Origin of the sequence: Streptomyces sp. enrichment culture (assembly GCF_964273255.1) — a bacterium.
Lineage (GTDB): Bacteria > Actinomycetota > Actinomycetes > Streptomycetales > Streptomycetaceae > Streptomyces.
This window is the reverse complement of the sequence record NZ_OZ186835.1, coordinates 4843334-4956211: the sequence shown is the minus strand read 5'-3', so window position 1 is coordinate 4956211 and position 112878 is coordinate 4843334. Positions and strand designations below refer to the sequence as shown.

General features: G+C 73.3%; 100 protein-coding genes, 2 tRNA genes and 1 pseudogene (2 of these 103 only partly in view). 34 read left to right on the top strand and 69 right to left on the bottom strand.

Going from position 1 to position 112878, the window contains the following annotated elements; genetic code table 11:
• From nirB to ACSU53_RS21460, 5 genes are all read left to right on the top strand, one after another.
• Nucleotides 1–641, top strand: partial view of a nitrite reductase large subunit NirB gene (gene nirB / locus ACSU53_RS21480; protein WP_437030074.1) — the final stretch only. The gene continues 1957 nt to the left of window position 1, outside the view; only the last 641 of its 2598 coding nucleotides appear in the window; its start codon lies off the left edge, out of view; it ends in the stop codon at nucleotides 639–641.
• The gene (gene nirD / locus ACSU53_RS21475; protein WP_437030072.1) at nucleotides 638–988 is read left to right on the top strand and encodes a nitrite reductase small subunit NirD; all 351 of its coding nucleotides are present in this window, start codon (nucleotides 638–640) and stop codon (nucleotides 986–988) included. Before nirB ends, nirD begins: the two co-directional genes overlap by 4 nt.
• Nucleotides 989–1024: 36 nt before the next feature.
• The gene (locus ACSU53_RS21470; protein WP_164332533.1) at nucleotides 1025–1309 is read left to right on the top strand and encodes a hypothetical protein; all 285 of its coding nucleotides are present in this window, start codon (nucleotides 1025–1027) and stop codon (nucleotides 1307–1309) included.
• On the top strand, nucleotides 1306–1698 hold the full coding sequence (locus tag ACSU53_RS21465; RefSeq protein ID WP_437030070.1) for a type II toxin-antitoxin system VapC family toxin: 393 nt from the start codon (nucleotides 1306–1308) through the stop codon (nucleotides 1696–1698). Before ACSU53_RS21470 ends, ACSU53_RS21465 begins: the two co-directional genes overlap by 4 nt.
• 200 nt (nucleotides 1699–1898) lie before the next feature.
• Entirely contained in the window at nucleotides 1899–2330 is a 432-nt protein-coding gene (locus ACSU53_RS21460; RefSeq protein WP_437030067.1) for an LAETG motif-containing sortase-dependent surface protein, read from the top strand.
• A gap of 140 nt (nucleotides 2331–2470) precedes the next feature.
• Here the strand turns inward: ACSU53_RS21460 and ppdK are convergent, their stop codons facing one another.
• Nucleotides 2471–5218: a pyruvate, phosphate dikinase gene (ppdK, locus tag ACSU53_RS21455; protein ID WP_437030065.1), complete on the bottom strand. Its 2748-nt coding sequence runs from the start codon at nucleotides 5216–5218 to the stop codon at nucleotides 2471–2473.
• 1339 nt (nucleotides 5219–6557) lie between these two features.
• Here ppdK and ACSU53_RS21450 point away from each other — a divergent pair.
• From ACSU53_RS21450 to ACSU53_RS21440, 3 genes are all read left to right on the top strand, one after another.
• Nucleotides 6558–8165 carry a CDP-alcohol phosphatidyltransferase gene (locus ACSU53_RS21450; RefSeq protein WP_437033322.1) on the top strand — a complete coding sequence of 536 codons (1608 nt, stop codon included), beginning with the start codon at nucleotides 6558–6560 and terminating at the stop codon, nucleotides 8163–8165.
• A gap of 308 nt (nucleotides 8166–8473) precedes the next feature.
• Nucleotides 8474–10027 (top strand): sodium-dependent transporter, encoded by a 1554-nt coding sequence (locus ACSU53_RS21445; protein WP_437030063.1) that lies wholly within the window; start codon nucleotides 8474–8476, stop codon nucleotides 10025–10027.
• The gene (locus tag ACSU53_RS21440; RefSeq protein WP_437030061.1) at nucleotides 10027–10164 is read left to right on the top strand and encodes a methionine/alanine import family NSS transporter small subunit; all 138 of its coding nucleotides are present in this window, start codon (nucleotides 10027–10029) and stop codon (nucleotides 10162–10164) included. The genes ACSU53_RS21445 and ACSU53_RS21440 overlap by 1 nt, the downstream gene beginning before the upstream one ends.
• A gap of 127 nt (nucleotides 10165–10291) precedes the next feature.
• Here the strand turns inward: ACSU53_RS21440 and dusB are convergent, their stop codons facing one another.
• Nucleotides 10292–11446 (bottom strand): tRNA dihydrouridine synthase DusB, encoded by a 1155-nt coding sequence (gene dusB, locus ACSU53_RS21435; RefSeq protein ID WP_437030059.1) that lies wholly within the window; start codon nucleotides 11444–11446, stop codon nucleotides 10292–10294.
• Nucleotides 11447–11542: 96 nt separating this feature from the next.
• Between dusB and ACSU53_RS21430 the strand changes: the two genes are divergently transcribed.
• Nucleotides 11543–12988: an MFS transporter gene (locus tag ACSU53_RS21430; protein ID WP_437030058.1), complete on the top strand. Its 1446-nt coding sequence runs from the start codon at nucleotides 11543–11545 to the stop codon at nucleotides 12986–12988.
• Between the two features lie 134 nt (nucleotides 12989–13122).
• Complete coding sequence (locus tag ACSU53_RS21425) at nucleotides 13123–13329, top strand: hypothetical protein (protein ID WP_437030056.1); 207 nt, start codon at nucleotides 13123–13125, stop codon at nucleotides 13327–13329.
• A 201-nt stretch (nucleotides 13330–13530) separates the two neighbouring features.
• On the opposite strand, the gene ACSU53_RS21420 is transcribed toward ACSU53_RS21425, so the two are convergent.
• Complete coding sequence (locus ACSU53_RS21420; protein ID WP_437030054.1) at nucleotides 13531–14913, bottom strand: glycine--tRNA ligase; 1383 nt, start codon at nucleotides 14911–14913, stop codon at nucleotides 13531–13533.
• Between the two features lie 218 nt (nucleotides 14914–15131).
• Between ACSU53_RS21420 and ACSU53_RS21415 the strand changes: the two genes are divergently transcribed.
• From ACSU53_RS21415 to ACSU53_RS21400, 4 genes are all read left to right on the top strand, one after another.
• Nucleotides 15132–16118, top strand: coding sequence for a metal ABC transporter substrate-binding protein (locus ACSU53_RS21415; protein ID WP_437030052.1), 987 nt, complete (start codon nucleotides 15132–15134; stop codon nucleotides 16116–16118).
• A gap of 23 nt (nucleotides 16119–16141) precedes the next feature.
• On the top strand, nucleotides 16142–16909 hold the full coding sequence (locus tag ACSU53_RS21410) for a metal ABC transporter ATP-binding protein (protein ID WP_437030050.1): 768 nt from the start codon (nucleotides 16142–16144) through the stop codon (nucleotides 16907–16909).
• A gap of 5 nt (nucleotides 16910–16914) precedes the next feature.
• Entirely contained in the window at nucleotides 16915–17817 is a 903-nt protein-coding gene (locus ACSU53_RS21405) for a metal ABC transporter permease (RefSeq protein ID WP_437030047.1), read from the top strand.
• A 62-nt stretch (nucleotides 17818–17879) separates the two neighbouring features.
• Nucleotides 17880–18299 carry a Fur family transcriptional regulator gene (locus ACSU53_RS21400; protein ID WP_437030045.1) on the top strand — a complete coding sequence of 140 codons (420 nt, stop codon included), beginning with the start codon at nucleotides 17880–17882 and terminating at the stop codon, nucleotides 18297–18299.
• Between the two features lie 76 nt (nucleotides 18300–18375).
• Here the strand turns inward: ACSU53_RS21400 and ACSU53_RS21395 are convergent, their stop codons facing one another.
• From ACSU53_RS21395 to ACSU53_RS21380, 4 genes are read right to left on the bottom strand one after another with little or no spacing between them, the layout of a single operon-like run.
• Complete coding sequence (locus ACSU53_RS21395; protein ID WP_437030043.1) at nucleotides 18376–19206, bottom strand: isoprenyl transferase; 831 nt, start codon at nucleotides 19204–19206, stop codon at nucleotides 18376–18378.
• Between the two features lie 48 nt (nucleotides 19207–19254).
• Entirely contained in the window at nucleotides 19255–20001 is a 747-nt protein-coding gene (recO, locus tag ACSU53_RS21390; RefSeq protein WP_432054425.1) for a DNA repair protein RecO, read from the bottom strand.
• Between the two features lie 21 nt (nucleotides 20002–20022).
• Nucleotides 20023–20238, bottom strand: coding sequence for a hypothetical protein (locus ACSU53_RS21385; protein ID WP_437030042.1), 216 nt, complete (start codon nucleotides 20236–20238; stop codon nucleotides 20023–20025).
• The gene (locus ACSU53_RS21380) at nucleotides 20235–20441 is read right to left on the bottom strand and encodes a hypothetical protein (RefSeq protein ID WP_437030040.1); all 207 of its coding nucleotides are present in this window, start codon (nucleotides 20439–20441) and stop codon (nucleotides 20235–20237) included. The genes ACSU53_RS21385 and ACSU53_RS21380 overlap by 4 nt, the downstream gene beginning before the upstream one ends.
• Before the next feature lie 116 nt (nucleotides 20442–20557).
• Between ACSU53_RS21380 and ACSU53_RS21375 the strand changes: the two genes are divergently transcribed.
• Together ACSU53_RS21375 and ACSU53_RS21370 are read left to right on the top strand one after the other, a co-directional pair.
• Nucleotides 20558–21391: a helix-turn-helix domain-containing protein gene (locus tag ACSU53_RS21375; RefSeq protein WP_437030038.1), complete on the top strand. Its 834-nt coding sequence runs from the start codon at nucleotides 20558–20560 to the stop codon at nucleotides 21389–21391.
• Complete coding sequence (locus tag ACSU53_RS21370) at nucleotides 21373–21687, top strand: DUF397 domain-containing protein (protein WP_437030036.1); 315 nt, start codon at nucleotides 21373–21375, stop codon at nucleotides 21685–21687. The genes ACSU53_RS21375 and ACSU53_RS21370 overlap by 19 nt, the downstream gene beginning before the upstream one ends.
• Before the next feature lie 58 nt (nucleotides 21688–21745).
• Here ACSU53_RS21370 and ACSU53_RS21365 read toward each other — a convergent pair whose 3' ends face one another.
• Together ACSU53_RS21365 and ACSU53_RS21360 are read right to left on the bottom strand one after the other, a co-directional pair.
• Complete coding sequence (locus tag ACSU53_RS21365; RefSeq protein WP_437030034.1) at nucleotides 21746–21940, bottom strand: hypothetical protein; 195 nt, start codon at nucleotides 21938–21940, stop codon at nucleotides 21746–21748.
• 12 nt (nucleotides 21941–21952) lie between these two features.
• Nucleotides 21953–22546, bottom strand: a complete 594-nt coding sequence (locus ACSU53_RS21360; RefSeq protein WP_437030032.1) for an ArsR/SmtB family transcription factor — start codon at nucleotides 22544–22546, stop codon at nucleotides 21953–21955.
• 268 nt (nucleotides 22547–22814) lie between these two features.
• Here ACSU53_RS21360 and ACSU53_RS21355 point away from each other — a divergent pair, with 268 nt between their 5' ends.
• Nucleotides 22815–23087: a hypothetical protein gene (locus ACSU53_RS21355; RefSeq protein ID WP_437030030.1), complete on the top strand. Its 273-nt coding sequence runs from the start codon at nucleotides 22815–22817 to the stop codon at nucleotides 23085–23087.
• A gap of 13 nt (nucleotides 23088–23100) precedes the next feature.
• On the opposite strand, the gene ACSU53_RS21350 is transcribed toward ACSU53_RS21355, so the two are convergent.
• The 6 genes from ACSU53_RS21350 to leuA form a co-directional block, all read right to left on the bottom strand.
• Nucleotides 23101–23763: a response regulator gene (locus tag ACSU53_RS21350; protein ID WP_437030028.1), complete on the bottom strand. Its 663-nt coding sequence runs from the start codon at nucleotides 23761–23763 to the stop codon at nucleotides 23101–23103.
• Nucleotides 23760–24947 carry a sensor histidine kinase gene (locus tag ACSU53_RS21345; RefSeq protein ID WP_437033320.1) on the bottom strand — a complete coding sequence of 396 codons (1188 nt, stop codon included), beginning with the start codon at nucleotides 24945–24947 and terminating at the stop codon, nucleotides 23760–23762. Before ACSU53_RS21345 ends, ACSU53_RS21350 begins: the two co-directional genes overlap by 4 nt.
• Nucleotides 24948–25081: 134 nt before the next feature.
• Entirely contained in the window at nucleotides 25082–27157 is a 2076-nt protein-coding gene (locus ACSU53_RS21340; RefSeq protein WP_437030026.1) for an MMPL family transporter, read from the bottom strand.
• Nucleotides 27158–27320: 163 nt separating this feature from the next.
• Nucleotides 27321–28205 carry a hypothetical protein gene (locus tag ACSU53_RS21335; RefSeq protein ID WP_437030025.1) on the bottom strand — a complete coding sequence of 295 codons (885 nt, stop codon included), beginning with the start codon at nucleotides 28203–28205 and terminating at the stop codon, nucleotides 27321–27323.
• A 2-nt stretch (nucleotides 28206–28207) separates the two neighbouring features.
• Nucleotides 28208–28906 (bottom strand): TerB family tellurite resistance protein, encoded by a 699-nt coding sequence (locus ACSU53_RS21330; RefSeq protein WP_437030023.1) that lies wholly within the window; start codon nucleotides 28904–28906, stop codon nucleotides 28208–28210.
• A gap of 215 nt (nucleotides 28907–29121) precedes the next feature.
• Nucleotides 29122–30843 carry a 2-isopropylmalate synthase gene (leuA, locus tag ACSU53_RS21325; RefSeq protein WP_437030022.1) on the bottom strand — a complete coding sequence of 574 codons (1722 nt, stop codon included), beginning with the start codon at nucleotides 30841–30843 and terminating at the stop codon, nucleotides 29122–29124.
• 339 nt (nucleotides 30844–31182) lie between these two features.
• On the opposite strand from leuA, the gene ACSU53_RS21320 reads away from it, so the two are divergent.
• From ACSU53_RS21320 to ACSU53_RS21310, 3 genes are read left to right on the top strand one after another with little or no spacing between them, the layout of a single operon-like run.
• Nucleotides 31183–32250, top strand: coding sequence for a M4 family metallopeptidase (locus ACSU53_RS21320; protein WP_437030020.1), 1068 nt, complete (start codon nucleotides 31183–31185; stop codon nucleotides 32248–32250).
• A 54-nt stretch (nucleotides 32251–32304) separates the two neighbouring features.
• Nucleotides 32305–32571, top strand: a complete 267-nt coding sequence (locus ACSU53_RS21315; RefSeq protein WP_437030018.1) for a protealysin inhibitor emfourin — start codon at nucleotides 32305–32307, stop codon at nucleotides 32569–32571.
• A gap of 58 nt (nucleotides 32572–32629) precedes the next feature.
• Nucleotides 32630–33940, top strand: a complete 1311-nt coding sequence (locus ACSU53_RS21310) for a GH1 family beta-glucosidase (protein ID WP_437030016.1) — start codon at nucleotides 32630–32632, stop codon at nucleotides 33938–33940.
• 231 nt (nucleotides 33941–34171) lie between these two features.
• Here the strand turns inward: ACSU53_RS21310 and era are convergent, their stop codons facing one another.
• The 8 genes from era to ACSU53_RS21270 form a co-directional block, all read right to left on the bottom strand.
• Nucleotides 34172–35125: a GTPase Era gene (gene era, locus ACSU53_RS21305; protein WP_437030014.1), complete on the bottom strand. Its 954-nt coding sequence runs from the start codon at nucleotides 35123–35125 to the stop codon at nucleotides 34172–34174.
• A 126-nt stretch (nucleotides 35126–35251) separates the two neighbouring features.
• The gene (locus ACSU53_RS21300; protein ID WP_437030012.1) at nucleotides 35252–35731 is read right to left on the bottom strand and encodes a hypothetical protein; all 480 of its coding nucleotides are present in this window, start codon (nucleotides 35729–35731) and stop codon (nucleotides 35252–35254) included.
• 214 nt (nucleotides 35732–35945) lie between these two features.
• On the bottom strand, nucleotides 35946–36299 hold the full coding sequence (locus tag ACSU53_RS21295; protein WP_432054441.1) for a cytidine deaminase: 354 nt from the start codon (nucleotides 36297–36299) through the stop codon (nucleotides 35946–35948).
• Nucleotides 36300–36420: 121 nt separating this feature from the next.
• Entirely contained in the window at nucleotides 36421–36780 is a 360-nt protein-coding gene (locus tag ACSU53_RS21290; RefSeq protein WP_437030010.1) for an MmcQ/YjbR family DNA-binding protein, read from the bottom strand.
• Nucleotides 36777–38087, bottom strand: a complete 1311-nt coding sequence (locus tag ACSU53_RS21285; RefSeq protein ID WP_437030008.1) for a hemolysin family protein — start codon at nucleotides 38085–38087, stop codon at nucleotides 36777–36779. The genes ACSU53_RS21290 and ACSU53_RS21285 overlap by 4 nt, the downstream gene beginning before the upstream one ends.
• Nucleotides 38084–38581: an rRNA maturation RNase YbeY gene (gene ybeY / locus ACSU53_RS21280; protein WP_432054443.1), complete on the bottom strand. Its 498-nt coding sequence runs from the start codon at nucleotides 38579–38581 to the stop codon at nucleotides 38084–38086. Before ybeY ends, ACSU53_RS21285 begins: the two co-directional genes overlap by 4 nt.
• A 12-nt stretch (nucleotides 38582–38593) precedes the next feature.
• A complete protein-coding gene (locus tag ACSU53_RS21275; RefSeq protein WP_437030006.1) occupies nucleotides 38594–39664 on the bottom strand; it encodes a PhoH family protein in 1071 nt (356 codons plus the stop codon).
• A 233-nt stretch (nucleotides 39665–39897) separates the two neighbouring features.
• Nucleotides 39898–41049 (bottom strand): carbohydrate kinase family protein, encoded by a 1152-nt coding sequence (locus ACSU53_RS21270; protein WP_437030004.1) that lies wholly within the window; start codon nucleotides 41047–41049, stop codon nucleotides 39898–39900.
• A gap of 299 nt (nucleotides 41050–41348) precedes the next feature.
• Between ACSU53_RS21270 and ACSU53_RS21265 the strand changes: the two genes are divergently transcribed.
• On the top strand, nucleotides 41349–42677 hold the full coding sequence (locus ACSU53_RS21265) for an MFS transporter (protein ID WP_437030002.1): 1329 nt from the start codon (nucleotides 41349–41351) through the stop codon (nucleotides 42675–42677).
• Nucleotides 42678–42842: 165 nt separating this feature from the next.
• Nucleotides 42843–43895 (top strand): hypothetical protein, encoded by a 1053-nt coding sequence (locus ACSU53_RS21260; protein WP_437030000.1) that lies wholly within the window; start codon nucleotides 42843–42845, stop codon nucleotides 43893–43895.
• 51 nt (nucleotides 43896–43946) lie between these two features.
• Here ACSU53_RS21260 and ACSU53_RS21255 read toward each other — a convergent pair whose 3' ends face one another.
• The 9 genes from ACSU53_RS21255 to hrcA all read right to left on the bottom strand — a co-directional run bounded on the left by ACSU53_RS21255 (nucleotide 43947) and on the right by hrcA (nucleotide 54427).
• Nucleotides 43947–44939 (bottom strand): adenosine deaminase, encoded by a 993-nt coding sequence (locus ACSU53_RS21255; protein WP_437029998.1) that lies wholly within the window; start codon nucleotides 44937–44939, stop codon nucleotides 43947–43949.
• A 35-nt stretch (nucleotides 44940–44974) separates the two neighbouring features.
• Nucleotides 44975–45880 carry a ribonuclease Z gene (locus ACSU53_RS21250; protein ID WP_437029996.1) on the bottom strand — a complete coding sequence of 302 codons (906 nt, stop codon included), beginning with the start codon at nucleotides 45878–45880 and terminating at the stop codon, nucleotides 44975–44977.
• A 13-nt stretch (nucleotides 45881–45893) separates the two neighbouring features.
• Nucleotides 45894–46247, bottom strand: a complete 354-nt coding sequence (locus ACSU53_RS21245) for a histidine triad nucleotide-binding protein (protein WP_362089439.1) — start codon at nucleotides 46245–46247, stop codon at nucleotides 45894–45896.
• A 74-nt stretch (nucleotides 46248–46321) separates the two neighbouring features.
• A complete protein-coding gene (locus ACSU53_RS21240) occupies nucleotides 46322–49531 on the bottom strand; it encodes a S41 family peptidase (RefSeq protein ID WP_437029994.1) in 3210 nt (1069 codons plus the stop codon).
• 46 nt (nucleotides 49532–49577) lie between these two features.
• Nucleotides 49578–50105 (bottom strand): hypothetical protein, encoded by a 528-nt coding sequence (locus ACSU53_RS21235; RefSeq protein WP_437029992.1) that lies wholly within the window; start codon nucleotides 50103–50105, stop codon nucleotides 49578–49580.
• 178 nt (nucleotides 50106–50283) lie between these two features.
• Nucleotides 50284–51024 carry a 16S rRNA (uracil(1498)-N(3))-methyltransferase gene (locus ACSU53_RS21230; RefSeq protein ID WP_437029991.1) on the bottom strand — a complete coding sequence of 247 codons (741 nt, stop codon included), beginning with the start codon at nucleotides 51022–51024 and terminating at the stop codon, nucleotides 50284–50286.
• Nucleotides 51021–52094 carry a nitronate monooxygenase gene (locus tag ACSU53_RS21225; protein WP_437029989.1) on the bottom strand — a complete coding sequence of 358 codons (1074 nt, stop codon included), beginning with the start codon at nucleotides 52092–52094 and terminating at the stop codon, nucleotides 51021–51023. Before ACSU53_RS21225 ends, ACSU53_RS21230 begins: the two co-directional genes overlap by 4 nt.
• Nucleotides 52095–52274: 180 nt before the next feature.
• Nucleotides 52275–53411 (bottom strand): molecular chaperone DnaJ, encoded by a 1137-nt coding sequence (gene dnaJ, locus ACSU53_RS21220; RefSeq protein WP_437029987.1) that lies wholly within the window; start codon nucleotides 53409–53411, stop codon nucleotides 52275–52277.
• The gene (gene hrcA, locus ACSU53_RS21215; protein WP_437029985.1) at nucleotides 53411–54427 is read right to left on the bottom strand and encodes a heat-inducible transcriptional repressor HrcA; all 1017 of its coding nucleotides are present in this window, start codon (nucleotides 54425–54427) and stop codon (nucleotides 53411–53413) included. The genes dnaJ and hrcA overlap by 1 nt, the downstream gene beginning before the upstream one ends.
• A gap of 169 nt (nucleotides 54428–54596) precedes the next feature.
• On the opposite strand from hrcA, the gene ACSU53_RS21210 reads away from it, so the two are divergent.
• Nucleotides 54597–55322 carry an MBL fold metallo-hydrolase gene (locus ACSU53_RS21210; protein ID WP_437029983.1) on the top strand — a complete coding sequence of 242 codons (726 nt, stop codon included), beginning with the start codon at nucleotides 54597–54599 and terminating at the stop codon, nucleotides 55320–55322.
• Nucleotides 55323–55350: 28 nt separating this feature from the next.
• Entirely contained in the window at nucleotides 55351–56157 is an 807-nt protein-coding gene (locus tag ACSU53_RS21205) for a DUF3097 domain-containing protein (protein ID WP_437029981.1), read from the top strand.
• 15 nt (nucleotides 56158–56172) lie between these two features.
• Here ACSU53_RS21205 and hemW read toward each other — a convergent pair whose 3' ends face one another.
• From hemW to lepA, 4 genes are all read right to left on the bottom strand, one after another.
• Nucleotides 56173–57405 carry a radical SAM family heme chaperone HemW gene (hemW, locus tag ACSU53_RS21200; protein WP_437029979.1) on the bottom strand — a complete coding sequence of 411 codons (1233 nt, stop codon included), beginning with the start codon at nucleotides 57403–57405 and terminating at the stop codon, nucleotides 56173–56175.
• A 27-nt stretch (nucleotides 57406–57432) separates the two neighbouring features.
• Nucleotides 57433–59772: a SpoIIE family protein phosphatase gene (locus ACSU53_RS21195; protein WP_437029977.1), complete on the bottom strand. Its 2340-nt coding sequence runs from the start codon at nucleotides 59770–59772 to the stop codon at nucleotides 57433–57435.
• A gap of 317 nt (nucleotides 59773–60089) precedes the next feature.
• Nucleotides 60090–61964 (bottom strand): AMP-dependent synthetase/ligase, encoded by a 1875-nt coding sequence (locus ACSU53_RS21190; RefSeq protein ID WP_437029975.1) that lies wholly within the window; start codon nucleotides 61962–61964, stop codon nucleotides 60090–60092.
• Nucleotides 61965–62223: 259 nt separating this feature from the next.
• Nucleotides 62224–64092 (bottom strand): translation elongation factor 4, encoded by a 1869-nt coding sequence (gene lepA, locus ACSU53_RS21185; protein WP_437029974.1) that lies wholly within the window; start codon nucleotides 64090–64092, stop codon nucleotides 62224–62226.
• A 268-nt stretch (nucleotides 64093–64360) separates the two neighbouring features.
• On the opposite strand from lepA, the gene rpsT reads away from it, so the two are divergent.
• Nucleotides 64361–64627, top strand: coding sequence for a 30S ribosomal protein S20 (rpsT, locus tag ACSU53_RS21180; protein ID WP_164334931.1), 267 nt, complete (start codon nucleotides 64361–64363; stop codon nucleotides 64625–64627).
• A gap of 268 nt (nucleotides 64628–64895) precedes the next feature.
• On the opposite strand, the pseudogene ACSU53_RS21175 reads toward rpsT, so the two are convergent.
• The 4 genes and pseudogenes from ACSU53_RS21175 to ACSU53_RS21160 all read right to left on the bottom strand — a co-directional run.
• Nucleotides 64896–65078 (bottom strand): annotated as a pseudogene (locus ACSU53_RS21175) (nuclear transport factor 2 family protein); the annotation flags it as partial.
• 6 nt (nucleotides 65079–65084) lie between these two features.
• Nucleotides 65085–66074, bottom strand: coding sequence for a DNA polymerase III subunit delta (gene holA, locus ACSU53_RS21170; RefSeq protein ID WP_437029972.1), 990 nt, complete (start codon nucleotides 66072–66074; stop codon nucleotides 65085–65087).
• Nucleotides 66075–66137: 63 nt separating this feature from the next.
• Nucleotides 66138–66383 (bottom strand): hypothetical protein, encoded by a 246-nt coding sequence (locus ACSU53_RS21165; protein WP_437029970.1) that lies wholly within the window; start codon nucleotides 66381–66383, stop codon nucleotides 66138–66140.
• A 35-nt stretch (nucleotides 66384–66418) separates the two neighbouring features.
• A complete protein-coding gene (locus tag ACSU53_RS21160) occupies nucleotides 66419–67249 on the bottom strand; it encodes an arylamine N-acetyltransferase family protein (RefSeq protein ID WP_437029968.1) in 831 nt (276 codons plus the stop codon).
• A gap of 334 nt (nucleotides 67250–67583) precedes the next feature.
• On the opposite strand from ACSU53_RS21160, the gene ACSU53_RS21155 reads away from it, so the two are divergent.
• From ACSU53_RS21155 to ACSU53_RS21135, 5 genes are all read left to right on the top strand, one after another.
• The gene (locus ACSU53_RS21155; protein ID WP_437033318.1) at nucleotides 67584–69491 is read left to right on the top strand and encodes an outer membrane protein assembly factor BamB family protein; all 1908 of its coding nucleotides are present in this window, start codon (nucleotides 67584–67586) and stop codon (nucleotides 69489–69491) included.
• A gap of 82 nt (nucleotides 69492–69573) precedes the next feature.
• Nucleotides 69574–71820, top strand: a complete 2247-nt coding sequence (locus tag ACSU53_RS21150; protein WP_437029966.1) for an outer membrane protein assembly factor BamB family protein — start codon at nucleotides 69574–69576, stop codon at nucleotides 71818–71820.
• Nucleotides 71821–71871: 51 nt separating this feature from the next.
• On the top strand, nucleotides 71872–72690 hold the full coding sequence (locus tag ACSU53_RS21145; protein ID WP_437029964.1) for a VWA domain-containing protein: 819 nt from the start codon (nucleotides 71872–71874) through the stop codon (nucleotides 72688–72690).
• Nucleotides 72687–73466 carry a hypothetical protein gene (locus ACSU53_RS21140; protein ID WP_437029962.1) on the top strand — a complete coding sequence of 260 codons (780 nt, stop codon included), beginning with the start codon at nucleotides 72687–72689 and terminating at the stop codon, nucleotides 73464–73466. The genes ACSU53_RS21145 and ACSU53_RS21140 overlap by 4 nt, the downstream gene beginning before the upstream one ends.
• Nucleotides 73463–74977 carry a hypothetical protein gene (locus ACSU53_RS21135; RefSeq protein ID WP_437029960.1) on the top strand — a complete coding sequence of 505 codons (1515 nt, stop codon included), beginning with the start codon at nucleotides 73463–73465 and terminating at the stop codon, nucleotides 74975–74977. Before ACSU53_RS21140 ends, ACSU53_RS21135 begins: the two co-directional genes overlap by 4 nt.
• A gap of 39 nt (nucleotides 74978–75016) precedes the next feature.
• On the opposite strand, the gene ACSU53_RS21130 is transcribed toward ACSU53_RS21135, so the two are convergent.
• The 12 genes from ACSU53_RS21130 to ACSU53_RS21075 form a co-directional block, all read right to left on the bottom strand.
• Complete coding sequence (locus ACSU53_RS21130; RefSeq protein ID WP_437029958.1) at nucleotides 75017–79417, bottom strand: lipase/acyltransferase domain-containing protein; 4401 nt, start codon at nucleotides 79415–79417, stop codon at nucleotides 75017–75019.
• A 5-nt stretch (nucleotides 79418–79422) separates the two neighbouring features.
• Entirely contained in the window at nucleotides 79423–80520 is a 1098-nt protein-coding gene (locus ACSU53_RS21125; RefSeq protein WP_437029957.1) for an effector-associated domain EAD1-containing protein, read from the bottom strand.
• A 4-nt stretch (nucleotides 80521–80524) separates the two neighbouring features.
• Complete coding sequence (locus ACSU53_RS21120; RefSeq protein ID WP_437029955.1) at nucleotides 80525–81559, bottom strand: trypsin-like peptidase domain-containing protein; 1035 nt, start codon at nucleotides 81557–81559, stop codon at nucleotides 80525–80527.
• A 47-nt stretch (nucleotides 81560–81606) separates the two neighbouring features.
• On the bottom strand, nucleotides 81607–82917 hold the full coding sequence (locus tag ACSU53_RS21115; protein WP_437029953.1) for an alpha/beta hydrolase: 1311 nt from the start codon (nucleotides 82915–82917) through the stop codon (nucleotides 81607–81609).
• A gap of 198 nt (nucleotides 82918–83115) precedes the next feature.
• Nucleotides 83116–84237, bottom strand: a complete 1122-nt coding sequence (gene tgmC / locus ACSU53_RS21110) for an ATP-grasp peptide maturase system methyltransferase (RefSeq protein ID WP_437029952.1) — start codon at nucleotides 84235–84237, stop codon at nucleotides 83116–83118.
• Nucleotides 84237–85187, bottom strand: coding sequence for an ATP-grasp ribosomal peptide maturase (gene tgmB / locus ACSU53_RS21105; RefSeq protein WP_437029950.1), 951 nt, complete (start codon nucleotides 85185–85187; stop codon nucleotides 84237–84239). Before tgmB ends, tgmC begins: the two co-directional genes overlap by 1 nt.
• On the bottom strand, nucleotides 85184–85426 hold the full coding sequence (gene tgmA / locus ACSU53_RS21100; RefSeq protein ID WP_437033316.1) for a putative ATP-grasp-modified RiPP: 243 nt from the start codon (nucleotides 85424–85426) through the stop codon (nucleotides 85184–85186). Before tgmA ends, tgmB begins: the two co-directional genes overlap by 4 nt.
• A gap of 295 nt (nucleotides 85427–85721) precedes the next feature.
• Complete coding sequence (locus ACSU53_RS21095; RefSeq protein WP_437029948.1) at nucleotides 85722–86219, bottom strand: DUF6415 family natural product biosynthesis protein; 498 nt, start codon at nucleotides 86217–86219, stop codon at nucleotides 85722–85724.
• Nucleotides 86220–86529: 310 nt separating this feature from the next.
• Complete coding sequence (locus ACSU53_RS21090) at nucleotides 86530–87780, bottom strand: helix-turn-helix domain-containing protein (RefSeq protein ID WP_437033314.1); 1251 nt, start codon at nucleotides 87778–87780, stop codon at nucleotides 86530–86532.
• A 287-nt stretch (nucleotides 87781–88067) separates the two neighbouring features.
• Entirely contained in the window at nucleotides 88068–90677 is a 2610-nt protein-coding gene (locus ACSU53_RS21085; RefSeq protein WP_437029946.1) for a ComEC/Rec2 family competence protein, read from the bottom strand.
• Nucleotides 90674–91639: a helix-hairpin-helix domain-containing protein gene (locus ACSU53_RS21080; protein ID WP_437033312.1), complete on the bottom strand. Its 966-nt coding sequence runs from the start codon at nucleotides 91637–91639 to the stop codon at nucleotides 90674–90676. Before ACSU53_RS21080 ends, ACSU53_RS21085 begins: the two co-directional genes overlap by 4 nt.
• Nucleotides 91640–92267: 628 nt before the next feature.
• A complete protein-coding gene (locus ACSU53_RS21075) occupies nucleotides 92268–92741 on the bottom strand; it encodes a MarR family winged helix-turn-helix transcriptional regulator (protein ID WP_437029944.1) in 474 nt (157 codons plus the stop codon).
• Between the two features lie 53 nt (nucleotides 92742–92794).
• On the opposite strand from ACSU53_RS21075, the gene ACSU53_RS21070 reads away from it, so the two are divergent.
• Nucleotides 92795–93259 (top strand): MarR family winged helix-turn-helix transcriptional regulator, encoded by a 465-nt coding sequence (locus ACSU53_RS21070; protein ID WP_437029942.1) that lies wholly within the window; start codon nucleotides 92795–92797, stop codon nucleotides 93257–93259.
• Between the two features lie 117 nt (nucleotides 93260–93376).
• On the opposite strand, the gene ACSU53_RS21065 is transcribed toward ACSU53_RS21070, so the two are convergent.
• The 3 genes from ACSU53_RS21065 to leuS form a co-directional block, all read right to left on the bottom strand.
• Nucleotides 93377–94222 carry a DegV family protein gene (locus ACSU53_RS21065; RefSeq protein WP_437029940.1) on the bottom strand — a complete coding sequence of 282 codons (846 nt, stop codon included), beginning with the start codon at nucleotides 94220–94222 and terminating at the stop codon, nucleotides 93377–93379.
• Nucleotides 94223–94416: 194 nt separating this feature from the next.
• Entirely contained in the window at nucleotides 94417–95169 is a 753-nt protein-coding gene (locus tag ACSU53_RS21060; protein ID WP_437029938.1) for a hypothetical protein, read from the bottom strand.
• A gap of 185 nt (nucleotides 95170–95354) precedes the next feature.
• The gene (leuS, locus tag ACSU53_RS21055; protein WP_437029937.1) at nucleotides 95355–98228 is read right to left on the bottom strand and encodes a leucine--tRNA ligase; all 2874 of its coding nucleotides are present in this window, start codon (nucleotides 98226–98228) and stop codon (nucleotides 95355–95357) included.
• A 536-nt stretch (nucleotides 98229–98764) separates the two neighbouring features.
• Here leuS and ACSU53_RS21050 point away from each other — a divergent pair.
• Both ACSU53_RS21050 and ACSU53_RS21045 read left to right on the top strand, forming a co-directional pair.
• Complete coding sequence (locus tag ACSU53_RS21050; RefSeq protein ID WP_437029935.1) at nucleotides 98765–100039, top strand: cytochrome b/b6 domain-containing protein; 1275 nt, start codon at nucleotides 98765–98767, stop codon at nucleotides 100037–100039.
• Entirely contained in the window at nucleotides 100036–101646 is a 1611-nt protein-coding gene (locus tag ACSU53_RS21045; RefSeq protein WP_437029933.1) for an NADH-ubiquinone oxidoreductase-F iron-sulfur binding region domain-containing protein, read from the top strand. The genes ACSU53_RS21050 and ACSU53_RS21045 overlap by 4 nt, the downstream gene beginning before the upstream one ends.
• Nucleotides 101647–101766: 120 nt before the next feature.
• Here ACSU53_RS21045 and ACSU53_RS21040 read toward each other — a convergent pair.
• From ACSU53_RS21040 to ACSU53_RS21000, 9 genes are all read right to left on the bottom strand, one after another.
• Nucleotides 101767–101839: transfer RNA gene (locus ACSU53_RS21040), tRNA-Ala, on the bottom strand.
• A 124-nt stretch (nucleotides 101840–101963) separates the two neighbouring features.
• Nucleotides 101964–102197: a hypothetical protein gene (locus ACSU53_RS21035; protein ID WP_004988233.1), complete on the bottom strand. Its 234-nt coding sequence runs from the start codon at nucleotides 102195–102197 to the stop codon at nucleotides 101964–101966.
• 3 nt (nucleotides 102198–102200) lie between these two features.
• Nucleotides 102201–102374 (bottom strand): hypothetical protein, encoded by a 174-nt coding sequence (locus tag ACSU53_RS21030; protein ID WP_362089666.1) that lies wholly within the window; start codon nucleotides 102372–102374, stop codon nucleotides 102201–102203.
• 201 nt (nucleotides 102375–102575) lie between these two features.
• Nucleotides 102576–102648: transfer RNA gene (locus ACSU53_RS21025), tRNA-Ala, on the bottom strand.
• Between the two features lie 130 nt (nucleotides 102649–102778).
• Nucleotides 102779–103447 (bottom strand): histidine phosphatase family protein, encoded by a 669-nt coding sequence (locus ACSU53_RS21020; protein WP_437029930.1) that lies wholly within the window; start codon nucleotides 103445–103447, stop codon nucleotides 102779–102781.
• The gene (gene rsfS, locus ACSU53_RS21015) at nucleotides 103444–103896 is read right to left on the bottom strand and encodes a ribosome silencing factor (protein WP_437029928.1); all 453 of its coding nucleotides are present in this window, start codon (nucleotides 103894–103896) and stop codon (nucleotides 103444–103446) included. The genes ACSU53_RS21020 and rsfS overlap by 4 nt, the downstream gene beginning before the upstream one ends.
• Before the next feature lie 156 nt (nucleotides 103897–104052).
• A complete protein-coding gene (locus ACSU53_RS21010) occupies nucleotides 104053–105888 on the bottom strand; it encodes a LytR C-terminal domain-containing protein (protein WP_437029926.1) in 1836 nt (611 codons plus the stop codon).
• Between the two features lie 16 nt (nucleotides 105889–105904).
• Nucleotides 105905–106606, bottom strand: a complete 702-nt coding sequence (gene nadD, locus ACSU53_RS21005; RefSeq protein ID WP_437029924.1) for a nicotinate-nucleotide adenylyltransferase — start codon at nucleotides 106604–106606, stop codon at nucleotides 105905–105907.
• A gap of 82 nt (nucleotides 106607–106688) precedes the next feature.
• Nucleotides 106689–106853: a hypothetical protein gene (locus ACSU53_RS21000; protein WP_437029922.1), complete on the bottom strand. Its 165-nt coding sequence runs from the start codon at nucleotides 106851–106853 to the stop codon at nucleotides 106689–106691.
• 311 nt (nucleotides 106854–107164) lie between these two features.
• Here ACSU53_RS21000 and ACSU53_RS20995 point away from each other — a divergent pair, with 311 nt between their 5' ends.
• Entirely contained in the window at nucleotides 107165–108316 is a 1152-nt protein-coding gene (locus tag ACSU53_RS20995; protein ID WP_437029920.1) for a M48 family metallopeptidase, read from the top strand.
• A 367-nt stretch (nucleotides 108317–108683) separates the two neighbouring features.
• Here the strand turns inward: ACSU53_RS20995 and ACSU53_RS20990 are convergent, their stop codons facing one another.
• The 5 genes from ACSU53_RS20990 to proB form a co-directional block, all read right to left on the bottom strand.
• A complete protein-coding gene (locus ACSU53_RS20990) occupies nucleotides 108684–109760 on the bottom strand; it encodes a hypothetical protein (RefSeq protein ID WP_437029918.1) in 1077 nt (358 codons plus the stop codon).
• An 87-nt stretch (nucleotides 109761–109847) separates the two neighbouring features.
• Nucleotides 109848–110420: a hypothetical protein gene (locus tag ACSU53_RS20985; protein WP_437029917.1), complete on the bottom strand. Its 573-nt coding sequence runs from the start codon at nucleotides 110418–110420 to the stop codon at nucleotides 109848–109850.
• A 95-nt stretch (nucleotides 110421–110515) separates the two neighbouring features.
• Nucleotides 110516–111802, bottom strand: coding sequence for a glutamate-5-semialdehyde dehydrogenase (locus tag ACSU53_RS20980; protein WP_437029915.1), 1287 nt, complete (start codon nucleotides 111800–111802; stop codon nucleotides 110516–110518).
• Between the two features lie 409 nt (nucleotides 111803–112211).
• Nucleotides 112212–112679, bottom strand: coding sequence for a hypothetical protein (locus tag ACSU53_RS20975; RefSeq protein WP_432057732.1), 468 nt, complete (start codon nucleotides 112677–112679; stop codon nucleotides 112212–112214).
• A gap of 133 nt (nucleotides 112680–112812) precedes the next feature.
• Nucleotides 112813–112878, bottom strand: the end of a protein-coding gene (proB, locus tag ACSU53_RS20970; protein WP_437029912.1) for a glutamate 5-kinase. 1110 nt of this gene lie beyond the right edge of the window; 66 of the gene's 1176 nt are visible here — the last part of the coding sequence; its start codon lies beyond the right edge, outside the window; its stop codon occupies nucleotides 112813–112815.

The following is a 112878-nucleotide window of genomic DNA, read 5'->3' as shown; positions in this document are numbered from 1 at the left end:
TCGGACAGACCTGGTGCCGGTACGGCGTGCAGGACTCGGTGCGCATGGCGATCGACCTGGAGCTGCGCTACCGGGGGCTGCGTTCCCCGCACAAGCTCAAGTCGGCCGTCTCCGGCTGCCAGCGCGAGTGCGCCGAGGCGCAGTCCAAGGACTTCGGCGTCATCGCCACCGCCCACGGCTGGAACCTCTACGTCGGCGGCAACGGCGGCGCCACCCCGCGCCACGCCGACCTGCTCGCCCAGGACCTCTCCGACGCCGAACTGGTGCGCCTGATCGACCGGTTCCTGATGTTCTACATTCGCACCGCCGACCGGCTGGAGCGCACCAGCGTCTGGCTGGAGCGGATCCCCGGCGGCCTGGACCACGTGCGGGACGTGGTCGTCCACGACTCGCTCGGCATCTGCGACGAGCTGGAGGCGCTGATGGCCGCCCATGTCGCGCACTACCGCGACGAGTGGGCGGAGACCATCGGCGACCCGGAGAGGCTGGCCCGGTTCGTGTCCTTCGTGAACGCCCCCGACGCCCCCGACCCGGTGGTCGCCTTCGTGCCGGAGCGCGACCAGATCAAGCCCGACCTGCCCCTGCTGACCATCGGCCGGCGGCCCGCCGACGACCTCCTGGAAGGAAGCGCCACGCGATGACCCTGGCACTGGAGACCACCGATCTGAAGGTCCGGCTCCGCCTGGCGGACGCCTGGTTCCCCGTCTGCGACCTGAGCGCGCTGCTCCCGGGCCGCGGGGTGGCGGCCCTCCTCCCGGACGGCCGCCAGGTGGCCGTCTTCGCCGACCGCACCGGACGCCTGTACGCCATCGACAACCGCGACCCCTTCACCGGCGCCGCGGTCCTCTCCCGCGGCCTGACCGGCACCCACCGGGGCCACCCCTTCGTCGCCTCGCCGCTGCTGAAGCAGCGCTTCGACCTGGAGTCGGGCCGCTGCCTGGACGACGAGGCGGTCCGGGTGCGGACGTACGAGGTAAGGGCGGGGTGACCCCCTTATAACAAAAGTCTTGTTAAAATGCCCGGCATGACCACTCCTCCTTCCCCCGACCCCGCTCCCGGCGAAGGCCCCGTCCGCCCGGTCTCCGTGTCACTCCACGAAGGAACCATCGCCGCCCTCAAGGCACGGACCGGCAAACGGGGCATGTCCGCCTACGTCGAAGCGCTCATCCAACGCCAACTGGAGCGGGACCGGCTGCACGAGCTCATCACGGAGGCAGAGGCCGAACACGGACCGGCCGACCCTGCGGCCGTGGAGGCCAAGCGAGCGATCCTGCGCGGTGACGCGGCCGACTCGGCGGACGCCGCGTGAGCGGCACACTCGTGCTGGACTGCGAGGGCCTGTCCCAACTCGTACGACGCACACCCGAGCTCACCGAATGGCTCGCCGCGGCCGAGGCCGAGGACACGCGCGTCATCACCAGCTCGGTCACCCTCGTCGAAGCCCGCGACCCCGGGACGGACCAGGCACGCTTCGACTACGCCGTCTCCCGGGTGAACATCGTCCCGCCCACCGAGGCCATCGCACGCCATGCCAGCAGGCTCCTCGCCGCGGCCGGACTTCACGGCCACACGTACGCCCTCGACGCGATCGTGGCCGCCACCGCCCTGGCATCACCCGCGCCCGTCACCCTCCTGACCTCGGACCCCGAGGATCTCACCCTGCTGTGTGCTCCCGGCGTCCGCATCGCCAAGGTCTGAGGACCACGGAGTTGTCGCGGACCGGCAGCCCTCGTCCTGACGGACGGCTACCGCACGGTCACGTCACGTTCGCATCACGGGTCCGCCATATCGGCACAGTGCTCCGCAGGCCCTCCCCTAACGTCGGCATCTCACATCCTGCGGGGCCGTCTCGGAAGCGGTCCCGCCCCTGGATACCGCACAAAGCTGGGGGGCTCCCTGTGAACGTGTTCCGCAAGCCTGCCGCCGTGGCCGTCGCCGCCGTCGCGCTCGCCGTCGTTCCGGCCACCGCCGTGGCCCACGACGGCACCCACCCGTTCAAGAACTGCTCCGAGGCGTACGCCGCCGGGTACGAGAGCATCGCCAAGGGCGACGACCACTACGGCAAGCACCTGGACCGCGACAACGACGGCGTCGGCTGCGACCAGCCGCCCGCGGACTTCGTCCCGCACAACGACGACGACAAGCCCGCCGGCGGCACCGGCAAGGACACCGGCACCGGTTCCGACGCCGGGGAGCAGGGCGGCGCGGACCTCGCGGAGACGGGCGGCAGCAGCGCCACCCCGTACCTCGCGGCGGGCGGCGCGGCCGTCCTGCTCGCGGGCGGCGGCGTGCTGTTCGCGGCCCGCCGGCGCCGCGGCGACACCCACTGAGGCGAGCCCGCACAAGGGCGGAGGGCGGCTCCCCCGCACGGGTGCCGCCCTCCGCCCTCTCGTGATCCGGAGCCGCTGCCGATCGGTGAGGGTGGTCGGGTGACAGACAGCGGCTCCGGGGTCCGGTTCCCCGTCAGGGGTCAGCGGTGGTCGCTGCCCTCCGAGGTGACCGCGGCGCGGCCGGCCTCCAGGCGGGCGACCGGGATGCGGAACGGGGAGCAGGAGACGTAGTCGAGTCCGACCTCGTGGAAGAAGTGGACCGACTCGGGGTCGCCGCCGTGCTCGCCGCACACGCCCAGCTTCAGGTCGGGCCGGGTCTCGCGGCCGGCCTTCGCGGCCAGCTTCACCAGGGAGCCGACGCCGTCCTTGTCGATGGTCTCGAACGGCGACACCCCGAAGATGCCCTTCTCCAGGTAGGCCGTGAAGAAGCTGGCCTCCACGTCGTCCCGGGAGAAGCCCCACACCGTCTGGGTGAGGTCGTTGGTGCCGAAGGAGAAGAACTCGGCCGCCTCGGCGATCTGACCGGCGGTCAGCGCGGCGCGCGGCAGCTCGATCATCGTGCCGACGGACAGCTTGAGCGAGGTGCCGGTGGCCGCCTCGACCTCGGCGATGACCTTGTCGGCCTCCTCGCGGACGATCTCCAGCTCCTGGACGGTGCCCACCAGCGGGATCATGATCTCCGCGCGCGGGTCGCCCTTGGCGCCGCGCCGCTCCGCCGCCGCCTCGGCGATGGCCCGGACCTGCATGGTGAACAGGCCGGGGATGACCAGGCCGAGGCGTACCCCGCGCAGGCCCAGCATCGGGTTCTGCTCGTGCAGCCGGTGCACGGCCTGGAGCAGCCGCAGCTCGTTCTCGTGCGGCTCCTGCCGGGACTCGGCGAGGGCGACGCGGACCGACAGCTCGGTGATGTCGGGCAGGAACTCGTGCAGCGGCGGGTCGAGCAGGCGGATGGTGACCGGCAGGCCGTCCATCGACTCGAAGAGCTGCACGAAGTCCTGCCGCTGTAGCGGCAGCAGCGCCTTCAGCGACTCCTCGCGCTCGTTCTCCGTGTCGGCCAGGATCAGCCGCTCGACCAGTTCGCGGCGGTCACCGAGGAACATGTGCTCGGTGCGGCACAGGCCGATGCCCTGGGCGCCGAACCGGCGGGCGCGCAGCGCGTCCTCGGCGTTGTCGGCGTTGGCGCGCACCCGCAGCCGGCGCTTGCGGTCGGCGAAGGCCATCATCCGGTGCACGGCCTCGACGAGTTCGTCGGCGTCGTCGGCGCCCGGGTGCATCCGGCCCTCGAAGTACTCGACGACCGGGGACGGCACGACCGGGACCTCGCCCAGGTAGACCTTGCCGGAGGAGCCGTCGATGGAGATCAGGTCGCCCTCCTCGACGACGTGCCCGCCGGGCACGGTCATCCGCCGGCGCTTGGTGTCGACCTCCAGCTCCTCGGCGCCGCAGACACAGGTCTTGCCCATGCCGCGGGCGACGACGGCCGCGTGGGAGGTCTTGCCGCCGCGCGAGGTGAGGATGCCCTCGGCGGCGATCATGCCGTCCAGGTCGTCGGGGTTGGTCTCGCGGCGGATCAGGATGACCTTCTCACCGGAACGGGACCACTTGACGGCGGTGTAGGAGTCGAAGACGGCCTTGCCGACGGCCGCGCCCGGGGAGGCGGCGATGCCGCGGCCCACCTGGGCGACCTTGGCCTCCTCGTCGAAGCGGGGGAACATCAGCTGGGCGAGCTGGGCGCCGTTGACCCGGCACAGGGCCTCGGCCTCGTCGATCAGGCCCTGGTCGACGAGCTGCGTGGCGATCCGGAAGGCGGCGCCCGCGGTGCGCTTGCCGACGCGGGTCTGCAGCATCCACAGCTGGCCGCGCTCGATGGTGAACTCGATGTCGCAGAGATCCTTGTAGTGGTTCTCCAGGGTCTCCATGATCTGCATGAGCTGGTCGTACGACTTCTTGTCGATCGACTCCAGCTCGGCGAGCGGCACGGTGTTGCGGATGCCGGCGACGACGTCCTCGCCCTGCGCGTTCTGGAGGTAGTCGCCGTACACGCCCTGGTGGCCGGAGGCGGGGTCGCGGGTGAAGGCGACACCGGTGCCGGAGTCGGGGCCGAGGTTGCCGAAGACCATGGAGCAGACGTTGACGGCGGTGCCCAGGTCGTGCGGGATGCGCTCCTGGCGCCGGTACAGCTTGGCGCGGTCGCCGTTCCAGGACTCGAAGACCGCCTTGATGGCGAGGTCCATCTGCTCGCGCGGGTCCTGCGGGAAGTCCCGGCCGCACTCGGTCTTGACGATCTTCTTGAACCTGGTGACCAGCTTCTTGAGGTCGGCGGCCTCCAGTTCGGTGTCGACCGTGACCTTCTTGGCCGCCTTCGCCGCCTCCAGCGCGTCCTCGAACAGCTCGCCGTCGACACCGAGGACGGTCTTGCCGAACATCTGGATGAGGCGCCGGTAGGAGTCCCACGCGAAGCGGTCGTCCCCGGCCTGCTTGGCCAGGCCCTGCACGGACTTGTCGGACAGGCCGATGTTCAGGACGGTGTCCATCATGCCGGGCATGGAGAACTTGGCGCCCGAGCGGACCGACACGAGGAGGGGGTCGTCGGCCTGGCCCAGCTTCTTGCCCATGGTCTTCTCCAGGGCGTCGAGGTGCGCACTCACCTCGTCCCGGAGGGCGGGCGGCTCCTCGCCGCTGTCCAGGTAGACCTTGCAGGCTTCCGTGGTGATCGTGAAGCCGGGTGGCACCGGGAGACCCAGATTGGTCATCTCGGCGAGGTTGGCACCCTTGCCGCCCAGCAGGTCCTTGAGGTCCTTGTTGCCCTCGGTGAAGTCGTAGACGAACTTCACGCTGTCAACACTGTTACCGGGTCCCGGTACCTGGGGACCTTTGTTTTCCGACACGGGTCTCGACTCCTCGAGGACGCGGTGGCTGCCCTGACGGCGAGGAATGTACCCAGATCAAAGGCCCGTGGGTACGTCCACTTACGCGTCATGCGCCTGTAACCACCTGCTCGCCAGTGGATCGAAAGTCAAGGCTTGGCAAGCCCTGGCCGCCGCATGTTTTCACTTCTTGAACGCAACCCCGCACATAAGGCCACCTTGTCCGCTCACTTGAGCGGCGATTCCCACGTCTGTTTTCGCTCGATGAACGATCATCGAATGGCACTGAGTGCCATTCTTTCCAGAAGTGCAGCCGCTCAAGATCCGCTCATCTGAGCGCAACCCTGATCAAGGGTGGCGAGAATCACGCTGCCACACCGGCCCGGATTTCACCATGCGGACCGGCCCGGGACGTCCGGCTGAACACACCGGCCGACGCGCCCGTACGGAACGGTGGCGGACCCGGACCCCCACGCCGGGTCCGCCCCTCCAACCGAGTTCCGCACGGGTACGGAAGGACCTCCGGGTGCCTGGCTACACACGCTCGCTCCGGCCGCGACGCACGACCGACGGGGACGGGGGGAAGGACGACCGGTCCGAGGAGACCGACGGGACCCGGCAGCCGGGCGAGACCCGGGAACCGGGCGGGACCCGGAAGCCGGGGACGGCGCAAGAGCCGGGCGGGACCCGGGAACCGGGGACGGCGCAGGAGCCGGGCGGGACCCCGGAACCGGACGACAGCCGGAGGACCGACGGCACCGACGGCACCGGCGGACGGGAAGCCAGCCGGGAGCCCGACGACACCGACCGGCGGGAGGACCGGGACGCCGACGGCACCGACGGGCGGGCGGACGAGGCCGACAGCCCTCACGAGCAGCAGGACTCGGAGGCGGACGGCACCGACGGGCGGGCGGAAGGCCGGGAGGCCGCCGACGGCACCGACGGGCCCGTCGGTGCCGAGCCCGGTTCGGGGAAGCGCGGTCCCGCCCCCACCGGTTCGGGGGGACCCAGGTCGGCCGACCCCGGTCCAGCCGACTCCGAACCGGCCGACCCCGGTTCAGCCGACTCCGAACCGGCCGACCCCGGTCCAGCCCGCTCCCGTCCGGCCGACCCCTGTCCACCCGACCGCGAACCGGCCGATCCCGGTCCGACCGGCTCCGGACCGACCGACCCCGGCCCCGCCGGCCAGTCCCCCACCCCGGAGCGCCAAGCCCCCGCCCCGGGGGACCCCGCACCCGTCCCGGAGGACCCCGCACCCGTCCCGGAGGATGCCGCACCCGTCCCGGAGAACGCGCCGCCCGGACGCTTCGCCCGGTGGCGCCGGGACCGGCCGCGTGCCGCCCGGAACCTGCGTCGCACGGTGCACGTCCTCGCCGCCGTCCTCGTCGTGGGCGCCCTGCTGCTGCCCGACGTGGGCGGCGCGCTGCGCCCCAACCGGTTCACCCGGATCCCGGCCGAGGCGGTGGTCGGCGCGGCGCTGCTGCTGGCCCTCCCCCGCCGGACCCGGACCGTCGTGGCCGCGGTGTGCGGTACCGGCATCGGGCTGCTGACCGTGCTGAACCTGCTCGACATGGGCTTCACGGAGTACCTGGGCCGGGGCTTCAACCTCGTCCTCGACTGGGAACTGCTCGACGACGCGCACGCCTACGTCGCGGACACCCTGGGCGGTGCCGCCGCCGCTGCCGCCGCCGTCGGGGCGGTCGCCCTGGTGCTGCTGGTGGTGGTGGGCACCGCGCTGGCCACCGTGCGGCTCGGCACCCTGCTGGACCGGCACCGCTCACGGGCCACCCGGGGCACGCTCGTCGCGGGCACGGCGTGGATCGCCTGCACCGCGCTCGGCCTGCAGATCGCCGGGGTGCCGGTCGCCTCCGAGCGGGCCGTGGACACGGCGAGACGGCAGGCCGACCGGGTCGTGGACACGCTGCGCGACGAGGCCGCGTTCGCCCGGGAGGCGCGGTCGGACACCTTCGGGGCGACGCCCCCGGACCAGTTGCTGCCGGACCTGCGGGGCAAGGACGTCGTCCTGGCGTTCATCGAGAGCTACGGCCGCAGCGCCGTCGAGGACCCGGCCATCGCCCCCGGCGTGACCCGCACCCTGGAGGCGCGCACCGAGGCGCTGGCGAAGGCGGGGTACCGGGCCCGCAGCGGCTGGCTGACCTCCTCCACGTACGGCGGCAGCAGCTGGCTCGGCCACTCGACCGCGCTGTCCGGCCTGTGGATCGACAACCAGCAGCGCTACCGCACCGTCACCACGGCCGGCGACCACCTCACCCTCACCGAGGCGTTCCGCCGGACCGGCGCCTGGGACACGGTCGGGGTGATGCCGGGCGTGCAGAAGGCGTGGCCGGAGGCCGAGTGGTACGGCCTCGACGCGGTCTACAACGCCTTCCAGCTCGGCTACCGGGGACCGAAGTTCAGCTGGTCGACGATGCCCGACCAGTACGCGCTGGAGGCGTATCAGCGGCTGGAGCACGGCCGGAAGCGGGACCGGCCCCTGATGGCGGAGATCATCCTGACCTCCAGCCACCAGCCGTGGGCGCCGCTGCCCGAGATGGTCGACTGGGAGGACCTGGGCGACGGCTCCGTCTTCCAGGCGATCCAGGAGGCGGGCGAGGACCCCGGCGACCTCGTCACCGACTCCGCGGGATCCCGGCGGGCGTACGGGAAGGCCGTCTCGTACTCGGTCGAGAGCCTCACCCAGTGGCTGGAGCGCTACGGCACCGACGACACGGTGCTGGTGTTCCTCGGCGACCACCAGCCGATCGCCCGGGTCAGCGGCAGCGGCGCGAGCCGGGACGTGCCCGTGTCGGTGGTCGCCAAGGACCCGGAGGTGCTGGAGAAGATCTCCGGCTGGAACTGGACGGAGGGACTCACCCCGGCGAAGGACGCCCCGGTGTGGCGGATGGACGCCTTCCGCGACCGCTTCCTGACCGCCTACGGCTCCACCCCGCACCCCACCGCCGGATGAACCGACCAGGTATCACCACCGGGTGAACCGACCGGGCACCACCCGCACCCCACCGCCGGGTGGGCCGACCGGGTGACACGGCCGGGGCCGGCCGGAGTCGCGGCAGGTTCGCGACCGGCAGCGACCCGGCCGCGACCAGGCCGCGACCCGGCCGCGATCTCGTCGCGACCCGCCCGTGACCTCGGACGACACCCCGTGCCAGACCTTCGCCGACGCGCCCGTCCGGTGGACGGAACCCCCTGTTCCACACGCGTTCCTGTTGCTAGCGTGCCGCGCTACGCAAAGAAAATGACCAAGGAACCGTGATCATGTCCAGTCCTTCCCGTGAGCAGTGGGGGAGCCGCGCAGGTTTCCTGTTCGCCGCGATCGGATCGGCGATCGGGCTCGGCAACATCTGGCGCTTCCCCGCCGTTGCCTACGAGAACGGCGGCGGAGCCTTCCTGCTGCCGTATCTCGTCGCGCTGCTGACCGCAGGCATCCCGCTGCTGATCCTCGAGTACTCGATCGGCCACAAGTACCGGAAGTCGCCCCCGGCGGCCTTCCGCCAGATCGCCCGGCCCGCGGAGGCGATCGGCTGGTGGCAGGTCGCGATCTGCTTCGTGATCGCCGCCTACTACGCCGTCATCATCGCCTGGGCGGTCCGGTACATCGGCTACTCCTTCGGCGAGCAGTGGGGCGACGACGCCAACGCCTTCTTCTTCGGCGACTTCCTCCAGGCCGCCGACGCGCCCGGCTTCGTCTCCTCCTACGTCGGCGGGGTGTTCTGGCCGCTGCTCGCGGTGTGGGCGGTGGTGCTGGTCATCCTGGCGCTCGGCATCCGCAACGGCATCGAGAAGGCCAACAAGTTCTTCATCCCGCTGCTGGTGCTCTTCTTCGTCGTCCTGGTGGGCCGCGCGCTCACGCTCGACGGTGCGGGCAAGGGGCTCGACGGGCTGTTCCGGCCGGACTGGTCGGCGCTCGGCGACGGCAGCGTGTGGGTCGCCGCCTACGGGCAGATCTTCTTCTCGCTCTCCATCGGCTTCGGCATCATGATCACCTACGCCTCCTACCTGCGGAGGCGGGCCGACCTCACCGGCACCGCGATGGTCGCCGGATTCGCCAACAGCGCCTTCGAGATCCTCGCGGGCATCGGCGTGTTCGCCACCCTCGGCTTCATGGCCGCGGCCCAGGGCGTCGGGGTGGACGAGGTCGCGAGCTCCGGCATCGGCCTGGCGTTCATCGCCTTCCCGACGGTCATCTCGCAGATGCCGATGGGCGCGCTGTTCGGCGCGCTGTTCTTCGGCTCGCTGGTGATCGCCGGTCTGACCTCGCTGATCAGCATCGTGCAGGTGGTCATCGCCGCCGTGCAGGACCGCACCGGCATGCGCCGGATCCCGGCGGTGCTGGGCGTCGGCGGGGCCATCGCCCTGGTGTCGGTCCTCCTCTTCCCGACCGACAGCGGCATCTACCTGCTGGACGCGGCCGACCACTTCATCAACCAGTACGGCGTCGCGCTCGCCGCGCTGGTCGTGCTGGTCGTCGTGGGCTGGCTCCTGCGCCGCCTGCCCGCCTTCCAGCAGCACGCCAACGAGGCGTCCGCGATGCGGCTCGGCCGCTGGTGGCTGATCTGCCTGGGCATCGTCACTCCGCTGGTGCTCGGCTGGATGATGGTCGACAGCCTGCGTGCGGAGTTCTCGGAGAACTACGAGGGCTACCCGACCTCGTTCCTGCTCTGGGCCGGCTGGGGTGTGGCCGCCGGCGCGGTGATCGTGGCCGTGATCCTCAGTCTGCTGCCCTGGCGCTCCGCCGGCCTCGAGCCCGCCGAGGAGGCGGGCGTGGTTTCCGGTTCCGGCTCCGCGGCACCTGAAGGGGGGAAGAACTGATGTCGACGAGTGCCATCATCATGCTGGTCGTGGCCATCGTGATCGTCTGGGGCGGTCTGGTGGGCGCCATCGTCCACCTGCGCCGGCACCCCGAGCGTCCCGAGGACGACGGGCCCGCGGCGAAGCCGACGGCCTGAACGGTCCGGTGACCCCCGTACGGCTCCGCTCCCGCCCGGAGCGGAGCCGTACGGCATCCCGCACACCCCTGCCCGGCCCGGCACACCCCCGCCCGGCCGGCCCGGCACATCGCCCGGCCGGCGGGGCTCAGCCGCCCGAGGTGTCCAGTTCCGCTTCCTCGCCGACCCCGGCGCAGTCGTACGGGTCGTTCAGCCAGCCGTCGGGCAGCGCCACCCGGTTGTTGCCGGAGGTGCGCCCGCGGGGGCCGTCGGCGCCCGCCGGCCAGGGCTGGTCCAGGTCGAGTTCGTCGAGCCCGGCCCGCAGTCCGGCCAGGGAGGACGTGAGCGCGAGCCGCCGGCGCATCTCGGAGCCGACGGCGAAGCCCTTGAGGTACCAGGCGACGTGCTTGCGGAAGTCGGTCACCCCGCGGGCCTCGTCGCCCATCCACTCGCCGAGCAGGGTGGCGTGCCGCACCATGGCGTCGGCGACCACGCGCAGCCCGGGGCGCACGGCCTCGTGGGCGCGGCCCTCGAAGGCGGCCACGAGGTCCGCGAACAGCCACGGCCGGCCCAGGCAGCCGCGGCCCACGACGACCCCGTCGCAGCCGGTCTCGCGCACCATGCGCAGCGCGTCCTCGGCCGACCAGATGTCGCCGTTGCCGAGGACGGGGATCTCCGGGACGTGCTCCTTCAGGCGGGCGATGGCGTCCCAGTCGGCCGTGCCGCCGTAGTGCTGGGCGGTGGTGCGCCCGTGCAGGGCGATGGCGCTCACGCCCTCCTCGACGGCGATGCGCCCGGCGTCCAGGTAGGTCAGATGGTCGTCGTCGATGCCCTTGCGCATCTTCATGGTGACCGGCAGGTCCCCGGCCCCGGCGACCGCCTCGCGCAGGATGGCGCGCAGCAGGTTCCGCTTGTAGGGCAGGGCGGAGCCGCCGCCCTTGCGGGTGACCTTGGGGACCGGGCAGCCGAAGTTGAGGTCGATGTGGTCGGCGAGGTCCTCGTCGACGATCATGCGGACGGCCTTGCCGACGGTCGCCGGGTCGACGCCGTACAGCTGGATCGAGCGCGGCGTCTCGCTCGCGTCGAAGTGGATCAGCTGCATGGTCTTGTCGTTGCGCTCGACCAGCGCCCGGGTGGTGATCATCTCGCTGACGAACAGCCCCTTGCCCCCGCTGAACTCGCGGCACAGGGTACGGAAGGGGGCGTTGGTGATCCCGGCCATGGGGGCCAGCACGACGGGCGGCGACACCGTGTGCGGGCCGATCGCCAGGGTGGATCCGGGGGCGGCGGTGGGCGTGGGCATTCCCCCATTGTCCCGTATCCGCGCGGTGCCCGGCGCGCTCCCCGTGCATCGGCCATTAGTTAGTCGCACTATTGATGCGTGCGTACGATGGGATCCATGCCCGAGCTCAGCCCGCGCCGACGGCTCCTGGTGCTCGCGATCTGCTGCATGAGCCTGCTGATCGTGAGCCTGGACAACACCGTGCTGAACGTCGCCCTGCCGGCGCTCCAGCGGGAGTTCGGCGCGAGCACCGCGGGCCTGCAGTGGACCATCGACGCCTACACCCTGGTCCTGGCGTCGCTGCTGATGCTGGCGGGCTCCACGGCCGACCGCATCGGCCGCAAGCGGGTCTTCCGCGCGGGCCTGGTGGTCTTCACCCTGGGCTCGGTGCTGTGCTCCCTCGCCCCGAGCCTGGAGGCCCTGGTCGCCTTCCGCATGGTGCAGGCGGTGGGCGGTTCGATGCTCAATCCGGTCGCCATGTCGATCATCACCAACACCTTCACCGACCCGCGCGAACGGGCCCGCGCGATCGGTGTGTGGGGCGCGGTGGTCGGCGTCTCGATGGCCGCGGGCCCGCTCGTCGGCGGCCTGCTGGTGGAATCGGTCGGCTGGCGCTCGATCTTCTGGGTCAACGTGCCCGTCGGCCTCGCCGCCCTGCTGCTGACCTGGCGCTTCGTCCCCGAGTCCCGGGCGCCGCGGGCCCGCCGCGCCGATCCGGTCGGGCAGCTGCTCGTCATCGTCCTGTTCGGGTCCCTGACCTACGCGATCATCGAGGCCCCGCACGCGCCGCTGTCCACGGTCGCCCCCGTCGCCGTCGTCTCCCTGGCCGCCCTGGCCGGGCTCCTGTACTACGAGCCGCGCCGCCACGAACCTCTGATCGACCTGCGGTTCTTCCGCTCCGCCCCGTTCAGCGGGGCCACGGTGATCGCGGTGAGCGCGTTCGCCGCGCTGGCCGGGTTCCTGTTCCTGTCCACCCTGTACCTGCAGAACGTGCGCGGGCTGAGCGCCCTGGAGGCGGGGCTGTGGATGCTTCCGCTGGCCGCCCCGACGTTCCTGTGCGCCCCGCTGTCCGGGCGGCTGGTCGGCAGTCACGGGCCGCGCGTCCCGCTGCTGATCGCGGGCGTGGCGATGACGGCGAGCGGGCTGCTCTTCGCCCTCTTCGAGGCGGAGACCTCCGACGGCACCCTGTTCGCGGGCTACGTGCTGTTCGGCATCGGCTTCGGCTTCGTCAACGCCCCCATCACCAACACCGCCGTGTCCGGGATGCCCCGCGCGCAGGCCGGCGTGGCCTCGGCGGTGGCGTCCACCAGCCGGCAGCTGGGCGGCACCCTCGGCGTGGCGGTGGTCGGCGCGGTGCTGGCGGCGGGCGTGGGGTCGTCGTCGTACGCGGACGCCTTCGTCCCCGCGGCGCGGCCCGCCTGGTGGATCCTCGCCGGGTGCGGGCTGGCGGTGCTGGTGGTGGGCGCGCTGACCTCGGGCCGCTGGGCGCGGGGAACGGCGCTGCGCACGGCCGAGCGGCTGGAGTCGGCGGAGATCCGCCAGGCCGCCGGAGCGGGGCGCTGACCGCGCCGGAGCCCGACTCCCGCCCCGCGTACCCCTGTTGATGTTGGTCTTGCTGCACACTCCTTGTCGTCCCGGTTCCCCGGACCGGGACGCACGGCCAGGGTCGAGACCCGCACGCGGATGCCGGAGGCGTCATGCCGCAGATCGACACGAGCAAGGTCAGCCGCTGGGACCAGCACGGGCGTGAGCACGTCGTGCGCGTCCGGCGCACCGGAGTGCAGCGCACCATCCGCTGCGACACCTGCGGCTGGCGCCGAGGGGCGCAGTTCCTGCCCTGGCTGAAGGCCGAGGAGCACCTCGCCGAGGCCCACCAGGCCACGGTGGACCCGACGGCGGCCTGAGCCGCGCCCCGCGCCCTGCCCCACGCTGCCCGGCGCAGGCGCGGCGGGAGGCGCAGCCGCGCGGCCCCCGCGTCCGCCGGCCCGCCCCGGGTGCCGAGCGGGCCGCAAACGCCGGAACGCCGGGCCCCGGAGTGATCCGGGACCCGGCGTTCCCCTCGGCCCGAGCGGCTCGGCCGGTCCTGCGACGAGGTGCGGGGGCGATCAGGCGCCGACGAGGCGGGCGGCCAGGTAGCCCTCGATCTGGTCCAGCGACACGCGCTCCTGCTTCATGGTGTCGCGCTCGCGGACGGTCACCGCGTTGTCGTCCAGGGTGTCGAAGTCGACGGTGACGCAGTACGGCGTGCCGATCTCGTCCTGGCGGCGGTAGCGGCGGCCGATGGCGCCCGCGTCGTCGAACTCGATGTTCCAGTTCTGCCGCAGGGTCTGGGCCAGGCCCTTCGCCTTGGGCGACAGGTCCGCGTTGCGGGACAGCGGCAGCACGGCGACCTTCACCGGGGCGAGGCGGTGGTCGAGGCGCAGCACGGTGCGCTTCTCCATCTTGCCCTTGGCGTTGGGCGCCTCGTCCTCGACGTAGGCGTCGAGCAGGAAGGCGAGCATCGCCCGGCCGACACCGGCCGCGGGCTCGATGACGTACGGCGTCCAGCGCTCGCCGGCCTCCTGGTCGAAGTAGGAGAGGTCCTGGCCGGAGGCCTTGGAGTGCGCGCCGAGGTCGAAGTCGGTGCGGTTGGCGACGCCCTCCAGCTCGCCCCACTCGCTGCCGCCGAACTGGAAGCGGTACTCGATGTCAGCGGTGCGCTTGGAGTAGTGGGAGAGCTTCTCCTGCGGGTGCTCGTACCACCGCATGTTCTCCTCGCGCAGGCCGAGACCGGTGTACCAGTTCCAGCGCTGCTCCATCCAGTACTCCTGCCACTTCTCGTCCTCGCCCGGCTTGACGAAGAACTCCATCTCCATCTGCTCGAACTCGCGGGTGCGGAAGATGAAGTTGCCGGGCGTGATCTCGTTGCGGAAGGACTTGCCCATCTGGGCGATGCCGAACGGCGGCTTCTTGCGCGAAGCGGTCTGCACCTGGGCGAAGTTGGTGAAGATGCCCTGGGCGGTCTCGGGACGCAGGTAGGCGATGGAGCCGGAGTCCTGGGTCGGGCCGAGGTGGGTGGACAGCAGGCCGGAGAACTGCTTGGGCTCGGTGAACTGGCCCTTGTTGCCGCAGTTGGGGCAGTTGACGTCGGCCAGGCCGTTCTCCGGGGCGCGGCCCTTCTTCTCCTCGTAGGCCTCCTCCAAGTGGTCCGCGCGGAACCGCTTGTGGCAGGCCGTGCACTCGGTGAGCGGGTCGGTGAAGGTGGCGACGTGGCCGGAGGCGACCCACACCTCCGGAGCCAGGATCACGGACGAGTCGATACCGACCACGTCCTCGCGCGACGTCACCATGTAACGCCACCACTGGCGCTTGAGGTTCTCCTTGAGCTCGACACCGAGAGGCCCGTAGTCCCAGGCGGCACGCTGGCCGCCGTAGATCTCACTGCAGGGGAATACGAAGCCACGGCGCTTGCTCAGGCTGACGATGGTGTCGATCTTGTCGGCGGCCACGGTGCTCTCTTCATTACGACGGACGGTGACTGACTGATGCGGCGCGGAGCGCCTCGATGGGGGGTGATCGTCGGGACACGGGCGGGCGAAGCGAGATTGCTCCCAGCGAAGCTCTCAGGCTACCGGCGTGGCCTGCTCCGGGACCAATTCGGCCCCCCGTTCACGGGCCTCACGTGCGTTGTTGACAACGGTTTCCATCATCATTGAAAATGACTGTCATGAACGTACGACGACTCATACCGACGGCCGCGGTGACCGCCGTCACCTTCCTCGGCCTCGGCACCCTCTCCGCCTGCGCCGGTGACAGCGCGGCGGCGGGCAACACCGACAAGTTCGACGTCGTCGCGTCGTTCTACCCGATGGCGTTCCTCGCCGAGCGGATCGGCGGCGAGCACGTGAACGTCACCAGCCTCACGCAGCCCGGCCAGGAGCCGCACGACCTGGAGATCAGCGCCCAGCAGACCGCGCAGCTCCAGGAGTCCGACGCGGCCCTCTTCCTCAAGGGGCTGCAGCCTGCCGTCGACGAGGCCATCGGCCAGGCCGAGCTGAAGACGAAGATCGACGCGGCGGCCCTGACGTCCCTGCGCACCCTCGGCGACGACCACGGCCACGACGACGAACACGGCGACGACCACGGCCACGGGGACGAGCACGCCGACGACCACGGCCACGAGCACGAGGGCGGCAAGGACCCCCACGTCTGGCTCGACCCGGTCAAGTATGCCGAGGTCGCCGAGGGCGTCGGCGCGGCCTTCGCCGAGGCCGACCCGGACCACGCGGCCGACTACCGCAAGAACACCGAGGCCCTCGTCGCCGAACTGGGAGACCTGGACGGCCGCTTCGAGGCCGGGCTGAAGAACCGCAGCACCGACGTCTTCATCACCACCCACTCCGCTTTCGGCTACCTCGCCGACCGCTACGGCCTCACCGAGGAGGCCATCAACGGCCTCGGCCCGGAGTCCGAGCCGAGCGGCGCCCGTGTGAAGGAACTGGAGCGCACGGCGAAGGCCGACGGCGTCACCACCGTCTTCTACGAGACGCTGGTCAGCGACCGGACCGCCAAGACCCTCGCCACCGACGCCGGACTGAAGACGGACGTCCTCGACCCGCTCGAGGGCATCACCGACGCCTCCCGCGGCGACGACTACTTCCAGGTCATGGACGCCAACCTGGCGGCCCTCCAGAAGGCCCTGGGAGCGAAGTGACCGTCCGACCGCCGGAGGACGCCATGCCCGAGCCCGTGATCTCCCTGCGCGGTGTCCACGCCGAACTGGGCTCCCGCCCGGTGCTGCGGGGCATCGACCTCACCGTGCGCCGCGGTGAGGTCGTCGCCCTGCTCGGCGCCAACGGCTCCGGCAAGTCCACGGCCGTGCGCAGCATCATCGGCCAGGTGCAGCCCGGCGCCGGCGAGATCGAGCTGTTCGGCACCCCGCGCCGCCGCTTCACCGACTGGGCCCGCGTGGGATACGTCCCGCAGCGCACCACGGCCGCCGGGGGCGTGCCCGCCACGGTCACCGAGGTCGTCTCCTCGGGCCGCCTGGCCCGCACCCGCTTCGGCCTCTTCCGCAGGGCCGACCGGGAGGCCGTGCGCCGCGCCCTCGACCTGGTCGGGCTGGCGGACCGCGCGAAGGACTCCGTCGACGCCCTCTCCGGCGGCCAGCACCAGCGCGTGCTGATCGCCCGCGCGCTCGCCGCCGGGCCCGAACTGCTGATCATGGACGAGCCGATGGCCGGCGTGGACCTCGCCAGCCAGGAGGTCCTCGCCGACACCCTGCGCCACCAGGTCGCCGAGGGCGCCACCGTCCTCCTCGTCCTGCACGAACTGGGCCCGCTGGAGCCGCTGATCGACCGCGCGGTGGTGCTGCGCGACGGCTGTGTGCTGCACGACGGCCCGCCGCCGAAGGCCGTCGGCCAGCATGCCCTGCCGGGCCACGACCACGTCCACCCGCACGCCCCCGAGGGTGCCGAACCGATCCGCACGGGACTGCTGAGCTGAATCCGATGGACATCCTCGACTACGCCTTCATGCAACGGGCCCTGATCGCCGCCGTCCTGGTCGGCATCACCGCCCCCGCCGTCGGCATCTACCTCGTGCAGCGCCGCCAGGCCCTGATGGGCGACGGCATCGGCCATGTCGCCATGACCGGCGTCGGCCTGGGCTTCCTGCTGTCCTGGTCCCCGGTGTGGATGGCGACGCTGGTCTCCGTCCTCGGTGCCGTCCTGATGGAACTGATCCGCTGGTACGGCAGGGCCCGCGGCGACATCGCCCTCGCGATGCTGTTCTACGGCGGCATGGCCGGCGGCGTCATGTTCATCAACCTCGCCCCGACCGGCTCCAACGCCAACCTCACCTCGTACCTGTTCGGCTCCCTGTCGACGGTGTCCTCCTCCGACGTCACCGCGATCGGCGTCCTCGCCGCGTTCGTGATCCTGGTCACCGTCGGCCTGCGCCGCCAGCTGTTCGCGGTCAGCCAGGACGAGGAGTTCGCCCGGGTCACCGGCCTGCCGGTGCGGTTGTTGAACCTGCTCACCGCGATCACCGCCGCGGTGACCGTGACGGTGGCGATGCGGGTGGTGGGGCTGCTGCTGGTCAGCGCGCTCATGGTGGTCCCGGTCGCGGCGGCCCAGCAGCTCAGCCGCAGCTTCGCCGCCACCTTCGTCGTCTCCGTCGCGATCGGCGTGAGCGTGACCGTCGGCGGCACGGTCACCTCCTACTACCAGGACGTGCCGCCCGGCGCGACGATCGTGCTGCTCACCATCGGCGCGTTCATCGCGCTCACCGCCCTCGCCACGCCCCTCGCCCGGCGCCGGGCCCGCGCCGCCGCGGCCGCGCGGCCGGCCGGTGAACCGGCCGAGTGCGCCATTCCGGCCAGCCGGACGAGCACCGACGGCGCAGGCGTCTGACCGCCCGGAAGCCCGACTGGCACAATGGCCGGGCAGGCAGTGCAGACGTGAGGAGGCAACCGGTGACCACCGCTGGACCGCCCGTGAGGGGCCGCGCCACTCGGCAGCGCGCCGCCGTGGCGGCTGCGCTTCTGGAGGTCGACGAGTTCCGCAGCGCGCAGGAACTCCACGACATGCTCAAGCACAGGGGCGACTCGGTGGGACTCACCACGGTCTACCGCACCCTGCAGTCCCTCGCCGACGCCGGCGAGGTGGACGTCCTGCGCAACGCCGAGGGTGAGTCCGTCTACCGGCGCTGCTCCACCGACGACCACCATCACCACCTGGTCTGCCGCACCTGCGGCAAGGCGGTCGAGGTGGAGGGTCCGGCCGTGGAGAAGTGGGCCGAGGGCGTCGCCGCCGAGCACGGGTTCGTCGACGTGGACCACACGGTGGAGATCTTCGGCACCTGCGCGGAGTGCGCGGCGGCCCGCGCGGACTGAGCGCGCGCACGTGCGCGGGGGCCCGGAAGCCGACGGCTTCCGGGCCCCCGCGCACGTCGTCCGTTCCGTCCTCCGGCTACTGCCGGCCCTCCATGGCCAGCAGCTCCTCGTTCGGGACGGCCCCGCCGAAGCGGCGGTCGCGGGAAGCGAACTCCAGGCAGGCCCGCCACAGGTCGCGCCGGTCGAAGTCGGGCCACAGCACGTCCTGGAACACCATCTCCGCGTACGCGCTCTGCCACAGCAGGTAGTTGGACGTGCGCTGCTCCCCGCTGGGCCGCAGGAACAGGTCGACGTCCGGCATGTCCGGGTAGTAGAGGTACTTCGCGAACGTCTTCTCGCCGATCTTCGACGGGTCGAGCCGTCCGGCCCGCACGTCCTCCGCCATGGCCTGCGCCGCGTCCGCGATCTCCGCCCGGCCGCCGTAGTTCATGCAGAAGTACAGCGTGAGCCGGTCGTTGTCCTTCGTCTGCTCCTGGGCGACCTGGAGTTCCTTCGCCACCGACTTCCACAGCTTGGGCATGCGCCCCACCCAGCGCACCCGCACGCCCAGTTCGTCGAGCGTGTCGCGGCTCTTGCGGATGAAGTCGCGGTTGAAGTTCATCAGGAAGCGCACCTCGTCCGGCGACCGCTTCCAGTTCTCGGTGGAGAAGGCGTAAAGGGAGATCGACCCCACGCCCATCTCGATGGCACCCTGGAGCACGTCGACCACCCGCTCGGCGCCGACCTTGTGCCCCTCGGTGCGCGGCAGCCCGCGCTCCTTGGCCCACCGGCCGTTGCCGTCCATGACGATCGCCACGTGCTGGGGCACGAGCTCCCCGGGGATCCTGGGCGGCCGGGCGCCGGAGGGGTGCGGTTCCGGCGTCCTGTACTCCCGGCGCTGACGCCCCAGGAACCCGCGTACGGCCATGTGTCTCTCGTCTCCCTCTGGCTGTTCGTTCTGTTCGCGTTCTGTTCGCTACTTCTCGACGTACCGCAGGGAGCGCAGCCCGCGCTCCAGGTGCCAGTGCAGGTACGCGGAGACCAGCCCGCTGCCCTCCCGGACGTGCCGCGCCTCGGCCGCGTCCGCGGTCTCCCAGTCCCCCGTGAGCAGCGCGCCCAGCAGTTCCAGCGCCTCCGGCGAGGGTACGACGCTGCCGGGCACCCGGCAGTCGCCGCACACCGACCCGCCCGACGCGACCGAGAAGAACCGGTTCGGGCCGGGCATCCCGCACTTCGCGCAGTCGCCGAAGCTGGGGGCGTAGCCGTTGACGGCCAGCGAGCGCAGCAGGAACGCGTCGAGCACCAGGTGCGGCGCGTGCTCGCCGCGGGCGAGCGTCCGCAGGGCGCCGACCAGCAGCAGGTACTGCTGCACCGCCGGCTCCCCCTCGTGGTCGGTGAACCGCTCGGCCGTCTCCAGCATGGCCGTCCCGGCGGTGTAGCGCGCGTAGTCGGTCACGATCCCGCCGCCGTACGGGGCGATCGTCTCGCTCTGCGTGCACAGCGGCAGGCCGCGGCCGACCAGCTCGCTCCCCCGGGAGAAGAACTGCACGTCCACGTGCGAGAACGGTTCGAGGCGCGCGCCGAACTTGGACTTCGTCCGGCGCACCCCCCTCGCCACGGCGCGTACGCGTCCGTGACCGCGCGTGAGCAGTGTGATGATCCGGTCCGCCTCACCCAGCTTCTGGGTGCGCAGCACGATGCCGTCGTCGCGGAACAGACTCATGCCGCCCATTGTCGCCTACGTTCACGGCACCTCACCGCGGCTGCGGGCATTGGCGTACGCCGTCGCCTCGCGCAGCCGCTCCGCCGCGGTCGCCTGCCGTACGGCACCGGGGTCCGCGTCCCACTCCTTGCCCCCGCCGTACGGCCGCAGCTGCACGTAGGGCCCCTCGTGTCCCATCACGACCCCCATCCGTCCGGTCCCCGTGTCCACGACGTACGCGCCGACGGCCGGCTTCACCGCACCACCGCCGCGAGGCGCTGCGCGGTGCGGACCGGGATCCGCCCCAGGTCGACGAGCGGACAGGGCGCCTCCCGCGCAAGACTCACCGGGTCCAGCCCCAGTGACGGCAACGTAATTCCCGCCTTTGCGAACGCCGCCCGCAATTCTTTCACCACTTCCTCCGCTTCTTCGACGCAGAGCGCCGAGTGCTGTGCCTCCACCGTGCTCCCCTTTCTTTTCGGCTTTCACTCTTCTCACCCCAAGAGTGGGGCGCCCTCCCTACACTCGGAAGAGTTTCGGGCGCTACAAGTGCGGGGCTGCACAAAGGGGTTGATCGATGGCCAACGGTTCACGCCAGGCGGCGTGGGAGTTCTTCGGCGCGGAACTGAAGCGCCGGCGTGAGGACGCCGGGTTCACGCAGGTGGAGCTGGGGGCGCGGGTGTTCGTTTCCGGCGGCTACATCGGGCAGTTCGAACAGGCCATTCGGAAGCCGCAATTGGACGTGGCGCAGCGGATCGACGAAGCACTGCAAACCGACGGTTTTTTCGAACGGCTTTGGCGCAAACTCATCAAGGAGCAGCGCTATGCCGAATACTTCGCCCATGCGGCGGAGCTTGAGCGGTTGGCGACAAGCATTCGCGACTGGGCACCCGCCGTGGTTCCGGGCCTTCTCCAGACACCCGCCTATGCGCGGGCGATCTACGTGGCGAGCAACCCGCTCGCCCCGGAGCGGTACATCCAGGAGATGGTCGGCCTCCGCATGGAACGCGGACAACTCCTCAGGGAGGCCACACGCCCGGTGTACTGGCTCCTCGTGCACGAATCCGCTCTGCGTGTGCCTGTCGGCTCGCCGGCGACCATGACGGAGCAACTGGATCAGAGCACCGGGCTGGTGCGTGATCGCCAGATCCTGATGCAGGTGCTGCCCTTCACGGCGGGAGCGCACCCGCAGATGGGCAAGATGATGACGCTCATGGAGTTCGAGGACGCCCCGCCCACCATCTATACAGAGGGCGTGCTGTCGGGCAGCCTGCTGGACGATCCGGCGGTAGTGAAGAAGGTGTGGGCTGATTACGATCTGCTCAGGGCCGTAGCGCTGTCACCGGACGCGTCCCTGGCTCTGGTCGAAGCAGTGGCGGAGGATTACAGACGATGCGCAGGTACGACCTGACCGACGCCCGCTGGCGCAAGAGCTCCTACAGCGACGGCAATGGAGGCGACTGCCTCGAAGTGGCCCACGACTTCCCGGGAGCCGCCCGCTGGCGCAAGAGTTCCTACAGCGGGGGCAGCGGAGGCGAGTCCTGCCTCGAAGTCGCCGACGGAGTCCCCGGGGTCGTCCCCGTGCGGGACAGCAAGGTGGCCGGAGGGCCGGTGGTCGTGGTGGGGGCGGTGGCCTGGGCGGCGTTCGTCGGCGCCGTGGGGGCCACCCATTCACTTACCGGTGTCGTGCCGCCGCGTCCCGTGTAGAGGCGACACCGGCAGGGCAGCGGGTGGCCCCACGGTCACGTCCCGGCCCGCGCCGGCCTCAGGACACGGCGGCCGGCGCAGCCGTACCGCGCACCGTGGCCAGCCGCAGGCCGACCTCGACCAGGGTCCAGCCGACCCGCGTCCGCAGCGGTCCCGGGCGCCGGGGGACGTCCGGCGGGCGGCGGCCACCCGCCTCGGCGCGGAGTTCCGCCGCGCGCATGCCGTGCAGCACGAGATGGATGTCGGGATGCATCGGGCATGCCTCTCACTTCTTGTGAACGGGGATGAGGTGCGTGTGGATGCGCACCTGCTCGGTCTCCGGTGTGCCTTCGGCGGAGTCCGGCGTGCGGTAGCTCGCGACGAGGTCGTGCATCTTCCGGCGCAGCTCGCGGGCCGTCTCCGGCGTGAGGTGGAGGGTCCAGTCGCTCATGTCGGAGCTGTCGCGCCACTCCTGTGACCAGTCCTCGCGGGTGCCGAGCCAGGTCGCCAGCTCCTTGGTGTGCTGGTTGGCGACCTCGTGCAGGAACAGGTCGGCGGCGCCGCGCACGTCCGGGTCGCTGTCCTGGAGCAGGGCCGCGTCGAAGCGGACGCCCTCGTGGACGGCCCGCCACCACCGTTCGCGGCCCTTGCCGCGGTCCGGCGCGTCCTCCACGAAGCCGTAGGAGGCCAGTTGGCGCAGGTGATAGCTGGTGGCGCCGCTGGACTCACCCAGCCTGGCCGCCAGTTGGGAGGCGGTGGCGGGTCCGCCGCGACGCAGCTCGTTGAGCAGCTGCATCCGCATCGGGTGGGCGAGACCGCGCAACGACCGGGCGTCGAGGCTGTGGAGCTCTGGTTCCTGCGGTTCCTGGGAGTCGGTCATGGCACCACCGTAGCGATGCAAAGAAACCCTTGCAAGGGTTTCTTTGCATAGATCTCTTTGCGGCATCTCCTTTGCGGCGGGTTCTCTGCACGGCGCCGACGCAGGCGGCCCGCCACCGGCCCGCCACCGGCCCGCCGTCCGTTCGTCGGACCGGAGGATGAACTGGCGATGACGCCGTAGGCGTGACGTTTCCCCGCGAGCGCAACCGGGGCGGCGGCCCGGACGCTCCTCACCGGCAGAACCGACACCCCTTGGTGAGGAGAGCGACATGACCGCCACCGCCTTCGAGTACGGCCCGGAGCATGTCTTCGTCGACCCCTACGCCTGCGGAGACGACTTCCTGCTGTCCCCGCCGAACCCGGCCGACCGCCTCGACATCACCCTCGACCCGCGCGACCGGCGACGGCTGGACCTGCACGCGGCCCTGACCGCCGCCGGCATCCCGCCGCGCCCGGAGGACCGGGAGGCGATCGAGAGCCTCAGCGCGCTGCCGGGCAGCATCAACACCACCATCCAGCGCTGGCTGCACCACACGCTCTGAGGCGGGACGGCCGTCAGTGGGCGCCCGGGGCCACCAGGCCCGACTCGTAGGCGACGATGACGAGTTGGGCCCGGTCCCGGGCGCCCAGCTTGCCCATGATGCGGCTGACGTGGGTCTTCGCGGTGAGCGGGCTCAGCCCCAACGCCTCGGCGATCCCGGTGTTGTTCAGGCCACGGGCGACCAGCGCGAGGACCTCGCGCTCGCGGGCGGACAGGCACTCCGGGCCGTGGGCCGGTGTGGGTGCCGGCTGGCGGAGGAAACGCTGGATGAGGCGGGCCGTGGGCCCCGGGGAGAGCAGCGCGTCGCCGGCGGCGACCGTGCGGACGGCGTCGAGGAGGTCGGCCGGCCGGGTGTCCTTGACCAGGAACCCGGAGGCGCCGGCCCGGAGCGCGTCGACGATGTTCTCGTCGGTGTCGTAGGTGGTGAGGACGAGCACCTTCACCCCGGCCAGGTCCTCCTCGGCCGCGATGAGACGGGTCGCCTCGATTCCGTCCAGGTCGGGCATGCGGATGTCCATGACGACGAGGTCGGCGCGCCGGGCGCGGGCCAGTTCCACGGCCTCACGGCCCGTTCCGGCCTGGCCGACGACCTCCATGTCGGGGGCCGAGTCGACGAGCAGGGCGAACGCCTCCCGCACCAGTCGCTGGTCGTCGGCGAGCAGCACGCGGATGGTCATCGGGCTCCCTCGGCAGTCGTGGTCGCGGGTTGCGTGACGGGCAGGGCAGCCGTCACCCGGAAGCCGCCCTTCTCACCCGGCCCGGCATCGAGTGTGCCGCCCACGCTGCGCGCCCTCTCGCGCATGCCGGTCAGACCGAACCCGGGCGGACGGCCGGGCGGGGGGCCGGTGCCGTCGTCGGTGACGGACAGGTGCAACGTACCGTCCTCCTGGCGCAGTTCGACCAGCACGGCCGGGTCGGGCCCGGCGTGCCGCACCACGTTGGTCAGGGCCTCCTGGACGATGCGGTAGGCGGCGGCCCCGACGGCGGAGGGGACCTCACCGGCGCGGCCCGTCCGCTCGACACGGGCCCCGGCGAGGCGGGCGGTCGCCACCAGGTCGGGCAGGCCGTCCAGGCCGGGCAGCGGACCCCGGGCGTCGGCGTCGTGCTCGCGCAACACCTCCAGGGTGGAGCGGAGTTCACCGCGCGCGGTGCGGCAGACCTCGGCGATGTCGTCCAGGGACCGGGCGACGGCCTCCCGGTCGAGCCGTTCCGGGTCGGCGGCCAGGACGTGCGCGGCGACGGAGGTCCGCACCCCGATCACGGTGATGCTGTGGGCCAGCAGATCGTGCAGGTCGCGGGCGATGCGCAGGCGTTCCTCGGCGACCCGGCGGCGGGCCTCCTCCTCCCGGGTGCGTTCGGCGCGCTCGGCTCGTTCGACGATCGCGGCGACGTACTGGCGGTAGAAGCGGACGTCGACGCCGAAGACCAGGACGGCGACCGCCCAGCCGATGATCCGCAGCAGCTCCGCCAGGCCCTCGGGGTTGGTCAGCGCGTTCACGGCGAGCGTGCCGCCGATGACGGCGGAGCCGATGAGCAGGGTGCGGCGCGGGGTGGTGGTCGCCGCCACCGTGTACAGGGCGACCATGGTGGCGGCGACGGGCGCGGCGTGGGTGTTGTCCAGGGCGTGGTACGGCGCGGCGGCGGCCAGCACCAGCCAGAGCACCGTCAGCGGGCGCCGGCGGCGCCACGGCAGCGGGAGATGCGCCGCCAGCAGCAGCGTCCAGCCGAGCGCGTCGGGCGACCGGGCGGGGTCGACGAGCAGGCCCAGCACCAGGGCCGCGACGGCCAGGCACCCGGCCAGCACGGTGTCGTTGCGGACGGCGTGCGGGGCGGTCAGCGGGTCGCGGTTGAGCGCCGCCATCACCCGGTAGCCGATCCGGGACCGGCCGGGCGGCGCCTGCTCGGCTGTCGTCGTGGGCTGCTGCACGGGTCCATCCTCCCGGCAGAGGGCGCCCCGGCGGGAGGCCGGGGCGTCCTCGCGTCGTCGCACCGCCGCTACACCGGCTCGGGCTGCCGCTCCGGCCGGGCCGGCTCGGGCGCGCGGGAGAGCCGGCCCGGCCACCACAGCCGGCGGCGCAGCAGCACGCTCGCCGTGGTGACGAGGTACGTCCGGACGAGGAAGGTGTCCAGCAGGACGCCGACCGCGATGACGAAGCCGAGTTCGACGAGGGCCACCAGCGGCAGGGTGGTGAGCACGGCGAACGTCGCCGCGAGCACGATGCCCGCGGAGGCGATGACCCCGCCGGTGGTGCGCAGCGCGGACAGCGCCGCGGCCTCGGGTTCGGCGCCCTTCGCCGACTCCTCGCGCATCCGGTGCAGCAGGAAGATGCCGTAGTCGACGCCGAGCGCGACGAGGAAGACGAAGGACAGCAGGGGCAGGCCGGGATCGGTGCCCGCGAAGCCGAACAGCGGCCCGAAGACCAGGCCCCCGAGGCCGAGGGCCGCGCCCCACACCGCGACCACCGCGCCCAGCAGCAGCAAGGGTGCGACGAGGCTGCGGAGGAGGGCGACCAGGATGAGGAAGACGGCGGCCAGGACCAGCGGGACGACGACCGAGCGGTCCCGGGCCTCGCTGTCGGCGAGGTCGAGCCGCTGGGCGCTGGGCCCGCCGACGTAGGCGCCGTGGTCGTCGAGTCCGTCGCGCAGCGCCTCGACGGTGCGGGTCTCCGCCGGGGACTCGGGGGCGGCCGTGGTGAACACGGCGATCTCCGTCCACCCGTCGCCCGCGCGGCCGGCCGTGACCTCCGCGACGCCCTCGGTGCCGCGGGCCTCGGCCACCACGGCGTCCGCGCGCCCGACGGGTGCCATCACGGTCAGCGGGCGGCTGCCGCGCTCGGGGTACTCGCGGGCGAGCGTGTCCATGGCGGCGATGGACTCGGGCCGGTCGGTGAAGGAGTCCTCCTGCTTGAGGTCGCCGGTGAGGCCGAACGCGCCGAGGGCGAGGGTGCCGAGGAGGAGGCCGCCCGTGGCGAGCACGGTCCGTGGGCGGCGGGCGGCGGAGGTGCCCATCACGGCGAACACGGAGCGGCGGGTCTTCGGTTCGCTGCCGAAGGCGGGGATCAGCGGCCAGAAGACGCGGCGGCCCAGGAGCACCAGCACGGCGGGCAGCAGGGTGGTCATGGCGATCAACGCGGACAGCACACCGATGGTGCCGACCGGGCCCATGCCGCTGCTGCTGTTGAGGTCGGCGGCGAGCAGGCACAGCAGTCCGGCCGCGACCGTGCCGGAGGAGGCGAGGATCGCCGGGCCGCAGCCGCGCAGGGCGACGCGCATCGCGTCGTAGGGGCGTTCGTGGCGGCGCAGTTCCTCCCGGTAGCGGGACACGAGCAGCAGCGCGTAGTCGGTTCCGGCGCCCAGGACGAGGACGGTCATGATGCCGCCGCTCTGCCCGGTGACGGTGACGTCGAACAGCTCGTGCAGCCCGTACCCGGCGGCCATCGCCACGGTGGTGGCGGCACCGGCGACGGCCAGCGGGACCAGCCACAGGAACGGGCTGCGGTAGATCAGCACCAGCAGCACGGTGACGACGCCGAGGGTGGCCATCAACAGGGTGCCGTCGATGGTCTCGAACACCTTGTTCATGTCGGTGGTCAGCGCGCCGGGCCCGCCGACCTCGACGCGCAGCCCGTCACCGCCCTCGGCGATCTCCCGCACCCCGTCGACGAACTCCGTCCGGGCCTCCTCGTCCTGACCGGGTGCGGTGCTGGAGACCGGGAACATCAGCGTGCTGCCGTCCTGTGAGGGCACACCGCGCGGGGCGTCCGCCAGTTCGTAGGTGTCCCCGACCTCGGCGACCTGCTCGGCGGCGGCCTTCCGGTCGGCGGCGGTCAGTCCGCCGTCGCGGTGGTAGACCAGCACCAGATCGGTCGCCTCACCGCCGGGCAACCGGTCCTGGATCCGCGCCACCTGGGTGGAGTCGGCGCTGTCCGGCAGGTAGTCCGTGGCCCGGTTCTGCTGGATGCCGCCGAACTTCCCGGCCAGCGGCCCCACGAGGACGAGCGCGGCCAGCCACAGGCCGACCACCGCCCACGGCACGGCCCGCCGCCGCGTCACACTGCTTCCGGCCCCCATGCGACGGGCCTCCCTCCGCTCGACTGTCCGGTCGCCTCCAGACTCCCGGCGGGGACGGGCGGACGCGTCGGGCGTGAGGGCGAGGTGCGGGGTACTGCGGAGGGCGGCGCGGGGGCGGGACTACTCCCCGGGGAGTAAGCGGGGCGGGCCGTTCGGAGCAGGCTCAGGTCAGGTCGAGCGTCCAGGTGCCGTCCCCGTCGTCCACCCGCGCCTCCAGCTCGCGCAGGCCCATCCCGGCCTCCCACAGCTCCTCGAAGCGCCGTGCGCGGCCGCGCACGTGCGCGGGCCGGGCGTCGATCCGCGTCCGGACGTTGCCCCCGACCGGATCCCGCTCGATCTCGTAGGACACCTCCCCGTCGAAGACCACGCCGTCGAACATGGTCCCGCGCGCCAGGTGCGGGGGCAGCTCCGGCAGGACGACGACGCGTACGTCGATGCGCAGCAGCTCCTGCTCCTCGCACAGCCGCAGCAGCGCGTCGTCCAGCCGCGCGGCGCTGCCCACCAGGAACAGCCGCCGCACCGGCACCCCGCGGTCGGTGATCGCCTCGTGCTGGGCATCGAGGCAGCGGCCGACGGGCTCGCCGCTCCAGTACGCCGGGTCGACGGAGGTGGTGACGGCCCGGACGGACTGCTCGGCGGCGCGGGTGAGGGAGAGCAGCCAGTCGTGGTTCTCCCCCGGGCACTCCACGGCCAGCGAGGCGAGACCGGCGACCTGCCGGGCGACCCGTTCCGTCTCCAGCCGGGCGAACTCCCGCAACAGCGGGGGCCCTTCGGCCACCGCCCCGGGCCCGGCCCGCCCGTCGGCGCGCTCCGGCGGGGCGGCGTCCGGCGGCAGCCCGCCGTCCCCGTCACCGTCCCTGTCGCGCTCCGGCGGCCTGGGGGACGTCAGCAGGTACGCCACGGCCACCGCACCCAGGGCGCACAGCCCGGCGGCGCCCGCCTGCCGCCCCGCCCCGTCCTCGGGGCCCAGCAGCGCGGCGGCGCCCCAGACGACGAGGCCGACGACGACGCCGGCGGCCGGAATCCTGCGCGGTCCCGGCCGGGGCATGACTACGACGGCGTCCTGGCCGCCGTCAGCAGGCGGGTGACGTCGTCGGCGCAGATGGTGAGGGCCGCGCCGACGGTGGCGAGGGCGTCGCGTTCGGCGGGGGTGTAGGGGCCGTCGGCGAGGGCGATGCGGGCGCCCTGGAGGAGGATCGACTCGCGGCCGGCGGCGGCGAGGTGCGGGGCGAGCGGGTCCAGGGCCTCGTGCAGCTCGATGGCCAGGCCGGCAGCGCACGGCTCCCCGGTGAAGCGGCCGGTGTCGTCGGCCAACGCCTCCACGAGGGACTCCAGTTGCTCCTCGGTGCAGTCGTCGAAGCCGGCCGCGCGGACGGCGGTGACGGCCGACTCCAGGGCGGCGCGCGAACCGGTGCCGCCGGCCGCCAGGACCGCCAGCGCGACGGTGTGCACGGCGTCCCGGAGCATCGCGGAGAAGCGGGTGGTGGTCGGGTGGTCCAGGACGTCGGTGCCGAAGTGGCGGCGGCAGGCGGCGCACTCGACGACCGGGCCGGTGGCGCCGCGTGGCAGCACGGGCACGCCGAGGAGGCAGAAGCGGCGTCGGCCGGTCAGCCGCTGGTAGTTGCGGTCGCCGCCGCAGCCCGGGCAGAAGAACTCCCCGTCGCCGACGGGCGTCCACGCCGTGCGGGTGCCCAGCAGGCGTGACAGCCCGGAGGCGGCACGGCCGTTCGGTTCCCGTCCTGGCAGCACGTCGCACCTCCACAACTCCCCCGCTGCCGGACGGCGCGGGCGGTGCCCCCGCGGCACCATTGCCGCTTGCGTGATGTTAGCCACATCCACGAGCCGGAGTCAGCACCTCGGACGAGACCTCTCCGTGACCTCCACACGTCTTTGGCCGGTATACGACGGGGGCTCCGCCCGCCCACGGGGGCGGACGGAGCCCTGAGGTCCGTCGAAGCGGCAGGTCAGCGGGCCGCCCGGTTGACGGCCGAGACGACCGCCTTCAGGGAGGCGCGCGTGGTGTTCGCGTCGATTCCGATCCCCCACAGAACCTTGTCGCCGATGGCGCACTCGATGTAGGAGGCGGCCTGCGCGGAGGCGCCCTCGCTCATGGTGTGCTCCTGGTAGTCCAGCAGGCGTACGTCGACGCCGATGCCCTGCAGCGCGTCGAAGAAGGCCGAGATCGGGCCGTTGCCGGAGCCGGTCAGGGTGGTCTGCTCACCGTCGACGGTGGCCTCGACGGTCAGGGTGTCCACGCCGTCCCGGTCGGTGGTGGACTGGCCGTTGGCGACCTGGATGCGGCCCCAGGGGTTGTCCGGGTTGGGCAGGTACTCGTCCTGGAAGACGGCCCAGATGTCGGCGGGGGTGACCTCGCCGCCCTCGGCGTCCGTCTTCGCCTGGATGATCTTCGAGAACTCGATCTGCATCCGGCGCGGCAGGTCCAGCTTGTGGTCGTTCTTCAGGACGTAGGCGATGCCGCCCTTGCCGGACTGCGAGTTGACGCGGATGACGGCCTCGTAGGAGCGGCCGACGTCCTTGGGGTCGATCGGCAGGTACGGGACCGCCCACTCCAGGTCGTCGACGGTGACGCCCTTGGCCTTCGCGTCGGCCTCCATGGCGTCGAAGCCCTTCTTGATGGCGTCCTGGTGGGAGCCGGAGAAGGACGTGTAGACCAGGTCGCCCACGTACGGGTGGCGCGGGTGGACGTCCATCTGGTTGCAGTACTCCCACGTGCGACGGATCTCGTCGATGTCGGAGAAGTCGATCTGCGGGTCGACGCCCTGGGAGAACAGGTTCATGCCCAGGGTGACCAGGTCGACGTTGCCGGTGCGCTCGCCCTGCCCGAACAGGCAGCCCTCGACGCGGTCGGCGCCGGCCATGACGGCCAGCTCGGCGGCGGCCACCGCGGTGCCGCGGTCGTTGTGCGGGTGGACGGACAGGCAGACGTACTCGCGGCGGGACAGGTTGCGGCCCATCCACTCGAAGCGGTCGGCGTGCGTGGAGGGGGTGGAACGCTCCACGGTGGCGGGCAGGTTGAGGATGATCTCGCGGCCCGGGCCGGGCTGGTAGACGTCCATCACCGCCTCGCAGACCTCCAGGGCGAAGTCCAGCTCGGTGTCGGTGAAGATCTCCGGGCTGTACTGGTAGCCGAACTCGGTCTCCTCGCCCAGCAGTTTCTCCGCGTACTCCATCACCAGCCGGGTGCCGTCGACGGCGATCTGCTTGATGTCGTCCTTGGAGCCGCGGAAGACCACGCGGCGGAAGACGGGCGCGGTGGCGTTGTACAGGTGGACGGTGGCCCGCCGGGCGCCCTTCAGGGACTCCACCGTGCGCTCGATCAGGTCCTCGCGGGCCTGGGTCAGGACGGAGATGGTGACGTCGTCCGGGATGGCGTCCGGGTCCTCGATGATGGAGCGGACGAAGTCGAAGTCGGTCTGGCCGGAGGCGGGGAAGCCGACCTCGATCTCCTTGTAGCCCATGCGGACCAGCAGGTCGAACATCGCGCGCTTGCGGGCGGGCGACATGGGGTCGATCAGCGCCTGGTTGCCGTCCCGCAGGTCGGTGGAGAGCCAGCGCGGGGCGGTGGTGATCCGGTTGGCCGGCCACGTGCGGTCGGGGATGTCGACCTGCTCGTAGCGGCCGTACTTGTGGAACGGCATGGAACTGGGCTGCTGGCGGTTTGCCATGGTGCGTGGGCTCCTCGGGGGTCCGCGGGGTGTCCGGATGGACGGCCGACGGCGCAGCGCCAAACTCCGCGGGGAGGGGGTCGGCCTCTACTACAGGCCCTCGCCGCGGCAGCTAAGGAGAAGCAGCCCGAAACGCATGATGCTCCGCAGCTTAACCGAGTCGTGCTGCGTGCGAGGGCGTGTATCAGTATGCGGGATCGGACCGATGAACTGCGCAAAAAGTGCTGAATACCACGTCGAGAGCGGACAAGAAGGGCATTGCCGGGCTATTTCACCCGTCACGGTTGCCCGCGCGTCACGGGGGGTGACAGTACGGACACGCGGTGCGATGGTGCGTCCATGACCGCTCACGGGGGCTTCGAGCCCGTCTTCTGCACCATCGTCCCGCCCCACGTCCTCGACCGGCTCGCGCAGGCCGACGACCCGGTGCTCGCCGGACCGGCGCGCCGCACCCTCCAGCGCGACGCCTACGAGCGCACCCAGCGCCGCCTGACCACGGTCGTCGGCGCCCACGCCGCCGCCCCGCTCGCCGCCGAGCCCGGGACGCCGCACCGCACGGTCCACGACGCCGGCCACGGCACCGACCTGCCGGGGCGCGCCGTGCGCACCGAGGGCGAGGAACCCGGCCAGGACGCCACCGTCAACCGCGCCTACGCGGGTCTGGGAGCCACCTTCGAGCTGCTGCTGTCGGCGTACGGGCGCGACTCGATCGACGGCGCCGGGATGCCCCTCGTCGCGACCGTGCACTACGACCGCGACTACAACAACGCCTTCTGGAACGGCGAGCAGATGGTGTTCGGCGACGGGGACGGGGAGATCTTCCTCGACTTCACCCTCCCGATCGATGTCATCGGCCACGAATTGGCGCACGGCGTCACCCAGCACACCGCGAACCTGGACTACTTCGGCCAGTCCGGCGCGCTCAACGAGTCGGTGTCGGACGTGTTCGGCGCGCTCATCAAGCAGTACTCGCTCGGCCAGACGGCCGCCGAGGCCGACTGGCTGATCGGCGCCGGGCTGCTCGCGCCCCGGGTCACGGGCACGGCGCTGCGGTCGATGAAGGAACCCGGCACCGCGTACGACGACGACGTCCTCGGCAAGGACCCGCAGCCCGCGACGATGGACGACTACGTCCGCACCGGCCGGGACAACGGCGGCGTGCACATCAACTCCGGCATCCCCAACCACGCCTTCTACCTCGCGGCGACCACGCTGGGCGGGCACGCCTGGGAGCGGGCCGGGCAGATCTGGTACGACGTGCTGACCGGCGGGGAGCTGCGGCAGGACGCGATGTTCACGGACTTCGCGACGCTGACGGTGAAGGCGGCGCGGGCCCGGTTCGGGGAGGGCGAGGAACTGCTGGCGGTGACCAAGGCGTGGGAGCGGGTGGGGGTGCGCACGCTGTAGCCGCGCGCCCCGCCGGGTGGGCGGGCCGGCCGTTCTCGTACTAGACAGGGAGCCATGCGTATTCAGGTACGGCGCTCGGGCGGCTTCGCGGGCATCGAGCGGCAGGCCGAGGTGGACACCGCGGGGCGGCCCGACGCCGCGGAGTGGCACGCGCTCGCCGAGCGGGCGCTGGCCGCGGGCAGCGGTTCGCCGCCCGCCGGCGTGCCGGACGGCTTCGGCTACCGGATCACGGTGGACGGCCGGACGGTGTACTGCGCGGATCCCCGGCTGACCGAGGAGCAGCGCGCGCTGGTGTCCCGCGTGCTCAAGGAGGGCGCGTAACAGCCGTTCGGCGCGCGGGCGTTGACTCCGCTCACCGGCGGTGCGGATGATCCACCCCATGGCGACGACGCGTGCGGTTCCCCGCTTCCCGGACGGCTTCCTGTGGGGTGTGTCGACCTCGGCGCACCAGATCGAGGGCGCGGTGGACACGCGGGAGCGGTCCGTGTGGGACGTGTTCACGGCCGAGCCGGGCCGGGTGCGGGACGGGGCGACCGCGGAGGTGGCCTGCGACCACGTCCACCGGCACGGCGAGGACGTGGCGCTGCTGGCCGGTCTGGGCGTGGACGCGTACCGCTTCTCGGTGTCCTGGCCGCGGGTGCGGGCCCGGGGCGGGCTGGACTTCTACGACCGGCTGGTCGACGACCTGTGCGCGGCGGGGGTGCGGCCGGTGCCCACGCTGTTCCACTGGGACCTGCCGGCCGGGCTGGACTGGCGGGAGCGGGACACCGCCGAGCGGTTCGCCGCGTACGTGTCCGAGGTGGCCGGGCGGCTCGGCGACCGGGTGACGAAGTGGATCACGCTCAACGAGCCCGCCGAGCACACCCTGCTGGGCCACGCCCTGGGCATCCACGCGCCCGGCCTGAAGCTGCTGTTCGACGCGCTGCCGGTGGCCCACCACCAGCTCCTCGCGCACGGTCTCGCGGTGCGCGCGCTGCGCGCGGCCGGCGCGGACGACATCGGCATCGCCAACTCCCACGGCCCGACCTGGCCTGCCTCGCAGGACCCGGCGGACGTGGAGGCGGCCGGCTTCTACGACCTGCTGCTGAACCGGCTGTTCGCCGACCCGCTGCTGCTGGGCCGCTACCCGGACGGCATCGGCGAGCTGATGCCCGGGGACGTGGCGGCGGACCTGGAGGTGATCTCCGCACCGCTCGACTGGTACGGGATCAACTACTACGCGCCGACCCGGGTGGGCGCCCCGCAGGGCACCGAGATCGACTTCGGCGGCATCCGGATGCCGGCCGAACTTCCCTTCTCCGTACGGGAGATCACCGGGCGCCCGGTGACCGACTTCGGCTGGCCGGTGGTGCCGGAGGCGCTGACGGAGATCCTGACGGCCTTCCGCGACCGCTACGGCGACCGGCTCCCCCCGGTCGTGATCACCGAGAACGGCTGCTCCTACGAGGGCGTCGACGACCCGGAGCGCATCGCCTACCTGGACGGCCACATCCGCGCCCTGCACCGGGCGCTGGAGGCGGGCGTGGACGTGCGCGGCTACTTCGTGTGGTCGCTGCTGGACAACTTCGAGTGGGCCGAGGGCTACGCCCGCCGCTTCGGGCTGGTCCACGTGGACTTCGCCACGCAGCGGCGCACGCCGAAGGCGTCCTACGCGTGGTTCCGGGAGCTGCTGCGGGAGCAGCGGGCCTGAGCCGCCGCCCGGCTCAGAACCCCGGGCGCCCGCCTCGGCCCACCCGCGTCAGAACCCCAGCCGCCGCAACTGCTTCGGGTCCCGCTGCCAGTCCTTGGCGACCTTCACATGCAGGTCGAGGCTGCATCGACATGCGGCTACCGCCGCGCGGCGGAGTACCGAGCAGGCCCTCGACCTGCCGGCAGAACCTGACGCCCACCTCCCCCGGGCGCCCGCCTCAGCCCACCCGCGTCAGAACCCCAGCCGCCGCAACTGCTTCGGGTCCCGCTGCCAGTCCTTGGCGACCTTCACATGCAGGTCGAGGAAGACCGGGGTGCCGAGCAGGGCCTCGATCTGCTTGCGGGACTTGATGCCGACGTCCTTCAGGCGCTTGCCCTTGGGGCCGATGACGATGCCCTTCTGGCTGGAGCGCTCGATGAAGAGGTTGGCGTGGATGTCCAGCAGGGGCTTGTCGGCCGGGCGGTCCTCGCGGGGCAGCATCTCCTCGACGACGACCGCGATGGAGTGCGGCAGCTCGTCCCGGACGCCCTCCAGGGCGGCCTCGCGGATCAGCTCGGCGACCATGACCTGCTCGGGCTCGTCCGTGAGGTCGCCCTCGGGGTAGAGCGCCGGGCCTTCGGGCATCAGCGGGATGAGGAGGTCCGCGAGGAGGCCGACCTGCTGGTTCGCCGTCGCGGAGACCGGGACGATCTCCGCCCAGGTGATGCCCAGCTCCTCGCCCAGCCGGTCCACGGCGATCAGCTGCTCGGCGAGGGCCTTGCCGTCGACCAGGTCGGTCTTGGTGACGATGGCGATCTTGGGGGTCTTCTTGATCCCGGCGAGTTCCTTGGCGATGAAGCGGTCGCCGGGGCCGATCTTCTGGTCGGCGGGGAGGCAGAAGCCGATCACGTCGACCTCGGCCCAGGTGGTGCGGACCACGTCGTTGAGCCGCTCGCCGAGCAGGGTGCGCGGCTTGTGCAGGCCCGGGGTGTCCACCAGGATCAGCTGCGCGTCGGGGCGGTGCACGATGCCGCGCACGGTGTGCCGGGTGGTCTGCGGCCGGTTGGAGGTGATCGCCACCTTCTGCCCGACCAGCGCGTTCGTGAGGGTGGACTTCCCCGCGTTGGGGCGGCCCACGAAGCAGGCGAAGCCGGCCCGGTGTACAGCTTCGACCGGCTGCTCGGATGACTGGGTACGAACGCTCATGCGCCCATTGTCGCTGATCCCCGGAGCCCCGCCGCACCATCGGAGCCGGCGGCCGGCCCCTCGCCCCGCGGCCGGGGCACCGGGCCGGGCACCCGAGGGTCCCGGCCCGGCGGTCCGCCGGTCGGATCAGTCGAACACGAACGGGCCCGGGGACTGCGGTCCCGTGGCCGTGCAGGTGATGGTGATGAAGCCGAACGCCGTCACCTTCAGGGTGCCGCCGAAGGCCTCCAGGCTGTCCCCGGGGGCGACCGTGCCGGTGAGCGGGCCGACCTCCAGGGCGTCGCCGGTCGACATGGCCGGGTTCTTGGTGCCCTTGAAGACGGTGGTGCCGCCGCCCTCCTTGACCATCTTCAGCTCGGACACCAGCGAGTCCTTGCCGATCGCGAGCGGCGCGGTGACCGCGGAGGTGTTGATGGTGATCGTGGCCGACGTGCCGCTCTGGGTGGCCGTGAGGGTGGCGGCGCCACCGCCCCAGCTTCCGCAGTCGGCGTCGACGGTCGCCGACCCGGGGGCGACGGCCGCCGCGGCGGGGGCGAAGGCGAGTCCGCAGACCGCCAGGGTGCCCGCCGCCAGGGACAGGCCCAGTCCGATTCGCTTGCCTCTCATGGAATTCCGGCTCCCTTTCCGTGTGGGGGGAGTCCCGTGGGGAGGGACTCCGTGGGGGGAACGTTCGGGAACTGATCGGCAGGTGGGGTCCGGACCCGCTGCACACCGGACGACCTGACGTGCCATCAGGTCGCCCGGTTCCATTGATGCGCGAGAGGCAGTGCGCGACAAGGTGGAAATCCGGCCTATTTACCGCCGGTAACAGCAGGTGGGGTCAGCCCGCCGGAACGGTCTCGCGCACGGTGCCGTCGGGACCGGCCACCAGGACCGGGGTGGCGGGCCCGCCCAGGTCCCGCACCGCCGCGCGGTCCTCGTCCGGCACCGCGCCCGCCTCGGTCACCACGGCCGCCGCCTCCAGGGTCGTCGCCCCGGACGCCACCGCCATGGCCACCGCCGTGCGCAGCGCGCTGAGCCGGAGGGAATCCAGGGCCACGGTGCCCGCGGCGTACGTGCGGCCGTTCCCGTCGCGCACGGCGGCGCCCTCGGGCACGCCGTTGCGGGCCCGCGTGGCACGGGCCAGGGTGACGATCTTGTGGTCCTCGGGGTCGAGCGCGCTGCTGTCGGTCATGCCCCGAGCATACGGATCACGGCCGGTGCGCCACGCAGCCGGCCGTGCAGCTCGCGAGCGGTGCGCCACGCAGCCGGCCGTGCGGCCCGCAAGCGGTGCGCCACGCAGCCGGCCGTGCGGATCACGGCCGGTCCAGGCGCAGCCGTTCGGCGCGCGGCAGCCCGGCCACCACCAGGTCGTAGGAGTCCTCGACCAGCTCCCGGACCAGGCCGGCGGGGAGACCGCCGTCCACCGTCACGGTGTTCCAGTGGCGCTTGTTCATGTGCCAGCCGGGCACGATCAGGCCCGGGTGCTGGGCGCGCAGCCGGACGGCGTCGTCCGGGTCGCACTTGAGGTTGACCTTCAGGGGCCGCGCGTCCAGCGCCGACAGCGCGAACAGCTTGCCCACGACCTTGAAGACCGAGGTCTCGGGGCCGAAGGGGAAGTCCTCCACGGCCGCCTCGAAGGACAGGCACAGGGCGCGCAGCTCCTGGGGGGTCATTCCACCGCCTCCACGGGTTCGGCCGGCGGGGGCGGTGGGCCGACGGGCTCCACCAGCACCGTGACGATCTTGTTCCGGCGGCCGGCCGCGGCCTCGGCCGTCAGCCGCAGCGAGCGGCCGTCGGGCAGTTCGACCACCGACGACGCCTCGGCGATCGGCACCCGTCCGAGGGCCTTGGCGAGCAGCCCGCCGACGGTCTCCACGTCCTCGTCGTCGTACGCGCCGAGGTCGTACAGCTCGCCGAGGTCGGTGATGTCGAGGCGGGCGCTGACCCGGTACCGGTCGTCGCCGAGTTCCTCCACCGGCGGGATCTCCCGGTCGTACTCGTCGGTGATCTCGCCGACGATCTCCTCCAGGATGTCCTCGATGGTCACGATGCCCGCGGTGCCGCCGTACTCGTCGACGGCGACGGCGACGTGGTTGCGCTGCTTCTGCATCTCGCGCAGCAGGTCGTCGGCGTTCTTGGTGTCCGGCACGAAGAACGCGGGGCGCATCGCGGTGGACACCAGCTCGTTCTCCGCGTCCCGGCTGATGTGCGTCTTGCGGGCCAGGTCCTTGAGGTAGACGATCCCGACGATGTCGTCCTCGTTCTCCCCGGTCACCGGTATGCGGGAGAACCCGGAGCGCAGGGCGAGGGTGAGGGCCTGGCGGATGGTCTTGTAGCGCTCGATGACCACCAGGTCGGTGCGCGGCACCATCACCTCGCGCACCAGGGTGTCGCCCAGGTCGAAGACGGAGTGCACCATGCGGCGCTCCTCGTCCTGGATCAGCGACTCCTTCTCCGCGAGGTCCACCAGGGCACGCAGTTCCGCCTCGGAGGCGAACGGGCCGCGCCGGAAGCCCCTGCCCGGGGTGAAGGCGTTGCCGATGAGGATCAGCAGCGACGGGACCGGGCCCATGATCCGGGCCAGCGGCAGCAGCACGTACGCCGCCGCCGTGGCGGTGTTCAGCGGGTGCTGGCGGCCGATGGTGCGCGGGGACACGCCGACGGCCACGTAGGAGACGAGCACCATGACCGCTATGGCGATCAGCAGGGCCTCGGCCGTGCCGTCGAACTCGCGCAGGCACGCGTACGTGACCAGGGCGGCGGCGGCCATCTCGCAGGCCACCCGGACCAGCAGGGCCACGTTGAGGTAGCGGGTGGGGTCGGCGGCGAGCTGCGCGAGCCGGGAACTGCCCCGCCGCCCCGACCGGACGGCCTCCTCGGCGCGGAAGCTGGAGATCCGCGCGATGCCGGCCTCCGCACAGGCGAACAGCCAGGCGGCGACGACCAGGGCGACCGCGCCGAGGAGGAGCCCGGGACTCATGACACGGTCGGCGCCGGGGACGGGCCGGTCAGGCCCTTCTCCGCACGCCAGCCGTCCACGATGGCGGCCTGCAGACCGAACATCTCGGCCTTCTCGTCGGGCTCCTCGTGGTCGTAGCCCAGCAGGTGCAGCACGCCGTGGACGGTGAGCAGCTGCAGCTCCTCGTCCATGCTGTGCTGCGTCGGCGCCTCGGCGCCCTGGCGGGCGGCGACCTCGGGGCAGAGCACGATGTCGCCGAGCAGGCCCTGCGGGGGCTCGTCGTCGTCCTTGGACGGCGGGCGCAGCTCGTCCATCGGGAACGACATGACGTCCGTGGGCCCCGGCAGGTCCATCCACTGGATGTGCAGCTGCTCCATGGCGGCCGCGTCCACGACGATCACCGAGAGCTCGGAGAGCGGGTGGATGCGCATGCGCGCCAGCGCGTAGCGGGCGATGTCGAGGATCGCCTGCTCGTCGACCTCGGTTCCGGACTCGTTGTTGACGTCGATCGACATCTGGTGCTCGGTCTACTTCCCCTTGTGCCCGGACCTGCCCCGGCCGCCCTTGTGGACGCCGTTCTGGGTGCCGTGCTCGCTGTCGTACTGCTCGTACGCGTCGACGATACGGCCCACCAGCTTGTGCCGGACCACGTCCTGCGACGACAGGCGGGAGAAGTGCACGTCCTCGACGCCCTCCAGGATCTCCTGCACCTGCCGCAGACCGGACTTGGTGCCGGTGGGCAGGTCGACCTGGGTGACGTCACCCGTGATCACGATCTTCGAGTCGAAGCCGAGACGGGTGAGGAACATCTTCATCTGTTCGGGGCTGGTGTTCTGGGCCTCGTCCAGGATGATGAAGGCGTCGTTGAGCGTGCGGCCGCGCATGTACGCCAGCGGGGCGACCTCGATGGTGCCGGCCGCCATCAGGCGCGGGATGGAGTCGGGGTCGAGCATGTCGTGCAGCGCGTCGTACAGCGGGCGCAGGTACGGGTCGATCTTCTCGTACAGCGTGCCCGGCAGGAAGCCGAGCCGCTCCCCCGCCTCGACCGCCGGCCGGGTCAGGATGATGCGGTTGACCTGCTTGGACTGCAGGGCCTGCACCGCCTTGGCCATGGCCAGGTACGTCTTGCCGGTACCGGCCGGGCCGATGCCGAAGACGATGGTGTGCTTGTCGATCGCGTCCACGTAACGCTTCTGGTTGAGCGTCTTGGGGCGGATCGTGCGCCCGCGCGAGGAGAGGATGTTCTGGGTGAGGACCTGCGCCGGGGTCTCCTGGCCGTCGCTCTCCCCGCTCTCAGTCGCCTTGAGCATGGCGATCGAGCGTTCCACCGCGTCCTCCGTCATCGGCTGTCCGGTGCGCAGCACCAGCATCATCTCGTCGAACACGCGGGACACGAGGGCCACCTGGCCCGGATCGCCGACCGCGCTGATCTCGTTGCCCCGGACGTGGATGTCGGCCCCCGGGAAGGCCTTCTCGATCACGCGCAGGAGGGAGTCGCCGGATCCCAGCACGGTCACCATGGGGTGCTGGGCGGGAACGGTGAGCTGGACTCTCGCCTGCTCCTGCGCGGAGGTGTGAGCTGTGGGTGTCTGAGTCATGGGCCGGCGCTGAAGGCCTGCGGTTCCTCCTCGTCAGCGGCCGCGCAGCTGAGGGCGGCCTCGCGACTCCCAGGGTACGACGCGTCGGTGACAACGCCGAAGGGCTTTTCGCGCGTGCGTTCCCCGGGGTGGCCCGGGGCCGCCCGGGGAACCCCGCGCGGACCGGCGGCGGTGCGGCTCGGGGGCGCGGGCGGGTGTGCCCGGCCCCGCCCGGCCCGGCGTCGGCCGCGCCGTCAGGGTGAGCTGCGGAAGCCGATCGTGGGGACCGCCCGGCGCAGCGGCCAGCCGGGGGCCGGTGCGCGGGGGACGAGGTCGTCCAGGAACGCGTAGCGCCCGAGTTCGGCCGCGTCCTCGCCCTGCACCGACCGCACCTCGCGCCACCAGGCCGCGATCTCGGTCCAGCCGGGCGCCGACAGCGACCCGCCGAACTCCTGGACGGAGAGCGCCGCGGTCAGGCCGCCGAAGGCGAGCCGGTCGGCCAGCGGCCAGCCGGCCAGGCTGCCGGCGACGAACCCGGCCACGAACACGTCCCCCGCCCCGGTCGGGTCCAGCGCCTCGACGGCGATGGCGGGCACCTCGGCGGTCTCCCCCGTCCGCCGGTCCACCGCGTACGCGCCGTCCGCGCCGAGGGTGACCACGGCGACCGGCACGTGCTCGGTGAGGTCGTGCGCGGCGGTCCGCGGGCAGTCGGTGCCGGTGTAGCGCATGGCCTCCTCGGCGTTCGGCAGGAACGCCTCGCAGTGCCGCAGGTCGGGCAGGCCGGCCAGGGACCAGGTGCCGGTGTCGTCCCAGCCGACGTCGCCGAAGACGCGGGTGCCGCGCCGGGCCGCCTGGGCGATCCAGGGGGCGCTGCGGCCCGGTGTGAGGGAGGCGACGGCGGCCCGGGCGCGGGGCGGGCAGGTGGGGGCGGGTTCCTCGGGGGGCGGTTCGTGGCCGTGGGAGACCATGGTGCGCTCGCCCTCGTAGGCCATCGAGACGGTGACCGGGGAGTGCCAGCCGGGGACGGTGCGGGAGGGGCCGAGGTCGATGCCCTCGCCCTGGGCGAGGGTGTCCCAGCAGTATTCCCCGTAGTGGTCGTCGCCGAAGGCGGCGGCGAGGGTGGTGCGCAGGCCGAGGCGGGCGAGGGCGGTGGCCATGTTGGCGACGCCGCCGGGGCTGGAGCCCATGCCGCGTGCCCAGGACTCGGTGCCCCGCACCGGCGCGGAGTCGAGGCCGGTGAAGATGATGTCGAGGAAGACGGTGCCGGTGAGGTAGACGTCGCAGGCGGGATCGTCGCGGGTGCGCAGGGCGGCGAGCGGGTCGAGGTGCGTGCGGTCCCGAGCCGGCGCCCTGTGCGCGGCGGTGTCGTCGATGTTCCGTTCTCCGGCCGGTCCGGTGGACGCCATCACGGTGCGCTCCCTGACATGGTGCGGATCAGGCCAGTCTGCACCACGTCACCGACAGCGCCGCGGTGGTGCCGCCGCGGTCGCTCCCACCTGGCGGAGCGGGCCCCGGGAAGGGATCCGGCGAACGCTGTTACCCGGGCAGGTGACCAGCAAACCAAATGTGACGTGGATCACTCTCAGGATCCTCCCGAATCGCTCCCTCCGCTTGATACAAATTGCCGGCGCGTTCCTGTCCGTCGACGGTCGTCGCTCCCACCTCGCCTTTCGTACCGTCCCCTTCGCACGCCCCGGGAACGCCCGTGTTCGCCCCTCGCACCACTCCCCGGCCCCTCGTCGCCCTGTTCACGGCCGGGTACCTCGCCCCGTACCTGCTGCCGACCACCGTGGGCCGGCTGGAACGGGGGCTGGACCTGTCCCCCACCCAGGCGGGTGCCGTCGGCAGTGCCCTGCTGCTGAGCTCCGCCCTCGCCGGCTTCCTGCTCGCCGCCCGCGTCGAACGGGCCGGGGCCCGCACCCTCGCCCGGCTCGGTCTCGCCCTGGCCGTGATCGGCTACGGCGGGGCCGCGCTCACCACCGCCGTCCCGGCCGTCGTCGCCGGCGCGGTGATCGGCGGCTTCGGCTCCGGCACGGCGACGACCGTGGCGGCCACCCGGATCGCCGCCGAACCGGACCCGCACCGCGGGTCCACCCTCGGCCTGCTCAGCGTCTCCGCGCTGGCCGGCGTCGTGTACCTGACGGTGCCCCACCTCCCGGGCCACGGCCTCACCCTGGCGGCCATCGCGCTGACCGCGCTCGCCGTGTGGCCGCTGACGTCCCGGCTGCCCGGCCCGGCACCCGTCGCCCACCGCGCCGCCCCCGGCACCGGCCGGCTGCCGTACCGGCGCTCGGGGCTGGTGCTCGCGGGCGCCATGGTGTTCTGGTCCCTCGCGCAGAACGCCCTGTGGGGCATGAGCGGACGGATCGGCGTCACCCAGGCCCGCCTCAGCGAACCCACCGTCGGTGCCGTCTTCGCGGTGTCCCTGGGCGCCGGACTGCTGGGCGTGCTGGCGGCGGGCGCGCTCGGCGCGCGGCTGGGGCGGGCGCTGCCGATCGGCGGCGGCACGGTCCTCATCGCGGGCTGCATCGCGCTCAGCGCCTCCGCGACCGGGCTGGCCGGCTTCGCCGCCGGGGAGATCGCCTGGAACACCGTCTACCCGGCGGTCCTGTCCTACCTGATCGGCCTCGCCGCCTCCCTGGACTCGCGCGGCCGCTGGGCGGTGCTGGTCGGCTCGGCCTCCTCGCTGGGCACGGCGGCCGGTCCGCTGACCGGGAGCCTGCTGTCCGCGCAGGCCGGCTTCCCGGTGATGGGCGCGGTGCTCGGTGCCGGACTGCTGGTGGTCGCCGTGCCGATGACGGCGGTCGCCCTGCACACCGGCGGCCGGCCGCTGCTGCCCGGCGCGGTCCGCCGCCGCGGCGGCCACCCGGCGGCCGTGGTGGTCGCCGCGGCCCCCGGCACCCCGGCGGGCGCGGTCCCGGAGGTCGGCGCGCCCGAGCAGGAGGTCGTGGAGATCCCCCTCGACGGCACCCCCGCGCCCGCCCAGGGCGCCTACGACACGGCGGCGGCCGCCCGGGCGCCCGGGGCGGTGTGAGCCGGGGGCGGACGTCCGCCGCCCGTGGCCCCGGCCCGCCCGGGGTCACGGGCGTACCGATAGCGTGATCGGCACCCGCGCCGTCCGGCGGTGTGCCGGGCGCGGGTGGATTCCATTCACGTCGATCAGGGGGCAAGTGTGTCTGTGAACCGGGGAGTTGCCGGTATGGCGGGAGTCGGGTTCCTCCTCATGGCGGTCGCGGGCTGCGGCTCGGACAGCACCGGAGGAGAGCCCGCGGCCGGCAAGGGAACACCGCGGCAGGAATCGGCGAAGGCCGACCCGGTGGCCCTCACGACCGAAGCCCGGGACGTCGTCTTCACCGACGACGACACCGAGCATCGGCTCCGGGTCACCCCCAAGAGCCTCGTCCGCGGGTCGGAGTCCGATCTCTCCGGGGTCCGCCTCGACGACGGCCTCAAGGGCGGGCGGCCGTACTACCTCACGGTCTCCGTCACCAACGCGGGCGAGGCGGATCTGACCTCCCCCGACCTGGCGGGCCACCTCTCGGTGGCCGGCGTGGACGGCTGGCCCGGCAAACGTCTGACGGTCTTCGGCGGCGGTGGTTCGGCGCTCTCGGACCACTGCCCGAAGGGGAACCCGGAGACACTCGCCGCCGGCGCGACGGCGGAGGTCTGCACGCCGGTCGTGCTGGCGAAGGGCCTGGAGCCCGCGGCCGTCGCCTACCAGGACGACTCGGGCACGGCCCTCTGGGAATCGGGCGACGGGAAGGGCCGCTCCGACGGCGTGGCGGAGCTGGGCGAGCCGATGGAGGCCGACGTCGAGGACTCCGACGGCGAGAAGGTACGGGTCGAGGCGGTCGCGAAGAGCGTGCGCAAGGGCAGCCTCGACCACCTGAGCCGGTACACCCTCAAGACCGGCGACCGGAAGCTCGTCCCGTACTACGTCACGATCGAGTACGGCAACAAGGGCGAGCACGACCTCTACCCGGACATGCAGGACGATGTGCTCCTGCAGACCGTCGCCGGGCAGCAGATCAGGAAGCTGACCCTGATCGACATCGGCGGCCCCGGGGTGAAGCAGTGCCCGGACCGGCTTCCGGACGAGATGCTCAAGCCGGGCGCCAAGGTCACCCAGTGCTCGGTCCACCTGGTGCCCGAGGGAGACAGCCCGGCCGCTGCGTTCTGGATGACCGACGGGGCGGAGGCGGGCCACATCGCCTGGCGCGCCTCCGGCGACAAGGGCGGCGACCAGGGCTGAGGGCAGGCGGTGCCGGGTCGGCCCCGGACCGCCGGCCGGTGGACCGGGGCCCTAGTCGAACCGGTACGCCTCCACCTCGGCCAGGTACCGCGCCCGGCGCTCCTCGTCGTCGTCGAGGAAGGCCGCGAGGAAGGAGTTCCGGGCCAGTTCGCGCAGGCGCTCCGGGCCCAGGCCCAGGGTCTCGCGCACCGCGTCGAAGGTGTCACCGACGTAACCGCCGAAGTAGGCCGGGTCGTCGGAGTTCACCGTGCACATCAGGCCGGCGTCCAGCATCGCGGGCAGCGGGTGGTCGGCGAGCGTGCCGACCACCCGCAGGCGGACGTTGGACAGCGGGCAGAGCGTCAGCGGCACCCGCTCGCGCACCAGCCGTGCCACCAGCGCGGGATCCTCCACGCAGCGCAGCCCGTGGTCGACGCGTTCGACGCCGAGCACGTCCAGGGCCTCGGTGATGTACTCCGGCGGCCCCTCCTCCCCGGCGTGGGCGACCCGGCGCAGCCCCAGCGCGGCGGCGGCCTCGTACACCTCGCGGAACTTCGACGGCGGGTGGCCGACCTCGGCCGAGTCGAGGCCGACGCCGGTGATGCGGTCCAGGTGGGGGCGGGCGGCCTCCAGGGTGGCCAGGGCGGAGGCGGCGGACGCGTCGCGCAGGAAGCACATGATCAGGCGCGTGGAGACGCCGTGCCGCTCCTCGCTGCGGCCCAGCGCCCGCCAGAGCCCGTCGACCACCGTGTCCAGGGCGACGCCGCGCGCGAGGTGGGCCTGCGGGTCGAAGAAGATCTCCGCGTGCCGTACGCCCTGAGCGGCGGCGCGGGCGAGGTAGGCGTCGGCGAGGTCCTCGAAGTCCCGTTCGGTGCGCAGCACCGCCATCAGCGCGTAGTACAGGTCGAGGAAGGACTGCAGGTCCTCGAAGCGGTACGCCTCGCGCAGCGCCCCGGTGCCGGCCCAGGGCAGGGTGAGGCCGTTGCGGGCGGCGAGCTCGAAGGCCAGCTCGGGTTCCAGGGTGCCTTCGATGTGAAGGTGCAGTTCGGCTTTGGGTACGGGCATCGAAGCATCGTACGACCCGGTGCCTGGGGACCGTGTCAGCGGCGCTTGGGCAGCGGCACCCTGAGCAGGTCGTGGGCCACGGTCAGCTCGCCCTCGAACCCGGCGGCGCGGGCCTGCCGTTCGAACGCGGCCGGGTCGGAGTAGCGCTGGCTGAAGTGGGTGAGGACGAGGTGGTGCACGCCCGCGTCCCGGGCGACCCGGGCGGCCTGACCTGCCGTCAGGTGACCGTGATCGGCGGCGAGTTGCTCGTCCTCGTCGAGGAAGGTCGACTCGATGACGAGCAGGTCGCAGCCCTCGGCGAGCGCGTGCACCCCCTCGCACAGCCGGGTGTCCATCACGAACGCGAAGCTCTGCCCGCGCCGCACCTCGCTGACGTCCTCCAGCCGCACCCCGCCGAGGACGCCGTCCCGCTGCAGGCGGCCGACGTCGGGGCCCGTGATGCCGTGCGCGGCGAGCCGGTCCGGGAGCATGCGGCGCCCGTCGGGCTCGGTGAGCCGGTAGCCGTAGGACTCCACGGGGTGGGAGAGGCGGCGTGCATCGAGGGTGTAGCCGGGGGTGCGGGCGAGCGGGCCGTCGGTGTCCACCGGCACCTCGGTGAGGGCGACGGTCTCGCGGTAGGCGGTGGCGTAGCGCAGCCGGTCGAAGAAGCGCTGCCCGGAGCGGGGGTAGTGGGCGGTGATCTCGTGCGGGACCCGGTCCAGGTTGATGCGCTGGATGACCCCGGCGAGGCCGAGGCTGTGGTCGCCGTGGAAGTGGGTGACGCAGATCCGGTTCAGGTCGTGCGCGGCGACCCCGGCGCGCAGCATCTGCCGCTGCGTGCCCTCGCCGGGGTCGAACAGGATGCCCTCGCCGTCCCAGCGCAGCAGGTAGCCGTTGTGGTTGCGGTGGCGTGTGGGGACCTGGCTGGCCGTGCCGAGCACGACCAGTTCGCGTACGGACATGTGACGCTCCGGACTATCCGGGGGGCCACTCGAGGCCGCGGCCGCCCAGCACGTGGGCGTGGGCGTGCCAGACGGTCTGGCCGGCGCCGCTGCCGGTGTTGAACACGATGCGGTAGCTGTCCAGTTGCTCCTGGTCGGCGACGGCCTGCGTCTCGCGCAGCACGTCCGCCGCGATGTCGGGTGCCGCCGCGGCGAGGGCCGCCGCGTCCTGGTGGTGCGCCTTGGGGATCACCAGGACGTGGGTCGGCGCCTGCGGGTTGATGTCCCGGAACGCGACGGTCGTGTCCGTCTCGCGGACGATCGTCGCCGGGATCTGTCCTGCGACGATCTTGCAGAACAGGCAGTCGTCCTGCGGCTCGCCTGCCATGGGTGTGCCTCCTCGGCCCCGGATGATCGCTTACCGGGGCATCGTATCCGCCGGGGCCGCGTGGGGGCCCGCGGTCAGGGCAGCGCGGGCGGCTCCTTGGCCGGGTTCTCCTCCAGGGCAGCGAGCGCGATCCGGACGGCCTCGTCGAGCTGGGGGTCGCGGCCCGCCGCGTAATCCTGCGGGCGCTGCACCACCTCGACGTCGGGGTCCACGCCGTGGTTCTCCACGCCCCAGCCGTACCCCTCCAGCCAGAAGGCGTACTTGGGCTGGGTGACGAGCGTGCCGTCGACCAGGCGGTAGCGGCTGTCGATGCCGACGACGCCGCCCCAGGTGCGGGTGCCGACGACGGGGCCGATGCCGAGCGCCTTGATCGCCGCGTTGACGATGTCGCCGTCGGAGCCGGAGAACTCGTTGGCGACGGCGACGACCGGTCCGCGCGGCGCGTCCCGCGGGTAGGACTCGGGCCGCATGCCGCGCGGCAGGTCCCAGCCGACGATGCGCCGGGCCAGCTTCTCCACCACGAGCTGGGAGGTGTGTCCGCCGCGGTTCTCCCGCACGTCCACGACCAGGCCCTCGCGGGTCACCTCGACGCGCAGGTCGCGGTGGATCTGCGCCCAGCCGGGGGCCTGCATGTCGGGGACGTGGATGTAGCCGAGGCGGCCGCCGGACGTCTCGTGCACGTAGGCCCGCCGGTCGGCGACCCAGGCGTGGTAGCGCAGTGGTTCCTCGTCGGCGACGGGGACGACGACGGCGTGCCGGGGTTCGCCGCCGCCGGCCGGGGAGACGGTCAGCTCGACCGGCTTGCCCGCGGTTCCCACCAGCAGCGGGGCGGGCCCGGTGACGGGGTCGACGGGCTGCCCGGCGACGGCGACGATCGCGTCGCCGGGGCGGACGGCCACGCCGGGCGCGGCGAGCGGGGAGCGGGCGTCCGGGTCGGAGGTCTCCGAGGGCAGGATCCGGTCGACGCGCCAGCTGCCGTCCTCGTGACGGGAGAGGTCCGCGCCGAGCAGGCCCTGCCGGGGGCCGTCGCCGTGGCCGCCGCGCGGGGTGACGTAGGCGTGCGAGGTGCCGAGTTCGCCCTGCACCTCCCACAGCAGGTCCACCAGGTCGTCGTGGGTGGCGAGCCGGGCGAGGACGGGGCGGTAGCGGTCCAGGACGGCGTCCCAGTCGACGCCGTTGAGCTCCGGGTGCCAGAAGTGGTCGCGCATGATGCGGCCCGCCTCGTCGAACATCTGCCGCCACTCGGCGGCGGGGTCGACGAACTGGCGGACGCGGCCGAGGTCGACGGTGATGTTGCCGTCGCTGTCGTCGTCGTTCGGGGCGCGCCGGTCGCTCGGGACGACCTTGAGCCGCCCGTCGGTCCACAGCAGCACCCGCTTGCCGTCGCCGCTGACCTCGAAGTGGTCGGCGTCGGCGGCGAGGTGCTCGACCCGGTGCTGGGCGAGGTCGTAGCGCTCCAGCTCGGTCCTGGGGTCGGGGTCGTCGGGGGTGGCGCGGGAGGCGCCGAGCACGCCGCGCACCGGGTGCCGCAGCCACAGCACCCCGTCCTTGGCGGCCCGCAGGTTGGAGTAGCGGGCGGCCTCGACGGGGAACGGCACGATCCGGTCGGCGAGCCCGTCCAGGTCGATCCGGGTGGTGGGGGTGCCCTCGCTGTCGGGGGTCTCCTCGCGGTCCGGCGTCTCGAAGGGCCGGCCGTGGCGCTGCGGGCCGAACGGCGACGGGGTGGTCGCGGCGAGGGTGATCAGGTGCGGCCGTGCGCCCTCGACGAACGCCAGGTCGAAGACGTGCTCGTCGTAGACCGGGTCGAAGGCGCGGGTGGACAGGAACGCCAGGTGCTTGCCGTCGAGGGTGAAGGCGGGCGCGTAGTCCTGGAAGCGCAGCGGGGTGGCCTCGGTGACCGACAGGTCGGTGGTGTTGGCGAGGCGGAGCTGGCTGAGCGGGCGCGGGCCGGGGTGGGACCAGGCGAGCCAGGCGGAGTCGGGCGAGAACACCAGCCCGGAGACGTCGCCGTTCTCGCTGCGGTCGACCTCGCGGACCTCGCCGGTCTCCCGTTCGACGAGGAGCAGCCGGCCGTCGTGGGAGGCGACCGCGGCCCGGCTGCCGTCGGGCGCCATGGCCAGTTCCAGCACGCGGCCGAGCCGTCCGGCCGCGATCCGGCGAGGGGTGGCGCCCGGGGCGAGCCCGGTGGCGGGCGCGAACTCCAGGGCGTCGTCGCCCTCGGCGTCGGTCACCCACACCACCCACTCCTCGCCGTCCGCGCGGAAGGTGCGCGGGCGCCGGGCCCGGACGCCGGGGGTGGCGGCCAGGGCGCGGGCGGGGCCGGAGCGGTGGGTCACCCAGTGGACGGTGCCGCGGACGCAGACGGCGCTGCCGCGCGCGGTGTGGTCGGGGGAGGCGGAGCCGAACCAGCGGCCGGCGTTGACCGGGAAGGGCTGGAGGTCGACGCGCTGACCGCCCAGCCGGACGTCGAGGCGGCGCGGTTCGGCGCCGTCCAGGTCGTCCAGGATCCACAGTTCACCGGCGCTGGAGTACACGACGCGGGTGCCGTCGGTGGCCGCGTGGCGGGCGTAGAAGCCCCCGAGGGGCGTGTGGCGGCGCAGGTCGGAGCCGTCGGCGAGGGAGGAGTACAGCGCGCCGGTGCCCTCGTGGTCGGAGAGGAAGGCGATCCGGTCCGCGCCCACCCACAGCGGGTACTCGATGTTGCCGTCGAAGTCCTCGTGGAGGCGGACGAACTCGCCGTCGCCCTCGCGGTCGATCCACAGCTTGCCCGCCGTGCCGCCCCGGTAGCGCTTCCACCAGGCGGCCTCGCGGCCCATCTGGGCCGACAGCAGCACGGTGGCCGGGCCGAACGCCAGGTCTCCGACGGGGCCGTGGGGCAGCCGGGTGGCGGGTCCGCCGTCGAGCGGGACGGCGTGCGCCCAGGTGCGGCGGATGCCGGGCTGACCGTGGGTGGTGACCGCGAGCACCTGCCCGTCGGCGGTCCAGCCGCGCACCTGGGTCTTGACGCTCCCCCAGTACGTCAGCCGCCGGGCGGGGCCGCCGTCCACGGGGGCGACGTGCACCTCGGGGGCGCCGTCCCGGGTGGAGGTCCAGGCGACGGTGGTGCCGTCGGGCGAGATGCGCGGGTGGGCCACCGGCACGTTCTCGGCGCTCACCCGCCAGGCCCGGCCGCCGTCGAGCGGGGCGAGCCACACGTCGTCCTCGGCGGTGAAGGCGACCAACTCGCCGTGCGGATGCGGGAACCGGAGATACGCGGCGGAGGCGTCCGATGCAGGCTGTGTCACCCGATCACCCTACGCACGCGGCGGCGGCCCCGGCCAGGGGTTCCGATCACTTGCCCTCGACGGGACGGCAGGAGGGGTACTGCTCGCACCACACGGTGGTGGTGACGGTCACCGTCACGGTGGGGCGGGGGCCGTCGTCCGGGGCCTGTCCGACGGGTGACGGGGTGGAGGCGTCGCAGTCGCCGAGTCCGTCGACCCGGAAGCGTTGTCTGCCGTCCACCTTCGCGACGATGTTCCCGCGCACGCAGGCGCCGTTGACGGCGTGCGTGATCCGCCCGGTCACGGTGATGTCCTTGCCGTCGTCGGTCTCGCCCTCGCAGTCGACGGAGGCCACGGTCCTCTCGCCGGAGGACGCCGAGGCGCCGCTCCGCTCCCCGAAGTCCGCGGTGCAGTTCAGCCACCGGACACCGGCCTTGCGCCGTTCCAGCTCCTCGGTCGCGGTCTCGTCCGTGGTGTACGCCACGGCGGCGGAGCTCAGTCCGCCCGGCTCGCACGCGACGAGGCCGCCCACGGCGAGCACGGCACCCCCCGCCATGAGCACCGGCCGCAGCCAACTCCTCACCAGCACCCGCATGAACGGCAGACTGCCACCCTCCGGGGCCCGGCGGTAGGGCGCATTCGGCCGCGCCACGAGCCCCCGCGCGCGGCGTCCGCCCGCGCCGTTCCGGTGGCGGGCCGGGGTCGCGGGCGGGAGTCGGGCGGCCCCCGGCGCGCCGGGACGGCACCGGCCGGTCGCGCACGGTGGAGGCGGGTCAGCCCCAGCGTCCGGTGCGGCCGAGCAGCAGGGCCGCCGCGGCCGTCCCGGCGGTCGACGTGCGCAGCACGCTCCGGCCCAGGCGGCACACCCGCGCGCCGGCCCCGGCGAACAGTTCCAGCTCCTCGGGCGACACGCCGCCCTCGGGCCCGACCACCAGCACGATGTGCCCGGCGCCGGGCAGCGGTGCGGTCGCCAGCGGCTCGGTCCCGGTCTCGTGCAGCACCGCCGCGAAGTCCGCCCCGGCGAGCAGGGCCGCGACCTGCTGGGAGGTGGCCGGGTCCGCGACCTCGGGGAAGCGCACCCGGCGGGACTGCTTGCCCGCCTCCCGCGCGGTGGCCCGCCACTTGCCGAGGGACTTCAGCCCGCGCTCGCCCTTCCACCGGGTGATGCAGCGCGAGGCGGCCCACGGCACGATCGCGTCGACGCCGACCTCGGTCATCGTCTCGACGGCCACCTCGCCCCGGTCGCCCTTCGGCAGGGCCTGGACGACGGTGAGGCGGGGCGTCTCGGGCTCCTCGGTGACGACCTCGTCCAGCCGCACGATCAGCCGGTCCTTGCCCTCGGTCGCCTCGACCCGTCCCTCCGCCCAGCGTCCCGTGCCGTCGGTGAGGACGACGTCCTCCCCGGCCCGCAGGCGTTTGACGGAGACGGCGTGCCGTCCCTCCGGCCCGTCGAGCACGTACCGGCCCACCGGGCCGGCGTCGAAGCCGTCGACGAGGAAGACCGGCGCGGTCATCGGGCACCTCCGTCGGACAACGCCGTCCGGGCGGCGGCGAGTTCGGTGGCCAGGACCTCCACCAGCCGTGCGGCGGGCAGGTCCCGCGCCAGCCGGTGGCCCTGGCCCGCCCACAGCGCCAGGCCCTGCGGGTCACCGGCCTTGGCCGCCGCCTTGCGCAGCGGGGCGGTGAGGTGGTGCACGTCGGGGTAGGCGGCGGGCGCGTAGGGGCCGTGTTCGCGCAGGAAGCGGTTGACCAGGGCGCGGGCCGGGCGGCCGGAGAAGGCCCGGGTCAGCTCGGTGCGAGCGTAGAGGGGGTCGGTCAGGGCGTGCTTGTGCGCCTCGTGCGCCCCGGACTCGTGGGTGGCGACGAAGGCCGTGCCGAGCTGGGCGGCGTCGGCCCCGGCGGCGAGCACCGCAGCGATCTGGCTGCCCCGCATGATGCCCCCGGCGGCGACCACGGGGATCGAGACGGTCTCGCGGACCTGGGCGAGCAGGGACAGCAGTCCCAGGGCGGAGCCGTCGGCCTCGGGGGCGTCCCGGTGGGTGCCCTGGTGACCGCCGGCCTCGGCGCCCTGGGCGATCACCGCGTCGGCGCCCGCCCGTTCCACCGCCAGGGCCTCCTCGGGGGTGGTGGCGGTGGCCATCGTGTACGTGCCGGCCCGGCGGAGGGCTTCGAGGACCTCGGGGGCGGGCACGCCGAAGTGGAACGACACCACCGGCACGGGGTTGTCGAGCAGCACGGCCAGCTTGGCGTCGTAGCCGTCGTCGCGGCCGCTGTCGGGGTCGCCCAGCTCGGTGTCGTACCAGGTCGCCTCGCCGGCCAGCTGGTGGGCGTAGACGCCGACGGCGGCCGGGTCGGGGGTCTCGGGCTGCGGCATGAACACGTTGACGCCGAAGGGGCGGCCGGTCAGTCCGCGCAGCTGCTTGATCTCCTGGTACATCCCGTCCGCGGTCTTGTACCCGGCGGCCAGGAACCCGAGCCCGCCGGCGTCGGACACCGCGGCGGCGAGGCCCGGCACGGCGACCCCTCCCGCCATCGGGGCCTGCACGATCGGGTGCGGGAGGAGATCGGTCAGCGCGGAGGACATGACGGCATGTTGTCACGTCCTCCGGACGAGTCCGAATTGGCCCTTCCCCCTGGCACATTCCGTTCGGCGCGAGGCCCGTGGGGCGGGCCGGAGAGGGCCCGGACCGGCCGGCGGGACCGGCTCACGGCAGCGGCCGGGGGCCGGGCCGGGACCGGTGACGGACCGGTCCCGGGGCGCCGGTCAGCGGCCGTTGAAGGCGTCCTTCAGGCGGGAGAACAGGCCCTGCTGGCCGGGCTGGAACTGCCCCTGGGGACGCTCCTCGCCGCGCAGCTTGGCCAGTTCCCGCAGCAGGCGCTCCTGCTCCGGGTCCAGCTTGGACGGGGTCTGCACCTCGACGTGCACGACGAGGTCGCCCCGGCCGCCGCCGCGCAGGTGCGTGACGCCCCTGCCGTGCAGCGGGATCGACTGGCCGGACTGGGTACCGGGCCGGATGTCGACCTCCTCCATGCCGTCCAGCGTCTCCAGCGGCACCTTGGTACCGAGGGCCGCCGCCGTCATGGGGATGGTCACCGTGCAGTGCAGGTCGTCGCCGCGCCGCTGGAAGGTGGGGTGCGGCAGCTCGTGGATCTCGACGTAGAGGTCGCCGGCGGGACCGCCGCCGGGGCCGACCTCCCCCTCACCGGCGAGCTGGATGCGGGTGCCGTTGTCGACACCGGCCGGGATCTTGACGGTGAGGGTGCGCCGGGAGCGGATGCGGCCGTCGCCGGCGCATTCCGGGCACGGCGTGGGCACGACGGTGCCGAAGCCCTGGCACTGCGGGCAGGGGCGCGAGGTCATGACCTGGCCCAGGAAGGACCGGGTGACCTGGGAGACCTCACCGCGGCCGCGGCACATGTCGCAGGTCTGCGCGGTGGTGCCGGGCGCGGCGCCCTCGCCGCTGCACGTGGTACAGACGACGGCGGTGTCGACCTGGATGTCCTTGGTGGTGCCGAACGCGGCCTCGTCGAGCTCGACCTCGATGCGGATCATCGCGTCCTGGCCCCGGCGGGTGCGCGAGCGCGGTCCGCGCTGCGACGCCGTGCCGAAGAACGCGTCCATGATGTCGGAGAAGTTGCCGAAGCCGCCGGCCCCGAAGCCGCCCGCGCCGCCGCCGGCCGCCTGCGCCAGGGGGTCGCCGCCGAGGTCGTAGACCTGCTTCTTCTGCGGGTCCGACAGCACCTCGTAGGCGGCGTTGATCTCCTTGAACCGCTCCTGGGTCTTGGGATCCGGGTTGACGTCCGGGTGGAGCTCGCGGGCGAGCCGCCGGAAGGCCTTCTTGATCTCTTCCTGCGACGCGTCGCGGCGCACGCCGAGTACGGCGTAGTAGTCCGTGGCCACTACGACTCCGCCAGGATCTGTCCGACGTACCGTGCCACTGCGCGTACCGCTCCCATCGTTCCCGGGTAGTCCATGCGGGTCGGTCCGACCACACCCAGTTTGGCGACTGCTTCGCCGCCCGAACCGTAGCCGACCGACACGACGGACGTGGAGTTGAGTCCTTCGTGGGCGTTCTCGTGACCGATACGGACGGTCACGCCCGGATCCTTCGCCTCGCCGAGCAGCTTGAGGAGCACGACCTGCTCCTCGAGTGCCTCCAGGACGGGTCGGATCACCAGGGGGAAGTCGTGCCCGAAGCGGGTGAGATTGGCGGTGCCGCCGATCATCAGCCGTTCCTCGTTGTCCTCGACGAGGGTCTCCAGGAGGGTGGAGAGCACGGTCGACACCGCGCCCCGGTCCTCCGGTTCGAACGCCTCCGCGAGGTCCTCGACCAGGCTGGGCACGTCGGTGAACCGGCGGCCCGCGACCCGGCTGTTGAGCCGCGCCCGCAGGTCCGCCAGGGCCGCCTCGCCGAAGGGCGCCGGGCAGTCCACCATGCGCTGCTCGACCCGGCCGGTGTCCGTGATCAGCACGAGCATCAGGCGGGCCGGGGCGAGCGAGAGCAGTTCCACGTGCCGCACCGTCGAGCGGGTCAGCGACGGGTACTGCACGACGGCCACCTGCCGGGTCAGCTGCGCGAGCAGCCGCACCGTCCGGGCCACCACGTCGTCCAGGTCGACGGCGCCCTCGAGGAAGTTCTGGATGGCGCGCCGCTCGGGCGGGCTCATCGGCTTGACCCCGGCGAGCTTGTCGACGAAGAGGCGGTAGCCCTTGTCGGTGGGGATGCGCCCGGCGCTGGTGTGCGGCTGGGCGATGTAGCCCTCGTCCTCCAGGGCCGCCATGTCGTTGCGCACGGTGGCCGGGGAGACGCCGAGGTTGTGCCGTTCGGTGAGCGCCTTGGAGCCCACCGGCTCCTCGGTGCCGACATAGTCCTGAACGATGGCGCGCAGCACCTGGAGCCTGCGTTCACTGAGCATCGCGCACACCTCCAGAAGCAATCCGCCGCTGCCCGTTCCTGGTCCTGGCACTCTTCGCATGCGAGTGCCAGACTTCCCCGGCCCAGTGTACGGCCGGGGAGTACGCCCCGGGCAAGGCCCGGCCCGACCGGTTCGCGCAGGTGGGCGTTCTGCCCGCTAGCGTCGCGGTATGACCTCGGTTCGGGACGTGTCGGGATGGGAACGGGTGGCGCCGGGGGTCTTCCGGTGCCGCCTTCCGGTGTGGGACTGCACGGTGGGACTCGTCACCGGTACCGGCGGCGCGCTGCTGGTCGACGCCGGTTCGAGTCTGCGCGAGGGCGCGCGGGTGCGGGCCGGCGCCCAGCTGCTCGCCGGCCGGCGTGTGACGCATCTCGCGCTGACCCACCCCCACTTCGACCACGTCCTCGGGGCGGCGGTGTTCGCGGGCGCGGAGGTGTTCGCCGCCGTCGGTCCGGCGGCGGCGTGGTCGGCGGAGGGGCTGCGCGCCGACGCGGTGCGGCACGGGCTGGACGAGCGGGAGGCGGCCGGGGCGGCGGACGCGCTGGTCCGCCCGGGGCACGAGGTGTCCGGCGACGTGGTCGTGGACCTCGGCGGCGGCCGGGAGGCGGTGCTGGTGAACGCGGGCCCCGGGCACACCGCGCGGGACCTCGCCGTCCTGGTCCCGGGCGACCCGCCCGTGGTGTTCTGCGGCGATCTGGTCGAGGAGTCCGGACAGCCGCAGGCGGGCCCGGACGCGGTGCCGTCCCGCTGGCCGGACGCCCTGGACCGGCTGCTCGCGCTGGGCGGCGCGGACGCCCGGTACGTGCCCGGTCACGGGGCGGTGGTCGACGCGGCGTTCGTGCGCGCCCAACGCGACGCGCTGGCGGCCCGGTTCGGCGTGTCGGGGCACTCGTGACCGGCCGTGCCACCGTATCGTCGGCAGGATGCGCCAGTACTCCGCCGACCTGACCCCTCCCTGGAAGACGTCCCGTCCGGTGCCCGAGGTGCCCGCCGACCCCGGTCTGGTGGTCGAGGAGCCGGGCACCGGTTTCTGCGGTGCGGTGATCCGCTGCGAGGCCGGCACGGTGACCCTGGAGGACCGTTTCGGCAAGCACCGGGTGTTCCCGCTGGAGCCGCGCGGCTTCCTGCTGGAGGGCCGTGTGGTGACGCTGGTGCGGCCCGCCTCCGGCCCGTCGCGCCCCAGCCGTACGGCGTCCGGCTCCGTCGCGGTGCCGGGCGCCCGCGCGCGGGTCGCCCGCGCCGGCCGCATCTACGTCGAGGGGCGGCACGACGCGGAGCTGGTCGAGAAGGTGTGGGGCGACGACCTGCGCATCGAGGGCGTGGTCGTGGAGTACCTGGAGGGCGTGGACGACCTGCCGTCGGTCGTCGAGGACTTCTCCCCCGGCCCCGACGCGCGCCTGGGCGTCCTGGTCGACCACCTCGTGCCGGGCTCCAAGGAGTGGCGCATCGCCGAGGCCGTGACCAGTGAACACGCGCTGGTGGTGGGCCACCCGTACATCGACGTCTGGGAGGCGGTGAAGCCCTCCGCGGTGGGCATCCCCGGCTGGCCCCGGGTGCCGCGCGGCCAGGACTGGAAGACGGGGGTGTGCCGGGCGCTGGGGTGGCCGGAGAACACCGGGGCGGCCTGGCAGCACATCCTGGGCCGGGTCCGCTCGTACAAGGACCTGGAGCCGGAGCTGCTGGGCCGGGTCGAAGAGCTGATCGACTTCGTCACGGCGCCCGCCGGCTGAGGCGGACGCCCGCGGTCAGTCCACCAGGTCCCGCACCACCGCGTCCGCCAGCAGCCGCCCGCGCAGGGTGAGGGCCGCGCGGCCCTCCTCGTACGCGGCCGGGCGCAGCAGCCCGTCGCGCAGCGCCCGGCCGGCCGCCGCCAGGCCGTCCGCGCGCAGGAGCGACAGGGGCACGCCCTCCTCCAGCCGCAGCTCCAGCAGGATCCGCTCCACCCGCCGGTCCTCGTCCGACAGCAGCTCCCGCCCGGCGCCCGGGGACCGCCCCTGCGCCAGCGCCGCCGCGTACGCGCCGGGGTGCTTGACGTTCCACCAGCGCACCCCGCCCACGTGGGAGTGCGCGCCGGGGCCCGCGCCCCACCAGTCGGCGCCGCGCCAGTACAGCTCGTTGTGCAGGCAGCGCCCGGCGTCCGAGGCCGCCCAGTTCGACACCTCGTACCAGGAGAAGCCGGCATCCGACAGGGCCTCCTCGGCGATCAGGTAGCGGTCCGCGTGCACGTCGTCGTCGGTCATCGGGACCTCGCCGCGCCGGATGCGGCGGGCGAGCTGCGTGCCCTCCTCGACGATGAGCGCGTACGCCGAGACGTGGTCGGGGCCGGCGCCGACGGCCGCGTCCAGGGAGGCCCGCCAGTCGTCGTCGGACTCGCCGGGGGTGCCGTAGATCAGGTCGAGGTTGACGTGGTCGAAACCCGCGGCGCGGGCCTCGGCGACGCACGCCTCGGGACGGCCGGGGGTGTGGGTGCGGTCCAGGACCTTCAGCACGTGCTGCCGGGCGCTCTGCATGCCGAAGGAGATCCGGTTGAAGCCGCCCTCGCGCAGGGCCGCCAGGTAGGCCGGGTCGACGGACTCCGGGTTCGCCTCCGTGGTCACCTCGGCGTCGGCGGCCAGCCCGAACTCCTCCCGGATCGCGTCCAGCATCCGCACCAGGTCACCGGCCGCCAGCAGGGTGGGCGTGCCGCCGCCGACGAACACCGTGCGGACCTCGCGCGGGTCGTCCCCGAGCACCTTCCGGGCCAGCCGTACCTCGTCGACGAGCGTGGCGGCGTAGTTGTCGCGGGAGGCCAGCACACCGCCGGAGCCGCGCAGCTCGGTGGCGGTGTAGGTGTTGAAGTCGCAGTAGCCGCAGCGGGTGGCGCAGTACGGGACGTGCAGGTAGAAGCCGAGGGGGCGGCCGGCCGCCCCGGAGAGCGCGGGGGCGGGCAGGGCACCGTCGGCGGGGACGGGCTCGCCGTCGGGGAGTGCGGAGGGCATGTGCTCCATTGTCCCGCACCCGTGGGGTCACTCGGCCTGGAGCACCATCAGGGCGAGATCGTCCGCGGGCGGATCGTCCCCGAAGTCGTGCACGAGGCGGGTGAGGCGCTCCACCGTCGTCCCGGCGTCCAGGCCGGCGCAGCTCGCCAGCGCCAGGGCGAGCCCGTCCCCGTCGTCCAGTTGCCGCGAGCCGGAGCGCCGCTCGGTGACCCCGTCGGTGACGCAGAGCAGGGTGTCGCCGGAACGCAGCTCGAAGGAGTCGCTGCCGTACGTGGCGTCCTCGACGACGCCGAGCAGGGTCTGCGGCCGGGCCACCGTACGGACGGTGCCGTCGGGGCCTAGGAGCAGCGGCAGGGGGTGCCCGGCGGAGGCGACGGTGCAGCGGACGCCGCCGTCGACGGGGACGAGTTCGCCGTAGAGGAGGGAGAGGAAGCGGGTCTGGGGGCCGTCGCCGGGCGCGGTGGGGCGGGCCCCGGCGGCGACGAGGGCGCGGGCCGCGGCGTCGGCGGCCTCGGTGGCGTCGTCCAACAACAGCTGGTTGAGGCGGTCCAGGACGTCCGCGACGCGGTAGCCCTCGCGGGCCAGCAACCGCAGCCAGGGCCGGACCAGGCCGATGACGACGGCCGCCTCCGGGCCCTTGCCCTGGACGTCGCCGACCGCGAAGCACCAGCGGCCGCGGCCGGCCGGGAAGAGGTCGTAGAAGTCGCCGCTGGGTCCGCCCTTGTCGCAGGGTTCGTGGACGAGGGCGCTGCGCAGGCCCGGGATCTCGGCGACGGCGCCGGGCAGCAGCCCGCGCTGGAGCACGGAGCTGATGGTGGCCTGCCGGGCGTACTGGCGGGCGGCGCCGATGGCGAGCGCCACGCGCCGGCCGAGGTCCTCCACGAGTCCGGTGATCTCGTCGGGGAAACGCTCGATGCCGGCCCGCCCGATGACCAGGGTCCCCACGGACCGCCCGCCGGCGACGAGCGGGTAGGCGAGGGCGGTGCCGGACGCCCCGGCGCCCGGCGACGGGTTCGCGCCGGTGTCGAGGGCCTTGGCGGGCCACGGGTAGGGGGCGGGCCCGGGGCGTAACGGGTCGGGGAGCTGCGGCGGGTCGCGGTCCAGGGCCGCGCGCAGCTCCTCGATGAGGTGTTCGCCCGCGTGCCAGACCCGGGCCGGGCCGCCCGCGTGGGCGGCCCGGCCGCCGCTCCAGCCGCCGTGCGGGGTGACCTCGTCGGCCAGCCACACCGCGCACCAGTCCGCCAGCCGGGGCACGATCAGCTGGCCGGTGAGGGCGGTGACCAGGTCCTCGTCCAGCTGCCCGGCGAGCAGGTCGGACGCCTCGGCCAGGAAGGACAGCGCCCCGCGCCCGAGCCAGGCGCCGTCGGCGCGGCCCCGGCGGGCGGGCCGGTCGTCGGCGGGGAAGCGGGGGAATGCTGCGGTGCATTGGGTGCCGTGGGTGCCGGGGTCGCCGGGGGCGTCATGGGTGACCGGGGCGGCCGGGGCGCCGTGGGGGGCTTGGGGGGCGTGGGGGGCGTGGGAAGGGGTGCGAGGGGCGTGTGAGCGCCCGCCGGCCGGGGTGCCGGGGTGCCCCGGGCCGGTTCCGGCGTCCTGGGCCGGGTCCCCGGGCCGCGGGCTCGTTCCGGCCGGGGTCTGGGCGCCCGCCCCGGCCCGGGAGCCGTGCCCGGCGTCGTCACCGGCGCGGGGGTCCCCGCCGGCCCACGCGTCCTCGCCGGCGCGGGTGTCCCCCGGCTGCGGCTGCCGCTCCCCCGGCGCGTCCGGAGCCACGGGGGCGGCCGGGCCCCCGGGGGCGCCCGGCGCCTGCCGCGCGGGCGCCCGCGCCGGGCTCCGGTCGTGCGCCGGAGTGCGCTCCACCGCGTACGCCTCGACGCCCTCCGCCTCCGGTCGGCCGCCGGGCCGCAGCCGGGCCCACACCGTCTTCTCGCCGGGCCGGTAGGTCACGCCCCACACCTCGCAGAGCGCGGCGACCAGGCGCAGGCCCCGGCCGAACTCGGGGACGAGGTGCGGTGCCGTCTCCGGTTCGCCGTCGCGCGGGGGGCGCGCGGGGTGGCGGTCGCTCACCTCGACGACCAGCGCGCCGGTGCCGTCCTCCAGACGGCAGGTGAGCCGTACCTCGGTCCCGGCGTGGACCACGGCGTTGGTGACGAGTTCGCTGGCGATCAGTTCGGCGTCGTCGCCGGCGCGGGCGGTGAGGTGTTCGGTGCCGGGCAGCGCGTGCGCGGTCCACTCGGCGAGCGCCGCCCGCACCACGGCCCGGGCGGAGCCGGGCGCGAGGGGACTTCCGGTGAGCGTCGCGTCCGCCCGCGCGCACTCCGGCGCCTCACGGGCGCGCGAGGTGGTCTCCCGTTGGGTCGGAATGGCCCCCATGGGCAGCTCCCCGGGCAGTTCGTACGAAGACACGCCGATCGTTGCCGACAGGGTGACAGACCGACCCGGTCCATGAGCAAGGAGTTACCGAAGTGGACCGCCCGAACGGGGAACAGTGCTCGCCGGATGCTCAGGAACGGACAGAAGGGCGTTCGTTTCCGATCAGGATGCACAGCGAAGGGCGAGACGACGCGCGAGGCGGAGGGCAGGGCGAGACGAGCGGAGGGACGGGAAGGATGCCGTGCGGAGGGGGCAGCAGTGGGGCGGGGCCCCGGACCGTGCCGGTCCGGAGCCCCGCCCCGCTCCTGCATCAGGGATCACGCCTCGCGCGTGCCCTCGTACATCTCCTCGATGAGGTGCTTGTACTCGCGCTCCACCACGGGCCGCTTCAGCTTCAGGCTCGGGGTGATCTCGCCGTGCTCGACGTCGAGGTCGCGCGGCAGGAGGCGGAACTTCTTGATGGTCTGCCAGCGCTGCAGGCCCTCGTTGAGCTGCTGGACGTAGCCGTCGACCATCTCGACGGTGGCCGGGGCGGCGACGATGTCCGCGTAGGACTTGCCCTCCATGCCGTTCTCCGCCGCCCAGGCGGTGAGGGCGGCCTCGTCGAGGGCGATGAGGGCGGTGCAGTAGTTCCGGTCGGCGCCGTGCACCAGGATGTTGGAGACGTAGGGGCAGACCGCCTTGAACTGGCCCTCGACCTCGGCGGGCGCGATGTACTTGCCGCTGGAGGTCTTGATCAGGTCCTTCTTGCGGTCGGTGATGCGCAGGTAGCCGTCGGGCGACAGCTCGCCGATGTCACCGGTGTGGAACCAGCCGTCCTCCTCCAGGACCTCGGAGGTCTTGTCGGGCAGGTTGTGGTAGCCCTCCATGATGCCGGGGCCGCGCAGCAGGATCTCGCCGTCGTCGGCGATCCGCACCTCGGTGCCGGGCAGCGGCTTGCCGACGGTGCCGGTGCGGTAGGCCTCGCCGGGGTTGACGAAGGAGGCCGCGGAGGACTCGGTGAGCCCGTAACCCTCCAGGATGTGCACGCCGGCGCCGGCGAAGAAGAAGCCGATGTCCGGGGCGAGCGCGGCGGAGCCGGAGATGCAGGCGCGCAGGTTGCCGCCGAAGGCGTCGCGGATCTTGGCGTACACCAGCTTGTCGGCGATGCCGTGCTTCGTGCGCAGGCCGAAGGGCGCGCTCGCGGTGCCGGTGCGGCGGAAGTTGTCCTGGGTGACCTTGGCGTACTCGCGGGCGACCCCGGCGGCCCACTGGAAGATCTTGTACTTGGCACCGCCGCCGGCCTTCGCCTTGGCGGCCACGCCGTTGTAGACCTTCTCGAAGATGCGCGGCACGGCCGCCATGTAGGTCGGCTGGACCACCGGCAGGTTCTCGATGATCTTGTCGACGCGGCCGTCGACGGCGGTGACGTGGCCGACCGCGATCTGGCCGGAGATGAGCACCTTACCGAAGACGTGGGCCAGCGGCAGCCAGAGGTACTGCACGTCGTCGCCGTGGACCATGCCGGTGGCGGGGATCGCACGGGCCATGTAGGCCCAGTTGTCGTGCGGCAGGCGGACGCCCTTGGGGCGGCCGGTGGTGCCGGAGGTGTAGATGAGGGTGGCGAGCTGGTCCTTGGTGATCGCGGCGACGCGTTCCTTGATCAGCTCCGGTTCCTTCTCGAGCCGGGCCGCGCCGCGGCGCTCCAGCTCGCCGAGGGTGATCACGAAGTCGTCGGTCGCCGCGCCCTCCGGGTCGATCACCACGACGTGGGTGAGGTCGGGCAGCTCGTCACGCTTGGCGACCGCCTTGGCGGCCTGCTCGGCGTTCTCCGCGATGAGCACCTTGCTCTGCGAGTCGGACAGGATGTAGGCGGACTCGTCGGCGTTGGTCTGCGGGTAGACCGTGGTGGTGGCGGCGCCCGCGCAGAGGATGCCGAGGTCGGCGAGGATCCACTCGACCCGGGTGGAGGAGGCCAGGGCGACGCGCTCCTCGGGGTTCACCCCCAGCTCGACCAGACCGGCGGCGATGGCGCCGACCCGGTCCGCCGTCTGCTTCCAGGTCAGCGACTTCCAGTCGTCCGGGCCGGTGCCGGAGGCGGCCGGGACGGGGTAGCGGTACGCCTCCGCCTCCGGTGTGGACGCCACACGCTCCAGGAAGAGGGCCGCCACGCTCGGCGGACGGTTCTCGATCAAAGTCTGTGTGTCGCTCAAGACATCCTCCGGGGCCCGCTACGGTGCGGCTGGCTCAGTGCGGCTGGGTTCACTCGCACGCCGTTGTTTAACTCGCGAGTAACTATCGAGCACGGACAGAGTAAAGGCCGACCGCCGCCCGCGTAAGGGGCTGCGACCCGACACTTTTCACGGAGAGCTACCCATTCGACGCGCGGGGCCCGCCGCACTGGCGTGCGACGGGCCCCCTTTCCGCCCGATATGCGTAGTAACCCGCAGTAACCCCGGACCGGGCGTCCGGTTACTTCTTGCCCTTGCCCGATCCCCCGCCGTCGTCACTGGAGAGGACGGCGATGAAGGCCTCCTGCGGCACCTCCACGGAGCCCACCATCTTCATCCGCTTCTTGCCCTCCTTCTGCTTCTCCAGCAGCTTGCGCTTCCGGCTGATGTCACCGCCGTAGCACTTGGCGAGGACGTCCTTGCGGATGGCGCGGATGGTCTCGCGGGCGATGACGCGCGAGCCGATGGCGGCCTGCACGGGCACCTCGAACGCCTGCCGCGGGATCAGCTCCTTCAGCTTGGCGACGAGCCGCACGCCGTACGCGTACGCCTGGTCCTTGTGGGTGATCGCGGAGAACGCGTCCACCTTGTCGCCGTGCAGCAGGATGTCGACCTTCACCAGGCTGGAGCTCTGCTCGCCGGTGGGCTCGTAGTCCAGGGAGGCGTAGCCGCGGGTCTTGGACTTCAGCTGGTCGAAGAAGTCGAAGACGATCTCCGCGAGCGGCAGGGTGTAGCGGATCTCCACCCGGTCCTCGGAGAGGTAGTCCATGCCGAGCAGGGTGCCGCGCCGGTTCTGGCACAGCTCCATGATCCCGCCGATGAACTCGCTGGGCGCGAGGATCGTGGCCCGCACGACCGGCTCGTACACCTCGTCGATCTTGCCCTCGGGGAACTCGCTCGGGTTGGTGACGGTGTGCTCGGTGCCGTCCTCCATGAGCACGCGGTAGACCACGTTGGGCGCGGTGGCGATCAGGTCGAGCCCGAACTCGCGCTCCAGGCGCTCCCGGATCACGTCCAGGTGCAGCAGACCGAGGAAGCCGACGCGGAAACCGAAGCCGAGGGCGGCGGAGGTCTCCGGCTCGTAGACCAGGGCGGCGTCGTTGAGCTGGAGCTTGTCCAGGGCCTCGCGCAGCAGCGGGTAGTCGGAGCCGTCCAGTGGATACAGTCCCGAGAAGACCATGGGCTTGGGGTCCTTGTACCCGCCCAGCGGCTCCTCGGCGCCCTTGTGCTGGGTGGTGACGGTGTCACCGACCTTGGACTGGCGGACGTCCTTCACACCGGTGATGAGGTAGCCCACCTCGCCGACGCCGAGGCCGTCCGAGGAGAGCATCTCGGGCGAGTTGGTGCCGATCTCCAGCAGCTCGTGCGTGGCGCCGGTCGACATCATCCGGATCCGCTCGCGCTTGTTGAGCTGGCCGTCGACGACCCTCACGTAGGTCACGACACCGCGATAGGAGTCGTACACCGAGTCGAAGATCATCGCGCGGGCGGGGGCGTCCTTGACGCCGACCGGCGCGGGCACCTCGGCGACGACCTTGTCCAGCAGCGTCTCCACGCCCAGTCCGGTCTTCGCCGAGACCCGCAGGACGTCGTCGGGCTCGCAGCCGACCAGGTTCGCCAGCTCCTCCGCGAACTTCTCGGGCTGCGCGGCCGGCAGGTCGATCTTGTTGAGCACCGGGATGATGGTGAGGTCGTTCTCCATCGCCAGGTACAGGTTGGCGAGCGTCTGGGCCTCGATGCCCTGGGCGGCGTCCACCAGGAGGATCGTGCCCTCGCAGGCGGCGAGCGAGCGCGACACCTCGTACGTGAAGTCGACGTGCCCGGGGGTGTCGATCATGTTGAGGATGTGCGTGGCGCTCTTGTCGTGGGTCGGCGCCCACGGCAGCCGCACCGCCTGGGACTTGATGGTGATGCCGCGCTCGCGCTCGATGTCCATGCGGTCGAGGTACTGGGCGCGCATCTGCCGCTGCTCGACCACACCGGTCAGCTGGAGCATCCGGTCGGCGAGTGTCGACTTGCCGTGGTCGATGTGCGCGATGATGCAGAAGTTGCGGATCAGAGCCGGGTCGGTACGGCTCGGCTCGGGCACATGGCTAGGGATCGCGGGCACGCAGGGTCCTGATTCTTGAGGCGTCCGCATACGTGTGCTGGTGCGTCTGCGGTCTCGGGTCGGATCGTTACGTAGCTTCCATGGTCCCACGGGTGGGGACCCGGGACGGGTTTGGGCCACCGAAAGGGCCACTGCTAGTGTGGGGGGCTGTGTCTCGTGCCCTCTCAGCACGGGACACCGATCGGAAAATCACCCGGCACGGATTCGTGCGGCGCCGCATGCCCGCGGCACCGGGCGGCGCCGTGCCAGAACCTGTAGAGGCTCATTCGTGGCGAACATCAAGTCCCAGATCAAGCGGAACAAGACCAACGAGAAGGCGCGGCTGCGCAACAAGGCCGTCAAGTCGTCTCTGAAGACCGCGATCCGCAAGGCCCGCGAGGCCGCTGCCGCGGGTGACGTCGAGAAGGCCACCGAGTACCAGCGCGTCGCCGCGCGTCAGCTCGACAAGGCCGTCTCCAAGGGCGTCATCCACAAGAACCAGGCCGCCAACAAGAAGTCGGCGCTGGCGCAGAAGGTCGCGTCCGTCAAGGGCTGAACCACTCCTTTGATCTGATCGCCGGAAGGACCCGGGCGGGCCCTCTCTCATCCGCCCCCGACCGGCACCCCGAGCCCGTACGCGGCCTGCGTTCGCCACGCGGGTACGGGCTCAACGGCTTCACCGCAGGACCCCGTCCGCCCCCTTCCCCGGGGGGCCGGCGGGGTCCTTCGGCTTGACGGGGGTCCTTCGGCTCGGCGGGGGTCCTTCGGCTCTGCGGGTTCGGGTGCGCCCCGGAGGATCGTGGGGCGGGTACGCGGCCCGGGCGCTACGACCAGAACGCGTCGGCCGTGTCGATGTCCGCCACGCACTCGTCGAGGTCGGTGATCCTGTCACCGACGATGCGGAAGACGATGCAGCCGGCCTCGTCGATCCTGCGGCCCTGCCGCTCGGCCCGGAAGCGGTGGACGGCCACCGCGTGGCCCCGGCCGTCGACGAGGACGTGCTCCATGCCGGGTCAGGTCCTGCCGCGGGAGCGGGCCGCGCGGGCGATGGTGACGACCGCCTTCTCCAGGGCGTACTCCGGGTCCTCCCCGCCGCCCTTGACACCGGCGTCCGCCTCGGCGACCGCGCGCAGCGCCACGGCGACACCGTCCGGCGTCCAGCCGCGCGCCTGCTGCCGCACCCGGTCGATCTTCCACGGCGGCATGCCCAGCTCCCGGGCCAGGTCGGCCGGCCGGCCGCCGCGCGCCGCCGACAGCTTGCCGATGGCCCGTACGCCCTGGGCGAGGGCGCTGGTGAGGAGCACCGGCGCCACCCCCGTCGACAGCGACCAGCGCAGCGCCTCCAGCGCGTCGGCCACCCGTCCCTCGACCGCGCGGTCGGCGACGGTGAAGCTGGACGCCTCGGCCCGGCCCGTGTAGTACCGGCCGACCACTTCCTCGTCGATGGTGCCCTCGACGTCGGCGGCGAGCTGGGAGACCGCCGACGCGAGCTCCCGCAGGTCGCTGCCGATGGCGTCGACCAGCGCCTGGCAGGCCTCCGGGGTGGCGGACCGTCCTGCGGTGCGGAACTCGCCCCGCACGAAGGCCAGCCGGTCGGCCGGCTTGGTCATCTTCGGGCACGCCACCTCCCGCGCCCCCGCCTTGCGGGCCGCGTCCAGCAGCCCCTTGCCCTTGGCGCCGCCCGCGTGCAGCAGGACCAGCGTGATCTCCTCGGCGGGCGCCCCGAGGTACGCCTTCACGTCCTTGACCGTGTCGGCCGACAGGTCCTGCGCGTTGCGCACGACCACGACCTTGCGCTCCGCGAACAGCGAGGGGCTGGTCAGCTCGGCGAGCGTGCCGGGCTGGAGCTGGTCGGGGGTGAGGTCCCGGACGTCCGTGTCGGCGTCGGCGGCCTTCGCGGCGGCCACCACCTCCCGCACGGCGCGGTCCAGCAGCAGGTCCTCCTGGCCCACGGCGAGCGTCACCGGGGCGAGGGGGTCGTCGGATGCGTTCTTCCTGGCCATCGCGACCAGCATCCCACGCGCCACCGACAGCGGGGGCGGCCCCGGGGCGGCCGGGCCGCCGCCCTACGGCTCCTCGCGCCAGCCCTCCCATTCCCCGGCGAACTCGTCCAGCTCCCCGGGGTCCAGCACGCCGCGTTCGTCGCGCAGGACGACCAGCCACTGGGCGTCCTCGGCGTCGTCCTCACCCGCCAGGGCGTCCCGGACGACCAGCGGCTCCTCGTCGGTCCCGAACCGTTCCGCCAGGGCCTGGACGACCTCCTCCGCCGCGTCCCGGTCGGGCAGCACCAGCACATGTCGTACATCGCTCACACGAGTCATTGTCGGGCACGGCCCCGGCGGCCCGGTCAGGCCCCCCGCACCTCGGGCACCGCGGCCGGCTCGATCCCGAACCGCGTCCGGTACACCGCCAGCACCTCCGCGTCCCGCTCCAGGGTGCGCTCCTGCCGGGTGCCGTCCGGGGCCGTGACCGTGAGCCGCCGTCCGGCGAGGGTGATCCGGCCGCCGTCGTCGGTGAGCCGGGAGCAGACCAGGGAGCGGGTGAAGTGGGAGACGGGTGACGTGCTGTGCCACCACACCCCGGCGGTGAAGTCGCCGAGGGCCCGGGGCCGGACCTCCAGCCGGTAGACGGGCCGGCCGTCCACGCTCACGTCCAGGTCCGCCGCCTCGGGCGCGTCCCGGTGCCCGCCCCGCACCCCGGCCGCGTCCGGTGCCGCCACCGCGATCCGGAACGTGCCCCCGGGGTCGGCCTGGTCCCCCCGGTCCTGGAAGGCCAGGGGCAGATGGCAGTGCGCCCCGAACCCGACGTCGGCCAGCCAGTCACCGCCGTCCGCCGTCCGCACCCGCAGCGCGAGATGGTCGTAGGGGATGCCGAGCCGGCCCCCGTCCCCGTACACCCGCGCCGCGAGCAGGGTGACGTCGTAGCCGAGGGCGGTGAGCAACGCCCCGAAGGCGCCGTTGAGTTCGTAGCAGAACCCGCCCCGGCCCGCGTCCACCACCTTCTCGACGAGGCGCTTCTCGTCCAGCAGGATCTCCTCGCCGAGGTGCAGCGAGAGGTTCTCGAACGGCACGGTCCGCAGGTGCCGCAGGTGCAGGTCGCGCAGCGCCTGCGAGGTGGGCCGGGCAGGGTGCTCGGCGCCGAGGCGGGACAGGTAGGCATCGATCCTCGTTGCGTCCATGCCGACAGTCTTGTCCGTCCTCGGGCCCTGTTGAAGCCCGCAGACGATCTCATGCGATCACAATTCGACCATGGTCAATCATTCAACGCCCGTAAAAGAAAAAGAAAGCGCCATCCTTTCGCACTCCCCTGCCCGCTCCCTCTTCACCTCGTCCTCCATACACATATAAGCCAGTCATCCAGTATCCTCACCTTCCCGGGAACGCTTCCGTCGCTTCGAACGCATTCGGACGTCTCATTCCCCGGGCGCTGCGACGCAGCCGGAAGTACGGTCCTTTTCAGCAGGGGGGAGTGAAGAGGACGTGGAGGAACTACAGCCCGGCGATCCGTCGCACATGGGGCCGTTCACCTTGCACGCCGTCCTGGGAATGGGCGGAATGGCGACCGTCTACCTGGGCAGTCACCACGCCCGGCCCGGCGCGCGGGCCACACCGGCGGTCGTGAAGGTGCTGCGAAAGGACTGCCTCTCGGACGAATACCTGTTGCGTCTCTTCCGCCGGGAAATTCTCGCCCTGCGCGATATGGACGCCGAAGGAACGCTGGAAGTCATCGCGTCCGACCCGAACGGCGAACGCCCGTGGTTCGCGACCGAATACGTACCCGGCATGGACCTGCAATCGGTTCTTGACGCGCACGGTCCGCTCGACACCGCGCAGACCCTCGGCCTGGCGGGGGAACTCGCGCCCCTCCTGATGCGGCTGCGGAACAACAGGATCGTGCACCGCGACCTCAAGCCGTCGAACATCCTGGTCCTGGCGGACGGCACCCTGCGCCTCATCGACTTCGGGATCGTGCGCCGCCTGGACCACACCTGGACCTTGCCGACCCAGAACGTCGGCACCCGCGCCTACATGGCACCCGAGCAGATGCTCGGCATCGCGGACTACTCCAGCGACGTGTTCTCCTTCGGTCTGACACTCAGGTACGCGGCGACCGGCACCCCGATGGACCGGACCGACCTGGCCTCCCTGGACGGCACCGATCCCGATGCCGTCCACCGGCACCCGGGCGCCGGGCTGCCCGCCGACGCCCTCAGCGGGCTGGCAGAACCGCTGCGGGCGATCGTGTCGGCGTGCACCCGGCCGCATCGCGACGACCGCGTGACCGCCCCCGGCCTGCTCACCCTGCTCGCGGACCACCGCGTCCCGCCGCCCGACGGCACGGACGGCCGCGCCCCCTGGCTGCCCGAGGGCGCCCGGGACACGGTCCTGCGTCACCTGGAACGGGTCCGCTCCTTCCTTCCCGCCTCGGCCCGCTCCGGCCGCACCCCGTCCGGCTGGCTCCACCCGCTCGGCGGGCGCGCCCACTTCACCTCCCCCGTCGACACGGGCCGGGGCGTCGCCCTGTGCTCCCTCGACGGATCCGTCTCGCTGGTGGACGCCCTCGACGGACACCTGAAGTGGCAACGCGCCCTCGCCGCCCGCATCGAGCACACCCCTGCCGCCGACCACGGCCTGCTCTACGTTCCCTGCTCGGACCGCACGCTGGTCGCCCTGGACACCGCGGACGGGTCCACCCGCTGGGTCTACCCCGCCGGGAACAGCGGTCTCTTCGCCCCGGCCGTGACCGGTGACCGCCTGGTGGCGAGCGCGCGCGACGGGTCCGTCCACTGCGTCTCGGCGCGCACCGGCACCCGCCTGTGGATCAGCGACCGGGACACGGGACCGGTCTTCCACCGCCCCACCGTGGCCAACGACGTCGTGTTCGTCTCGGGCTGGCAGGGACGTCTGCGCGCCCTGTCCCTGCTCGACGGCACGGAGACGGCACGGCTTCCGCAGGTCCCGGATCCGGTGGGCGCTCCCGCACAGTCCCGGGGGACCCTCTTCGTCGCCGGCCGGACCGGCGTGCTGTGCGCCATCGACGCCCGTACCGGACGGGAGAAGTGGCGCATGGTGGACGGTCCACCCGTCCGCACCGGGCCCGTCCCCGGCGGTGACCTGCTCTACGTCGGGACCGCCCAGGGCACGGTACGGGCCCACTCCACGACGACCGGCCACCCGGTGTGGTGCTCCTCGAGCACGAAGCGCCTCACGTGTCTCCCCGTGCACCACGACGGCACCCTGTACGTCGGCACCGACGACACGCTGACCGCCTTCGACGCCTCGACCGGCACCGTCCGCTGGCAGCGCATCACCGAGGGGAGCATGCACGCGCCCCCGCTCATCGCCCACGACCACGCCTACATCGGGACCTGGAACTGCACGGTGCAGGCCGTACCCCTCCCCCCGCGCGGGGCCCGGTGAACCGGCCGGACACGGCACACCGCCGGGACGTTCCGGCCGGAGCGCACCACGTACGTCGACCACCGCGCGGGAGGGCGCACAGATGCACGAACTCGGAGGGCACCGCCTCCTGCACCGGGTGGGCAGCGGGACGCTCGGCCACACCTACCTCGGCATCGGGCCGGACGGACAGCGGCGGGCGGTGAAGGAGGTGCACACCGACTGGGGCGCGCCGCGGGAGGCCGGGAGGCGGATCGAGGAGGTCCTGCGCCGCTTCGCCCGGATCCGCGACACGACTCAGGACGTCACCGTGGCCCGGCACACGGTCCACGCCGTCGGCGGATACGACCCCGGGGCCGACCGCGCCTGGGTCGCCACGTCCTGGCTGGGTGACACCACGGAACCCGGCGGCAGCGGCCCCGCGGTCTCCCTCGCCGACGTGCGGCATCCGCTCCCGGCCGGGGCCACTCTGCACATGATGTACCAACTCGCACAGCTGGCACGGCAGTTGCACGAGGCGGAACTCTCCCTCTCCGGCCTGAAGCCGTCCAATCTCTTCCTCACCTCCCGCGGGCCGGTGGTGGTCGACGTCCATCTGGCGCTGGCATTGCGCGAGTTGCTGCACGACCGGTCCTCCACGAACCCGGAGCCGCACCACGCCTTCCTCTGGGCGGACCCGGCGTGGCTGCCGCCGGAACTCCGCCGGTTCGGCTCCCGGGCCCGCACCGCGGGCAGCGTCCATGCGGTGGGCGCGATCGCCGTCTTCGCCTGCACCCGCACCCCGCTGCGTCCCGCCACGGACGCCGTCGACGCGCTGACGCACCACCGCAGCACCCGCCGGCGGGCCGAGGAGGCCCTCGGCCGCTGGGCCGTGGACCACGGCAACGTGGCGCTCAAGGTGAAGAAGACGGCGTTGCGCTCGGTCCGGCACCGCCCCTGGTCCCGGCCCGGTCCCCGGCGCCTGGAACGGATCATCGCCTCCCCCCTGTGGGGCAACCACCACCGCAAGGAGTACCGCAGGGTCTGGGAGGAGGAGATGCGGCGCCTGCTGCGCACGGACCCCGGCCACGGCGCCCCCGCTCAGCCGCCCGCGCTCCGGGTGCCCCCCGCCCCCGCCCCCTCCGCCGCCCCTCCCGGCGGGCGGCGGGCCCCCGTGGTCTCCGCGGCCAGCACCCTCCCGGGCGGGACGTTCCGCGACGCGGCGGCCACCGGACACGCCGCCGGGCACACCGCCGCCACGGCCGGGTCCCGGGGCCCGGCCACCGTCCGGGACGCGTCGTCACCCGGGCACCCGGCCCCGTCGGCGGCCCCGGGTCCCCCGGACACCGCCGTGGACAGGACGCCGGCCCCGGCGCACCACGCCACCGGCGCCGCCGGGCGGACACCGGAGCCCGTCTGGACCATCGAGACGGACGGCCCCCTGCTGGCACCGCCCCTGTCCCTCGGCAGCCTCCTGCTGCTGACGTGCGGGAGCGAGGCCCACGCGATCGACACCGCCACCGGCAGCCGTGAGTTCGACATCGTCCTGCACGGAACGGCCGAATCGGCGCCGGTCCGCTGGGACGGCCGGATGTGGTGGGCCCTGCGGGAGGGCGCGCTGAGCGGACACGACCTGAGCGACCCGCACGGCGTCGTCCGCCTGGAGCTGCACGGGGATCCCGGCCCCCACACACCGGTCGTCCTGGACGGCCGGCTGTGGACGGGCACCACCGGCGGCCTGTTCGAGTTCCGGCCCCTGGCGTCCTCGGAGGGCGCCGGACGGCTGCTGCCCCGGTGGGACGAACCCGTGGTCTCCCCCCTGGCCACGGACGGGATCCGCCTGTGGGTCCCCACCGAGCGCGGCGGCCTGACGGCGGTGGACCCCTCCCGGGGCGAGGTCCGCGGCCCTCACCCCGCCTTCGACGCGGCGGGATGCGCGGCGGCCCTTCTCACCGACGGCGCGTACATCGGGGACGCGACCGGTACGGTCCGCCGGCTGAACACCGAGGCGACCACGCGCGGCCAGTGGCAGGTCTCGGCCCTGCCGGTCACCGCGCCTCCCGTCCCCCACGACGGCCTGCTCCTGGTCACCGACCACGGGGGCACCGTCACCGCGCTCTCCCCCGGGGACGGCACGACGCGGTGGCGCGCCGCCACGGACGGCGACGGGCAGCGGGCCGTGGCCGTGCTCGACGGCGTGGTGCACGTGTGCGGCGCCCGCGCCGTCCGGCGGCTGGACGCGGCGACCGGCCGGGAGCTGGAGCCGCTGACCCGGGACGGCGCGGCCCCCACGAGCGTGACCGTCACCCCGGACCACCTGCACGTCGGCTTCGCCGACGGGCGCCTGAGCACCTGGCTGCGCCAGGGCTGAGCCGCGCCGCCGACCCGTCATCGACCGTCCGAGCAGAAGGGCGCCAGCACCGTGTACGAGGCAGAGATCAGCCGGGCCAACCCGGCGTGCATCGTGTTCCTGATCGACCAGTCCAGTTCCATGCGGGCAGCCATGCCCCACACGAGTCAGTCGAAGCAGCTGGCGGTGGCCACAGCGGTCAACACCCTGCTCCGCGAGCTGATCCTGCGGTGCGCTCGGGGCGTGGACGAGGTCTGGGACTTCTTCCACGTCGCCGTCATCGGCTACGGCGCCCAGGTCGGCCCCGCGCTCGGGGGCCCGCTCTCCGGCCGCGACCTCGTGCCCGCCAGCGCTCTCGCCCAGGGCAGCCTCCGCACCGAACGGCACGTGGTCACCGAGACGCTGCCGAACGGCACGTCCACCGACCACGTCGCCGACCTGCCCGTCTGGCTCGAGTCCGCCGCCTCGGGCACCACGCCGATGTGCGCGGCGCTGGAGTACGCGCACAAGGTCGTCGACGGGTGGGTGACCGAGCACCCCAGCGCCTTTCCCCCCATCGTCCTCAACGTCACGGACGGCGAGTCGACGGACGGGGACCCGGCGGGCGCCGCCCAGCGGTTGCGGTCCCTCGGGACCGAGGACGGCAGCACCCTGCTGTTCAACCTCCATCTGTCGTCGGACATCGCCACGCCCATGGCGTTCCCGAGCACGGACGACGGGCTGCCCCCGGCGGGCGTGAAGCTGTTCTCCATGTCGGACGTCCTCCCGCCGGACATGCGGGAGACCGCCCTGGACCTCGGTCTGCCCGTCCAGCCGGGAGCACGTGGCTTCGTCTTCAACGCCGGCATGCAGGCCCTGATGCTCTTCCTGAACGTCGGCACACCGTCGTGATCCGGGGCTGCACCCGGCTGCAGGCGCCCAAGTCCCGTCTGCCGGCCGACCGGATCGAGGACGCGGCTCATACGGCGCTGCCCGCGCCGGGAGGCGCGGGCGAGGCCCGCCTGGCCGTGGCGGACGGCAGCAGCGGCTCGGCGGAAAGCGGCTGGTGGGCACGGCAGTTGACGCGTGACCTGTGCGCGGCTCCCGGCCGGGCCTTCCGGGACGGCCGGGCGTTCCAGGACGTCGTCGCCCTCGCCGCCCTGCGGTGGCCCAGCCACCGCAGGGCCGTGGCCGGGAGCAGGCGGCAGCTCTCGCTGCCGTGGCTGGCCGCCCAGCGTGCGGCGAACGGACCGGCCTCGGCCCTCCTGGGCGTCCGCCTGCTCCCGCCCGCCGCCCCCACCGGCCCCGGCGGACCGGTGAGCGGGGTGTGGCAGGCGGTGGCGGTCGGGGACACGTGCCTGTTCCAGGTCCGGGCCGGCCGGCTGGTGGGTTCGGTCTGCCGGCTCACCCGGGTGCCGCAGCTGGTCAGGGTGCGCGGTGTCGTGCCCCCTCCCGGCCCGGTGCTGCGGGAGGGGGGCTGGGAGCCGGGGGACGTGTTCTACCTGACGACCGACGCCCTGACCCGCTGGTGGGTCCGCCTCGCCGGGGACGGCGGCCGGCCGTGGGAGACCGCCGAGGAGCTGTGCGCCGCCCCGGACCGCTTCGCCGGCTGGGTGGAGGCCCAGCGCGACCGGCGGGCGCTGCAGGACGACGACGTGACGCTGCTCAGAGCGGAGTGCCGGCCGTGACCGCGCCACCGGTGGGGCGCCCCACCCTCGCCGAGTACCAGGCGGCCGTGGCCCGGCTCGACCAGTGCGGTGACGACCCCCTGCTCAAGCGGTGCCGGCCCGAGCTCGGCGCGGACGGCCTGCCCGGCGCGGACGGCGGGTCCTTCGGCGCGGTCTACCGGCTGCACGACCCGCTGTACGGACAGGACTGGGCGCTGAAGTGCTTCCTGCGGGCCGAACCCGACCGCGATCACCGGTACCGCGCGATCGCCGCCTGTCTGGCGGGCGCCCCGGGCACCTGGCGGACGGAGGTCCGCTACCTGGCCAAGGGGCTGTGGGCGCGGGAGCGGTGGTGGCCGGTGGTGCTCATGGAGTGGGTGACGGGGGCGCGCCTGACCGACTGGATCGACGCGCTGCTCGACGAACGGCCGGAGCAGGCGGGTGCCGAACTGCGGCGTCTGGCGCACCGGTTCGCCGGCGCCGTCCACCGTATGCACCGGTCCGGGATCAGTCACGGCGATCTGCAGAGCGGCAACGTGCTGGTGACCTCCGACACGCAGGTGCGGTTCGTGGACTACGACGCGATGACCGTTCCCGCCTGGTCGGCCCGGCCGCGCGAGGACGGGCACCCCGACTTCCGCCTGCCGCGCGAGACGGAGCGGGGGCCGGACGGCGCCACCGCGATGCGGCACACGGCGAGCAGTTCGACCCGGGCCCCGTTCCACGATCAGGCGGCGCTCGTGGCGCTGCACCGGGACCGTTTCCCCTCGCACGTCATCCACGCCTCGCTGGTGATGCTCAGTCACGACCTGTCGCTCTGGGAGAGGCTCCACCAGCCGGGCGCCGACCATCTGCTGGTGTCCCGTACGGACTTCCGTGACCCGGCCGGGTCGGAGCGCTGGCCCGTCCTGCTCGACCACCGGCGCCAGGAGGTCCGTTCCACGGCGCGCAGGCTGAGGGACCTGCTCGACACCCCCGCCGGCCGGCAGCCCGATCTGGAACCGCAACCGGAGGTCACCCCGGCGACGAGCGTGCGGACGGGCATGATGTGGCGCTCCCGGACCGGTGCCCCGGCCTCGACGCTGCCCTTCCTGGACCTCGGCCTGCTCGGGGAGCACGCCGGGGCCGGGGCGGCCCGGGGGGCCTCCCCGGCCCCGCCCGGTGCGGCGGGCGTCCCCCGGTCACCGGGCCGCCCGCAGCCGCCGGACGGCCCGGAACCGCCGGGTGCCCCCGATCCGTCGGGTGCCCCGGACCACTCGGGTGTCCTGGGTCCGTCGGGTGTCCCGGACCACTCGGGTGTCCCGGATCCGTCGGGCGGCCGGCGTCCGGCGGGCCCGGCGGGGGACGCCGCCGCCCTCGCCGGGGCCGGCAGCGTGTCCGGCCCGCCCGACGACGGTTCCGGGCACTCCCCGGCGTCCTTCCGCCCCTTCCTGCTGCCGATGTGGCAGGTCGTCACGGCCGGGGGCGTCCTGTTCGTGCTCCTGGCAACCGTCGTGTTCATGATCGTCATGAGTCTGGACCCCGCCCGCTGACCCCGCGTCCCCCGGCCGCTCCCGCGAAGGGTCCCGGGGTCAGTCGTCCGCCGGGTACTCGACCGCGACGACCAGGGCGCTCGCGGACAGCCCGCCCGCCTGGGCGACGATCTGGTAGAAGCCGGGGGTGTGCACGCGGGCCCACGCCGTCGAGGTGCCGGGCTGCCCCATCACGGGGGCCGGGTGCATCCGCGCCACCACCTCACCGGTCTCGGCGTGCACCAGCCGGCAGGCGAGGGCGCTCGTCTGCGCGCCGGTGACGGTGAGGCTCCAGTCCCGGTCCACGACGACCTCGGACGGCGCGGTGATGCCGAAGGACGGCGCGAGGGAGGCGACATCGGCCGGGGCGTCCGGTCCACCGGACCCCGGCCGGTCCGTCAGGATCTCCCGGATCAGGTTGATCACCGTGGCGCTGGTGGCGAGCGAGTTGTGATGCCCCACGACGGGCCGGTACGCGGCCGGTCCGGTCGGCCAGGCGGACCGCGTCGGCACCACGCCGTCACCGCCCTCGTCCACCAGCACCGGCTGCCCCTGTCCGTCGCGCAGCGGCGTCCCGTCGTCGCGCAGACGTGGCACGTGGGTGAAGAACTGCACCGTGCCGTCCTGGAAGGTCATGCTCTGCAGGGTGGCCTGCTCCGTGCCGGCGACGGCGTGCACCCGCCACGTGGCCAGGGACCTCCGGCGCCGCGCCTCCTCCGCCGCCTCGGCGAGCTCCGCGTCCCCGCCGACCGCGGCGACATCGGCGGGCGTGAGCCGGCGCAGCCCTCCGTCGGGTGTCCGCACGCACCGGGTGCCGGGCAGCAGGTCGTACAGGCCCGGCATGGTGCGCGCGGCCGGGCCGAGGGGGTTGCGCAGCGTCCGCCGCCGGCCCGGGGCGGACAGCAGCTGCAGGACGCCCGGGATGCCGTGGAAGGGGGTGCCGACCGTGATGACGTCCCGGGTCCGCGCCGCCAGTTCCGGGGAGGCCGCCAGGGCGGCCTGGACGACGAGGCCGCCCATGGAGTGGGCGACCAGCACCAGCTTCGGCCGGTCGGCGGGCGACCGGACCGCGGACGCCCGCCGGGCCGGGTGGGCCTTCCACAGCGCCAGGTGCCGCAGCGCGGCCTCGGTGAAGTGGCGCGCGGTGTCCGCCACCGACAGCCGCCAGTCGTAGGGGTGTTCCAGCACCGCGTCGTCGTGCAGCACCACGGAGCGGATGCCCTCGACGAGGCCGTGGTACGGAGCCTGGCCGCCCACCAGCGGCAGCCACGCGAGTTCCGGGAGCAGCCGCTGGGCCCGCAGGCGCTGGGTGCGCCCCTCGCGCTCCGCCCGTGTCACCGTGAGGGCGGAGCGCGCGGGGGCGCGGCGGCCGGTGCTCGGCAGACCCACCGGGAGCTGGGGGAGGGTGGTCGAGGCGAGCAGGCGCAGGAAGCCGACCCCCGGCCAGACGGCCCTGCCGTCTCCGTCGGCCTCCACCAGGGTGCTCCCCCCGATGCCCGGCAGGACGATCACCGCGTCCCCGGTGTAGGGGCGGTCCACCTCGTGCCGGTAGGAGTCGATGAGAGCCCGGTGCCACCGAGCGACGCTGTCGCCGGAGGCGGCCACATAGTCGCCGATGGCGGCCCCCCGCCCCACGCTGCTCACACTGCCCCCGCTGCCGGCCACCGCCTCGAACGGCCCCGCCGACGGGTCGGTCTCCGCCGCTCTCCTGGGCACCGCCCGCCCCGGGGCGCCGTCCCCCGGCCGCACCGGCTCGGGGCGCGGGGTGGCGACGACCTCCCCGGTGAGCGAACCGAGCCGGGCGTCGTCGGTGCCCTCGCTCCCGCCGACGCCCAGGGACCTCGCCGTGTCGGTCACCAGGCGCGGCATCGCGTCGCCGATCTCGGCGGCCAGTTCGCGGATCAGCAGGGGGTGACGCCGATGGGCCCGCAGGGTCAGCGCGTCGACGCGCGCCAGGGTGTCCTCCCGCAGGCGGATCGCCTCCGGGCCGTCTGAGGTTCCGGCACGCCGGTGGGCGCGCAGCTGCGCGGCGGCCACCGACAGCAGCCGGATCTCCCCGCCCGGCCGGTCGGTGATGCGGCGGGCCTGCGCCAGCAGCTGCAGGGCGTCGTCGAAGCGGCCCAGGTCCTCGCAGGCCCGGGCTCCGAGCAGGGCCACGTCGACGAAGACGTCGGGGTCGGGTGCCTGCCGCGCCAGCGTCCGGGCCCGGTCGAGCATGAAGTAGGCGTCCGCGGGGCGGCGCTGGGCCATGCGGGCCCGCATCCCGAGCAGGGTCAGGTCCAGGTCTCCGGCCACCAGGTGCCGGCGTTCGCCGAGCACGCGGACCACCCCGTCGGGGTCGTCCGCCGCCAGCAGTTCCAGGCCCACGCGTGCCGCCTGGCGGCGCCAGGTGTCGTCGTCCGCCTCGGCCCGCAGCAGGGCCGTCGCCGTGGTGCCCAGGCGCTCCATGAGGTAGCTCTGGGCGCGCGGCGGCAACTCGTCCATCGCGCTCTCCAGCGCGGGCCCCGCCTCGTCGGTCCACCGCTGGTCCAGGGTGCGCGTCGCCTGGGCCAGCGCCAGCCGGTGGTACAGCTCCTCCACCCTGATCTCCGTCCGGAGACGTCCGGGGGCGTCCCGCGTGCCGAGCCGCTCGTAGTGGCGCACGGCCCGGCGGTGGATCCGGTCCATGGTCCGGCGGTGCTCGACGCGGATCATGGGCAGCATGATCCGGCGGACGTCGCTGCGGTGCACCGCGGCGTCCCGGCCGGGCACCTTCTGCACCAGGGTGGCTTCGGCCACGAAGGCCGCGAACAGCCGTCGGGCCCGCTCGTCGTCCACCCGTCCCAGACCGCACGGCTCGGCCAGCACGTCACGGATGATCTCCGGGCTGAGGACGCGGACGGCGAGGCCGGGGCTGGCGAGGCGGCGCAGGTCCGGGTCCTCCAGGTGATCGAGGATGCGCCGGTAGAGGACTCCCTGCAGGGTCTCGGCACCCACCTCGGACAGGAGTTCCGCGCGCAGCTGTCCCTCGGTCAGGGTGCCGGCCCCGTCCCGCCGGATCAGGGCGGCGGCCAGTTTCAGGTTGAGCGGGCTGGTGCCGACGATGTCCAGGACCTCGTCGAGGTCGAGTACGGGTCCGTCGCCGTCCGTGGCGTCGGCGCCGTCCGTCAGCCGTTGGTGCAGAAAGGCACGGGCGGTTCCGGGGTCGAACCCCGTCAGCGGCAGTTCCTCGAAGGCGTCGTTCGCGAAGGGCGCCCGGCCCGCGGCCAGCACCCGGAGGCCCGGGTGGGCCCGGTGCAGCAGGTGCAGGAAGTCCAGCAGCCGCCGCACGGCGACCGGCCCGCTGCGCTGCACGTGCTCGACGGCGTCCAGGGCGAGCAGCCACCGCGCCCCGGTGTCGCCGGTGATCGAGGTGACGAGGGCCGCCAGGGCGTCGACCAGGGTCTGTTCGTCGCGCCGCCGGGCGGTGCGGCCGCCGAGGGAGCCCTCCTCCGACCCGCTGAGGCGGTCGGCGGCCAGGGTGACCTCCAGCTCTCCGGCCAGCTCCGCCGCCTCCCGGGCGAACTCCGGGTACAGCAGGCCCAGTTGGCGTACCACCTCGGCCGCCAGGGTGAGCGGTCTCACGGCGACCAGGTCGTGCCGGTCGAAGGTGAGGTAGAGGCAGGGGGTGCGGCCGGGGGCCCGGTGCGCCGGCCGCCGGGAGCCGGCGTCGCGGTCCAGGACGAAGCGGGCGAGCAGGGTCGACTTGCCGACCCCGCCGGGCCCTTGCACGAACAGCCACCGTCCGTGGGCCCCACCGCGGGACGCCCCCCGTCCGGGCACGGCGCTCGGGCCGTCCGCCGCATCCTCGGCCCGGCCGCCCCGCCCGCCGGCCGGGTCCCGGGTGCCGCCGGGCGGGGTGCCGGGCCCGTCGAGCAGGGCGTCGAGCCGGGCGAGTTCGTCGCGCCGCCCGGTGAAGGTGGCATCGGCCAGGGCGTGCAGCGGCTGCAGCAGCCGCGCCCGCCCCATGGCCCGTTCGACGGCGTGTGGCTCGGGCAGGACGACACCCTCCCGGGCCAGGCCCGCGCGGGCCCGCGGGGCGTCCTCGAACCAGCCGACCACCGTCAGTGCGGTGTACAGCTCGTCGTAGCCCTGTGCGCTCAGGGGCGGGGCGGCCCTCCTGAGCAGACGTTCGCTCCACGCCCGCGCGGGGTCCCCGGCGTCCGGCGCCGCCACGGCCGCCGACAACAGCCGGTCACGGGTGCCCAGTTCGTCCAGGGTGCGGGCCCGGACGTCCCGGTCCAGGCACCAGCGGCGGCCCCGGGACGTCGTGATGCGCAGGCAGTCCTCCAGGAGGAAGTCCTGCAGGGCCGCGTCCGCCTCCCGTGGCCCGGCCAGGTCGCGTGCGGTGAACGAGCCCAGCAGGACGGTGCGTTCCCGCAGCGAGTGACGGTCCGCGGCCGTCCGCTCCGGAACCCCGCCCCCGGGTGGTGTGCCCGTCACGTGGCTCACCGCCCCCGGCCGTACTGCTCGCGGGCCCAGGAGGCGGCCGCGACCTGGAGCCTGTCGGGCACCGGCAGGGGGGCGTCGGCGACGACGTCACCGCCTCCGGCGCTGTTGCTCAGTTCGTTGGCGAGCCCGAGGACCTCCTCGTCGTCCGCCGGGCGGCCGGCCTCCCGGGTGACCGCCGCCACGTACGCGTGCAGGTCCCGGCCGAGGAGGGGCCCGAACTCCTCGTGCGAGACGTAGGGATACAGGTCGGACGGCAGCCAGCCGTCGTAGGCCAGCAGCACGATGCGGAGACGGTCGGCCATCTCGTCCTCGACGACGGCCGTCACCAGCCGGGTCAGGGCCCGGAGGGCGGGCTCGGTGAAGCGCACGGACTGGGAGTCGTCGATCACCAGCCAGTGCCCGTCCTTGGCGTCGCAGCCTCCCCGCGCCCCGTTCATCTGGTGCTCGATCAGGTGCACCAGGCGGCGGGCCTGGCTGTCCTCCGAGGTGTGCGGATCGATCGTCAGGGGCCACCCGAACAGCTCCTGAAGGGTGTCCGCGATGTCCTTGACCCGGGCGGGAGAGAGGTAGTCGCTCATGCGGATGCGGCGGCAGTCGACCCGGTGGCTGCCCAGGACGTGGGCGATCAGGTACCAGCTGTGCGTCCGGCCGACGCGCCGCGGCCCCTGTACGGCCAGCACCCGTTTCCCCTCGCCGGTGACCATCTTGTGCAGTGTGCTCCGGAACGACACCCGGTTGAAGAAGGCACGCTGCCGGTTGCTGACCAGATGGGCCGCGCTGGGCTCCGCCTCCGGCGCCGAGGGCTCCTCGGTCAGCAGGTACCCGAAGACCGGGTACGCGGCGGTGTTGACGTCCGACGCGGCCCGCGCCACCAGGGTGCGCAGGTGGCCCCCGGCGGCGGCCTTCTCCAGCGCCTCCGGCCACACGTCCGCCATGCAGGTGTCCCAGTGGATGTCGGCCGCCCTCAGCCCCGCGCCGACGATCAGCTCACGGGCGGTCCGCTTCTCCGGGTACACGGCGGTGAGTGCCTTGAGGAGTTCCTTGGCGCGCTTGTCGTCGAGGTGGAACGCGCCTTCGTCGAGCAACGCGGTCATCGGCTCACACCAGCGCCTTCCGGACGAGTCCTTCGACGACCCGCTCGATCCGGATGCCCTCGTTGCGGAACTCGGCGGGCTGGTCGGCCCCGCCGATCCGCCGCCACCGGCGGTGCAGGGCGACCGGCCGCCAGTGGTCGTCGAAGACCGGCGAGCCGGACGAGCCCTTCTCCGTGTCGGTCCAGTACTGGATCACCGTGTCGTCCACGTGCCGCACCACGTTGTGCCGGGCGGCGAGCTTCTTCACGGCACCGTTCGGGTGCTGGATGATGTACACCCGGTCGTCGACGGCCACTTCGGCAGGGTCCGTCAGGGACACCCGGACGGCGTCCTCCGGCAGTCCCTCGGCGGCCCGCACCACCGCCCAGTCGGGTCCCGCCTCGCCGACGGCGGACGCCGGGTCGCAGGGCACCACCCGGTGCTCCCGGACCCGCCCGTCGAGGTCGGCCTCGTACCCGAACCACGCCTCCACGGCGGACGGTGCCCGTCCCTCGGCGTCGAACAGCACGTGGTGGTTGGTCAGCAGCAGGTCGTCGGTGATCCGGAACCCGGTGCCGTGGTACGGGGACCCGTCGGCCGACGTGACGAGCAGGCGGCACACCGCGGTGGCCATGCGCGTCCCCCTGCGCAGGAAGTCCACGTCCTGCAGGGTGCTGGACCGGAAGATCTGCCGCTCCTGGGCGTCGGGGTCCGTGAAGTGCGCGAAGTCGCCCGGCCCGTCCCGGCTCCCGGGGGCCGCGAGGACCGGACGCGCGTCGAGCAGTTCCCGTACGCGGTCGCCGGCGGCGCGGTCCGGGCCGGCGACGACGGCCTCCAGCAGGGGCCGCAGCCGCTTCTGGTTGCTCGCCACCCCGATGAGGTCGAACCAGACCGTCATGACGGGGCGTTCCCAGTCGACGTACCCGGTGTGCACCCCGGCCGCCTTGGCGAGTTGTTCGGCCCGGCCCGGCCGGTCGTACACCGCGGCCAGCAGGTCGCGCAGTTCCAGCGCACCGGGCGCGGTCCAGTCGAAGGGCACGTGGTCCACGAAGTGGGTCATGGTCTCTTCACTCGTTGTCGCTCGTGGGCGGTGTCCGCCGGGAAGGATCACTTCTGCGGCTGGAACGCCCAGTGGTCGCCGGCCGCGTGCGGGACCCGGGTGAGTCCGTAGCGCTGAGCGGGCCGGTGCCCGTGCCGGAACAGCCCGTGGAGGTCGGCGAGCACCGACGTGTGGTGGCCCACGTAGGAGTGGCCGAGGAGGTCGGCGCCGAGCGCGGTGACGTCGACGGTGTCCAGCCCCGGCGCGACGATCACCGACCGGCCGGCCTGCCCGGCACGGGGGAAGTCCGCCAGCCCGCGGGCCGCGGCGAGCGCCCGGTCCCGGTCGGAGACGTACAGGGTGCAGGTCTCGGCCTGGCGCAAGGCGGCGGGCAGCCGTTGCCGGAACACGTCGCTGTCGACGTCGGGGGCGGCGAACACGACGTGTCCCAGCCGCCCGGAGCCCGCCGGCAGGGCGGTGGTGTCCAGGCCGGCGAGTCCCGCGGTGAGCACCCGGTTGCCCATGCTGTGCGCGACGACGTGCGTCCGGCGCACGCCCGTGCGGGTGAGTAGCGCCCGCAGGAAGTCCTGGAAGTGGGGCACGGCCCGGGCCGCGGCCGCCCCGTCCGCCACGTAGTCGTGAACGGCCCCCTTCGACGCCCAGCTGTAGAGCGCGACCACACCGGTGAAGTTGAGGTCGTAGGCGATCTGCGCGGCCTGCCGGACGGCGGCGGGGAATCCGACGTTGTAGCCGTGCACGAAGACCAGCGCCTCCCGGTCCGTGCCCTGGTCGAGCTGCTCGCGCACCTGCGCGGCGAAGGTGTCCGCGTCCAGCGGCTCGGGCGGGCCGACGACCAGGTCGCGCTCCGGGTCCGGCCGGAACTGCAGGCGCCACCAGCGGGGTTTGGTCACCGCGCCGACGGGCCGGTCGTCCGGCACGCTCACCGTGGCCCTGCCCTGCGACAGTTCCCCGCGCCGGGCTCCGTAGCGGACCCCGTCCGGCTTCCGGGCGTCCTCCTGGGCACGGTCGGTGGCGTACATGACGGGCACCAGCAGCGCGCGCCGGAACTCGGTCCAGTATGCGGGTGCCGCCGCGGGCCCGAAGCGTTCCCGCCCGTCGGCGAGCCGGTCGAACTCCTCGTTCAGCCAGGCCCCCAGGGGCGGACGGGCCCGCAGGGCGCTCTCCACGCGCCGCGCGGCGGCCTCGACCGCGTCGAAGTCCTCCGGCGTCCCGTCGTCGTCGCGGCACGCCTGTTCATACGCCCGTAAGCCGTCGAGCACGTCGTCCTCGAGGTCGCTCAGCTCCTCGTCGGCGACCCGTTCCGGCACCTTCGGCCAGATGCCCGCCACCGCCGGAACCAGTGGTCCCCACCGCTCCACTACCCCTCCCCCGGAAGCACCGACGACCCGATTCCGCATCTGGGCCGTCGCACCCGGCAGTTTACGGCGTGTGGCGCACCCCACAGGCCCCTTCGCACGAGACGGCCCCCTTCCCGCCTCCCTCGGGCCCGGGCCGCCCGACGCGACGACCGGCGGGGGTGCCGGGGAGCGGTACCGGAGCGGGGCCGGTCAGGCCGGTCAGACCTTCGGCCAGGTGATGCGCTGCCCCTCGGACGTGACGACGATCTCGAAGCGGCCCAGGTCCGGGGAGCCGTCCGCCCGCCAGCGCAGCAGGTGGTCCTCCACCTCGTCCCACAGCCGCCCGGGGCCGCCCTGACGGACGGTCCACTGGCCACCGTCCTGGGTGAGGGCCGCCCAGGCGCCGGCCTCCACGTCGACGAGGACGTGCCGCGTCGTGCCGGCCGGTGTCAGGCTGAGGCGCTGTGCACGCGGGGCCGCCAGCTGGGCCACGAAGCGGGCGTCCCAGTCGTCCAGGACATCGGCACCGAGCCGGGCCGGCCGCTCCTCCCCGGACTCCAGGTCGGGGAGCATGCCGAGCGGCGGCGGCAGCTGCGGCCGAGCGAGCATGAACGAGACCTGCCCGCCGAGGAACCTGCCGCGGGCCACCCCCTCGTCGCCGACGGTCAGCCGGGCCAGCTCCGAGGCATGCATCCAGCCGCACACAGTGGCCAGGATGGTGCCGCCCGGCCTGGTCTGCCCGACCCACGTGTGCGGCAGCTCCCGTACCCCGCAGGTCGCCACCAGCCGGTCGTACGGGGCGCCGTCCCTGTGCCCGGCCAGGCCGTCACCGACGACCAGCTCCGGGAAGTAGCCGCACGCGGCCAGGCCGTCACCGGCACGGCGGGACACCTCGGCATCCACTTCCACCGACGTCACCAGGTCGTCTCCGAGCCGGTGGCACAGCAGCCCGGTGGAGTAGCCCGTGCCGGTGCCGATCTCCAGCACCCGGTCGCCGTCCTCCACCCGGAGGTCCTCCAGCATCCGGACGACCAGGCTCGGCAGCGTGCTGGACGAGGTGGGCTCGCGCAGGATCTCACCGCGGATGTCACCGGGCACGACGGTGCCCGCGATCTGGGTGACCAGCGACTCGTCCGCGTAGCAGCGCTCCAGCCAGCCGTCGGTGTCGGCCGGCACCGACCGCCAGGCATCCCCGGAGCGGTCGAAGAACCCGCCGCGCAGGACCTCGTGCCGGGGCACGGCTTCGACGGCCTGCCGCCACTGCTCGGTACGCAGGGAACCACCCGCGGCAAGACGGTCGGCCAGCGCCCGTCGCAGGGCGGCGGACTTCATGACGGTCATCAGCGGATCGTCCTCTCCAGCAGGTCGGCCATGGACGCGAGCATCGGCAGGCCGGTCTCGGTCTCCAGCCAGTACCACTGGCCGGCTGGGTTGCACTCCAGGAACCACCATCTGCCCTGGCGGTCGACGGCGAAGTCGAAAGCGCCGAAGACGAGATGGAAGTGGGACAGGTATGCGTGCACGGCCTCGGTGATACCGCGCGGGGGTGTGGTGACGCTGTAGCGCAGGCAGCTGTAGTCGGTGCGCCAGTCCAGCAGGTCCGAGTCGATACGGACGGCGAAGACCTCGTCGCCGATGACGGTGACCCGCACGTCCGCGGCCTTGTCGACCCGCTGCTGGAACAGGTGCGCCGTCCCGGCCACGCTGTCGTCGATGCCGTCGGCGGCAACCTCGGCGATCTTCACCACGTTGGAGACGCCGTCGACCAGGTACACCGGATTGTGCAGGGGCTTGTAGATGACCGGGCCGTGCCGCTTGATGAAGGCCCTGGCGGCGTCGGGACTGGATGTGATGAGTGTGGGCGGGACCAGGAGGCCGGCCGCCGTCGCGGCCGCCAGGCCAGAGGGCTTGAACTCCGCGTCCCCGACCCGGTGTGGATGATTCACGTACAGGCAGCCGGGCAGCGAGGCGAGTACGCCCCCGAGCCCGTACCGGGCCTGGGTGACGGCGAACTGGGCGTCCTGCGCGCCCAGATGGGGGAAGGCGAAGCCCGACGGGCGCCGGTAGTACAGCGCCCGCACGTTCGCCAGGTCGGCCGTGCGGGACGGAGTGCGAAGGCGCCCCTGCAAGCCGCTCGATGCGACCTCTGCCTCCATCGACAGTGATGCGGGGAAGTCCCCGGAGTCGAGCCGCACGATCGGGATGCCCCGGTCGTGCAGCTCGCTGATCACCACGTCGGCGGTGGGGTCGTACAGGCTGGTGACGACCAGCACCGGACGCGGCTCATTCATTGGTCGCTGTCGCTCCCCGTGTCGCTGTCCTGCGTGGAGCCGTTGCCGTCCGGGCTGGTCCCCGTGGACGGACTGGTGCCGGTGCTGGTGTTGTGCCTCCCCATCTCCATGGCCTGGCCGGTCTCGTCGTAGAACCGGGCGGTCTGGGAGGTCGGGTCGAGCTCGGCGCGCGCGTAGCCAGGCGCCATCGTCGGGTAGGGAGCCATACGGCTGACACCCCACGGGGCGACGGTGGGCACGCCGGACGGAAGCGGCGACGAGACCGGGAAGCGATCAGAGTGCACGAACACGGTTCTTCCTCTCTCCTGCACTGGGAATGAACCCGCCCTCAGGGCCGGGTTTGCCAGGGTTAGGGGTCCTGGCGGGGATCTTCGGAACCCACCCCGCCGGAGGCTTGCGTACTTTCCGACGGGACGGGCGAGACCCTCCCGTCGCGGCTTGAGGACCACGACGGGAGAGGCGTTCGAGGGATGCGACCCTGACCCTGCGGTCGCCGTGGGGCCCCGTCACACCAGGGGCGGGGAAGGGCCGCGGTCAGCGGCTGAAGCGCGCCCTCTTGGCGCATCCGGCGTGGATGAGGGCGGACCGGCCGCCACCGGCGGTGGGCGAGATCTGGTCGTACGGCACGGTGTCGTCGCCGTTCTCGATCGACCGGTCGCAGGCCACGCACATGCGGACCGCGGTCAGCGCGTCGTAGTGGTCGCACAGGCAGCGCACCGAGCGGGCGAGCCGTCTCACGCGGGCCACTTCCCCGCTGAGGCCGGCGGCCTCCGGCTCGGTCAGCTGGCGGCGCGCCTCACCGACGCCGGCGAGCGCCACCTGCGCGGGCACGTCGTCGTCACCGCATCGCGCGGCGAGCTGCTCGATGCACGGCATGAGCTCCTGGAGGTTGCGGGTGAGGTCCCGTGCGAACAGGGCCACCAGGCCGTGCCGGGGCAGGGTGACCTGGTCCAGGAACCAGGCGGCGTTGCTGCGCATCGAGCCGATGCCGGTGATGCGGCAGTCGGGGGTCTGCGGCTGGGTGGCGGTCACGAGGTCACCGCCTGGCGGTGGCGGGGGCACCTGCACGGAGGCCAGGCGCAGCTGGTCGGCGGCGGCGTCTCGCCGGTGCCCACGGATACGACGGTGCCGCGGTCCTCGAGGACCCTCCCGTGCCGGTCCACTCGCAGGACCTGGATGGTCATCCTGACGCCCCGCTTCGCAGGGGCTGTACGGTTCATGGTGTCGGCGCTCCTTGCAGCGTTGGCACCCCCGGCGAGGTCTCACCACCTCGTCGGGGACGGACGCTTATGAACGTAGGAGCGCCAGCACCCAACCGCCGACCGTAATCCGGTCGCTACGCTCAGGCAGCAAGGATGCCGATGCGCGAGGCCAGTTCAGCGGCACGACGCCGACGAGCCGCCTGGGTCGACTCGACCTCTTCGAGCAGGATCGCCCGGGCGTAGCCGTTGTAGCGGATCGTGTCCGGCGCGGCCTCGGCAGCCTTCTCCAGCGACGCGACGGCGGTCTCTGGCTGGTTGTCCAGTTGATAGCCGCGGGCCTCTTCGATGCGGTGGCGAGCGCGGCGCGGCCGGGACTTGATGACGTTCTGGTCCGCGCGCGCGGCTTGCCGCACGGACTCGCCGCCCTGGTGGAGCTCCACCGCCACGGTGACGGCATGCGCGCCCATGATGGCCCTGCTGAAGCTGGTGGCGGGATGGTAGTAGTCGGCAGGCAGGCGCTTGGCCATGTCGTTGGCCTTGTCCCAGTGCCTCCACGCCGTGCCGGTCTCCCGGCGGCGGGCCGCGGTGTATCCGAGCTCGAACTCGAGAGCGCCCGCGATGGCGAGGACATCGTCGGCGGCGTCCGCAAGCAGCGGCTTCAAGTAGGACACCGCCTCCCGGTTCACCGCGTCGGCTGCTTCGAAGTGGCGTGGCCCGCTGTCCCTGTGAGCTTGCGCGAGCAGCCACGAGGCGACACCGATGGCGTGCGGGTCCCCGCTCTCCTGGGCGGCAACCATGCCGCGTTCTGCCACCCGCCACAGCAGGGAGCTGTCCGGCTGGTAGGCGATGAAGAACTGGCTCAGGCTGTAGACCTCCGCGAGGACGGCCTGGGCGCGGCGGCGCTCCGCAGCGGTGTCGGCGTGGCGCACAAGGGCCTGCGCGTCCCGGATCAGGTCCGGCAGCAGCCGACCGATCGCTTCGCGGTGGTTCTTGGACGCGTGCCGCTCCCGCCAGGCTGCGTGCAGCCGTGCCTCGAGGTGTGCGACAGGAGGCGGCTCCGCGCTGCTGGTGAGCGGGAAGCTGTCGACGGCGGCCCTTACGGCAGCCAAGCGGGGGTGCCCTGGGCCGATGAACAGATCGACGTGGGTCTCCGGCCGGCCGGTCAGATCCGCAAGGTCGCGCACCCTCAGCGCTTCGGCGATGCGCATCACCATGTCAAGGCTGGGGGTCTTCTGCTGGCCGTTCTCGATCTTCCGCAGGGTGTGCGGTGACACGCCTACCAGGTCCGCCAGCTGAGTCTGCGTCATGCCGCGGCGCTCACGCAGAATCTGTACTCGCTGACCGAATCGCAGGGAGTCGGCGTAGGGATCGGGGGCAGCATCTCGAGGCATCACGGCCTTGTCCCTCCTCGCAGCTTCGTCACTGCAAGAGTAGGGGCAAGGCCGTTCCCTGTGGGCCTTCCAGGTGAATGCCGGGCCACTGCGGGGCAGGTCTCCGACGCGCCCGCACACGAGCAAGCATTGGGCCCACACCGAGGATGCGCGGTGGGGGGTCCCGGGCCACTTGGGAGGGTCTCGGAGGACACCGCCCCGGAAGCGCCGGTCCCTTGCCAAGGGCACTGGTGGCGATGGATGCTCACGATGGCCGTCCGGGCCGACCGAACCGGCCCACCCGCTCCTCAGTTCCCAGCCACCCCCAGCTCCTCCCCCGCCCCCACTACCGCGAGGTCCCCCTCCCGGTCCGTGCTCAGCACCTCCGCGCCGCCCGCGCGCAGGGCGGTCACCGTGCTCGGGGCGGGGTGCCCGTAGGGGTTGTCCTCGCCCGCGCTGATCAGCGCCAGCCTCGGTGCCACCCGGCGCAGCAGGGCCGGGTCCTGATGAGCCGAGCCGTGGTGGGCGACCTTCAGGACGTCGACGCCGCTCAGGGAGGCGGCTGCCGGTGACCGCGCCAGGGCCCGCTGGGCCGGGGGTTCCAGGTCGCCGAGCAGGAGCAGGCGCAGGCCGCCGGTGCGGACGAGGAGGGCGACGCTCGCGTCGTTCGGGCCCTCGGGCGCCGGCACGGGCACGGGTACCGGTGCCGGGAACGGCTGTCCGGGTGGGGCCTCGGGAGCGGCCGGCGGGGGCCACACCACCTCCCAGGAGAGTCCGCCGGTGCGTCGCCGTTCCCCGGTGGCGGCGGCCCGGGTCACCGGGACGCGGGCGGCGGCTGCGGTCCGGCGGACGAACGCGGCCTGCCCGGCGGGTTCCTCCAGCCCCGTGGTCTGGACGGCGCCGACCGAGCGCCCGCGGAGCACTCCGGGCAGGCCGGCCACGTGGTCGGCGTGGAAGTGGGTGAGGACGACGAGCGGCACCTCGGTGACGCCCAGGGAGCGCAGGCAACGGTCCACGGCGGCCGGGTCGGGTCCGGTGTCCACGACCACCGCGGTGTCCTCGCCCGCCGCCAGGACCAGCGCGTCCCCCTGGCCGACGTCGCACATGACCATCCGCCAGCCCGGTGGTGGCCAGCCGGTGATCACTCGGGTCAGCGGGGGCGGCCGCACCACCACCAGGACCAGCAGCAGCGCACAGAACGCGCACCACCAGGGGTGGCCCAGCAGGCGTCGGCCGAGGAAGAGCACGGCCAGGGTGACGAGACCGAGCAGGGCCGCCCCGGCCCAACTGCCCGGCCAGTCCACGCCCGCGCCGGGCAGTGCGGCTCCGGTGCGGGCGATGCCCGCGATCCACTCGGCGGGCCAACCGGCGCACCAGGCCGCCGCCTTGGCCGCCGGCATGGCCACCGGGGCGGCGGCCAGGGCCAGGAATCCCAGCACGGTGGCCGGGGCGAGCGCGAACTCGGCGAGGAGGTTGCACGGCACCGCGACCAGGCTCACCCGGGCCGACAGCACGGCCACCACCGGTGCGCACACGGCCTGCGCGGCACCGGCGGCGGCCAGCGCCTCCGCGAGCCGGGGCGGGACACCACGCCGCCGCAGTCCGGCGCTCCAGCGAGGGGCCAGGGTGAGCAGCGCCCCGGTGGCCAGGACGGAGAGCAGGAAGCCGTAACTGCGCGACAGCCAGGGGTCGTGGAGGACGAGCAGCAGGACCGCCGCGGCCAGGGCCGGGATCAGGGATCTGCGGCGTCCGGTGGCGAGCGCGAGCAGCGCGACGGAGCCACAGGCGGCGGCTCGCAGCACGCTCGGGTCGGGGCGGCACACGGTCACGAAGGCGAGCGAGAGCGCGGCGCCGAGCACCGCCGTCCCCCGCAGGGTGAGGCCGAGCCGGGGGGCGAGTCCGCGCCGCTCGGCCTGCTGCGCCAGTCCGGGAGGGCCCAGGAACAGGGCGAGGAGGATCGTGAAGTTGGCGCCGGACACCGCCAGCGTGTGGGTGAGGTCGGTCTCCCGGAACGCCTCGTCCAGGTCCGGCGCGATCCGTGAGGTGTCGCCCACGACCAGCCCGGGCAGCAGGGCGCGGGCGTCGGCGGGCAGGTCGTCGGTGGCCTCGCGCAGCCCGGCGCGCAGCTCCCCCGCCAGCCGTTGTGCTCCCGACGGCTCTCCCACGACGTCCGGCCCACCCGCGCCTTTGGTCCTCAGCACGGCGGCGAACCGGTCGCCGGACGTGGTCGGCGCGAGGCGGGCCTCGACGCGTAACCGGGTGGTGGGCAGGAGCGCGAGCCAGGGGGAACCCTCCGCATCCCGGCCTGCCCGGGCGGCGGGAACGTCCCGTGCGGAGGAGCGGTCGTCGACGATCACCAGGACCGGGGTGCGGACCTCGACGGGGGCCGCGCCCGCCCGCTCCACCGTCCGCACGTCGGCCTCGATCAGGAGGGAGGGCGGGGCGGAACCGCCACCACCGGAGCCCGGCCGGGCGCGCCGGGGGTCGGCGGTGACCTCCACCTCGGCTGTCACCCGCGCGTACTCCCGCGCCAGGTCCGGGACCGGACCGCGCCGCAGGTCGGCGCCGTGCAGACCGGCCGCCACGGCGGCGGTGGCGATGCCGAGCAGTACGGCGACGGCGGTGATCCGGGCCCCGGCGGAGGCGGGAACGTACCGGGGTGCCGGGCCGGGGCGTGCCCGGGCCGCTGCTCCAGTCCTGCCGGGGCGGCTGCGACGCATCAGCAGGAGGACGCCCGCACCCGTGCCGGAGAGCACCGCCACGGCAGCCACCCAGCGGGGCGTGGCGTGAAGGGTGAGCGCGGCCGTGGCCCAGACGGCGAGTGCGGGCACGACGAGACGGAGGTCGGTCGGCGCCTCCTGCCGGGGACGGGACGCGCCGAGCCGGTTCCCGGCGGCGGCGTGGACGGGGTGCCTCATGGCCGCACCAGGTTCCGCAGGTCCGCGAAGCGGCGGTCACCGATGCCGTTGACCTCGCGGAGCTCGTCGACCGAGCGGAAACCGCCGTGACGGGTGCGGTAGTCGATGATGTGCTGCGCGAGGACGGGGCCGACTCCGGGCAGGGTGTCGAGCTGATCCGCGGTGGCGGTGTTGAGCGACACCGGCGTGACGGGTCCAGCGCCGCCCGGGCCACCGGAGCCACCGGGACCGCCCGCGCCGGCCGGGGCACCGCCCGTGCCACCAGTTCCCGGCGGAGGCACCGGGCCCCCGACCACCACCTGCTCCCCGTCCACGAGGAACCGGGCCCGGTTGAGCCCGTCCGTCTTCGTGCCGGGGCGTACTCCGCCCGCCGCGCGCAGCGCGTCCTCGACCCTGGATCCGGCGGGCAGCCGGTGCACGCCCGGGTCGCGGACCTTGCCGGAGACGTCGACCACGATGCCGGGGGCCGAGGAGCCGGTCGGCGGCTGGGCAACGGAGACGGCGTCAGACCCGGCCTCCGCACCCCGCACCCCGTTCCCACCCGCCGGCGGATGGGACGAGGCGGCGCGCAGCACCTCCGGGGCCCGCACCGGCTGGGTCCGACCGGACCAGAAGTGGTGAGCGGCGAACGCCACCGCGATCACGAAGACCACCGTCAGCGCGATCACGTTGCGCCGCTCCAGCCCGCAGCGCGTCCGGACCCACAACGGCAGCCGCTCACGCAGCGCGAGTCCGAACCGTTCACCGCGCCGGGGGACGTCAGCCTCCTCACCGGCAGCGTCCTCCTCGGCTGCCGCAAGGGGATTCGGGTGCCTCACCGCCGGGCCGGTGTCCTGGCGCCACCTCGCCCCCGCGTGCGCCGCCGCATCCGCGTCCACACCCGTACGGGCTCCCGGGCGTACACCGAGGCCCGCGCTCGCGCCCCGCCCCGTCGGCGTGACGGCGTCCGTCGCCGCCGTCACCGCCCAGCGCGGGGCGCGCCTCGCCGGCCTCCCTGCGGTGGCGTCGGCGGCCGCAGCCCCGGCCGGTGGCGATTCCGGCACCGCGTCAGCGACGGACACCGCGGGCGCGGTCCGGTCATCCGCGATCCGGCGGTCGCCGGTCCCACCGCCGACGCCCGCGTCACCGGCCTGCCGCTCACCGAACAGCGTCCGCGCGCGCTGCCGGAGCAGGACCGCCGATGCCGCACGGTCCGCACGCCGGTAGCCGTGCCGTCCCCGTCCCCCCTGCCGTGCGCCCCGCCGTCCGGGCCCGGTGGGGCCGCCGTGCCGGACCCGGCCGTCGGACGTCGCGCCCCGGCCGGGACCGCTGCTCGCCCTCGCTGTGCGTGAACGTGATCGAAGTGCCATGCGAGGAGCATCGGGCACCCGGCCGAATCGCGATGATCTTGGTCGAATTCCGTGGATCACCGACGGGTTGTGGACAACCCCGTCACTCGAACGGGGAACAGCAGCGCGCGTGTCCCAGCCTGCCCGGGCTCCCCGTCCCGGCATGGGAGTCCCGGCACGGGAGTCCCTGCTCGGGAGGCCCGGCACGGCCCGGGGGAGGTCGACGCCGAGCCCGACGACCACGGCCTCGGGGACGGGAAGTTCATGCGGCGCCGGGGACGCTCCGGGCGTACGAGGTCACGAACGCGGTGATGAGCCGGGCGAATTCGGTTCGGTCGGCGTCCGTCCAGTCCGCCATCACACGGGCGAAGATCTCCTGCCGGAAGCGGTGCGCGCGGTCGACTTCTTCTTGTCCCTCGTCGGTCAGGGCGAGCAGGGTGCGCCGGGCGTCGGACGGGTCGGTGCGGCGGGTGATCCATCCTTCCTCGGCGGCGCGCAGCACCAGGCGGCTCGCCCGCGGCTGGTCCACGCCGAGGGCGGCGGCGACATCACTGACGGCACACTCCCGGTCGCGGGCCTCGATGGCGTCCAGCACGCCGAACAGGGTGGGGTCGATCGGCTTCCCTCCGTCGGGCGGCGCCAGCCGCCCCAGCGATCTGCGGGTCTGGCTGCGGCGAATGGCCACCATCGCCCGCTCGACCGCGGCGACGGCTTCCTGTTGATCCCTCTGCGACATGCATGCTAGCTTACAACTATTGTCATAAGACATACATATGAGGGGTGATCGGCATGCCCGACACGACCCGCCTGCCCAGCGTCCGCGAGCAGCGGCCTCTCGGCTACTGGCTGAAGCACATCGACGGAGCCCTCACCGAGAACATGGACCGGCTGTTGGCCGCGGACGGCCTGGACCGCCGGGCCTGGCAGGTGCTGAACACGCTGTCGTACGGCCCGATCACCGTCGCGGCGCTCGACGAGACCATGACGGCCTTCCTGTCCGCCGACGAGCCGACCACGCGGTCGCAGGTCGAGCGATTCGTCGAGCGCGGTTGGGCGGGGCAGGCGGGCGACGGAAGGGTGACGCTGACCGAGGAGGGGCGACGCGCCCACGAGCGGGCCTCCGAGAGGGCCCGAGCCCTGAGGATGCGGATGATGGAGTGCCTCTCGGCCGACGAGTACGGGGTCCTGATGGAACTGCTCCAGCGCGTCGCCACCCACCTCGACGCCCTGGCGGCCGGAGAGCCCGGACCGTAGCCGTCCACACGCCTCTCCTCGCGAGAGGGTGGCCACGGGGCCCGCCCGGCAGCCTGCGGCATACGGCGTGGGCCGGCCCCCGGTCCACGACTCCGGGGCCGTCCCGTACGGCCCCGGTCACCGCGCCGAGACGACGACCCCCAGCAGCCCCGGCCCCGTGTGGGCGCCGATCACCGCGCCCACCTCACTGACGTGCAGCTCGGACAGGCCGGGCAGCCGTGCGCGCAGGCGGTCCGCGAGGGCGTCCGCGCGTTCCTGGGCGGCGAGGTGGTGGACGGCGACGTCCACCTCGGCCCCGCCCGCCCGCTCGGCGGCGATCTCCTCCAAGCGGGCGATGGCCTTGGAGGCGGTGCGCACCTTCTCCAGGGGCTCGATCCGCCCTCCCGCCAGCTGCAGCAGCGGCTTCACGGCGAGGGCCGAACCGAGCAGGGCCTGGGCCGCGCCGATCCGGCCACCACGGCGCAGGTAGTCGAGGGTGTCGACGTAGAAGTAGGCGGAGGTGCCGGCCGCGCGCTTCTCCGCGGCCGTGACCGCCTCGTCCACGGTGCCGCCCGCCTCGGCGGTCTCGGCGGCGGCCAGGGCGCAGAAGCCGAGGGCCATCGCGATCATGCCGGTGTCCACCACCCGCACCGGGACCGGCGCCGTGCGGGCCGCGACGACGGCCGCGTCGTGGGTGCCGGACAGCTCGGCGGACAGGTGGAGGGAGACGATGCCGTCGGCGCCGTCCTCGGCGACCTTGCGGTAGGTCTCGGCGAAGACCTCCGGGCCGGGACGCGAGGTGGTGACCGGGCGGCGCTTCTGCAGCGCCTGGGCGAGGGAGCGGGTCGAGATCTCGGTGCCCTCTTCCAGGGCGCGGTCGCCGAGGACCACGGTCAGGGGAACCGCCGTGATGCGATGCCGCTCCATCGTCCGGGCCGGAAGGTAGGCCGTTGAATCGGTGACGATCGCGACATGGCGGGACATGAGCTGGAGGTTACCTGCCGTGGTGGGCTCGCGGCAGCCCGGCCCCGTGCGCCGGGCGCGGCCGTGTCCGGATCGCGCACCGCCCCCGGAGCACGCGCCGCTCCCCGCGCACGCGGTCGTCGTCATCCGGTGCCGAGTGCCGGGGCACCGGTTCGTCCCGGTGAGGCGGGCTGCCCCGCATCACCGCTGGACCGTCAGGTGGTGCTCTCGGGGCGGGCCTTCTTCTGCCAGGGGTAGACGGGCCGCGGGGCGGGCGGGGTGATGGCGGGACGCACCGGCTCGGGGCCGGAGTCCCGCGCCGGGGTCTGCTGCGCGGAATCCTGCACCGTGGGGCGGGCGGGCGGGGTGCCGGCGGCCGGGGTTCCCGGGCGGTGCGGGCCGGCGGACGCGGTGGCCTCCTCGCCGGTGGTCCAGTGCCGCAGCGCGCCGGCCTCCATGTCGATCTGGGCGCTCAGCGAGTCCAGGTCGTCGTCCGCGAAGCGGCGGGCGCGGTCGCGGGCCGCCCAGCGCAAGGAGTCCGCGGAGTGGGTGATGCGTTCGGTGCGCTCGCGCAGCTCGGGCAGGCGGGCGGCGAGCGTGGCGCGGTCCGGGTCGGACTCCAGGCGGCGTAGTTCGTCGTCCAGTTCACGGCCGTGTGCGCTGAGCCGCTCGAAGAGGCCGAGGGACTCCTTGACGGACGCGTCCTCGGTGGCGGCGGCCTCCAGCGCCTCCTGGGTGGCCCGCATGGAGGTGCGCAGCTTCAGGCGGAGCTGGGCGATCTCGCCGGCGGGGCCGGGACGGCCGAGCGCCTTGGCCTTGAGGGTGTGGTCCTCGACGGTGCGGCGGGCCTGGGTGATGTGGCGGTCGGCACTGCGCTTGGCCGCGCCCACCACCTTCACGGTCGCGTAGGCGCCGAGTACCACGAAGAGCACGAAAAGCAGGGCGAAGACTGCGATCACTGCTTCCACGAGGCTCCTCCTTCGGCCCTTCGGCCAGTTCCGGCACGCTCCGCGCCGCTCTTCAACGGTAAACGCAACGGGCAGGTGCGGAGTTCCGTCCGAACCCCGAACCTGCCCGTAGGGGACTACCCCGAAAGCCGCGTCACGCACACGGCCGGCCGCGGACGGGAGCCCTCGGAGGGCTCCCGCGGCGCTCACGCCGGGACGATGTTCACCAGCTTCGGCGCCCGCACGATGACCTTGCGGATCCCGGCACCGTTCAGCGCGGCCACGACCTTCTCGTCGGCCAGCGCGACCTTCTCCAGCTCGTCCTCGGAGATGTCCGGGGACACCTCCAGCCGGGCCTTGACCTTGCCCTTGACCTGGACCACGCAGGTCACCGTCTCATCCACGACGTAGGCCGGGTCGGCGACCGGGAAGTCCTGGTGGACCACCGAGTCGGTGTGGCCCAGCTTGCGCCACAGCTCCTCGGCGATGTGCGGGGCCAGCGGCGCGGCCAGCAGCACCAGGGCCTCGGCGACGGACCGCGCGATCGGGCCGTTCGCCTTGGTCAGGTGGTTGTTCAGCTCGGTGACCTTGGCGATGGCGGTGTTGAAGCGCAGGCCCTCCAGGTCCTGTCGGACGCCGTCGACGGCCTTGTGCAGGGCGCGCAGGGTGTCCTCGTCGGGCTCCGCGTCGACCACGGTCGGCTCGCCGGTGGCCTCGTCGACGATGTTGCGCCACAGCCGCTGCAGCAGACGGAACTGGCCGACGACCGCGCGGGTGTCCCAGGGGCGGGACACGTCCAGCGGGCCCATCGCCATCTCGTACAGGCGCAGGGTGTCGGCGCCGTACTCGGCGCAGATCTCGTCCGGGGTGACCGCGTTCTTCAGGGACTTGCCCATCTTGCCCAGCAGCCGGGAGACCTTCTCGCCCTGGTACCAGTAGGCGCCGTCGCGCTCCTCGACCTCGGCGGCCGGCACCGCGATGCCGCGGCTGTCGCGGTAGACGTAGGCCTGGATCATGCCCTGGTTGAACAGCTTGTGGAACGGCTCGGCCGAGGAGACGTGGCCCAGGTCGTACAGCACCTTGGACCAGAAGCGGGCGTACAGCAGGTGCAGCACGGCGTGTTCGGCGCCGCCGACGTACAGGTCGACGCCGCCGTGCGGCATGCCCTCGCGCGGGCCCATCCAGTACTGCTCGATCTCCGGGTCGACCAGCTGCTCGGAGTTGTGCGGGTCCAGGTAGCGCAGCTCGTACCAGCAGGAACCGGCCCAGTTGGGCATGGTGTTGGTCTCGCGGCGGAAGCGGCGCGGGCCGCGGCCGTCGCCCAGGTCCAGGGTGACGTTCACCCAGTCCTCGTTGCGGGACAGCGGGGTCTCGGGCTGGGTGTCGGCGTCGTCCGGGTCGAAGGTGCGCGGCGAGTAGTCGTCGACCTCGGGCAGTTCCAGCGGCAGCATCGACTCGGGCAGGGCGTGGGCGACGCCGTCCTCGTCGTAGACGATGGGGAAGGGCTCGCCCCAGTAGCGCTGACGGCTGAACAGCCAGTCGCGCAGGCGGAAGTTGACGGTGCCCTCGCCGCGGCCCTCGCGCTCCAGCCACTCGGTGATGCGGGCCTTGGCCTCGGCGACGCCCAGGCCGTCCAGGCTGACGCCGTCGCCGGTGGAGTTGATGACCTTCGCGTCGTAGGAGGCGAAGGCGTCGTCCCAGGCGGCCGGGTCGGTGCCGCGGCCGTCGGTGGGCTCCACCACGCAGACGATGGGCAGTTCGAAGGCGCGCGCGAAGGCGAAGTCGCGGGAGTCGTGCGCGGGGACGGCCATGATCGCGCCGGTGCCGTAGCCCATCAGGACGTAGTCGGCGATGAAGACGGGCACCCGCTCGCCGTTGACCGGGTTGACGGCGTAGGCGCCGGTGAAGACACCGGTCTTGTCCTTGGCCTCGGCCTGCCGCTCGACGTCGGACTTGGAGGCGGCCTGCGCGCGGTAGGCGGCGACGGCCTCGGCGGGGGTGGCGTGGCCGCCGGTCCACACGTCGTGAGTGCCCTCGGGCCAGGCGGCCGGGGTGAACTTCTCCACCAGCGGGTGCTCGGGCGCCAGCACCATGTAGGTGGCGCCGAACAGGGTGTCGGGGCGGGTGGTGAAGACGGTGATGTTCTCGCCGTCGATGGGGAAGTCGACGCGGGCGCCCTCGGAGCGGCCGATCCAGTTGCGCTGCTGCAGCTTGATGGCCTCGGGCCAGTCCAGGGCGTCCAGGTCGTCCAGCAGGCGGTCGGCGTAGGCCGTGATCCGCATGTTCCACTGGCGCAGCTTCGCCTTGAACACGGGGAAGTTGCCGCGCTCGGAGCGGCCCTCGGCGGTGACCTCCTCGTTGGCCAGCACGGTGCCCAGGCCGGGGCACCAGTTGACCGGCGCGTCGGAGGCGTAGGCCAGCCGGTACTCGCCCAGGACCTCGGCGCGCTCGGCCTCGCTCAGGTCGTCCCAGGCGCGGTCGGTGCCGGGCACGGGGCGCTCACCGGAGGCGAACTGCTCGACCAGTTCGGCGATCGGGCGGGCCCGGCGGGCGTCCTCGTCGTACCAGGAGTTGAAGATCTGCAGGAAGATCCACTGGGTCCACTTGTAGTAGTCCGGGTCGATCGTGGCGAACGACCGGCGCTTGTCGTGGCCCAGGCCCAGCCGGCGCAGCTGGGACGTCATGTTCTCGATGTTGGCCTCGGTGGACACGCGCGGGTGCGTGCCGGTCTGCACGGCGTACTGCTCGGCGGGCAGGCCGAAGGCGTCGAAGCCCAGCGTGTGCAGGACGTTGTGCCCGGTCATGCGCTGGAAGCGGGCGTAGACGTCGGTGGCGATGTAGCCCAGGGGGTGGCCGACGTGCAGTCCCGCACCGGAGGGGTACGGGAACATGTCCATGATGAACTTCTTGGGCCGGGCGGCCAGCTCCGGGTCGCCCGCCAGGTCGCCCTTGGGGTTGGGGGCGGCGTAGGTGCCCTCGGCGTCCCAGAAGTCCTGCCAGCGTGCCTCGATCTCGGCGGCCAGGGCGGCCGTGTAGCGGTACGGCGCGGCCTCCGCGGCCGCGGGGTTCGTCTCGCTCATGATCCTCAAAGCTCCATCGATCGTCTCTGCCTGCGCCTGCGGCTGCCGGAAATGAAAAAACCCCTCGCACAGGAGGGGACGCCGCGCCGATTCCGACCGTCCATCACCGGCGGTCGGGACTGATCAGCGCGGCTCGCTAAGCAGGAGGCGTACGGCACGCATGGCGCAAGGGTACCGCAGGCCCGCGGGCGGTCGCGACGCCGTTCCGGGCGCCGGAAGGGCCGGGGAAAGCCGGGGAAAGCCGCCTCCCGGGCCGGTGTCCCGCCGTATTTACTGAAGTTCAGTCAAAGGTTACTTCGCGTAACAGACACTAAGGGGCATCACAACAAGCCGATGATCCTTTGGTAACAGCGCAATAACTCAAACCTCGTACTGATCGGTACGACCGGGCTTAGAGTTCGCCCCGGGACCGCTTTACCGATACCTCGGAGTTGCCCCATGAACCGTCGCCCGGACAGCAGCCCACCTCCCGCACGGGGCAGGTCGGCTGCGGATTTGCTGTGCCCGCTCCGAGTCATGACGCCGGGAGGTGCGTCATGAATCCGCACGACAGCACCGCGGACGACTGGCTCGCCGAGTTCCTGAGCTTCGGCGTGGGCGTCCTGTCGCTGGTCTGCCTGAGCTGTTCGGTGATCTGGGGACTGGTGGCCCAGGACCGGATCCTGCTCGGCCCCCGCCAGCGGATCCTGGCCCAGGCGGTCCACCGGACGACCGCCGTCGCCTCGATCGTCTTCCTGCTGGTGCACATCGGTATCAAGATCGGCCAGGAGCACGTCTCCTGGATCGCGGCGGTGATCCCCTTCGGCCTGGCCCTCACCGACGACGAGACCGTCATGGGGAGAAGTTTCCTGATCGGCCTGGGCACCCTGGCCGGCTTCCTGATGATCTTCGTGGGCATCACCGGCATCCTGCGCAACCGCTTCGCCACCCCGGCGCCGGTCGCCGCGCGCTGGCGGGCGATGCACATGCTGGCCTACCCGGCCTGGTGCGCCGCCCTCGTGCACGGGCTCTACGCGGGTCGCGAGGCCAAGCCGGTCTTCCTGATCCTGTACGGCCTGTCCGTGCTCGGCGTGATGACCGCGCTCGTCCTGCGCGCCGCCCCGCGCCCGGTCAAGCGCAAGATCGCCGACCGGCTCGCCGGCCTCGTCGCCGGCCTCGACCAGCAGGGCGGCCGGGACCGGCTGGAGGAGAGCCGCTCCCGGGCCGCCGAGGGCGCGCTCGCCGGGTACGACAGCCCGCGCGAGTCCCGGCAGCCGCGCGGCGGCACGCCGTCCGGGTTCGCCGGCCCGTCCGGCGCCTCCGGGTCGCTGTACGAGACGGCCGAACGGCCCGCCCCGGAACCCGCGAACGGCTTCGCCGCCGCCTACCGCGCGGTGTCGGCGCCCTCCGCCCCCTCGGCGCCGCAGCAGCCCTTCGCGGCGGACCGGACCGCCCGCATGGAACTGCCGCCGGACCTCCAGGTGACGGAGGCCGTCCCGCGGGTGGACGGGCCCTCCAGCACCTCCGGCAACTGGCCGATCCCGTCCCCGCCCCCCGTCGGCGAGGCACCGCCGTCGGCCTACGACCCCCTCCAGGACACCGGATACAACATCCCCACCTACGACAATTCGCCCGCGGCGCCGTACGGTTCACGTGACGTGTACGACACCGGTGAGACGAACGGCCTCTACGGCACGTACAACCCGGATGACACGTACAACAGCGGTCCCGCCACTGAAACACGCCCCGGTGCGTCGCCGTCGTCCACCTACGACTTCGACGCACCGGGATCGGGCGAACCTTGGAACACGCCTTCCGGAGGCTTTAAGTGAACGAGGCCCTGCCCGACGTCCCCGAAGTCCGCGTCGTCGGCCTTCCCCAGCTCACGTCGGGCTTCGACCTTGTCGACCGGCTCGACCTCCCCATGCACCTCAAGGTGCACGGGCCGCTCGAACCCATGGGCGGCGAACAGCTCGCCCAGCTCGCCGAACGCATCAACCTCAGGGGCCGCGGCGGCGCGGGCTTCCCCTTCCACAAGAAGCTGCGCTCGGTCGCCGAGACAGCCATCAAGCGCGGCGTCCGGCCGGTCGTCGTCGTCAACGGCAGTGAGGACGAACCGGCCTGCCGCAAGGACACGGTGATGATCAACCGTGCCCCCCACCTGATCCTGGACGGCGCGTTGCTGTGCGCCGAGGCCATGGGGGCCCGCACGCTCGTGGTGGGGGTCACCCGGGAGTCCACCCAGCGCTCCATGGAGGCCGCGCTCGCCGAACGCGGCCTGAACAACGGCCGCCGGTCGGCGCTGCGCGCCCGCGTGCAGCGCAACCCGGTGCGGATGGTCACCGGCGCCGCCGCCTCCCTGATCCGCTCGATCGACGGCGGCCCGGCCATCCCGCCGGGCCGCAAGACCAGCGCCTCGAAGAACGGCGTCGGCGGCGCCCCCACCCTGCTGTCCAACGCCGAGACGTTCGCCCAGCTCGCCATCGCGGCCCGCATCGGCCCGGAGCGCTACGGCAACACCGGCCTGTACGACGAGCCCGGCACCGTCATGCTGACGGTGTCCGGGGCGGTGGCCCGCCCGATGGTGGTCGAGGTGCCCACGGGCGTGCCGCTGCGCTACGTCCTCCAGCTGGCCGGGGCGCCCCCGGTGCCGCAGGGCGTGCTGACCGGCGGCTACCACGGCAAGTGGATCGACGCGGCCACCGTCAACGAGGCGATCGTCTCCCGCAACTCGCTGGACGCGGTGGGCGGTTCGCTGGGCGCCGGGGCGATTCTGCCGATCAGTCAGGACACCTGCCCGCTGGGCGAGTCGCTGATGGTGGCGAAGTGGCTGGCCGAGGAGAGCGCCGGCCAGTGCGGCCCCTGCTACCTGGGCCTGCCGGCCGCCGCACGCGGTCTGGAGGACATCCTCAACGGCGGCGGCCCGGCCGCCCTGGAGGCCGTCAAGCAGGTCGCCAAGAACGTGAAGCGGCGCGGCGCGTGCTCGCACCCGGACGGCTCCGCCATGTTCCTGGAGTCCACCGTCAAGGCGTTCACCGACGACCTCGCCGCCCACGTCCTCGGCAACGGCTGCGGACGGCCCGTGGCGGGCGTCCTGCCGCTGTTCGAGGGCGGCAGGGCCCCTACGGGCATCCCCGGGGGCGGAGGCGAGGAGAACGGCCCCAGCCGCCAGAAGATCTACGTGGACTGGACGCTGTGCCGGGGCCACGGCCTGTGCGCGGACATCCTCCCCGAGGTCTTCCAGCTCGGCGCGGACGGCTTCCCGACCGTGGCGCAGGCCGAGGTCCCGCGGTTCGCGGAGGCCAAGGCCCTGCGGGCGGTGCGCCGTTGCCCCGCGCTGGCGCTGCGCATCGAGGACGAGGCGCCGCGGGCCAAGGCGCCCTCGCGCAACCTGCCGGTGCTCTCCCAGGGCCGCGGCCGGCGCGCCCTGGGCCGCTGAGACCGGGCCCGGGGCCGTCGGTCCCGGGCCGCTCGGCCGGCTCCGGGCCGTCCGGCCGTCGGCCCCGCACACAACGCCGAAGGCGGACCATCCTCCCGGATGATCCGCCTTCGACTTCTGTGGAGCTAAGGAGAATTGAACTCCTGACCTCCTGCATGCCATGCAGGCGCTCTACCAACTGAGCTATAGCCCCGTGTTGCGTTCCGCCCGGTTTCCCCGGCGGCGACGCCAACTTTACACGGTCCACCCGGGCCAACACCAAATCGGTTTCGCTTCGCTCGGCTATGCCCCAAATGCCCGCGGGGCTCCCAGCCGTCTCAGGCCGTGACGAACGAGTAGAACCGCTTCAGCGTGCAGTGTTCCTCCAGCAGCCGACCGTAGATCGGTTCGCCCTCGAGTTCGCGGTACGTCTCGATGGGGTCGCCCTTTATGATCAGCGCCCGCGCGCACTCCTCGCACCAGTACTGGTACTCGGGGTTGAGCGGCTCCATGTCCCGTACGATCGGCGTCCCGCTGCCGCACCAGTCGCACTTCCGCCTGTGTGCACCCATCGCTCAGCTCCAGCTGTGGCCGCAGGCCGTGCACACGTAGGAAATGCCTCCGTTGTCCCCGAGGACCTGGGCGACGTGCGCGGAACCGCAGGAAGGGCAGGCGAGTCGGGTCGAGGTGCGTCGGGTCACCACCGCTCCGAGGAGGCGGTCGCCCTCCCCGAAGATGCTCGCAGGCATCGCAACTCCCTCCCGTCGGGCCGCGCCCCCTTCGGCCGTTTGATTCTGCCACGACCGGGCCAATACGGTCAGCGACGCCGGGATACCGTTCGGGACACGGCCCGGCGCCTCGTCGAGGTATACGCCTCGCGGAGCGTTCCTGCTCAAAGCGAGGGCGACGAAAAATCCCGCCCTCTGGGGGAGGACGGGATCTTCGCGATGTGGAGCTAAGGAGAATTGAACTCCTGACCTCCTGCATGCCATGCAGGCGCTCTACCAACTGAGCTATAGCCCCTTGCCCCATGTGATCGGCTCACATGGTGTTTCGCCCCGCTCGGCGGGGCGAACAAGAAGAACTTTAGCCTGCGACCTGCCGGAAAGTGAAATCCGGGCCCCGGGCCGCGCCGGGACCGGGCCGCGGGCCGTCAGTCGTCGTCGCCGAGCACCGGTTCCGGCAGGGTGCCGGCGTTGTGCTCCAGCAGGCGCCACCCGCGGGCGCCCTGGCCCAGGACCGACCAGCAGCAGTTGGTGAGGCCGCCGAGGCTCTCCCAGTCGCGCGGGGCGAGACCGAGCAGGCGGCCGATGGTGGTGCGGATCGTGCCGCCGTGGCTGACCACGACGAGCGTGCCGTCCTCGGGCAGCTTCTCCACGTGCCGCAGCACCACGGGAGCGGCGCGGTCGGCGACCTCGCTCTCCAGCTCGCCACCGCCCCGGCGGACCGGCTCACCGCGCTTCCAGGCGCGGTACTCGTCGCCGTGGCGGGCGATGATCTCGTCGTGCGTCAGCCCCTGCCAGGAGCCCGCGTAGGTCTCCCGCAGCGCCTCGTCGTGGGTCACCGGCAGGCCGGTGAGCGCGGCGAGCTCGGCCGCGGTCGCCGCGGCCCGCTTCAGGTCGGAGGCGACGATCGCGTCCGGCTGCAGGCCCGCCAGCAGCCGGGCCGCGCGGCGGGCCTGGGAGACACCGGTCTCGGTGAGCTCCACGTCGGTGGTTCCCTGGAAGCGGCGTTCCACGTTCCAGGAGGTCTGGCCGTGCCGCCACAGGATGACGCGGCGGCCCCGGCCGGCCCGGCCGGCGTCGGCGGTGGCGGCGCTCACCGCCACTCACCACCCGGCTCCACGGCCTCGGCGGCGTCGGCCTCCAGCTGCCTGGCGTGCTCCTCGGCCTTGCCGCGGGAGGCCACGGCGTCGGCGGGCAGCTCCAGCTCGGGGCAGTCCTTCCACAGCCGCTCCAGGGCGTAGAAAACGCGCTCCTCGCTGTGCTGCACGTGGACGACGATGTCGACGTAGTCGAGCAGCACCCAGCGGGCCTCGCGGTCGCCCTCGCGGCGCACCGGCTTGGCGCCGAGCTCCTTGGCGAGCCGCTCCTCGATCTCGTCGACGATCGACTTGACCTGACGGTCGTTGGGGGCGGAGGCGAGCACGAAGGCGTCGGTGATGGACAGCACGTCACTGACGTCGTAGGCGACGATGTCGTGCGCCAGCTTGTCGGCGGCCGCCTGGGCGGCGGTGGTGACGAGCTGGAGGGAACGGTCGGTTGCGGTCACTGCACGGCTTTCGGTCGGTGGTCGGTTGTCCCCAGGGTCTCACGGACCGGCCGGCGCGCCCCACGCGATAACGCGTGACCACGGCGGGGTGCGCCGGGCCCCGGCCGCGCCCACGGCCCGGGGGCGCACTCCGCCGCGCCCCCGGGACACGCCCCTCTACGACCCGGGGTCGTAGTCCTGGCCGAGGACCACCGCGACGCGGGCGTTGGCGGAGATCTTGCCCTTGGTGACGGCCGAGGCGGGCAGCCCCAGGGTCTTGGCGACCTCGGAGGCGTTCTCCTTGTCGGCGGCGTCGGCGTAGACCACCTCGGAGGTCGCCTCGGCGCTCGCGGTGCCGCCCTCCAGGAAGGTGAAGCCGCCGTTGAGGAGCACCACGCGGGCCTTCTCGGTGTGGTCCTTCACACCGGTGGCGTTGCGCACCGAGACGCTGACGGCGGCGTCCTGGTCGGGGCTCTTCGCGGTGCCCCCCAGCACCTTCTTGACCACCTCGTCGCTCGCCTCGGCACTGAGGGTGCCGTCGTCCTCCACGGGCAGCAGGGCGGTCGTGTGGTCGCCGCCCTTGGCGAGGTCGGAGAGCCGGGCGAGGAAGGAACCCAGGTCCTTGTCGGTCAGCGGCGGCTCGATGATCTGTCCCAGCGTCTGGACGGTGAGCGTCGCCGCGTCCGGGTCGGAGGTCATCTTGCGCAGCACGCCCTGCATGACCTGTCCGAACCGCTCCAGCTGCGCGTTCTGCGTCTCGCCGGAGCCCCGGTGGGTCGCGTAGGCGACGGCCATCTTGCCGCTGAGGGTCTGGCTGCTGCCCTTCCTGACCAGGGGCGCCTCGCCCTTCTTCTTGGCGGACGGGTCGGGCACGTCGGCGTCGGTGTCGATGTCGATGTTGCCGACCAGGTCGACGAGGTTCTGCAGGTAGGGGGTGTCCAGGCGCCAGGTGCCCTCGATGTCGGTGCCGAGGACCGCGTCTAGGGCGCCCCGGGTGCCGCCGGAGCCGTCGTCCTCGACGGACTTGGCGAGCGTGGTGGTGGTGCCGTCGTCCGCGGTGAGGGCGAGGGAGTTCGGCAGCAGGACGGTGGTGCCCTGCTTGGTGGTGGTGTTGTCGACCAGCAGGGCGGTGGCGGTGCCGCCCTTCTTGGTGTCGTGCAGGTGGACCACGATCACGTCCCGCTTCTGCGCGCCGGCGGCCGTGGTGGTGCCGGTACCGGTGCCGGAGCCGGACAGGCCGGGCAGCTTCCCGGCGTACCAGAGGTAGCCGACGCCGCCGGCGACGACCAGGGCGAACACCACAGTCAGGGCGATGACGCGGCTGCGGGCCCGGCGCTTGGCCTCCTCGCGGCGCTCGGTGCGGTTCTCGGTGAACTTCAGCCAGTCGATGACGTCCTCGGAGTCGCCGTCCGGCTCCTCGACGAAGGCGAACTGCTCGGTGCGGTATTCCGGTTCGCCGTCGTCCGGGGCCGGGGCGTCCTCGTCGTCCACCGGGCGGGCCTGCTGCGGGATGTGCGCGGTCTGCTCGGCGGCCCGGGCCTGCTGCCCGGTGCCGCCGGGTGCGCCTTGCGCGTAGGGGTCGCCGTAGGGGTCGTAAGGGGCTGCCGGGCCGCCGCCCTGCCCGTAGGAGCCGTAGGGGTCGTAGGAGCCGTAGGGGTCGTACGGGTCCTGGGCGGACGGCTGCTGCGGGGTCCCGTAGGGGTCGTGGGCGGGCCGGTGGTGCGGGTCGCCGTACGGGTCGTGGTGGCCGGGCTGCTGCTGGCCGGCGCCGGTGGCGTACGGGTCGTGGCCGTAGCCGTGGCCCGGCGCGTCCTGCCGCTGGTGCGGGGCCCGGGGGGCGGCGGTCTGCTGCTGGTGGTAGGGGTCGTAGGAGCCGTACGGGTCGTGGGCGGGCGGCTGCTGCGGGGCCTGGACCTGCCGGTAGACCGGCTGTCCGTACGCGTCGTAGCCGACCAGCTCGTACTGCGCGCCGTCCCCGCCGTTCCCGTACCCCGCGTCGTATCCGTCGTTCACCGGTGCCCCTCTCGGCTCACTCGCCGCGATACAGCTCGCGTTTGGCGATGTAGCGCACGACTCCGTCCGGCACCAGGTACCAGACGGGGTCTCCCTTGGCGACTCTCGCACGGCAGTCCGTGGAGGAGATGGCGAGGGCGGGCACCTCGACCAGGGAGACGCCGCCCTCCGGGAGTCCGGCGTCGCTCAGGTGGTGTCCGGGCCGGGTGACGCCGATGAAGTGCGCCAGGGAGAACAGTTCCTCGCTGTCGCGCCAGGTCAGGATCTGGGCGAGGGCGTCGGCGCCGGTGATGAAGAACAGGTCGGTGTCGGGGTTGAGCGCGCGCAGGTCGCGCAGGGTGTCGACGGTGTAGGTGGGGCCGCCGCGGTCGATGTCGATGCGGCTCACCGAGAACTGCGGGTTCTCCACCGTCGCGACGACCGTCATCAGGTAGCGGTCCTCCGCCGGGGTGACCGTGCGGTGGCTCTTCTGCCACGGCTGGCCGGTGGGCACGAAGACCACCTCGTCGAGGTGGAAGCGCGCGGCGACCTCGCTGGCCGCGACCAGGTGGCCGTGGTGGATCGGGTCGAAGGTGCCGCCCATGACGCCCAGACGGCGCTTGCCCTGCCCGGCCGGGCCGCTCCCCGGGCCGTCGGCCGCGCGGCGGGGCGCGGGGCGGTGCCCGCCGTCGCCGCGTGTCGTCTCACCGGCCGTGCCGTCCGCCGGGCCGGTAGGCATGTCCTGCTCCATGCGAGCAGACCCTACCGGCCCGTTCCGGATGCCCCGTCCGGGCCCGTCGCGGCGGCAGCCGCCGAGGGGCTCAGCGGTCGCGGTTGAAGCGGGTGGTGATGAACAGCAGCAGCAGGAGCACGAACAGGGCTCCGCCGCCGGCGAGGTAGGGGTTGAGACTTTCGTGGTTGCCGCCGTGCTCTCCGCCCTCGGCGGCGAGAGTGACCAACTGGGCAGCGGTGCTCTGGATGCTCATCTTCGGCAGGACCTATCGCTTGTGGGCGGGACAAGGACGTCCGGACATCGTAAGCGGGGGCCCTTCCGGTGATCACGCCGACTCCGCCGTCGTGGTGCGGCGACGCGTCCGCGACGGGCGGGGCAGGCAACCATCCGCGGGGCTGCGTCGTCCTTGTGCCTGGAGCCCGGCGGTGTTCCGGGGGCGGTCCGCCCGGCCGTACGCCCGTCCGCACTGCCCGATCGCACCGACTCCGCCTAGGCTGGGACCGCCTCGGAGGAGCACACGGCGGCACGGGATCCGCACAGTCACTCAGACGCACTGGGGGAAAGATGTCCGACGGCCATCAGCACAACGGGCACGAGAGCGTGCCGAGCAGGCAGCGCAGGCGCTTCCCCGGGATCTCCTCGCGTGCCTACGAACACCCGGCCGACCGCTCCGCCCTGGTGGCGCTGCGCAAGCTGACCGGTTTCGACACCGTCTTCAAGGCCCTGAGCGGCCTGCTGCCCGAGCGCAGCCTGCGGCTGCTGTTCCTGTCCGACTCGGTGCGGGTCTCCGACCGCCAGTTCGCGCACCTGAACGACATGCTGCGGGACGCCTGCTACATCCTGGACCTGGAGAAGGTCCCGCCGATGTACGTCAAGCAGGACCCGAACCCCAACGCCATGTGCATCGGCCTGGACGAGCCGATCATCGTGGTGACCACCGGGCTGGTCGAACTGCTCGACGAGGAGGAGATGCGGGCGGTCGTCGGCCACGAGGTCGGGCACGCCCTGTCCGGGCACGCGGTGTACCGGACGATCCTGCTGTTCCTGACGTCGCTGGCGGTCCGGGTCGCCTGGATCCCGCTGGGCAACATCGCGATCATGGCCATCGTGACGGCGCTGCGCGAGTGGTTCCGCAAGTCGGAACTGTCCGCGGACCGGGCGGGGCTGCTGGTCGGGCAGGACCTGACGGCGTCGATGCGCGGCCTGATGAAGATCGCGGGCGGCAACCACCTGCACGAGATGAATGTGGACGCGTTCCTGGAGCAGGCCGACGAGTACGAGGCCTCGGGCGACCTGCGCGACTCGGTGCTCAAGATCCTCAACGTGCTGCCCCGCTCGCACCCGTTCACGACGGTGCGCGCCGCCGAGCTGAAGAAGTGGCAGGCCTCCCGCGACTTCCAGCGGATCATGGACGGTCACTACCCGCGCCGCGAGGAGGACAAGGACGCCTCGGTGCGGGACTCCTGGCGGGAGTCGGCGAGCAGCTACGCCGGCGAGGTGAAGAACTCCAAGGACCCGCTGATGAAGCTGGTCAACGACATCGCGGGCGGCGCCGGTGACCTGGGCGAACGCGTCCGCCGGGGCTTCGGCGGCTTCGCCTCGGGGGGCACGAGATCCTCGCGGGGGCCCGAGGACAAGGGCCCGTCGGACGGCACCGGCGGCACGGACGGCAGCGGCGGCGCGAACGGCAGCCGTCCGCCGGGCGACGACACCTGAGCCGCCGGGGGCGGTGACGCGACACCCGGAACGCCGGGGGCCTGCCCGCCCCCGGCGTTCGCGCGTCGGGCGCCCGGCGGCGGGCGCGTGCTCCGGGTTCCCGGCGTGGGCGCGACCGGCGCCCGTCGGCGCTCACGGTGCTCCGGGGCCGGGCGTGCGCGCGGGTCCCGGTCCCGGGTTCCGTCAGTCCGGCGTCCGGCGCGTCCGGCGTCCGGCGCGTTCGCAGAAACGGCGTACCGGCGTATCGCCGTAACGGCGTAACGGCGTAACGCCGGCCCCCGGGGCGTACGGCGGCCCGGCGGACAGTCCGGCAGGGAGGCCCCGTCCCGTCCCCTGCGATGCGCGCTCGGGGTGGGGGCGGGGCGGCTCACGGTCTCGGCTGGGCCGCCCCGGCCAGGGAGCCGCACAGGGCGGGGGCGACGTCGCCGGCGTAGGGGTCGGTGCCGGCCGGGCCGTCCGGGTCGGCGCTCTGGCCGGCGAGCAGCGGCCGCAGGTGGCCGGTGGTGTCCTCGGAGCAGGACAGCGGGCCCGCCTGGACGTGGGCGAGGACGAGCTGGGCCTGGTGCGCGCGCAGGTCGTCGTGGTCGAAGCGGAAGTGCAGCTCGCGCCGAACGGTGAACAGCGACACCTCGGCTCCGTCCCCGGCACCGGGCGGCCGCAGCGCGTAGACGGAGGTGTGGTCGGCGGTGACCTCCAGGGCGTCGGCGTCGGTCTCGGCGGCCTGGAGCGTGCCGCGGACGCGGACCCGGTCGTCGGCCAGCTCCGCGCGGGAGGGGTCGAAGCGGACCAGCCATCCGGTGGGCGCGTGCCGGCCGTCCCCGGTGGGGCGGGCGAAGCTGCGGTCGAACTGGGCCAGCTGGTCGGGGTCGAGCAGCACCCGCACCGGGCGGGTGTCCCCGCCGGTCAGCACCCGGGGGTCGAGGGCCGAGCGCACGATGTAGTCCTTCGCGGTGGTCAGGGCGCTCACCACCTGGCCGTCGGAGAAGTGCGCGGTGCGCCGGGAGGCGGGCAGCGTGATGCCCTCGGCGCCGGTGGCGAACGCGGCCGCCGGGCTGCGGGCGTAGAGCCGTGCGGCGTCCGCGGCGCCGGGCACCGTCCCCCGGGGGGCGAGGGGGACGACGGTCATGCGCAGGGGGTCGGCGGGCTCCCGGGCCGCGGGCGACTGGTACGGGTGGCGCACGCCCATGTAGAGGGCCGTGCCGAAGGCGACGGCGATCAGCACGACGAGGACCAGGGCCTGCCGGGACGGTCCGGCCGCCCGGCGCGGCGGGGGCCGGTCGCGCACGGCGGGCGCGTGGTCGGTGATGCGTTCCTCGGCGGAGAACTCCTGGAGGCGGGCAGCACGGACGAAGGACTCGTCGAAGACGACGGACCGGTACTCGTCCTCACCGCCCCCGGGGGCGCCCTCGGGGGTCCCCTCGGGTGGGTCCGCAGGCCCTGCCATACCTTCAGGGTAGGTCCCGGCGCCGTCGGGTAAACGCCCCGCCGGGCCGCACGTCGTGACGTGTCCTCACCGCGCCGGCGGCGGGTCTCAGGGGCCCTGCGGGATCACGGGGACCGTCGGCCGGGAGTAGTCGGCGGAGGCCGACGGGGCGGCGGTGCCGCCGCCCTCCGGGACGGTCGAGGTGGGCGCCGGTACGGGTTCCTGGCGGTGTGAGGAGCCGCCGCGGTAGACGGCGGAGAAGGCCAGCGCGACCATGCCGATGCCCATCACGAGGGCGAGGATCCAGGCGACGGGACGGTGCCAGCGGGCCTGGCCGCCGTAGGGCCGCGCCCCGTGGTGGTCCTCCAGGACGTCCGGGTCGTCGTCCGGGCCGTCGGGGCCGTGGGCGCCGCGGTGGCCGTGGCGGCCGGGGTACCGCCCCCCGCGGGCGGCCTCCGCCTCGGCGGCCTCGGCTCTGGCCCGGGCGGCGGCGAGCAGGCGCTCGACGGCGCTCGGCTCGTGCACCCGGGCCGCGCGGACGAAGTCCTCGTCGAAGACCACGGAGGCGAACTCTTCGTCCGTCACCCCGCGGTCGTGGTCGTCGTCGGGCTCCCAGCCGTCCGGGAACGGCGTGCCCCCCACGTCCTCCGGCACGGATCCAGAGTAGACCTGGGGGGTCAATTTGGGCAGACGGTACGGAAACTCGTCCGCGCCGTCCGCGCCGTCCGCGCCGGTTGCGGCCCGCGACGCCCGGCCGGTCCGCCGCCGCGGTCCGGTCAGCGCCGCACGTGTCCGTCGCCGGTGACGATGTACTTCGTGCTGGTCAGCTCGGGCAGGCCCATGGGGCCGCGGGCGTGCAGCTTCTGGGTGGAGATGCCGATCTCCGCGCCGAAGCCGAACTGGCCGCCGTCGGTGAAGCGGGTGGAGGCGTTCACCGCGACGGTGGTGGAATCCACCAGCTGGGTGAACCGCCGCGCGGACTGTTGCGAAGCCGTGACGATGGCCTCGGTGTGCCCGGAGGTCCACAGGCGGATGTGCTCGACCGCCCGGTCGAGGGAGTCGACCACGGCGGCGGCGATGTCGAGGGAGAGGTACTCGGTCTCCCAGTCCTCCGTGGTGGCCTCCACGACGGTGGCCCGGGAGTCCTTGGCGTACGCCATGACGCGTTCGTCGGCGTGCACGGTGACCCCGGCGTCGGCCAGGGCGTCCAGGGCGCGGGGCAGGAAGTCGGCGGCGATGTCCTGGTGCACCAGGAGGGTCTCGGCGGCGTTGCACACGCCGACCCGCTGGGCCTTGGAGTTGATCAGGATCTCGACGGCCATGTCGAGGTCGGCCTGGGCGTCGACGTAGACGTGGCAGTTGCCGGTGCCGGTCTCGATGACCGGGACGACGGACTCCTGCACCACGGTGTTGATCAGGGAGGCGCCGCCGCGCGGGATGAGCACGTCGACCAGTCCGCGGGCCCGCATCAGCTCGCGGACGCTCTCGCGGCTCTCGCCCGGCACCATCTGGACGGCGTCGGCGGGCAGCCCGGCGCCGTGCACGGCGTCGCGCAGCACCCGCACCAGGGCGGTGTTCGACCGGTAGGCGGAGGACGAGCCGCGCAGCAGGACGGCGTTGCCGGACTTCAGGCACAGGGCGGCGGCGTCGACCGTGACGTTGGGCCGGCCCTCGTAGATCATGCCGACCACCCCGAGCGGCACCCGGACCTGGCGCAGGTCGATGCCGTTGGGCAGGGCCGAGCCGCGGACGACCTCGCCGACGGGGTCGGGCAGCGCGGCGACGTCGCGCACGTCGGAGGCGATGGCGCGGACCCGCTCCGGGGTCAGGGTCAGCCGGTCGATGATGCCGTCGCCGACACCGGCCTCGCGGGCCTTGGCCACGTCCTGGGTGTTGGCCTCGACGATCTCACCGGCGCGGACCTCCAGCGCGTCCGCGATGGCGAGCAGTGCGTCGTCCTTCTCGGCGCGCGTGAGCGGCGCGAGGATGGCAGCGGCGCCCTTGGCCCGGTAGGCGGCCTGATTGACCGGGGACATCGAATCGAGCGGCGAGAGCGTGGTCATGAGGGAAGGGTAGTGCGGAAGCGGGCGGGACCCGGCTCTTGTCCCACACGCCGAGACGCGGATCTCTGCCCCCGGACGGTGCCGCGGCGGACCCCGGGGAGGCTCCCGAGCGGCCCCGGCCCGGCCTCCGGACCGCCCCCGGACGGCCCCGGACGGCCCCGGACGGCATCGGACGGCATCGGGGCGATCGTGCGACGGTCATGGATCGACCACGGGACGGTCTCGGGGACGGCTCCCCCGGGCGGATCCCGTCACGTCCCCCGTCACGTCCCCCGTCACGTCCCCCGTCAGGGCCCGCGCGTCGCGCCCGGGCGGCGGGGACCAGCGGCGGCGGGGATCAGCCGGCGTCACCGCCGCGCCGACAGGCGGCAGGCAGGTGGCCGGGCGCGGAACGGGGGCCGGGAGGGGTTCAGAACGGGTGCACCCCGACGGGATGGGCGCGGACCGGGCCGTGGCCCTCGGCGACCCGCTGGTGGTAGGTGGTCCGGTCGATGACCTCCAGCCCGACGATCTCCCAGGGCGGCAGTCCCGCGGTCAGCCGGTGCTCGCCCCACAGGCGCAGGGCCACGGCCGCGGCGTCGTGCAGGTCGCGGGCCTCCTCCCAGTAGCGGATCTCCGCGTGGTCGTCGGCGTAGCGGCTGGTCAGCAGGAAGGGGTGGTCGTGGGCGAGCTGCTCCAGGGCGCGGCGGACGTCCTCGATGGGGGCGCGGGCGCCGGAGACGCTGAGGGTGACGTGCCACAGCCGCGGCAGGTCGCGGGGCTCGCCGCCCTCGAAGCGGTCCCCGGCCGCGACGCTGGTGAGGGTGCGTTCCTCGCCGGCCGCCCGGGAGCCGGCACCACCGCGGGACGCCGTCGTCCCAGGGCGTACTCGTCTCACGACGGCCTCCTTCGCGCACGGACCGGCCCGCGGGTCGGGCGGATGTGTCCCTGGGACAAAGTTGAGCAGGCCGCCGGGGCTCGCGGGGCGGTTTTGCGGAACGTCCACCACCGAGGGCGGATGTTTCGGCCGATTACGGATGCAGAAGCACCAGATCGTCCCTGTGTACGACTTCCCGTTCGTACGCGGGTCCGAGATC

Excerpts from the sequence above, each read along its gene's own strand:
- nirD (WP_437030072.1), top strand. The coding sequence starts at position 638 with ATGACCCTGGCACTGGAGACCACCGATCTGAAGGTCCGGCTCCGCCTG.
- ACSU53_RS21365 (WP_437030034.1), bottom strand. The coding sequence starts at position 21,940 with ATGCATCCCGACATCCATCTCGTGCTGCACGGCATGCGCGCGGCGGAA.
- tgmB (WP_437029950.1), bottom strand. The coding sequence starts at position 85,187 with ATGAATGAGCCGCGTCCGGTGCTGGTCGTCACCAGCCTGTACGACCCC.
- ACSU53_RS20995 (WP_437029920.1), top strand. The coding sequence starts at position 107,165 with ATGTCCGACGGCCATCAGCACAACGGGCACGAGAGCGTGCCGAGCAGG.
- ACSU53_RS21090 (WP_437033314.1), bottom strand. The coding sequence starts at position 87,780 with ATGCCTCGAGATGCTGCCCCCGATCCCTACGCCGACTCCCTGCGATTC.
- dusB (WP_437030059.1), bottom strand. The coding sequence starts at position 11,446 with ATGCCCACGCCCACCGCCGCCCCCGGATCCACCCTGGCGATCGGCCCG.
- ACSU53_RS21375 (WP_437030038.1), top strand. The coding sequence starts at position 20,558 with ATGGCCAACGGTTCACGCCAGGCGGCGTGGGAGTTCTTCGGCGCGGAA.
- ACSU53_RS21440 (WP_437030061.1), top strand. The coding sequence starts at position 10,027 with ATGTCGACGAGTGCCATCATCATGCTGGTCGTGGCCATCGTGATCGTC.
- ACSU53_RS21255 (WP_437029998.1), bottom strand. The coding sequence starts at position 44,939 with ATGCCCGTACCCAAAGCCGAACTGCACCTTCACATCGAAGGCACCCTG.
- ACSU53_RS21310 (WP_437030016.1), top strand. The coding sequence starts at position 32,630 with ATGGCGACGACGCGTGCGGTTCCCCGCTTCCCGGACGGCTTCCTGTGG.
- tgmC (WP_437029952.1), bottom strand. The coding sequence starts at position 84,237 with ATGACCGTCATGAAGTCCGCCGCCCTGCGACGGGCGCTGGCCGACCGT.
- ACSU53_RS21340 (WP_437030026.1), bottom strand. The coding sequence starts at position 27,157 with ATGGGGGCCGGAAGCAGTGTGACGCGGCGGCGGGCCGTGCCGTGGGCG.
- ACSU53_RS21425 (WP_437030056.1), top strand. The coding sequence starts at position 13,123 with ATGCCGCAGATCGACACGAGCAAGGTCAGCCGCTGGGACCAGCACGGG.
- ACSU53_RS21000 (WP_437029922.1), bottom strand. The coding sequence starts at position 106,853 with ATGAGCATCCAGAGCACCGCTGCCCAGTTGGTCACTCTCGCCGCCGAG.
- ACSU53_RS21225 (WP_437029989.1), bottom strand. The coding sequence starts at position 52,094 with ATGTCCTCCGCGCTGACCGATCTCCTCCCGCACCCGATCGTGCAGGCC.
- leuS (WP_437029937.1), bottom strand. The coding sequence starts at position 98,228 with ATGAGCGAGACGAACCCCGCGGCCGCGGAGGCCGCGCCGTACCGCTAC.
- recO (WP_432054425.1), bottom strand. The coding sequence starts at position 20,001 with ATGAGTCTGTTCCGCGACGACGGCATCGTGCTGCGCACCCAGAAGCTG.
- ACSU53_RS21410 (WP_437030050.1), top strand. The coding sequence starts at position 16,142 with ATGCCCGAGCCCGTGATCTCCCTGCGCGGTGTCCACGCCGAACTGGGC.
- ACSU53_RS21150 (WP_437029966.1), top strand. The coding sequence starts at position 69,574 with ATGCACGAACTCGGAGGGCACCGCCTCCTGCACCGGGTGGGCAGCGGG.
- ACSU53_RS21285 (WP_437030008.1), bottom strand. The coding sequence starts at position 38,087 with ATGAGTCCCGGGCTCCTCCTCGGCGCGGTCGCCCTGGTCGTCGCCGCC.
- hemW (WP_437029979.1), bottom strand. The coding sequence starts at position 57,405 with ATGCCCTCCGCACTCCCCGACGGCGAGCCCGTCCCCGCCGACGGTGCC.
- ACSU53_RS21070 (WP_437029942.1), top strand. The coding sequence starts at position 92,795 with ATGCCCGACACGACCCGCCTGCCCAGCGTCCGCGAGCAGCGGCCTCTC.
- nadD (WP_437029924.1), bottom strand. The coding sequence starts at position 106,606 with ATGCCTACCGGCCCGGCGGACGGCACGGCCGGTGAGACGACACGCGGC.
- ACSU53_RS21430 (WP_437030058.1), top strand. The coding sequence starts at position 11,543 with ATGCCCGAGCTCAGCCCGCGCCGACGGCTCCTGGTGCTCGCGATCTGC.
- ACSU53_RS21415 (WP_437030052.1), top strand. The coding sequence starts at position 15,132 with ATGAACGTACGACGACTCATACCGACGGCCGCGGTGACCGCCGTCACC.
- ACSU53_RS21370 (WP_437030036.1), top strand. The coding sequence starts at position 21,373 with ATGCGCAGGTACGACCTGACCGACGCCCGCTGGCGCAAGAGCTCCTAC.
- ACSU53_RS21355 (WP_437030030.1), top strand. The coding sequence starts at position 22,815 with ATGACCGCCACCGCCTTCGAGTACGGCCCGGAGCATGTCTTCGTCGAC.
- era (WP_437030014.1), bottom strand. The coding sequence starts at position 35,125 with ATGAGCGTTCGTACCCAGTCATCCGAGCAGCCGGTCGAAGCTGTACAC.
- ACSU53_RS21235 (WP_437029992.1), bottom strand. The coding sequence starts at position 50,105 with ATGCGGGTGCTGGTGAGGAGTTGGCTGCGGCCGGTGCTCATGGCGGGG.
- ACSU53_RS21065 (WP_437029940.1), bottom strand. The coding sequence starts at position 94,222 with ATGTCCCGCCATGTCGCGATCGTCACCGATTCAACGGCCTACCTTCCG.
- ACSU53_RS21205 (WP_437029981.1), top strand. The coding sequence starts at position 55,351 with ATGCGCCAGTACTCCGCCGACCTGACCCCTCCCTGGAAGACGTCCCGT.
- ACSU53_RS21155 (WP_437033318.1), top strand. The coding sequence starts at position 67,584 with ATGGGGCCGTTCACCTTGCACGCCGTCCTGGGAATGGGCGGAATGGCG.
- ACSU53_RS21360 (WP_437030032.1), bottom strand. The coding sequence starts at position 22,546 with ATGACCGACTCCCAGGAACCGCAGGAACCAGAGCTCCACAGCCTCGAC.
- ACSU53_RS21275 (WP_437030006.1), bottom strand. The coding sequence starts at position 39,664 with ATGACTCAGACACCCACAGCTCACACCTCCGCGCAGGAGCAGGCGAGA.
- ACSU53_RS21230 (WP_437029991.1), bottom strand. The coding sequence starts at position 51,024 with ATGACCGCGCCGGTCTTCCTCGTCGACGGCTTCGACGCCGGCCCGGTG.
- ACSU53_RS21125 (WP_437029957.1), bottom strand. The coding sequence starts at position 80,520 with ATGACCGCGTTGCTCGACGAAGGCGCGTTCCACCTCGACGACAAGCGC.
- holA (WP_437029972.1), bottom strand. The coding sequence starts at position 66,074 with ATGGCCAGGAAGAACGCATCCGACGACCCCCTCGCCCCGGTGACGCTC.
- ACSU53_RS21290 (WP_437030010.1), bottom strand. The coding sequence starts at position 36,780 with ATGACCCCCCAGGAGCTGCGCGCCCTGTGCCTGTCCTTCGAGGCGGCC.
- ACSU53_RS21300 (WP_437030012.1), bottom strand. The coding sequence starts at position 35,731 with ATGAGAGGCAAGCGAATCGGACTGGGCCTGTCCCTGGCGGCGGGCACC.
- ACSU53_RS21160 (WP_437029968.1), bottom strand. The coding sequence starts at position 67,249 with ATGGACGCAACGAGGATCGATGCCTACCTGTCCCGCCTCGGCGCCGAG.
- ACSU53_RS21035 (WP_004988233.1), bottom strand. The coding sequence starts at position 102,197 with ATGGGTGCACACAGGCGGAAGTGCGACTGGTGCGGCAGCGGGACGCCG.
- ACSU53_RS21405 (WP_437030047.1), top strand. The coding sequence starts at position 16,915 with ATGGACATCCTCGACTACGCCTTCATGCAACGGGCCCTGATCGCCGCC.
- ACSU53_RS21075 (WP_437029944.1), bottom strand. The coding sequence starts at position 92,741 with ATGTCGCAGAGGGATCAACAGGAAGCCGTCGCCGCGGTCGAGCGGGCG.
- ACSU53_RS21270 (WP_437030004.1), bottom strand. The coding sequence starts at position 41,049 with ATGGCGTCCACCGGACCGGCCGGAGAACGGAACATCGACGACACCGCC.
- leuA (WP_437030022.1), bottom strand. The coding sequence starts at position 30,843 with ATGGCAAACCGCCAGCAGCCCAGTTCCATGCCGTTCCACAAGTACGGC.
- ACSU53_RS21085 (WP_437029946.1), bottom strand. The coding sequence starts at position 90,677 with ATGAGGCACCCCGTCCACGCCGCCGCCGGGAACCGGCTCGGCGCGTCC.
- ACSU53_RS21345 (WP_437033320.1), bottom strand. The coding sequence starts at position 24,947 with ATGGCGGCGCTCAACCGCGACCCGCTGACCGCCCCGCACGCCGTCCGC.
- ACSU53_RS20990 (WP_437029918.1), bottom strand. The coding sequence starts at position 109,760 with ATGGCAGGGCCTGCGGACCCACCCGAGGGGACCCCCGAGGGCGCCCCC.
- ACSU53_RS21195 (WP_437029977.1), bottom strand. The coding sequence starts at position 59,772 with ATGGGGGCCATTCCGACCCAACGGGAGACCACCTCGCGCGCCCGTGAG.
- ACSU53_RS20980 (WP_437029915.1), bottom strand. The coding sequence starts at position 111,802 with ATGACCACGCTCTCGCCGCTCGATTCGATGTCCCCGGTCAATCAGGCC.
- ACSU53_RS21470 (WP_164332533.1), top strand. The coding sequence starts at position 1,025 with ATGACCACTCCTCCTTCCCCCGACCCCGCTCCCGGCGAAGGCCCCGTC.
- ACSU53_RS21245 (WP_362089439.1), bottom strand. The coding sequence starts at position 46,247 with ATGGCAGGCGAGCCGCAGGACGACTGCCTGTTCTGCAAGATCGTCGCA.
- ACSU53_RS21315 (WP_437030018.1), top strand. The coding sequence starts at position 32,305 with ATGCGTATTCAGGTACGGCGCTCGGGCGGCTTCGCGGGCATCGAGCGG.
- ACSU53_RS21295 (WP_432054441.1), bottom strand. The coding sequence starts at position 36,299 with ATGACCGACAGCAGCGCGCTCGACCCCGAGGACCACAAGATCGTCACC.
- ACSU53_RS21260 (WP_437030000.1), top strand. The coding sequence starts at position 42,843 with ATGGCGGGAGTCGGGTTCCTCCTCATGGCGGTCGCGGGCTGCGGCTCG.
- ACSU53_RS21210 (WP_437029983.1), top strand. The coding sequence starts at position 54,597 with ATGACCTCGGTTCGGGACGTGTCGGGATGGGAACGGGTGGCGCCGGGG.
- ACSU53_RS21120 (WP_437029955.1), bottom strand. The coding sequence starts at position 81,559 with ATGACCCACTTCGTGGACCACGTGCCCTTCGACTGGACCGCGCCCGGT.
- ACSU53_RS21395 (WP_437030043.1), bottom strand. The coding sequence starts at position 19,206 with ATGGCCGTACGCGGGTTCCTGGGGCGTCAGCGCCGGGAGTACAGGACG.
- ybeY (WP_432054443.1), bottom strand. The coding sequence starts at position 38,581 with ATGTCGATCGACGTCAACAACGAGTCCGGAACCGAGGTCGACGAGCAG.
- ACSU53_RS21320 (WP_437030020.1), top strand. The coding sequence starts at position 31,183 with ATGACCGCTCACGGGGGCTTCGAGCCCGTCTTCTGCACCATCGTCCCG.
- ACSU53_RS21250 (WP_437029996.1), bottom strand. The coding sequence starts at position 45,880 with ATGTCCGTACGCGAACTGGTCGTGCTCGGCACGGCCAGCCAGGTCCCC.
- ACSU53_RS21350 (WP_437030028.1), bottom strand. The coding sequence starts at position 23,763 with ATGACCATCCGCGTGCTGCTCGCCGACGACCAGCGACTGGTGCGGGAG.
- ACSU53_RS21050 (WP_437029935.1), top strand. The coding sequence starts at position 98,765 with ATGAATCCGCACGACAGCACCGCGGACGACTGGCTCGCCGAGTTCCTG.
- hrcA (WP_437029985.1), bottom strand. The coding sequence starts at position 54,427 with ATGCTCAGTGAACGCAGGCTCCAGGTGCTGCGCGCCATCGTTCAGGAC.
- ACSU53_RS21335 (WP_437030025.1), bottom strand. The coding sequence starts at position 28,205 with ATGCCCCGGCCGGGACCGCGCAGGATTCCGGCCGCCGGCGTCGTCGTC.
- ACSU53_RS21445 (WP_437030063.1), top strand. The coding sequence starts at position 8,474 with ATGTCCAGTCCTTCCCGTGAGCAGTGGGGGAGCCGCGCAGGTTTCCTG.
- ACSU53_RS21030 (WP_362089666.1), bottom strand. The coding sequence starts at position 102,374 with ATGCCTGCGAGCATCTTCGGGGAGGGCGACCGCCTCCTCGGAGCGGTG.